Origin of the sequence: Streptomyces sp. NPDC086777, assembly GCF_040702065.1 — a bacterium.
Lineage (GTDB): Bacteria > Actinomycetota > Actinomycetes > Streptomycetales > Streptomycetaceae > Streptomyces.
In genome coordinates this window covers 283,604-398,386 of record NZ_JBFBJI010000001.1, presented here as the reverse complement: position 1 = coordinate 398,386, position 114,783 = coordinate 283,604, and the positions used below count along the sequence as shown (strand labels likewise).

Sequence of the window (114,783 nt, the reverse complement as noted above, 5' to 3'; positions counted from 1 at the left end):
GCGGCAGCGTCTGCGTCGACTGCCGGGTGCCCGGCAGCGTCGTACCCTCGCCGCAGACCCTGGTTCTGCTCGGCGCGCTGCTTACGGGAGACTGGGAGACGGCGGACGCGGCCGAGGCCCGGCACGTCCGGGAGGGCAGCGGGCTGGTGTCGGCCTATCTGCACTGGCATCTGGAGCGCGGGCTGCGTTCGCTCAGGTACGTGGAGAAGAGCTAGCGGGAAGAGCTAGCGGGAAAAGCCAGAGGGAGACGAGAAGCACATGGTCGTACGCGGGATCCTGGGGCGTCAGCGCCGCGAGCACAGGGCGCCCGAGCCGCACCCGTCCGGCGCCCGCCCGCCCAAGCTCCCGGGCGAGCTGGTCCCGAACCACGTGGCGATCGTCATGGACGGCAACGGCCGCTGGGCGAAGGAGCGCGGGCTGCCGCGCACCGAGGGCCACAAGGTCGGCGCCGAGCAGGTCCTCGACGTGCTCCAGGGCGCGATCGAGATGGGCGTGCGCAACATCTCCCTGTACGCCTTCTCCACCGAGAACTGGAAGCGCTCGCCCGAAGAGGTCCGCTTCCTGATGAACTTCAACCGCGACTTCATCCGCAAGTCCCGCGACCAGCTCGACTCGCTCGGTGTCCGGGTGCGCTGGGCGGGCCGGATGCCCCGGCTGTGGAAGTCGGTCGCCAAGGAGCTCCAGGTCGCCCAGGAGCAGACCAAGGACAACGACCTGCTCACCCTGTACTTCTGCATGAACTACGGCGGCCGGGCCGAGATCACCGACGCGGTGCAGGCGATCGCCGAGGAGGTGAAGGCGGGCCGGCTCGACCCGTCGAAGGTCACCGAGAAGACCATCCAGAAGCACATGTACTACGCCGACATGCCGGACGTGGACATGTTCCTGCGGCCCAGCGGCGAGCAGCGCACGTCCAACTACCTGATCTGGCAGAGCGCCTACGCCGAGATGGTGTTCCAGGACGTGCTGTGGCCCGACTTCGACCGCCGTGACCTGTGGCGGGCGTGCGTCGAATTCGCCTCTCGCGACCGGCGGTTCGGCGGGGCCATCCCCAACGAGGAACTGCTGGCCATGGAGGGCCGCACGGAGGAGACCCCGTCCGGCACCTGACGGTCACCCCTCGTTCATGAGGGCCGTCGAGGATGCGGAAGATCCATCCCCGGCCACCCCCCGGTCCCCGCCTCTGGAACGGTCCTCATGAAGCGCGTCATCCCCGTCCTCTCGCTCGGCGCCCTGCTCCTGACCGCGCTGCCCGCGCACGCCACGGACACCGGGCTCACCCACCGCGACAGCTACGGCACCAAGGCCGTCTACTCCCCCACGCTCGAACACGCTCGCGCGGGGGGACCCCCATCCGGCCAGAACCCGCGCACCTACCGGCAGCCGCCGGCCGGTTACACCGCCGTCTTCACCGAGAACGTCTCCCGGCACGGCTCCCGTTCCGCCACCGACGGCGAGGACGGCGACACGATCCTCGCGCTCTGGAACCAGGCGCAGGCCGACGGCCAGCTCACCGCGCGCGGCAAGAAGTTCGGCCCGGACGTGCAGGCCCTCGAAGCGGCCATGAGCGCGGTCGGGTACGGCAACCTCAGCGGCCGCGGCAAGGACGAACTCCGCGCCACCGCCGTCCGCCTGGACAAGCGCCTGCCGTCCCTCTTCTCCTCGATCGCGAAGAACGGCGAGAAGATCGACGTCGTCAGCTCCGGCCAGGGCCGCGCGGTCGACAGCGGTACGGTCTTCGCCACCGCCCTCACCGACGCCGACCCGGCGCTGAAGGCCTCGGTGGGCACCGCGCGCGTCGACAAGAACCTCCTCTACTTCCACAAGTCGGCCGGCGGCGCCGACTACCAGAAGTGGCTGGCGAGCGACGAGCGCCTCGCCTCGACCCTGACGTCGGTCACCGACCAGCCGGCCTCGCACCGGGCGGCCGCCCGGGTCCTCGCCAGGATCTTCGAGCCGGCCTTCGTCCAGCGCATCGTGAACGGCGAGTTCGCCTCGACGGCCGACGACATCACCGCCGCCACCGCCGTCTACAACCTCTACGCCATCGCGCCCGCCATGAGCGAGGAGAGCCCGGACGGCAAGGGCTGGGACTTCGACCGCTACATCGCTCCGCGCGACGCGGCCTGGTTCGGCTACCTCGGCGACGCCGAGGACTTCTACGAGAAGGGCCCGAGCTTCTCGGACAGCGACATCACCTACAAGATGGCCCAGCCCCTGCTCGACGACCTCTTCGAGCAGGTCGAGGCCAAGCGGGACGGCACCAGCACGCTGGGCGCGGAACTCCGCTTCACGCACGCCGAGGAGATCATCCCGCTGGCCGCGCTGATGCGGCTGCCGGGCAGCGAGAAGGCGGCGACGCCGGGCAGGACGTACACGTACGCCGACAACCCGTGGCGCGGCGCCGAGGTCGCCTCCCTGGCCTCCAACATCCAGTGGGACGTCTTCAAGAAGGGCGACGACTACCTGGTGCGGATGCTCTACAACGAGAAGGAGATCGCCTTCAAGGCGGGCTGCAGGCCGATCTCGAAGCACAGCACGTTCTACGACCTGAACGAGCTGGAGAAGTGCTTCGACCGGAGCTGACCTGCGCCGGTACGATCCGCCCCATGGTCATGAACATGGGGCGGGACGCCGAACAGGGCGTGGTGGAGCTGGTCTACCAACCGGCGACGGAGGACTTCACGGGAGCGCTGCGGGAACGCGAGCGGCTGCGAGGGCGGCGGTGGGTGCGACCGCGGCGCTGGGCCTTCGTCGTCGTGGCGCTCGCCTTCGTGCTGAACGGCTCGCTCTCCCTGGCGGGGCGCGACAAGCCCAACTGGTTCCTGCTGGTCCTGATGCCCTTGGCCGCGATCCTGGTGTTCTTCACACCCCGGCTCCAGGCCCGCGCGTTCCAGAAGCTCGGCGCCCGCAACGGCACGTTCCGCGCGACCGTGACGGACGCCGGGCTGACGCTGGTCAACGACAACAGCACGACGTCGCTCAACTGGTCGGCGCAGCCCCGCTACCGGGAGACCAAGGACGCCTTCTTCACCTACAGCGACGACAAGAACGTCTCCTGCTTCACCGTGCTGCCCAAGCGGGGGCTCCCGGACCCCGCCGACGCCGACCGGCTGCGGGCGATCCTCGACCGGCACCTCACGCGCGTGTAGCTCAGCAGCTCCCCGCCGCCCCGGCGCAGTCCGCGCAGGTCCCGAAGATCTCCACGGTGTGGGCGACGTTGACGTAGCCGTGCTCGGCGGCGATGGCCTCGGCCCACTTCTCCACCGCCGGGCCCTCCACCTCGACCGCCTTGCCGCACACCCGGCAGACCAGGTGGTGGTGGTGTTCGCCGGTGGAGCAGCGGCGGTACACCGACTCGCCTTCGGACGTGCGCAGGACGTCGACCTCACCGGCGTCGGCGAGGTTCTGGAGGGTGCGGTAGACCGTCGTCAGGCCCACCGAGTCGCCCTTGTGCTTGAGCATGTCGTGCAGTTCCTGCGCGCTGCGGAACTCCTCGACCTCGTCCAGGCACGCCGCCACGGCTGCCCGCTGACGGGTCGAGCGGCCCTTCACGGGCGGTCCAGCGGTCGTCACCGGTTGCCTCCTCACGTCGCTGCCTCTGCCGGGCCATTGTGCCAGTCCCGGCCGACGGCGTTCAGATGCCGACCTCGTCGGCGGCCCCCCGGGTGGCCGGAATCGCGCACTCCGCCGGATCCCCGGCGGGCCGTCGCGCGGCCGCCGCGCGGGCGCGTCGGCGGGCCAGCGGCGCGGCCAGCACGCTGAGCACGACGAACGCCGCGATCGTCAGCAGCACGATCGTCGCGCCCGGCGGGACGTACTGGTAGTACGACGTGATCGTGCCCCCGATCGTCACCGTCACACCGATCGCGACGGCGACGGCGAACGTGGCCGCGAAGCTGCGGCTCAGCTGCTGGGCCGCGGCCACCGGGACGACCATGAGCGCGGAGACCAGCAGCAGCCCCACCACCCGCATCGCGACCGTCACGGTCACCGCGGCCGTGATCGCCGTCAGCAGGTTCAGCGCCCGCACCGGCAGACCGGTCACCCGCGCGAACTCCTCGTCCTGGCTCACCGCGAACAGCTGCCGGCGCAGGCCGAGGGTGACCGCGAGGACGAAGGCCGCCAGCAGGCAGATCGCGGTGACGTCGGACTCCGAGACCGTCGACAGCGAGCCGAAGAGGTACGACATCAGGTTGGCGTTGGAGCCGCCCGGCGCGAGGTTGATCAGCATCACGCCGCCGGCCATCCCGCCGTAGAAGAGCATCGCGAGGGCGATGTCGCCGCGGGTGCGGCCGTACCAGCGGATCAGTTCCATCACGATCGCGCCGAGGACGGAGACCGCCGTCGCCATCCAGACGGGGGAGGTCGAGAGCAGGAAGCCGAGGCCGACGCCGGTCATCGCGACGTGGCCGATGCCGTCGCCCATCAGGGCCTGGCGGCGCTGGACCAGGTAGATGCCGACGGCGGGGGCGGTGATGCCGACCAGGACGGCGGCGAGCAGGGCCCGCTGCATGAAGGCGTAGTTCAGGAAGTCCATCAGCTCAGCAGTCCCGTGCGCAGTGGTGTGTGCTCGTCGTGGGGGTGGACGTGGTCGTGGCCGGGGAGGGCGTGCTGGCCGACGGCGCGCGGTGGCGGGCCGTCGTGCAGCACGCAGCCGTCGCGCAGGACGACCGCCCGGTCGATCAGGGGCTCCAGCGGGCCCAGTTCGTGCAGGACGAGGAGGACCGTGGTGCCCTGCCCGACCTGTTCGCGCAGGGTCCGCGCGAGGATCTCCTGGCTGGCCAGGTCGACGCCCGCCATCGGCTCGTCCATGATCAGCAGTTCGGGCTCGGCGACCAGCGCGCGGGCGATCAGCACCCGCTGGTGCTGGCCGCCGGAGAGCGCCTCCACGTTGTCCCTGGCCCGGTCCGCCATGCCGACCAGGCCGAGCGCGTGCCGTACGGCCGCGTGGTCGGCCTTGCGGAAGAGGCCGAAGCGGGTGCGGGAGAGGCGGCCGGCGGAGACGACCTCGGTGACGGTGGCGGGCACGCCGCCGGCCGCGGTGGTGCGCTGCGGGACGTAGCCGACCCGCGACCAGTCCCGGAAGGTACGGCGGGGGGTGCCGAACAGCTCGACCTCGCCGCCGCTCACCGGCACCTGGCCGACGATCGTGCGGATCGCGGTCGACTTGCCGGAGCCGTTCGCGCCGAGCAGCGCGACGACCTCTCCGCGGTGCACGGTGAGGTCGATGCCGCGCAGGACGGGGCGCGAACCCAGCTCGGCGGTGACGCCGCGCAGCGATACGACGGGCTCGTCGCTCATGTCGTCGTCTCCTCTCCCGTGGCGTGTCACTTGGCGCCCAGTGCCTGCTGGAGCGCCTTGAGGTTGGCTTCCTGGACCGCGAAGTAGTCCCTGCCGCGGGACCTGGCGGTGATGCCCTCGATCGGGTCGAGGACGTCCGTCTTCAGCCCGGCGTCGGCGGCGATGGTCCTGGCGGTCTTGTCGCTGACGAGCGTCTCGTAGAAGACGGTGGTGACGCCGTCGGCCTTGGCCATGGTCTCCAGGTCCCGGACGCGGGCCGCGCTCGGTTCCGACTCGGGGTCGAGGCCGTTGACGGCCTCCTCGGTCAGGCCGTAGCGCTCGGCGAGGTAGCCGAAGGCGGCGTGGGTGGTGATGAAGACCTTGGACTTCGTGTCCGCGAGGCCGTTCTTGAACCGGACGTTCAGGTCGTCCAGCTGTTTCACCAGCACCGCGGTGTTCTTCCTGTAGTCGGCCGCGTGGTCCGGGTCGGCCTTCTCGAAGGCCTTGCCGACGCCGTCGGCGACCTGGGCGTAGCGCACCGGGTCGAGCCAGATGTGCGGGTCGAGGCCGGACAGCTCCTCGTTCTCGGAGGTGTCGTGGGAGGCCGCGTGGCCGCCGACCTCGTTGCCGTGCTTCTCCAGCGTGGTCAGGGAGGCCGCGTCGATCTTTGTCTGCACGGACGACTGGGCGACCGCGTCGTCGACGGAGGGCTGGAGGTTCTTCAGGTAGAGGACCGCGTCGGACTTCTCGATCCCGATGATCTGCTTCGGGCTGATCTCCAGGTCGTGCGGCTCCTGGCCGGGCTGGGTGAGGCTGGTGACGTGGACGTGGCTGCCGCCGATCCGGTCGGCGAGGTAGGCCATCGGATAGAACGACGCGACGACGTCGAACTTGCCGGTCTGGGCCGCCGTGGCGTCGCCGCCGCAGGCTGTGAGGGTGGCGATGCCGAGTGCGGTGACGGTGGTCGCGGCGGCCGCGGGTATGAGGCGTCGTCGTACGTTCATGAGAGTCATTTTCAACAAACATGGAAACCGTTGTCAACAAGCTGCGGTGAGAGGCCGGTGGGAGGCCGGTGAGGGGAACCGATTTGGTCGAGGGGGAGGACCCGCCGGTACGCTGAAGCATTAGCTCTGAAGCGTCTTTGCTTCGTCGCCCGTCGTCGTAATGAAGAGAGCACCGTGGCCGCCGACAAGATCGACACCATCGTCAGCCTGAGCAAGCGCCGTGGCTTCGTATTCCCGTGCAGTGAGATCTATGGCGGCCAGCGCGCCGCCTGGGACTACGGGCCGCTGGGTGTCGAGCTCAAGGAGAACCTGAAGCGCCAGTGGTGGCGCTACATGGTGACGTCGCGCGAGGACGTGGTCGGTCTCGACTCGTCCGTCATCCTGGCCCCCGAGGTCTGGGTGGCCTCCGGTCACGTCGCCACCTTCACGGACCCGCTGACCGAGTGCACCGCGTGCCACAAGCGGTTCCGCGCGGACCACCTCGAGGAGCACTACGAGGCCAAGCACGGTCGCCTCCCGGAGAACGGCCTGGCGGACGTGAACTGCCCCAACTGCGGCAACAAGGGCCAGTTCACCGAGCCCAAGCAGTTCTCGGGGCTGCTCTCCACGCACCTCGGCCCGACGCAGGACAGCGGCTCCGTCGCCTACCTGCGCCCCGAGACCGCGCAGGGCATCTTCACCAACTTCGCCCAGGTGCAGGTCGCCTCGCGCCGCAAGCCGCCGTTCGGCATCGCGCAGATGGGCAAGTCCTTCCGCAACGAGATCACGCCCGGCAACTTCATCTTCCGCACCCGCGAGTTCGAGCAGATGGAGATGGAGTTCTTCGTCAAGCCGGGCGAGGACGAGAAGTGGCAGGAGTACTGGATGGAGCAGCGCTGGAACTGGTACACCGGCCTGGGCCTGCGCGAGGAGAACATGCGGTGGTACGAGCACCCGAAGGAGAAGCTCTCCCACTACTCCAAGCGCACCGCTGACATCGAGTACCGCTTCCAGTTCGGCGGCAACGAGTGGGGCGAGCTGGAGGGTGTCGCCAACCGCACCGACTACGACCTGAACGCCCACTCCAAGGCCTCCGGCCAGGACCTCTCCTACTTCGACCAGGAGGCCCAGGAGCGCTGGACGCCGTACGTCATCGAGCCGGCGGCGGGTGTCGGCCGCGCCATGCTGGCGTTCCTGCTGGACGCGTACGTCGAGGACGAGGCGCCGAACGCCAAGGGCAAGCTGGAGAAGCGCACGGTGCTGCGCCTCGACCACCGCCTCGCTCCCGTCAAGGTCGCGGTCCTGCCGCTGTCCCGCAACGCCGAGCTGTCCCCGAAGGCCAAGGGGCTCGCCCAGGCGCTGCGCGGGCACTGGAACATCGAGTTCGACGACGCCGGTGCGATCGGGCGGCGCTACCGTCGCCAGGACGAGATCGGTACGCCGTACTGCGTGACCGTCGACTTCGACACGCTCGAGGACAACGCCGTCACCGTCCGCGAGCGCGACTCCATGAAGCAGGAGCGGGTCTCCCTGGACCAGATCGAGTCCTACCTCGCCGGCCGCCTCCTGGGCTGCTAGCCCCGCGCCCCCTCCACCTCCTTCGCCCGCCCTCCACCCGGCCCGCTCGGCTGGAGGGCGGGCGTTCTGGTTCCCCCTACCTCACGAGCACCGGCCCCAGCAGCCCAACCCCGGCCACGACTGCGCTGATTGACCGCCGTCGCGGCGGGTTGGGCGGGTCGGTCGGATGGGGTGTGTGGCGTGGTGGTGTCCGGCAGCCGGGGTGCGCTGCGAGCGCCCGGTGCCGTGGCCCACCCAGGGGCGCGGGGAACTGCGCGATCGGCCCCCGCCGGCCCGCGGGGATCCAACCGTCCGGTCCGGCACCGCCGGTGTCCGCCGCTGTGGTTGACCGCCGTTGCGGCGGGATGGGGTGGGGTGTGTGGCACGTGCGGGTGTGCTGTGGGTGCCGGGTGCCGTGGCCCACCCAGGGGCGCGGGGAACTGCGCGATCGGCCCCCGCCGGCCCGCGGGGATTCGCGGGCCGGTTCTGTGGGTCAGCGGTGCTGTAGGGACTTCACGTTGTTGCCGAAGGTCCAGTTCTTTGAGCCGTCCCAGTTGATCGACCAGGTCATCAGGCCCTTGAGGGACGTGCCGTAGTGGTTCCAGGCCTGGGCGACCAGGGACGGGGACATGTAGCCGCCGCCCGCGCCGGACTGCGCGGGCAGCCCCGGGACCTGCTTGTCGTACGGCACCTTGATCGTGGTGCCCTGCACGACCAGCCCCTTGTTGAGGCAGTCGGTCTGGGCGGTGAAGCCGGCCACCGTGCCGGCCGAGTACGAGTCGCCCGAGCAGCCGTACATGCTGCCGTTGTAGTACTGCATGTTGAGCCACCACAGCCGGCCGTTGTCGGCGTACTTCTTGACGATCGGCAGGTAGGCGCCCCAGATCGACCCGTAGGTGATGCTGCCGCCGGTGACGTACGCCGTCTCCGGGGCCATCGTGAGGCCGAAGTTGGACGGCATCTGGGCGAGGATGCCGTCGATGATGCGGACCAGGTTGGCCTGGGACGTGGACAGCTGGGTGATCGAGCCGCTGCCCACCAGGCCCGTCTCGATGTCGATGTCGATGCCGTCGAAGTTGTACTTCTTCAGGATCGGGACGATCGTCGAGACGAACCGGTCGGCCACGGTGGCGGAGCTGAGGTCGATGCCCGCGGCCGCGCCGCCGATCGACAGCAGGACGGTCTGGCCGGAGGCCTTCGCCGCGCACATCTCCGCGGGCGTGGCCACCTTCACGCCCGTGTCCATGCCGTCCTCCCAGAGGGCCGTGCCGTCGGAACGGATCACGGGGAAGGCCGCGTTGATCACGTTGTAGCCGTGGGCGGCGATCGCGGAGTCGGTGATCGGGGTCCAGCCGAAGGGCGGGTGGACGCCGTTGGCGGAGCCGTCCCAGTTCTCCCAGTACCCCTGCAGCACCTTGCCCGCCGGACGGGACTTCACCGCGCAGGTGTCGGCGGCCGAGGCCGGTGCGGCGGCGGGGAGCTGGGTGAGCGCCGCGGTCGCGAGCGCGGCGGCGAGCAGGGCGAGGGTGCGTCGGATCATGCGGGGCCTCCCGGTGGGGTCGGGGCGCGGCGCGAGTGTCGTAGACATGACAGTGCGCTTGGTCCAGACCTTTCGTCAAGAGGTCTGGACCACTCCGGCATGCGGGGTGCGGCGAGTATGGAATGACAGATATTGAAATCTGTCAGCTGTCATGCCAGAGTGAGGCCATGACGAAGCACACCCGTTCCCTCGGATCCACCGGCCCCCAGGTCTCCGCCCTCGGCCTCGGCTGCATGGGCATGTCCGCGCTGTACGGCGAGGCCGACCGCGCCGAGTCGATCGCCACCGTCCACGCCGCCCTCGACGCCGGCGTGACCCTGCTCGACACCGGCGACTTCTACGCCATGGGCCACAACGAGATGCTGATCGGCGAAGCCCTGCGCACCGCCCCCGCCGGACTCCGTGACCAGGCGCTGACCAGCGTCAAGTTCGGTGCCCTGCGCGACCCGGACGGCGGCTGGAACGCCTACGACGGCCGCCCGGCCGCCGTGAAGAACTTCGCCGCCTACTCGCTGCAGCGCCTCGGCGTCGACCACATCGACGTCTACCGGATCGCCCGCGTCGACCCGGACGTGCCGATCGAGGAGACGGTCGGCGCCATCGCCGAACTGGTCGAGAAGGGGCACGTCCGGCACATCGGCCTCAGCGAGGCCAGCGCGGCGAACATCCGGCGGGCCGCCGCCACCGCGCCCATCTCCGACCTCCAGATCGAGTACGCGATCATCACCCGCGACATCGAGCGGGAGATCCTGCCGACCACCCGTGAGCTGGGTATCGGCATCACCGCGTACGGAGTGCTCTCCCGGGGCCTGATCTCCGGGCACTTCAGCCGCGACCGGCAGCTCGGCGCGGGCGACTTCCGGGCCTTCTCGCCGCGCTTCCAGGGCGACAACCTCCAGCACAACCTCGACCTCGTCGAGGCACTGCGCAAGATCGCCGACGAGAAGGGCGTGACCGTCGCACAGATCGCCATCGCCTGGGTGCTCTCCCGCGGCGAGGACATCGTGCCGCTCGTCGGCGCCCGCACCCGCGACCGGCTCACCGAGTCGCTGGGCGCGCTGGACGTCACCCTGGACGCGGCCGACCTGGCGGCGATCGAGGAGGCCGTACCGGCGGACGCGGCGGCCGGCACCCGCTACCCGGCCGCGCAGATGAGCCATCTCGGCACCGAGCACTGACCACGGCGCCAGGTACCGTCTAGGCCATGGCAGCGACGTCCCCGACCCCGACCCCGGCCCTGACCGCCGAACGCATCCTCGAGGCGACCGAGGAGGTGCTGCGCCGGCACGGCCCGGCCAAGGCCACCGTGGTGGACGTGGCCCGCGCGCTCGGCGTCAGCCACGGCAGTGTCTACCGGCACTTCCGGACCAAGGCGGCGCTGCGCGAGGCGGTGACGAAGCGCTGGCTGGACCGGACCTCGGAGCAGCTGTCCGGCATCGCGGCCGGCGACCGCGCCCCGGAGGCCCGGCTCCGCGACTGGCTGCGTGCCCTGTTCGAGGCGAAGCGGCGCAAGGCGGGCGCCGACCCGGAGCTGTTCGCCACGTACATGGTGCTGGTCGACGAGAACGGGCCGGCGGTCACCGAGCACATCGCCGACCTGACCGGTCAGCTGACCGCGATCATCGCGGACGGGGCCGGAACCGGTGTCTTCACCGTGCCCGACCCCGCCGCCGCGGCCCGCACCGTCTTCCAGGCCACCGGCCGCTTCCACGACCCGGGCTACGCGCGGGAGTGGGTGCGGCCGGAGGCCGAGGACGACTTCGGGTCGCTTGTGGAGCTGCTGGTGCGGGGGCTCAGCTCACCTTGACCGTCACGGTCGGGGAGTAGACCTTCTTGCCGACCGCCGCCACCCGCAGGTGCTCGGTGCCCGGGTTGCTGAGCTTCGTGGTCAGCGAGTAGGAACTGCCGTTCTTCACCTTCGCGGTCGCCTTGAGCGGGATCCACTTGCCGCCCTTCTGGTGCTGGAGCACCAGCGGCCAGCCGACCTTCAGGCCGGAGGTGCGGCCGGTCACGGTCACCGAGTCACCGGCCTTGACCGAAGCGGTGTTCGCCCTGGCCGAGATCGAGGCCGTGGTGGTCGGGGTCGGGCTCGGCTTCGGCTTCGGCTTGGCGCTCATGGTGGGCGACGGAGTCGGCTTGGCCTCGGTGGCGAACGCCCCGGCGGAACCGGCCGACAGCAGGGCCACGGAGAGCGCACCGGCGGCGAGGGCCCGGGAGATCTGGCGCTGGGTGGTGTGCATGGATGTACTCCTGTCGAGGGACGGGGGGACCTCTCAAGGCTTGGCCGGGTCGCGCCGGGCGGCGACCCGGGCGGTCCCGGAAGCGGTGCGCACCGCCCTCGGATCAGGTAAAGATCGCAGGTGGCAACGGGTGTCCTGACCTTGTGATTCCTTCCCGGAAGCTCACCCGAACGGCGTAACGTGCGGGCTAGGCGGTGGCCCGCCAGAAGTCCTGCATGAAGGCGGTCGTGGTCGGACCCGTCATCGCCGTCTGTGTCAACAGGACCGTGACCGCGCCGGTGGCCGGGACGAGGTGCGCGGTGGTGCCGGTGCCGCCGACCCAGCCGTAGCGGCCCGGTACCGACCAGGGCTCGGCCGGGGCGACGTCGACCGAGCCGCCGTACCCCCAGCCCTGGCCCTCCAGGAAGAGGGTGGCGCGCTCGCGCTGGGCCGCCGTCAGGTGGTTGGTGGTCATACGGCTCACCGAGGTGGCGGTCAGCAGCCGGCGGCCGTCCGGGGCGGCGCCGACGTTCAGCAGCAGCCGGGCGAAGGCCAGCCAGTCGTCGGCCGTGGAGACGAGGCCGCCGCCGCCCGAGGGGAAGCGCGGCGGGCTGCTGTAGGCGCCGTCCGGAGTGTCCGTCAGGTGCAGGGTGCCGTCCGCGGCGGGGGCGTAGGACGAGGTGAAGCGGTGCCGTTTCGCCGCGGGCACCTCGAACGCCGTGTCCCGCATGCCCAGCGGCTCGAAGATCCGCTCCGCCAGGAAGTCGGGGAAGGAACGGCCCGACACCCGGGCGACCAGAATGCCCTGGAGGGCGGACGCGGTGCCGTACAGCCAGGCCTCGCCCGGCTGGTGCAGCATCGGCACCTGGCCGAGCAGGCCCAGCCAGGTGTCCGGGTCCGGCCAGTCCCGGAAGGGGATGCCGTGGTCCTGCACCGCGAACAGGGCCTGCGCGGCGGGCAGGGAGAAGTCGTCGGGCAGACCCCAGCCGGCGCGGAAGCTGAGCAGGTCCTCGACGGTGACCTGGCGGACCGCCGGCACCACGTCGTCCACGGGACTGCCGGGCGTACGGACCACCATCGGCTTCGCCAGCTCCGGGAGCCAGTCGGCCACCGGGTCGCCGAGCCCGATCCGGCCCTCGTCCACCAGCATCAGCACCGCGGCGGCGGTGATCGGCTTGGTGAGCGACGCGATCCGGAACACCGAGTCCCGGGCCATCGGGGCGGACCCCTCGACGTCGGTGTGCCCGACGGCGACCACCTCGACGTCGTCACCGCGGGCCACGAGCCCCACGGCTCCCGGGACGGTGCCGGCCTCGACGTGGCGGTGCAGGGTGGCGTGCAGCGGGGAGAGGGTCATCGGTCGTCCTTCCGGTGGGCGCGGTGTCGGGGGATACGACTCCCGCACCCGCGGAAAGTCATCGCGAGTGCCGACCCGCACGCTTGCGGAACGTCGTCGCCAGGGCCGCCTTGCACGTTCGTGGAACGTCGTCGTGAGTGCCGACCCGCACGCTTGCAAGTCGTCGCCAGGGCCGACCTGCACGCTTGCGGAAGTCGTCGCCAGGGCCGACCCGCACGCTCGTGGAACGTCGTCGCGAGGGAACGGCCGTGCGCCGCCGGGACGTCAGCGCGAGGGCTGGGTGCCCGCGGGGTCCACGGTCGCCTGGTGGGACTCGGCCAGATGCTCCTCCGCCTTCAGCCAGGGAAGGAACTGCGCGCCCTTCTGCCAGCCGCAGGTGTCGCATTTGATCGTGCGCTGCACCCCCGTGCGCTGCACCCGGACCACGTGCTCCCGGCCGTGCTGGTCCCAGCGGCTGACCTTGCTCTCGTCGATCTGCGACATTGACGCCTCCGGAGTCTGTGCCCGGTCTGCTGTTCGGCACGTGTCGACGGCGGTCGACGGCAAGGAGTGTGCAGCAAGACCAACATCAACGGGGATTTCTTCACCGGGTTTTGTCGAGGATGTCCCCGGAGTTCACATGGCGCGGGAGAGCCGCCCGCGCGGGACGAGCAGGAGGTCAGGGCGGTCCGGCGGGTGCCTTCGCGGACGTCCCCCGGCCAACCTCCGGTTCAAGAGCCGGACTTGGTGTACCGGCGGAAACCCTGGACAGGGAATTGACCCTGGCTCAAGATGAAAGCGACCTTGTGAAGCGGCCACCGGCACGGAGAGGCGATGCTGCCGGATCCTCAACGTTTCCTGGCCGTTGCCGGCCGCCGGATCGCGCGTGCCGAGGGCGCGGCCCAGGTCGTCCGTGAGCTCTACCGGGTGACGGTCCCGGACCTGGCGGACGGGATGTTCGTCTACCTCGGCGACCACCCGCCGGACGGGTCGGAGCCGGAGCGCCTGGAGTTGGACGGGGTCACCGCCGAACTCGGCGGCGCCATGGGCGGATCGCCGCCGCGGTCGAGGCCGGTGGCGCCCGACGGCGCGCTCGCCGCGCTGCTGCGCTGCGGCCGGACACGCGGCCGTGGCCCGGACGACGTGGACGACGCGCTGAGCGAACTCCTGGGCACGGCACCCCGGCTCCCGCAGGGCAACCGGGTCCTGCTCGCCCCGCTGCGCGCCCCCGACGCCGTGGTGGGCGTCGCGGTGTTCCTGCGGCGCCCGGACCGGGAGGACTTCGTGGACGACGACATCGCCCTGGCCGACGCGCTGTCGGCGCAGACCGCGCTCGGTGTGCGCGAGGACGCCCTCGCCGCCGCGCCGCCCCTCGCGCCGAAGGCCCCGGACGAGGACCGCCTGCGCTACGTCGGCGCCGCCACCCGGCGGATCGCCCGCGGCTTCGACACCGACGAGATCGTGCTCGGCCTGTGCCGGGCCGCCGTACCGACGTACTCCGACGCGGCCCTCGTCTACCTGCGCGACCCGCTGCCGGTCGGCGACGAACGCCCCAACGGGCCCGCCGTACTGCGGCTGCGCCGCACCGACCGGCTCAAGGGCCCCGGCGCCGAGCTGGTCTGGCCCGTGGAGACGGTGGACGACGAACAGGACTACCTGGACGCCTCCGACTGGAGCGAGGTGGTACCCGGCGGCGCCCTCGCCGAGGTGCTGCGCGGGGTCCGGCCGGTGTTCGCCGACACCCCGCCGACCCGCGCCGCGCTCGGCGAACTCGTCGGCGCGGACAGCGCGCTGAACGACTGGGTCGGCTCGCACGCCATCCTCGCCCCGCTGCGCGGCCGCCGCCGGGTCACCGGCGCCGTCGTCTTCCTGCGCCGCCCCGAGCGCCCGGCGTTCGAGCCCGCCGACCTGCTGGTCGCCGCCCAACTGGCCACCCACACCGCGCTCGGCGTCGACAAGGCCGTCCTGTACAGCAGGGAGGCCTTCATCGCCGACCGGCTGCAGCGCGCCATGCTCCCGCAGACGCTGCCGCGGCCCACCGGCGTCCGGCTCGCCTCCCGCTACCTGCCGGCCGCCGAGACCGCGCGGGTCGGCGGCGACTGGTACGACGCGATCCCGCTGCCCGGCAGCCGGGTGGCGCTGGTCGTCGGCGACGTCATGGGCCACTCCATGACCTCGGCGGCGGTCATGGGCCAGCTGCGCACCACCGCACTGACCCTGGCCGGCCTCGACCTGCCCCCGCAGGAGGTCCTGCACCACCTCGACGAACAGGCCCAGCGGCTCGGCACCGACCGCATGGCCACCTGCCTGTACATCGTCTACGACCCGGTCTCGCACCGCATCACCGTCGCCAACGCGGGCCATCCGCCGCCGATCCTGCTGCACCCCGGCGGCAAGGCCGAGGTCCTCACGGTGCCGCCGGGCGCCCCGATCGGCGTCGGCGGCATCGACTTCGAGGCGGTCGAGCTGGACGCCCCCACCGGGGCCACCCTGCTCCTGTACACCGACGGCCTGGTCGAGTCCCGGCTGCGTGACGTGTGGACCGGCATCGAGCAACTGCGCGAGAAGCTGGCCGCCACCGCCCAGCTGACCGGGCCCGACCGGCCGCCGCCCCTCGAAGCCCTGTGCGACGAGGTGCTCGACATGCTCGGCCCGGGCGACCGGGACGACGACATCGCGCTGCTCGCCGCCCGCTTCGACGGCATCGCGCCCAGCGACGTGGCGTACTGGAGCCTGGAGCCGGAGGTCGGCGCGCCCGGCCGGGCCCGCCGGCTCACCCGGCAGGCCCTGGCCGGCTGGGGTCTGGAGGACCTCACCGACACTGCCGAGCTGCTGGTCAGCGAGATCGTCACCAACGCCGTGCGGCACGCCTCCCGGCCGATCAGCCTGCGACTGCTGCACACGGATGTGCTGCGCTGCGAGGTGGGCGACGACGTGCCGCAGCTGCCGAGGCTGCGGCAGGCGAAGGCGACCGACGAACACGGCCGGGGGCTCTATCTGGTGCACCGGCTGGCCCGGCGCTGGGGGACGACCCGGCTCGGTACCGGCAAGATCGTGTGGTTCGAGCTGGGCGGCGGCGGAGGCTGAGTGCGCCGTCGGGGGTGCCGCGGTATGCCGTCCGTGGTACCCCAGCACCCCTTCAGGCCGCAGCTCAGCCCACCGTTCGGGGTAGGCGCAGGCTGAGCAGGCCAGTCAGCAGTGCGAGGGCCAGCTGCACCAGGAGGGTGGTGACCAGGGCGTCCCGCACGCCCTGGTGCGGGACCAGGGAGAGGAACAGGGTGCCCAGGGTGGCCACGCCGAGGGCGAGCGCGGACTGCTGGGTGGTGACCATCACGCCGCTGCCCACCCCGGCCCGCGCCGGCGGTACCTCCGACATCACGAGCCGCAGCACGTTGGGCAGTTGCAGGGCCTGACCGGCGCCGCCGACGGCGACCCCGGGCAGCAGCCCGGTGAAGTCCAGGTGCGGCCAGTCCCGCCGGGCGGCGAGCACGATGAGGACGATGCCGACCAGCTGGATCACCGACCCGGCGGTCACCACCCGGCTGCCGTACCGGGCGATCAGCCGCGGCCCGGCGAGCGAGACGAACAGGAAGGCGACCGCCATCGGGGCGAGTGCCATCCCCGCCGCGACCGGACCCAGGTGCTCCCCGCTCTGCAGGGCCACGGCGATCACGAACATGAAGCCGCTGAACCCGATCGAGAACGGCACCATCAGCACCAGTCCCCGGCGCAGCGAGGTGAGTTCGAACAGGCTCGGCGGGACCAGCGGCGTACGGCCCGCCCGGTCGGCGCGGCGCTCCACGGTGTAGAAGGCGACGGCCACGCCCGGGAACGCGGCCAGCGACAGCCACGTCCACAGCGGCCAGCCCGCCGCGCGGCCCTCGGTGAGCGGGGCGAGGAGGGTGAGCAGGGAGAGGGCGAGCAGCACCGTGCCGGCCCCGTCGACCGGCTCGGGCCTCTGCGACCTGGTCTCGGGCACGAACCGGGCGCCGAGCACCAGCCCGACGACCACGACCGGCACGTTGACCAGGAACACGGACCGCCAGCCGGTGCCCGCGACGTCGGCGGCGACCAGCACCCCGCCGAGGACCTGGCCGGCCACCATGGAGAGGCCGGCGGTGGCGCCGTACAGGCTCATGGCCCGGGCCCGGCGGCCGCCGCGGGTGGCGGCCTGGATCGTGGCGAGGACCTGCGGGAGCATCGCGGCGGACGCGGCGCCCTGGGCGACCCGGGCGGCCACCAGGGTCCAGGCGCTGGGTGCGAGTCCGCAGGCCAGCGAGGTCAGGCCGAACGCGGCCATGCCGCCGAGGAAGAGCCGGCGGCGCCCGAACAGGTCGCCGAGCCGCCCGCCGAGCACCAGCAGTACGGCGTAGGCGACGCCGTACCCGGCGACGACGAGTTCCAGGACCGCCTCGCCCGCGTGCAGGTCGGCGCCGATGGTGGGCAGGGCGACGTTGACGATGAAGAAGTCGATGAGCGGAAGCGCGGCGGCCAGCAGGACGGTGAACAGCCCCGGGCCGCCGAGCGCCGGTGGCGCGGCCGGGGACCGTACGGGCGCGGTGGTGACGGTTTCGGTCATGCACCCGAGCCTGCGGCCCGCCCCAGACTGGTACCAGAGTCTCCTTGTCCTGGTAGTAGAAGTACCTGGCAACAGGATCGGCGACGGGGCAGGCTGGAGGCATGACGACGACGGCACAGGAGAAGACGGCCCCGCGGCAGACGGCCGCCGCCCAGGGCCGGGGTGCGGACATCCGGCGGCACGAACTGGCCGCGTTCCTGCGCAACCGGCGGGAGCGGATCACCCCGGAGGAGGTGGGCCTGCCGCGTGGCACCCGCCGGCGCACGCCCGGCCTGCGCCGGGAGGAGGTCGCCCAGCTCTCCGCGGTCGGCGTCACCTGGTACACCTGGCTCGAACAGGCCCGGGACATCCAGGTCTCCGTCCAGGTCCTGGACGCCCTCGCCCGCACCCTGCGGCTCGACGGCTCCGAGCGCGCCCACCTCTTCCAGCTGGCCGAGGCCGTCGACCCGACCCCGGCCGCGAGCTGCACGGGCGTCACCCCGGCGCTGCAGGAGATGCTCCGCGCCCTGGAACCCCTGCCGGCCTGCGTCCAGAACAGCCGCTACGACATCCTCGCCTACAACCGCACCTACGCCCGCCTGCTGTGCGACCTCGACGCGGTCCCGCCCGAGGACCGCAACTGCATGATCCTCGCGTACACCAACCCCGAGTGGTGCCGCTCGATCGTGCACCTGGAGGAGACCCGCCGCCTGATGGCCGCGAAACTCCGCGCGTCGTTGGCCGGCCATCTCGCCGAGCCGGCGTGGAAGATGCTGGTGAAGCGGCTGGCCGCGGAGTCCGCGGAGTTCCGTGCGAACTGGGAGCGCTACGAGGTGGTGGGCCTGCGCTCCAGGACCAAGCAGTTCCTCAACCCGTACGTCGGCCACCTCACCCTGGAACACACGGACCTGTTCCTCAACCCCGCGTCCGGGGCGCGGATGGTCACCTACGTCCCGGCCGACGAGGACACCCGGGAGCGCCTGGAGCGACTGCACGACCTGGCGCGGACGGGGACGGCGCAGCCGAACTCCTGACCGGGTCACGGGAATTCGTTCGCACAACTGAGTACGCGTACTCAGGACCGGGGCGCCGTCCGCCACGGACCATGCAGGAGCGAGAGGAATCGGCGACACGGCGAACGGCGAATCCGCGAAACGGCGAATCCGTGAAACGGCGAAACGGCGAATCGACGACCGGCCACGGGGGAGAAGACGATGGAATCCGGCCCGGCCCGCACCGTTGTCCGGCTGATGCTCACGAACCGCCTGTCGGCGGCCTACCTGGTCCTGGTCGCCGTCGTCATCGCCAAGGCCGTCGCCGACTCCGCACACGCGGACGAGCACGGCTCCGACTACGCCTGGCTCTGGCCGCCCCTGGTCACGTTCCCGGTCTTCCCGCTGCTCGCGGCGCTCGGCAGGACGGCCTGGCGCGCGGACACCCCGAACTGGTTCTTCGTCGGCACCGTCGTCGTCTCGGCGCTGCTGCAGTCCCTCGCCCTGGGCACCCTGCGCCAGGCCGTCCTGGCCCGGCACCGGCGCTCGGAGATCAGCTGTTCGTGACGCACATCGCCCAGGCGACCAGGCTCGTGCTACCCCTCGCGTACCAGCCGTCGAGACAGCCGGGCCGCGGCGTTTTCGCGCGGGGGAAGGAACGATTGCGGCCGTTTTCGGCGCCGCGGGCCGGTCAGACGCGCTCGGCGCTTCCCAGGGCCGCGCGGATCTCGGGGGCCGCCAGCCGCTCCGCGGCCCGCTCCGCCGTGGCACGGGCCCAGCCGCCGTTCGTCACGGCGCCCAGGAGCAGGACCGCGAGGCCGCAGCCGGCCAGGATCCACCAGCCGGGGCGGGCGGCGTCCACGAACCGGCCGGCGTACGACGAGGAACCGATCCCGGAGGCCAGCACCGCGCCGATCACCGCGACGCCCAGGGTCTGGCCGAGCTGTCGGCTGGTGGAGGCGACCGCGGCCGCGACGCCGGCCTGGGACCTCGGCATGCCGGAGACCGCGGTGTTGGTGATCGGGGCGTTCACGAAGCCGAAGCCGATGCCGAACAGGACGTAGCCGAAGAAGAGGGTGGTGTTCGAGGTCTCCGCCTCGAACGCGGCGAACAGGACCGCGCTCGCGGTCATCGCGGTGCCGGCGATCACCAGCGGCAGCCGCGGGCCCCGGCTGCCGACGAGGCGGCCGGCCAGCGGGGCGCACAGGAACATCGGGACCGCCATCGGCAGCATCCACAGGCCCGCGTGCAGGGCGTCCAGGCCGCGCACGTTCTGCAGGTACAGCGTGGAGAGGAACAGGAAGCCGCCGAGGGACGCGAACGCGCTGATCGCGATCACGGTCGCGCCGCTGAACGGTGCCGAGCGGAAGAACCGCAGGTCGATCAGGGGTTCGTCGCGGCGCGGTTCGTACCACAGGAGGCCCAGCAGGGCGGCGAGGGCCACCGCGGCGAAGGGCAGGACGGTGTCCGTGCCCGCGGTCGGGGCCTCGATGATCGCGTACGTCAGCGAGCCGAACAGGGCGATGACCAGCACCTGGCCGACCGGGTCGGGACGGCGGGCCTTCGGCGCCCGGGACGCCGGCACGAAGCGCAGCGTCAGCAGGACGGCCGCCAGGCCCACCGGGAGGTTGACCCAGAAGATCGCCCGCCAGCCGACCGACTCCACGAGCAGGCCGCCGACCAGTGGCCCGGCGGCCATGGATATGCCGACCACCGCACCCCACACGCCGATGGCCCGGGCCCGCTCGCGCGGGTCGGTGAAGGTGTTGGTGATGATCGACATCGCGACCGGGTTGAGCATCGAGCCGCCCACCGCCTGGATCATGCGGAACGCGATCAGCGAGTCGAGGTTCGGCGCGAGGGAGCAGAGCAGGGAGCCGATCGAGAAGACGACCAGGCCGGTCATGAAGACCTTCTTGCGGCCGACCCGGTCGCCGGTGGAACCGGCGAGCATCAGCAGCGACGCGAGGACCAGGGTGTACGCGTCGATCGTCCACTGCAGGCCCGCCGTCGAGGCGTGCAGCTCGCGCTGCATGGACGGCAGGCCGACATTGAGCGCGGTCGTGTCGAGACTGACGATGAGCAGGCTCATGCAACAGATCGCGAGGACGAGCATGCGGCGGCGGGGGCTGAGCTCGGGCATGGCCACATCGTACGCCCATTTCGATAGTGCGTCTAACTAATGAGTGATACATGATCGTGACGGTGGGTGCGGGAGGAGCGGTTGTCCACAGGGCCGACGAGCACCGCGCGGCGTACGGGACAATGGGGGAATGCCCGAGCCCACGTCCCCCCTCCAGGTCGGCCCGCACACCGTCCGGCCGCCGGTCGTCCTCGCCCCCATGGCGGGGATCACCAACGCGCCCTTCCGCACCCTGTGCCGGGAGTTCAGCGGCGGCAAGGGGCTGTTCGTCAGCGAGATGATCACGACCCGGGCGCTGGTCGAGCGCAACGAGAAGACCATGCAGCTGATCCGCTTCGACGAGACCGAGAAGCCCCGGTCCATCCAGCTGTACGGCGTCGACCCGGCCACCGTGGGCAAGGCCGTCCGCATGATCGCGGAGGAGGGTCTGGCCGACCACATCGACCTGAACTTCGGCTGCCCGGTCCCGAAGGTGACGAGGAAGGGCGGCGGGTCGGCCCTCCCGTACAAGCGGAACCTGCTCCGCGCCATCCTCCGCGAGGCCGTCTCCGGCGCCGGTGACCTGCCCGTCACCATGAAGATGCGCAAGGGCATCGACGACGACCACATCACCTACCTCGACGCCGGCCGGATCGCCGTCGAGGAGGGCGTCACCTCCATCGCCCTGCACGGCCGCACCGCCGCCCAGCACTACGGCGGCACCGCCGACTGGGAGGCCATCGCCCGCCTGAAGGAGCACGTCCCGGAGATCCCCGTGCTCGGCAACGGCGACATCTGGTCGGCGCAGGACGCGCTCAGGATGGTCCGCGAGACGGGCTGCGACGGAGTCGTGGTCGGCCGCGGCTGCCTGGGCCGCCCGTGGCTCTTCGCGGACCTCGTCGCCGCCTTCGAGGGGCGTCCGGAGGACGTCCTGGAGCCGTCCCTCCGCGAGGTCGCCGATGTCATGGTCCGGCACGCGACCCTGCTCGGCGAGTGGCTCGGCGACGAGTCCAAGGGCGTCGTCGACTTCCGCAAGCACGTCGCCTGGTACCTGAAGGGCTTCGCGGTCGGCAGCGAGATGCGCAAGAGGCTCGCCATCACGTCCTCGCTGGCCGACCTCCGCGCCGGCCTGGACGAACTGGACCTCGACCAGCCCTGGCCCACCGGCGCCGACGGCCCCCGCGGCCGTACGTCCGGCAACAACCGGGTGGTGCTGCCGGACGGCTGGCTGAAGGACCCCTACGACTGCGCGGGCCTCACCGAGGACGCGGAACTGGACACGTCCGGCGGCTGAGCGCCCTGCGGGGGGCGCCGGGGGTACCCCCGGCCTTCGGCCGGGGGAGGAACCGCGGGACCGGCCACGACGGTGCCGCGGCCGAATGACGATGGCCGCGGCACCTCCACCGCACGCTCAGTTGGTCTTCGGGTGCGGCGTGGACCCGTAGGCCGCCAGGAACTTGTCGCGGAACGCGCTCATCTTCCACACCGGGGCGGTGTGCGCGGGCTGCAGACCGTCGGTCCAGTTCCAGGAGTCGATCGCGTCCAGCACCTTCGGGTCCTTGGCGACGATCGAGATCGGCACGTCACGGCTGGCGTGGTTGCCGCTGACCCGGGCGATCGGCTGGTGGTCGCCGAGGAAGACGAGCACCGTGTTGTCGTTGCCGTAGCGCTCCAGCCACTCGGTGAGCGCGGTCACCGAGTACTGGACCGACTTGCCGTACTCCTGACGGGACTTGGTGGTGTCGGCGATGACGTCGGACGCCTTGTTGCCGGCCTTCTGGATGGCGTTGAAGACCGAGCCGTCGCCCAGCTGGTCCCACGGCACCATCTTCGGGATCGGCGCCCACGGCTGGTGGCTGGAGGTCAGGATCAGGAACGACAACCGGGACTTGCCGTCGGCCGGCTTCTTGCTGTGCACCCGGTCCTGGAACTGCTGGAGCGCGTACTGGTCGGGCATCGTCGACCAGCTGAACTTCGGTCCCTTGTAGCCGAGCTGGAAGGCGTTGTAGACCTTGTCGAGGCCGTAGTAGCTCTGCTCCGGCCAGCCCTTCTGGATACCCGGCATCACGCCGACCGTGTCGAAGTCACCGGTCTTCTGGAACGCCTTGGTGATGCTCAGGTGGTCGCTGGCCATGACGGTCCGGTAGCGCTGCTGGTTGCTGACCCACAGGCCGGACATGGTGGTGGAGTGCCCGAGCCAGCTGCTGCCGCCGTAGGTCGCCGACGTCAGCCAGCCGCTCTTCGCGTGGAAGCCGGCCTTCGCGAGGGCCTGGGTCCGGACGGCGAGCGTGTTGTCGACGCCGGGTGCCTCGATCGGGTCCTCGATGGCGCTGCGGCCGTAGCTCTCGATGAACGTGAAGACGACGTCCTTGCCGCGCAGGCTGGTCAGCAGCTGGTCGGGCGGGGTGTTCCCGAAGGCGTCCACCTTGGCGACCTTCCGGAACTCCGACTCGTCGTGCAGGGTGTCCCGCACCTGCTGCGACCTGACCTTCAGCGCGACGGCGGTGCGGTCGGAGGCCAGCGGCACGCCGTTGAAGCCCTGGAGCCCGAAGGAGGAGCAGGTGATCCAGACGACGCCCGCGATCAGCGTGCCCCGGGTGGCCCGCCCCGGATGCCGGGCCAGCAGATTGCTCAGCCGTACCGTCGCCAGGGCGAGCAGCACGAACAGGAGCAGCAGGAGGACGACGGCACTGACGCTCACGGCGACGGTGGCGGTCCGCCCCAGTGTGTCCTCCAGGTACGACTCGGCGTCGCCGAGCAGGCTCCAGTCCAGGACCGGGTTGAAGTTCCGGCCGAGGTATTCGTAGAACCCCATGTCCATGAAGTTGATCAGGGTCAGCGCGCCGAGCACGACGCCGAACACCATGGCCAGCACGATCCGGGGCCGCCGGGGCAGCACCAGCGCGACAGCGGCGGCGATGACCCCCTCGGACGGTATCCGCAGGAACTTCGCCGGCCCGAGCCCGACGAGGGAGTTCGGCATCACCAGCGCCGCGATCACGAGCGCCGCGCAGAGTACGGTGACGCCGGTCGACAGCGCGGAGGACGCGGTGGGATGCGCGTCCCGCCAGGCCTGCCGCCGCTCCCGGACCCGCCCACTCCACGCGGTCCACCCGCGACGCCGCGGCCGGAGGCCACCGTCCGGGGCGGGGACGGTCTCCGCACCGCCGCCGGCGTCGTCGTCCGCGACGGCAGCCTCGGCCCCGGAACCGCCGTCCGCGTCGGCGGCGGCCTCGCCCCCGGAACCGCCGTCGGTGTCGGTGTCGGTGCCGGCGGCGGCGGCGTCGGCCTCGGGCTCGGAACCGGCTCCGGTGGCTTCGGCGGCCGCGGTCTCGGTGCCGGCGGTGCCTTCCGGCTCGGGACCGGCCTCGGCGCCGGTCTCGTGGGTCTCGTCGCTCGCTTCGGTCTCGTCGGTCGCTTCGGGGGCCGTCTCGCTCGGCTCGGCGACGGGCACGGCCTCGTCCGTGGTCACCGGACCGGCCTTCCGGGGCTGCTCGGCGGTGGGCTCGGGAGCGCCGGACGCCTCGGGGGCCGCCGCCGGCTCGGAGTCGGGGGCCTCGGATTCCTCGGGTGGGGTTTCGCGTTCGGACGGCCCGGACGGCGTGTCCGATGGCTGGCGAATGCTCGTGTGCTGAGACAACCCGGAGGTCCTTCCGTGCGCGACCCGTGAAACGGAAGCGGGCCAACGCTCGGAGGCCGGACCCGCCACTTGTCCGTACGGCCCTCATTAGGCCCGTGTTCAGGCCATTCGGCAAACACCGGGCAAACACAACGCCCCGTCGGAGGCAAGGCCCTTTCGGCATACGGCTGCGGGAAGCGCCCCGAATGGGGCGCTGGGGGTACCCCCGGCCGACGACCCCCACCCGCCCCCTCTACGCGCCGCCCACGGCAGTCAGCAGCGCCAGCGGAGCCGCCGCCGACCGAGACTCCCGCACGCACGCATGCGGATACGGCACCGGCTCCGGATGCGAGTCCCTCCCGTACCCGGCCAGCACCTCCGGCAACCGGTGCCCGCCCGCCGTCGCCGCGTCGACCAGCCCGTGCGCCACGGTCCGGGCCTCGTCGTGCAGCCCGTACCGGGCCAGCCCCAGCGCGATCAGCGCGTTGTCGTGCGGCCACACCGACCCACGGTGATACGACAGCGGGTGGTACGCCGCCTGCCCCGCGGCCAGCGTCCGCACCCCCCACCCCGAGAAGAAGTCCGGCTCCAGCAACCGCCGCCCGACCACCTCCCCGTACTCCTTGTCCAGCAGCCCGGACCACAGCAGATGCCCGGCGTCCGAGGCGAGCGCGTCGACCTGCCGGCCCTCGCCGTCGAGGGCCAGCGCGGGGAAGGACGCCTCCCGCATCCAGAAGTCCTGCTGGAACCGGTCCCGCAGATCACCGGCGGCCTGCTCCAGGAGCGCCGCGTACGTCTCGTCGGCCCACACCGTCCGCGCCAGCCACGCCGTCCGGCGCAGCGCGTCGTACGCGTACCCCTGCGCCCCCGCCGCCATCACGGTCCCCATCGGCCGGCTGCCGTCGGCGGAGCAGATCGCGCCGGGGGAGTCCTTCCAGTTCTGGTTGGCGAGGCCGCCCTTGTCCGCGCGGTAGACCAGGTAGCCGCGCGAGGTCAGGCCGCCGTGGTCGAGCATCCACCCGACGGCCGCGCGGGCGTGGCGTTCGAGCCGCCGGGCCATCCCGGCGTCCCCGGTCTGCTCGACGTACGCGCCGAGCAGGATCAGGAACAGCGGTGTCGCGTCCACCGAGCCGTAGTAACGCCCGTACGGCACCTGCCCGAAGTGGGCCAGTTCGCCGTGGCGCACCTCGTGGACGATCTTCCCGGGCTGGGCCACGGAGTGCGCGCCGGTCTCGGTGGCCTGGGTGGCGGCGAGGGCGGGCAGAGTGGCGGCGGCCAGGCGGGGCCGGTAGGGCAGGGCGAAGAGGGAGGTGAGCAGGGCGTCGCGGCCGAGCAGGGTGAGGAACCAGGGAGCCCCGGCCGCCGGGACCCTGAGCTCCTCGCCGTCCGGTCCGGTGGCCGGCACCTGGAGCGCGGCGAGGTCGGAGAGGCCGCGGGCGCAGGCCGCCGCCAGCTCGGGCCAGCCGGTCGGGAAGGCCACGCCCTCCACGAACTCGCCCTCCAGCGCGAGGAGCTGTTCGTTCAGCGCGGCCGGGTCGCGGGGCACCCGCAGCGCCCGCTTGTCGCCGTACGGGCGTGCCATCACCCGGACCAGCAGCTCGGTGGTGCCGTGCGGTGCCAGCTCCAGCGTCCACACCATCCGCCGGGCGCCGGTCCCGGTCTCCTCCACGCCGTCCGGGGCCGGCTCGGCGGTGATCGTCGTACAGGACCGCCACTCGCCCCGGCGGTAGCCGAACTCCAGCCCGTCGTCGAGGACGTGGCGGGAGCGGACGGCGCCGGACTTGGCGTAGGTGCGATGGTCGGCGCGGAGCTCGAACTGGTCGGTGAAGTCGGCGTCGGCGGTGATCGCGAGCCGGATCGTGGTCGGCACCGGACGGTTGCTGGTGACCCGCAGGGACTCGACGAACGAGCCGTCGCCGACGGCCTGTTCCCGGAAGAGCGTGTGCGCGGGCGGCTCCTGGCGGCCGCCGCGCGGGACCAGGACGCAGCGCGTGCCGTCCCCGTCGGCGACCGGGGTGAGCACCTCGGGCAGCGCCCCGTCCACCGTCAGCTGCCAGCGGCTGAGGTGCCGCGCGTCCCGTACGAATAACCCGTCCGGGGAGCCGCCGCCCCGCACGCCGCTGATGTCGCCGCGGTCGTCCACAGCCGCGAACGTCGTGCCGTGCACGAGCAGATGATGCCGGTCCGTCATCCCCGGTCCCCTCCTTCGTTCCTCTGGTCGAACGTGCGGTGCCCCCCGAGGACACCCCGTTTTGTCAGCTCTTGTGCAGGTTTTGACGTTCGGTATGTGGCTCTTCGTGCGACGTGGTGGGTAGTGCCGCGTGCCGCCGGTGGTGCAGGTCCAGCGCCAGCGCCGCCGTCCAGCTGAACCCGGTCGCGCCGCACGCCGCACCGGTGTGCGGGTCGACGTACTCGGCGAACCCGCTCGCCTCGGCCGTCCGTACCGCCGCCTCGCCGAGCGCGTCGGCCCGCTCCCGCTCGCCGTGCTCGCGCAGCCCCCGCTCCAGCAGCCAGCCGGTGTTGAACCAGGCGGGCCCGCGCCAGTAGCGGTGCGGGTCGAAGGCCTCGCCGAGCAGGTCGTAGCTGGGCACCAGGCCGGACCCGGTGCCGAAGTGCGGGCCGTCCAGGGTGCGCACCAGTGCGGTGGCGATCTCCCGGGGCAGGCCGGGCACCAGCAACGGGACCAGCCCGGAGACCCCGCGCTCGGGGACGAGCACACCGCCCGTGCCACCGGCACCACCCGTGCCACCGACACCACCCGTGCCGCCCCGTAGGTCCCGGCAGAGGAAGATCTCCTTCTCCGGGTCCCACAGCCGGTCCACCAGCGCCGCCGTCAGCCGCTCCGCCCGCGCGTGCCGGGCCGTGCCGGGCGCGCCCAGCTCCCGCGCGATGCGGGCGAGGGCGTGCTCGGAGGCGATGAGCAGTGCGTTGAAGGCGGGGTCCTCGACGGCGAAGTCCCTGGTCCGGTCGGTGTATCCGGCGTCCCGGTAGTCGGCCGCCAGCCGCACGTACCGCCCGTAGTCCAGGTCGGTCGGCCGGTCCTCGGCCGCGCCGTGGTCCAGGTCGGCCCGCCGGAAGGAGCGCGCCGGGGCCGGGGTGACCCGGGCCAGCGGGGCGTCCCAGCAGGGGCTGTTGTCCATACCCTGTTCCCAGGGGTGCACGACGGAGGCCAGCCCGCCGCCGCCCAGGTCGCGCCGGTGCAGCAGATAGCGGTGCCAGGCGGCGAGCCGGGGGTGGACGCGGGCCAGGAAGCCCCGTGCCCGCGACAGGCCCGGGTCGGCCAGGTGCACCAGCCAGGCCGCCAGCGCGTGCACCGGTGGCTGCACGATCCCGGAGGTCTGTACGGTGCGCGGGGCGCCCGCAGCGCGCCCCGCGGTCGAGGAGCGCCAGAAGTCGGGGCTCGGGAAGTACGCGTCGAGGGGCACGGAGGGGTTGAACACGATGTGCGGGATTCGCCCGTCGCCCCACTGGGCGGCCAGCAGCGTCTCCAGCTCCGTCTGCGCGCGCAGCGGCGAGAGGTGCCTGAGGCCGATCGCGATGAACGCCGAGTCCCACGACCACTGGTGCGGATACAGGTTCCGGGAGGGCACGGTCGAACTGCCGGTCCAGTTCTCGTCGAGCACCTGTGCGGCTCTGACGTGCAGCGACCGTCGTGCGCCGGCGCCGGAGGCGGCGCGGGCGGGCGGCGGATCGTATGCAATGCCGCGGTCGGGCGCATGGGTGCTGAGCTGGGCAGTGCGATCCACTCGGGACTCCCCGAAGACGTCCGGCCGGCCGGGTTTGGCAGTGGCTACCGTAGGGTTACGTCTATTTAACACGCAAAACTCAATATGTAATGCAAGCTTGAGAAACACAAGGGGGTGCGCATGACCGGACGTCCCGGCAGGACCGGCAAGGGCGGCGGACAGGCGAGCGCCGGGGATCTGCTCGAACTGGTGCGCAACGGACGGGCCGTGACGCGCGGTGCGCTCCAGCAGGCCACCGGTCTCTCCCGCGCGACCGTCGGCCACCGCCTGGACCGTCTGTTCCGCGCGGGCTGGCTGCGCGAGGGCGCCGGCGGCCCGGTCGACTCCCCGCTGGGCGGCCGCCCCTCCATCACCCTCGAGTTCGACGACTCCCACGCGGTCGTCCTCGCCGCGGACCTGGAGACCCGCCACGCCCGCGCCGCCGTGCTCACGCTCACCGGCGAACTCCTCGCCGAGCACTCCGGCACCCTGGTCATCCAGGACGGACCGGAGGCCGTGCTCGGTGAACTCGGACGCTGGTTCGCCGAGTTGCTGGAGAAGGCCGGCCACCGTGCGACGGAGGTGTGCGGGATCGGCCTGGCGGTGCCGGGCCCGGTCGACACGGACACCGGCCGGGTCGTCCAGCCGCCGATCATGCCGGGCTGGGACGGCTACGACATAAGGGGCCGCCTGGCCAGGGCGTTCTCGGAGCACACGGGCGCGTCGGCCGTCCCGGTCCTGGTCGACAACGACGCGAACCTGATGGCGTACGGGGAGCAGCGCACCGGAGATCCGGACTGCTCGGCGTTCGTCCTCGTCAAGGTCTCGACGGGTATCGGCGCCGGGGTCGTGGTGAACGGCTCGATCTACCGCGGCATCGACGGCGGCGCCGGGGACATCGGCCACATCCGGGTGGGCGCGGAGGTGCAGTGCCGGTGCGGTTCCTACGGCTGCCTCGCCGCGGTCGCCAGCGGTGGTGCCGTGGCCCGCCGGCTGACGGAGGCGGGGATCCCGGCCGCGTCCGGGTCGGACGTGCGCGATCTGCTCGCCTCGGGCCATCCGGAGGCGGCCGCGCTGGCCCGGGAGGCCGGCCGCATGGTCGGGGACGTCCTGGCGACGGTCGTGACCCTGCTCAACCCGGGCGTCCTGATGATCGCGGGCGACCTCGCGGGCACCCCGTTCGTCACCGGTGTGCGCGAACTGCTCTACCAGCGGGCGCTGCCCCGCTCCACCGCTCATCTGGACGTCGTGACGTCACGGCTGGGGGAGCGGGCGGGCCTGGTGGGGGCCGGGGCGCTGGTCGTGGAGCATCTGTACGCCCCGGAGCGGGTCGAGGAGCGGTTGCTGGCGCTGGGCGTGTGAGGGTGTGTGACCGGCGCTGTTGCTGGCGCTCGGCGTGTGAGGGTGTGTGACCGGCGCGTTTCCGGTGGGTTCTGGTGTCCGTCCCCGCGTCCGCATGGTGAACTCCCGCGGTCTGTGGCAGCGTGATTCTCGCCACCCTTGATAAGGGTTGCGCTCAGATGAGCGGATCATGGGCGACTGCACTTCTCCAAGGGGTGGCACTGGGTGCCACCCCTTGATCGTTCATCGATCGAAATCAGGTGTGCGGGATGGCCGCTCAAGTGAGCGGAAAGGTGCGATGCTGAGCGGTCTTGCGTTCAAGAGGTGAAAACACGACCCGGTCTCCGCTTGCCAAGCTTTGACTTTCGATCCGGTGGCGGACGACTGGTTACGGGCGCATGACACGCAAGTAGACGTACCCAGGCGCCTTCGATCTGGGTATGTTCCTGGCCGTCAGGGCAGCCACCGAGTCTTCCAGGGAGTCGAGACCCGTGTCGGAAAACAAAGAACCCCACGGAGTGAAGTTCGTTTACGACTTCACCGAGGGAAACAAGGACCTCAAGGACCTCCTGGGCGGCAAGGGCGCGAACCTCGCCGAGATGACCAACCTGGGGCTCCCCGTTCCCCCCGGCTTCACCATCACGACGGACGCCTGCAAGGTCTACCTCGACAGCGGCGAGGAGCCGGCGGCACTGCGTGACGAGGTGAGTGCACACCTCGGAGCCCTCGAAGAGCGGATGGGCAAGAAGCTCGGCCAGGCCGACGACCCGCTGCTGGTCTCGGTCCGCTCCGGCGCCAAGTTCTCCATGCCCGGCATGATGGACACGGTCCTGAACATCGGTCTCTCCGACAAGTCCGTGCAGGGCCTCGCGAAGCAGGCCGGCGACGAGCGCTTCGCGTGGGACTCCTACCGCCGCCTCATCCAGATGTTCGGCAAGACGGTCCTCGGCGTCGACGGCGAGCTCTTCGAGGAGGCGCTGGACGCGGCGAAGGAGGCCAAGCAGGTCACCGTCGACACCGAGCTGGAGGCGGCCGACCTCAGGAAGCTCGTCACCAGGTTCAAGAAGATCGTCAAGGCGGAGGCCGGGCGGGACTTCCCGCAGGACGCGCGCGAGCAGATGGACCTCGCGATCCGCGCGGTCTTCGACTCCTGGAACACCGACCGAGCCAAGCTCTACCGCCGCCAGGAGCGCATCCCCGGCGACCTCGGCACGGCCGTCAACGTCTGCTCCATGGTCTTCGGCAACCTCGGCCCGGACTCCGGCACGGGCGTCGCCTTCACCCGCGACCCCGCCTCCGGCCACCAGGGCGTCTACGGCGACTACCTCCAGAACGCCCAGGGCGAGGACGTGGTCGCGGGCATCCGCAACACGGTCCCGCTGGCCGAGCTGGAGAACATCGACAAGAAGTCGTACGACCAGCTGATGCAGATCATGGAGACGCTGGAGAACCACTACAAGGACCTCTGCGACATCGAGTTCACCATCGAGCGCGGCCGGCTGTGGATGCTCCAGACCCGGGTCGGCAAGCGCACCGCGGGCGCGGCCTTCCGCATCGCGACCCAGCTGGTGGACCAGGGCCTGATCGACGAGACGGAGGCCCTCCAGCGGGTGACGGGCGCCCAGCTCGCCCAGCTGATGTTCCCCCGGTTCGACGAGCAGGCGAAGGCCCACCAGGTCGGCCGCGGCATCGCGGCGTCGCCGGGCGCGGCGGTCGGCAAGGCGGTCTTCGACTCCTACACCGCCGTCAAGTGGTCCCGCTCGGGCGAGAAGGTCATCCTGGTCCGCCGCGAGACCAACCCCGACGACCTCGACGGCATGATCGCGGCGGAGGGCATCCTCACCTCCCGCGGCGGCAAGACCTCGCACGCGGCCGTGGTCGCCCGCGGCATGGGCAAGACCTGCGTCTGCGGCGCGGAGGAGCTGGAGGTCGACACCAAGCGCCGCCGCATGACGGTCCCCGGCGGCCACGTCGTCGAAGAGGGCGACGTCATCTCCATCGACGGCTCGTCCGGCAAGGTCTACCTGGGCGAGGTCCCCGTCGTACCCTCCCCGGTCGTCGAGTACTTCGAGGGCCGCATGCACGCGGGCGCCCAGGACGCCGACGAACTGGTCGAGGCGGTCCACCGCATCATGGCCTTCGCCGACCGCAAGCGCCGCCTGCGCGTCCGCGCGAATGCCGACAACGCCGAGGACGCGCTGCGCGCCCGCCGGTTCGGCGCCCAGGGCATCGGCCTGTGCCGCACCGAGCACATGTTCCTCGGCGACCGCCGCGAACTGGTGGAGCGCCTGATCCTGGCGGACACGCAGGAGGACCGCGAGGAGGCCCTGCAGGCCCTGCTCCCGCTCCAGAAGAAGGACTTCGTCGAACTCTTCTCGGCGATGGACGGCCTCCCGGTGACGGTCCGTCTCCTGGACCCGCCGCTGCACGAGTTCCTCCCGGACATCACGGAGCTCTCGGTCCGGGTGGCCCTCGCGGAGTCCCGCCAGGAACCCCACGAGAACGAGCTGCGCCTCCTGCAGGCGGTGCACCGCCTGCACGAGCAGAACCCGATGCTGGGCCTGCGCGGCGTACGCCTCGGGCTGGTCATCCCCGGCCTGTTCACGATGCAGGTCCGGGCCATCGCCGAGGCCGCCGCCGAACGCAAGAACGCCAAGGGCGACCCCCGCGCCGAGATCATGATCCCCCTCGTCGGCACGGTCCAGGAACTGGAGATCGTCCGCGAGGAGGCCGACCAGGTGATCGCCGAGGTGGAGGCGGCCACCGGCACGACCCTCAAGCTCTCCATCGGCACGATGATCGAGCTCCCGCGGGCCGCCCTGACGGCGGCCCAGATCGCGGAGGCCGCGGAGTTCTTCTCCTTCGGCACGAACGACCTGACCCAGACGGTCTGGGGCTTCAGCCGCGACGACGTCGAGGCCTCCTTCTTCACCGCCTACCTGGAGAAGGGCATCTTCGGCGTCTCCCCCTTCGAGACGATCGACCGCGACGGCGTCGGCTCCCTGGTGGCGGCCGCGGCGAAGGCCGGCCGCGCCACCCGCCCCGACCTGAAACTCGGCGTCTGCGGCGAACACGGCGGCGACCCGGAGTCCGTCCACTTCTTCCACGAGGTGGGCCTGGACTACGTCTCCTGCAGCCCGTTCCGCATCCCGGTGGCCCGCCTGGAAGCGGGCCGGGCGGCGACGCAGTCCGCAGGCAGCGACCACCGCTGAGGCCCCCCGGGGCCTCCCGCGAACCCCGGGTCCGCCGTCCGTCCCCGACCCTCAAGACCGATGGCCGGCGGCCCCGGCACGCAAGAAGAGGGGCGGCACCCTGTGCGGGGGTGCCGCCCCTTCGTGTTCTGCCTGGACTCGTCCGAGGGCGGTGTGCCCTCGGTGTGCCCTCCGGGTGCGGCTACGGGGTCGGGGGCGTGGATCGTTCGGCGGTGTTGATCCTGGCCGGTGTTCCGTCCGGGGCGAACGCGTGGTGGAAGGTGAAGGCGTGCGGTGCGGAGCCGTGGGCGTGGAGGTGTTCCAGCCCGGTGACCCCGTCCTGCCAGACGGGTGTCACGCCGTCGGGGACCCACCAGCACACGTGACTCGGATGTCCGGTCCTCTCGAACCAGTCGTGACGCCTGGTCAGCGCCTCACGGTGCAGGCCGGTGTGGACGGCGTCGAAGGCGGGGCGCAGGCCGGTCCAGAGCGAGAGGGTCGCGGCCAGGGCGGTGGTTTCCACGGTACGGCCCTTGGCGTACCAGGCCGGGACGGCGAATTTTCCCCATGCGCCCCAGTCCGCCTCGAAGAGCATGCCCCGGTCGCCGTCCGCCGCTTCGGCCCGCGCGAGGTACCCGGGGTGCCGGCCGATCTTCCGGTAGACGGCCTCGCCCCAGTCGTGGAACTCCCGCGTGAGGGGTGCGGGATCGGCGAGGGGTGACTTCAGGACACCGAACGTGTACAGCGCAAGATGGGGCATGCGTCTCTCCCTGGTCGGGGTGCCCGGTGCGGACCCGACCCGGGGACCAGGTGAAGGTAGCCGCCGCCGCGGGCCCTGTCGACGTTGCGTTCTCGCTGTCCACGTGGCCTCTCGCGACGGTGGTGCGCACCACCCCGAGCACCGGGCACGGGTGGGCGGTCAGAGCAGACCGAGGTCGTCGAGTTCCTTGTACAGGTCGGAGCGCGGGGAGTCGGGGGAGGGCTGTGGGGGCGTGCCGCCGGCCGTGGTCCGGGGGGTGAGGGCGCCGGAGGCGGGGCGCGGGGCGCGGCGGTCGCGGAAGAGCCAGGCGCCGACCAGCCCGCCGAGCAGCCCGCCGAGGTGGCCGAGCCAGCTCACGCCGGGGGTGCCGGGGACGGCCACGGTGAGGAGGTAGGCGAAGGACGCGCCCATGACGATCCCGATCAGCGTGTCGATCAGGTGCCGGTCGAAGAGTCCCCGTACGACGACGTAGCCGAAGTACCCGAAGATCAGGCCGCTGGCGCCGACCGTCGCCACGTCGCCCTGCTCGAAGAACCACACCACCAGGCCGCTGCTCAGCGCGATCAGGAGAGTGAGGCCGAGGAACCGGGCCACTCCCCGGTAGGCGGCGAGGAAGCCGAAGACGAACAGCGGGCCGGAGTTGCTCTCGATGTGCGCCCAGCTCCAGTGCAGCAGCGGCGCGACCAGGATGTCGGGCAGGGTGCCGACGTCGCCCGAGACCAACGCGTGGTCGCGGGAGAGGGCGTAGTGGTCGGAGTAGTTGGCCACTTGGATCAGCCAGACGACCGCCAGCAGACCGAACACCACGAAGAACGCCTTCCGCGCCTCCGCGACCATCTGCTCGGGGCTCATCGGCACCGGTACGGGCCGGTCCTTCTTCGGTTCCTTCTTCGGTTCCCGCTCCGGTTGCCGCTTCGGTTCCCTCTCGGGTTTCTTCTTCGGCGTACCCATGGCGGGCTCCCCCCTCGAACCGCTCGAACGCTGTCGCGTCCCCACCACGGCGCACTCTACGGCAGCCCGCTGACAGCCGCCGAGGCCCGGCTACAGGGCCGGTTCCGCCCACAGGTCCGCCGGTACCACGCCCACCGAACGGCCGTGTGCGTCCAGCAGGCGGCCGAGGAGTTTGTCCTGGCGCAGGGTGATGACCCGGTCCGCGATGTCCAGGGCCGGGTGGGCCGTCGCCAGCTGGGTCTCCAGGCGGAGGATGTCGCTGACCGAGTGCAGGCTGGCCTGGAGGATGAGGTTCTGCGGGCCGCTGATGGCGGCGCAGTTGCGGGTCTCGGGGAGCCGGATGAGGCACTGGCCGACCTCGGGCAGCTCGGCGGGCGGCACCCTGGCCCAGAAGGTGACGGCGACCGGCCAGCCGCCGAGGGGGCGGGCGAAGTCGCACCGGAAGCGGAGCAGACCCCGGCGGGTGAGGGCCTCGACGCGGCGCTTGGCGGTGGAGAGGCTGACGCCGAGGTCCCGCGCCAGGCTCTGGTAGGGGGCGCGGCCGTCGTGGGCGAGACGGACGGCGAGGGCGCGGTCGGAGGAGGTGAGCTGCCGGTGGGTCGTCCGTTGCGCGGCGGGGGCGGGCGGCCGCGGCGTCAGCCGGGCGCGTTGGGCCGGGGCCAGGGCGGCGATGCGCCAGTGGCCGCCCTCGGTGAACATGTGGGTGACGACCCGGGACCGTACGGCGGTGATGCCGGGCAGGTGGGGGAGCAGGTCGAGGGTGTAGCGGGACAGGGCCGGCAGGTCGGGGGTGGCGACCGTGGCGAGGATGTCGTGGCCCGAGGCCGTCCGCTCGATCGTCACCATGTGCGGGTGGGCGCTCAGCGCCTCGGCGACCCGGGCCGTGGTCCCCGGGGCGCAGTCGATCACGACGTACGCCACGCAGATCTGCTCCAGCAGGCGCGGGCCGGGCGAGAAACCGACCCAGGCCGTGCCCTGCGTGGAGAGGCGGTGGAAGCGCCGGGCCACCGTGACCGGGTCGACGCCCAGGGCGCGTCCGAGCTCGGTCCAGGAGGCGCGCGGGCTGAGCTGCAGCGCGTTGATCAACGCCAGCTCGTCCTCGGTGAGCAGGTGCGGCATGGGCGGCATGGGCGCCATGGCGGCAGCATCCTGCTTCCACTCGCGGTCCGAGCCGGAATCCTGCGTTTCGGAGTCGTTGTGCGCCACTCTCCCATTGTGGACTTCCAGGGTCCCGCTCCCCGCGGGTGCAGTCGTGAAGAAGGGCCGGAGCATGGCGTTCGCCGACTACCAGAACGAGATCTACCTCGACGGGCTGCGCGGAGTGGTGCCGCGGTTCCCGATGTCGTACGGCGATCTGGAGCCGCAGGCCCTGGCCGCGCTGCCCCCCGCGGTGCGCTCGTACGTCGCGGGCGGCGCCGGTGACGAGCGGACGCAGCGGGCCAATGTCGCCGCGTTCGAACGCTGGGGTCTGGTGCCGCGCATGCTGGTGGGGGCCGCGGAACGGGACCTGTCCGTGGACCTGTTCGGGATGCGGCTGCCCTCGCCGCTGTTCATGGCCCCGGTCGGGGTGATCGGGCTGTGCGCGCAGGACGGTCACGGTGACCTCGCCGTCGCCCGCGCCGCCGCCCGTACCGGCGTACCGATGGTCGCCTCCACGCTGACCGTCGACCCGCTGGAGCAGGTGGCCGCCGAGTTCGGGGACACCCCCGGTTTCTTCCAGCTGTACACCCCCACCGACCGCGAACTGGCCGAGAGCCTGGTGCACCGGGCCGAGCGGGCCGGGTTCAAGGGGATCGTGGTCACGCTGGACACCTGGATCACCGGCTGGCGGCCCCGCGACCTGAGCACCAGCAACTTCCCGCAGCTGCGCGGCAACTGCCTGGCCAACTACACCGCCGACCCCGTCTTCCGGGCCCGCCTCGGCAAGAACCCGCAGGACGACCCGCAGGCCGCCGTCGCGCTCTGGGCGGGGATCTTCGGCAACCCGCTCACCTGGGACGACCTGCCCTGGCTGCGGTCGATCACCGATCTGCCGCTGATCCTCAAGGGGCTCTGCCACCCCGAGGACGTCCGCCGGGCCAGGGACGGCGGGGTGGACGGCGTCTACTGCTCCAACCACGGCGGCCGCCAGGCCAACGGCGGGCTGCCCGCCCTCGACGTGCTGCCGGAGGTGGTCGAGGCCGCCGACGGCCTGCCCGTCCTGTTCGACTCCGGGGTCCGGACGGGCGCCGACATCGTCAAGGCGGTCGCGCTGGGCGCCACCGCCGTGGGCGTCGGCCGGCCCTACGCGTACGGCCTCGCCAACGGCGGTGAGCCCGGCCTCGTCCACGTCCTGCGGGCGCTGCTCGCCGAGGCCGACCTGATCATGGCCGTCGACGGCTACCCGACACTCGCCGACCTCACGCCGGAGGCCCTGCGCCGGGTCGCCTGACCGGCGGGACCGCCGGTCTCCCGGCCGGTGCGGACCTCTGCCGGCCGGTGCGGACCTCTGCCGGCCGGTGCGGACCTCTGCCGGCCGGTGTCGGCCGGTGTCGGCCGGTACCCGCTTCCGGCTGCGACGCGTGCGGCCCTGCCCGTGGTGCTCCCTCGTGCGCGAGGCCCGCGGCCCTCGGCTGCTGAACAGAATCGACACAACATGTAGAGCACGCCCAGTCGGTATGGTGTGCATATGACCGCGACCCGAGGGGACACCCGGCGCCGCGAGCAGGTGCTCGCGGCGGCCCTGACCGTTTTCGCCACCTTCGGCTACCGCAAGACGTCGATGGACGCGGTGGCCCGGGCCGCCGACATCTCCCGCCCCGGCCTGTACTTCCTCTTCTCCGGCAAGGAGGAGCTGTTCCGCGAGACCGTGCGGCAGGAGCTGGACCGGACGCTGGCCGACGTCCGCACGGCCCTGGCCGCCCCCGGCGCGGACCTCGACGCCCGCCTGGTGGCCGCGCTCGACGCCGGCCTCGGCCGGTACGTCGGCACGCACCTCGCCCAGGCCGTCGACGACCTGCTGGAGCACGGCGCCGCGCAGCTCCTCGGCCTCTACGGCGACCACCGGGACGCCTTCCTCGACACGCTCGCGCGCGCCATCGCCGACTCCGGCCGTACGGCATCCGGCACCGTCACGCCGCGCCAGATCGCCGAGGTCCTGCAAGCGGCCGGCGAGGGCTGGAAGCACCGCGCCGGCGACCGCGCGGAGTTCGTACGCAGGCTGGGCGTGGCGGTCGCGGTGGCGTTGCGCCCGTAGGCCCTTTCCCGGCGAAACGACATCCCGTGGCGACCCCGAAGCCGTCGGATGCGGCGGAGCCGGGGAAACCGTGTTGAGGGGCCGGTCCGTCGTGCGGAAGGCTCCGTAGCATGGAGTTCTTCTGTTACCACCGTGACCGGGCCGGTTCCGTGACGTTGCGTGCGGAGCTGGTGGAGGACCACTGGGGCTACATGGACGGCTACGCGGCCGGGTTGATCGCCCGGGGGCCGACGTTCCGCGCCGGCGGTGCGGAGCCGAGCGGGAGCGTGCACGTCGTGGACCTGCCCGGCCCCGCCGCTGCCCGGGCGTTCGCCTTCGACGAGCCGAACTACCAGGCGGGCGTGTACCGGGACGTGCTGCTGCGGCGGTGGCGCAATCTGCTGGGGCGGACCATGTGGGAGTTCCCCGGCGGCCGGACCGGCAGCGACCGGTACCTGGTGCTCGGCCTGGGCCCGGTGCCCGCCGACGCCGCCGTGGGCGAGCCCGGCGGCCTGCCGGCCGGCACCGATCACGACGACCTGATCGCCTTCGGCCCGCTGCTGTCCGACGACGGCACCACCTGGATCGGCACGGCGGCGCTGGTCCGGGCCGCGCACCGGGACCAGGCGCTGCGCGTGCTGGCGCCGGTGCGGTACGCGGACGTCGAGGTGCACGAGTGGGAGTTCGGCGGGCGGCGGTGACCCGGACTGTGACGTGGACCATGGCCTGACCCTGACCCTGACCCTGACCCTGACGCTCGGCCCGGACTGTGGGCCGGGCGGTTGTCTAGATCGCCAGGGACTCCGCCAAGCCGTCCGCGAACCGGGTGACACGGTCGAGACGGGGGCCGCTGCGGGCGACGCGGAAGCCGTGCCGGCGGCCCCAGAACGCCGCCTGGACGGCGTGGAGCTGGGCCCAGCGGCGGACGCGTTCGCGGTCGAGTTCCGCCGCTTCGGCGAAGACGTCCAGGAGGCGGCGGGCGGTCTTCGGGAGGTCGTCGCACCGCAGCAGGCTCAGCGCGCGGGACTTGAGGAGGGTGCCGCCGTCGTACGCCGGGTCTCCCGCGCAGCCCTTGGGGTCGACCGCCAGCCACGGTTCCCGGTCCGCCCGCAGGATGTTGCGTGCGTGCAGGTCGCCGTGGACGAGGGTGTCCGGCTGGGTCCGGCCCAGTTCGCGGACGGTGGCGAGGGCCGCGTCCAGTGCGCGCGGCGGGACGGCGTGGGGCAGCTCGGCGGCGTTCTCGCGCAGCTCCGCCGCCCAGGCGTCCGCGCGGTCCCGGAGCCGGGGCAGGTTCGGCGGCGCCGGGACGGCCAGCCGGTGGTTCAGGCGGCCCGCGATCGTCATCACCGTCTCGTCGTCGGGCTCCAGGGCCGCGAGCGTCGACATGTGGGCCCGTTCCAGGAGGAGGGCGAAGCGGGCGTCGTCGCGCCGGTGCAGGAGGACCGCGCCACGGCCCGCCCACGCCTCGAACGCGTCCGGCTCGTGGACGTTGCCGGGGTGCGGGAAGGACACCTTGACGACGCAGGTGCGGCCGCAGGAACGCAGGCGGACCGGGACGATCACGCCCACACCGCCGTGCGTCACCTCGCCGTCGCGCACGCAGTCCCAGCGCCGGAGCAAGTCCTCGACCGTGGAAGGGAGTTCACTGATCCAAGCCGCCCCACGGTCGCCCTCGCGCTCGATCGTGCCCCGCACCAGTGCCTCCGGAATACCGATCATCCCGGCACCCTACGCGGCGCTCCCGGCGGACGTCCTCAGGCAGCCCGTGCCTCGTACGCCGCCGCCCGCACCTCGTACGCCGTCACCCGTACCGTCCCGTCGTCCAGGCAGGCGCCGGTCCCCAGGTCGAAGCGCTGCTTGAGGAGCGGGGAGGCCACGAACGGGCGGCCCCGGTGGGTGCCGGTCAGGCCGCGGGAGAGGACCGCCGCGCCGCCGAAGGGGTCGCGGTTGTCGATGGCGTAGAGGCGGTCGGCGCGGTCCCGGAAGACGGCGGCCTGGCGACCGTCCGGGAGGAGTACGGCCACCCCGCGGCCGGGGGTGAGCAGGCTCAGGTCGCAGACGGTGAACCAGCCGTCCGCCAGCCGGAGCTGGACCTTCAGGCAGGTGGTCTCGGGGGCCAGGGTCATCGCTGGGCGCTTCCTTCCAGAACGGTCGCCGTGCCGTCCGCCCGGCGCAGGCCGACGGACAGCAGCGGCAGGTCGGGCTTCATCTGGTCCCGCTCGGGCACGAAGCCGACGACCGGGTCGGGGGTGTCGGGGGCGTTGACGAACGAGACGAACCGGGCGAGCTTGTCGGGGTTGTCGATGGTGGTCGCCCACTCGTCGGCGTAGTTGGCCACGTGTGCCGCCATCAGGGACTCCAGCTCCGCGCAGATGCCGAGGGAGTCCTCGACCACCACGTCGCGGACGTGGTCCAGGCCGCCCGGGATCCGCTCCAGCCAGGTCGACGTGCGCTCCAGGCGGTCGGCGGTACGGATGTAGAACATCAGGAAACGGTCGATCAGGCGGACCAGTTCGGCGTCGGTGAGGTCCTGGGCGAGCAGGTCCGCGTGGCGCGGGGTGGCGCCGCCGTTGCCGCCGACGTACAGGTTCCAGCCGTTGGCGGTGGCGATGACGCCGAAGTCCTTCGACTGGGCCTCCGCGCACTCGCGTGCGCAGCCGGAGACGGCGGACTTGAGCTTGTGCGGCGACCTGAGCCCCCGGTAGCGCAGCTCCAGGTCGATCGCCATCCGCACCGAGTCCTGGACGCCGTAGCGGCACCAGGTCCGGCCCACGCAGGACTTGACGGTCCGCAGCGCCTTCCCGTACGCGTGGCCCGACTCGAAACCGGCGTCCACCAGCCGCGTCCAGATCAGCGGGAGCTGTTCGACGCGCGCGCCGAACATGTCGATCCGCTGACCGCCGGTGATCTTCGTGTAGAGGCCGAAGTCGCGGGCGATCTCGCCGATCGTGATCAGGCCCTCGGGGGTGATCTCGCCGCCGGGGATGCGCGGGACGACCGAATAGGAGCCGTTCTTCTGGAGGTTGGCGAGGAAGTGGTCGTTGCTGTCCTGGAGCGCCGCCTGCTCGCCGTCCAGGACGTAGCCGCTCGCGCCGATCGCCGGGGCGAGGGACGCGATGATCGACGCCACCGTCGGCTTGCAGACCTCGCAGCCGTCGCCGCCCCGGGCGCCCTCCCGGCCGTAGCGGTCGAGCAGGTCCCGGAAGGTGCCGACGCGCAGCGCCAGGACGATCTCGTACAGCTCCTCGCGGGTCTGCGCGAAGCAGCCGCACAGGCCCTTGTCGACCTCGACGCCGGACGCCTCCAGCTCCGCCGCCACCAGCTGGCCGAGCACCTTCACGCACGAACCGCAGCCGGTGCCCGCCTTGGTGCACTTCTTCACCTCCGGCACGGTGGTGCAGGAGTGCCCGGTCACCGCGCCGCGGATCGTGCCCTTGCTGACGTTGTGGCAGGAGCAGACCACGGCCTCGTCGGGAAGGGCGGACGGGCCGAGTTGGGCGCCGCCGCTCGCACCGGCCGGCAGGACGAGGGACTCGGGGGCGACCGGCGGTACCGAACCGGTGAAGGCCCGCAGGGTGCCGTACGCGTCCGCGTCGCCGACCAGGATGCCGCCGAGCAGGGTGCCGTCCCGGCCGATCACCAGCTTCTTGTACAGGCCCGCACGGGCGTCGGAGTACACGACGTCCAGGCAGTCCCCGGTCGTGCCGTGCGCGTCGCCGAAGGAGGCCACGTCCACGCCGAGCAGCTTCAGCTTGGTGGACAGGTCGGCGCCGGTGAAGGCCGCCTCGTCGGCGGCGATGGTCGCCGCCGCCGTCTCGGCCTGTTCGTAGCCCGGCGCCACCAGCCCGTACACCCGGCCGTCCGCCGCCAGCGCGCACTCGCCGATCGCGAACACGTGCGGGTCGGCGACGGTGCGGCACTGCTCGTCGACGGCGATGCCGCCGCGCTCGCCGACCGTCAGACCGCAGTCCCGGGCGAGCTGGTCCCGCGGCCGGACCCCGGCGCTGAACACCACCAGGTCGGTGGCGAGTTCGGAGCCGTCGGACAGCCGCATCCCCGTCACGGCGCCCGCGGCGTCGACCACGATCTCCCGCGTGCCGACGCCGGTGTGGACCGTCAGCCCCATCTCCTCGACGGTGCGCAGCAGGGCCGCGCCGCCGCCCTCGTCCACCTGCACCGGCATCAGCCGCGGCGCGAACTCCACGATGTGGGCGGCGAGTCCGAGCCCCTTCAGCGCCCCGGCCGCCTCAAGGCCCAGCAGCCCGCCGCCGACCACCGCGCCCACCGTCGCCCTCGACCTCGCGTACTCCTCGATCGCCAGCAGGTCCTCGATCGTGCGGTAGACGAAGCAGCCCGTCGCGTCCTTGTGCGGGACCGGGGGCACGAACGGGTAGGAGCCGGTGGCGAGTACGAGCGTGTCGTACGCGAACGCCCTGCCGGACCCGGCCGTTACCGTCCGCGCCGCGCGGTCGATCGTCTCCGCCGGGTCGCCGACGTACAGCTCGATGCCGTGCGCGTCGATGAACTCCATGTCGGTCATGGAGAGGTCGTCGGGGGTCCGGCCCGAGAAGTACGAGGTGAGGGCGACGCGGTCGTAGGCGGGACGCGGCTCCTCGCACAGCACGACCACGCGGTGCGTCGCGGTCAGGCCGCGCTCGGCGAGCGCCTCCAGGAAGCGCTGCCCGACCATGCCGTGGCCGACGAGCACGATCGTGGGGGTGGCCCCGGGGGTGGCGGTCATCAGGAGCCTCCGTCGTTGAGGAGCAGGGGAAGCAGGGGAAGCAGGGGAAGCAGGGGAAGCAGGGGAAGCGTCGGGCGGAGCCGGGGGCCGGCGGGCGCGGGGTGGGGACGGGCGGTCGCCTCGGGGGTGCGGCGGCGGCCGGTCGGCACCGCGGCGAGCGGAACCGCGGCGCGCGGCACCCGGCTGCACGGGCGGCGCCCGGCGTCGCCGGCGCGCGGCACGGGTGCCTCACGCGGCTCGCGTGTGTCGGGCGTCTCACGCGTCTCACGCGTTTCGTACGGCTCGCGCGGCACAGGGGCGCCGGTCACCGCCACACGCGTCTTCGAGGTCATACCCAGGAGCCTGCGGGGCCGACGTTACCCGGCCGCATCACCGCTGTTTCCCAGGAGGAACGCTGCCCTCTTCGGGGTGCGGGGGTGAGTGTGAGGGGTCCGAGGAGGTCCGGGGGATCCGCGGTGGTCCGCGGGGAGGGGTGGTGGCCGCCGGTCAGCGGCTTCCGGTCAGGTGGGCGAAGACGACGACGTTCCCCTGGTAGCCGGTCGTGCGCGAGTAGCCGCCGCCGCAGGTGATGACCCGGAGCTCGGGGCGCTTCGCGGCGCCGTACACCTTCTCGTCGGGGAAGTCGCGGGCCTGGTAGACCTCCACCGCGTCGACGCTGAACACGGCGACGCTCCGGTCCTGCCGGTCCACCTCGATGGTCGTGCCGCGCCGGAGGGCACCGAGGTCGTAGAAGACGGCGGGGCCCTCGGTGTTGTCGACGTGCCCGGCGACGATCGCGGTGCCGGTCTCGCCGGGGGTGGTGCCGGCCTCGTACCAGCCGGCGAGGTTCTTCTCCTTGGCGGGCGGGACGTCGAGGCTGCCCGAGGCGGTGAGGCCGAGGCCCATGAGGGGGGCGTTCACACGGATGGCGGGGATGCGGATGCGGGTGGGCGGGGAGGGCGGCAGCGCGGGGGCTTCGAGGCGCTCCTCGCCGGGGTCGGGACGGCCCTCGGCGGCGGACGGCTGGGGCGGCGCGTCGTGCGGTCCGCCGAACGGGCCGAGCAGCCATACGCCGGATCCGAGGGCCATGACGGTCACGGCGGCTATCGCGGTGTCCCCGATCCTGCGCATGTGAACCCCTCTCCCTGAGGTGAGAACTTCAAACGAGGGGGTGGGCCGTCAGCGGTGGTGGGAGCCTCTGACGGACGTGACCCCCTCCCCCTCCGGGCCGCGAGGGGCGTCGGACCCGGAGGGGGTGGGATGTGCGGTACCGGCGGACGGACAGCGGAGGGTGTCCGTCAGATCGCATCGCCTCTCGCCCGGCGATGCAGGAGCCAGGTACCGCCCGCGGCGGCGACGGCCAGAGCCGTCACGCCTGCCGCGGTCTGCACGGGGTCGGTGCCAAGGGCACCACCGACCCCCGTCTTCACACTGCCGTGGGGCTGTACCTGCTGCCCCGCGGCCGGCGCCAGTGCCACCACCAGGTCCCCGGTCACCTGCCGGGTCCCCTCGGCGCACTTCGCGACGATCTCGTACGTCCCCGGTTGCGCGCTCGGCGGCACCTGGAACTGCCCGATCGCCTCGCCTTCGTGCGTGCTCGGCGCAAGGGTGAACGTGCCGGCGCCGACGGAACTGGCATCCCCGACCGCCGTTCCCTTCTCGCCGCAGGCCGCCGTGTTCACGGTGACCTGGCCGCCGGCCGCCGCGGTCGACGGGTACACGTCGAGGCTGCCGGTGGCGCCGCCGTACGCCGGCGCGACGGCGAGTCCGGCCGTGGCCACGGCCAGCGCGGTCCCGGTCACCAGACGGGCGGTGCGTCGCATGGTGCTCCCTCGGTCGAGGTCGTCCACTCCCTTGCTCTACCGAGGTAAAAGCCAACGGCCCGCCCGCGCTCCCTGAGGATCCGTCAGTTTTGGGATGAACGGGTGGCACCGCGGCCGGCCGAGGAGTCCGTCGGGGGCGAATCCGGGCAGGTCAAGGGGGTTGCGCGGGTATCGGTATGAAGAACACACGAATGGTGGGCCCTGGGGGGAACGAACGGGTGACCGGCTCCGGGCGCACCGCCCGCGACGGCCGCTCGGGCGGGCAGGCACGTGCTGCGGGCGGGCGGGTACTGCGCGCGGACGAGTGCTGCGGGCGGGCGGGTACTGCGCGCGGACGAGTGCTGCGGGCGGGCGGGTACTGCGCGCGGAGCGCGGGGCCGGACACGTCGAGGGGGCGTGAGCCGGACGGCCCGGCCGTGTCCGCGGGGTTACGGCGTCCGCCGGGCACCCTCCGGCGCCGTCCGGATCGCCGCGATGTCGAACTGCAGCCGCACCGTCTCGCTCACCATCGCGCCGCCCTCCGCCAGCCGGGAGTTGTAGACCAGCCCCCAGTCCATGCGGTTGATGGTGGTGGTGCCGTCGAAGCCGACGCGCTGGTAGCCGAAGGGGTCGGTGACGGTGCCGATGTAGGTGAGCTCCAGGTCCACCGGGCGTGTCGTATCCCTGATGGTCAGGTCGCCGGTCATGACGTAGACGTCCGGCGCCTTCAGGCGCACCGCCGTGCTCTGGAAACGCATCCGCGGAAAGGCCGCGGAGTCGAGGAAGTCGCGCCCCACCAGATGGGCGTCGCGCTGTTCCACGCCCGTGTCGACGCTCGCCGTGGACAGGATGATCTCCGCCTGTGAACGGGACGGGTCGCGGCCGTCGAAGTAGAGGCGGCTCTTGTACTCGGTGAAGGCCCCGCGGACCGTCGTCACCATCGCGTGCCGGACCGAGAAACCGATTCTGCTGTGCGCCGGGTCGATGATCCACTCGCCGGTGAGGGCGGCGAGGGCGGGGTCCAGGAGGACGGGGGCCGAGGTGGGGGAGGCCGGCGCCGCCGTCGGGCGTGAGGGGATCGTGGGGGTGCGGCGGGACGTGTGGGGGCGGCTGAACAAGTTCATGATTTATCTAGTTAGTCCACTCGGGGAATTGTCGCAAGTGGTCTTCAGGGCAAAGGATTTCGCCAATTCCGTATACCGTCACCGAAACTGCACAGCACCGCCACGGGATCCACTCGGGAGGTTTTCGCTATTCCCGAATTCCGGTTTCCTTGAATTGCGCCGTTCCCCGTGGTTCGGGATGTGTGCGACTTCGTCCGGGGTGTTGGGGCGGCCGCCCCGCCTCGTTCGCCGGGGCGGGGCGGCCGACTCACGTCGGTGTGCCGTGCCTCAGTTCACGTTCACCGCGCTCCAGGCCGCCGCCACGGCGTTGTACTCCGCGCTGCCGTTGCCGTACAGGTCCTTCGCCGCGTTGAGGGTCGCCGTGCGGGCACCCGCGTAGTTCGTCGAGGAGGTCATGTAGACCGTCAGGGCCCGGTACCAGATAGCGCCCAGCTTGTCGCGGCCGATGCCGGTGACCGTCGAGCCGTTGTACGTCGGGGAGTTGTAGCTCACGCCGTTGATGGTCTTCGGGCCGCTGCCCTCCGCCAGCAGGTACGCGAAGTGGTTGGCGACGCCGGAGGAGTAGTGGACGTCCAGATTGCCCACCGACGAACTCCAGTAGTCCGCCGAACTCCCGTCCTTCGACGGCTGGTCCATGTACCGCAGTGCCGTCTTGCCGAAGCCGGACCGGACGATCTTCTCGCCGATCAGGTAGTCGCCGGGGTCGGAGGAGTTGTTGGCGTACCACTCCACCAGCGTGCCGAGGATGTCGGAGGTCGCCTCGTTCAGGCCGCCGGACTCGCCCGAGTACGTCAGCGCGGCCGTCTTGGAGGTGACCCCGTGCGTCATCTCGTGGCCCGCCACGTCGAGTGCCACCAGCGGGCCGAAGGTGGTCCCGTCACCGTCGCCGTACGTCATGCAGAAGCAACTGTCGTCCCAGAAGGCGTTGTTGTAGCTGTTGCCGTAGTGGACGCGGTTGTACGAGCCCTTGCCGTCGCCCGCGATGCCGTTGCGGTTGTGGACGTTCTTGTAGTAGTCCCAGGTCTCGTTGGTGCCGTACTGGGCGTCGACGGCCGCCGAGGAGCGGTCCGAGGTCGCGCCCGTGCCCCAGTGGTTGTCGGCGTCCGTGAACACCGTCGACGGCGCCCGGCTGATGCAGATGCCGAAGATGCACAGGTCGGTCTTGTTCGCCGCGTCGCCGGTGTACGTGTTGCCGCGCGTCGGGTCCGTGAGGTTGTACGAGGAACCGGACTGGGTCGTCTGCAGCGGGACCGTGCCGCTGTACAGGGACTTGCCGTCGCCGGTCGCCGTCTCGATGCTGTCCCAGGCGTCGATCTGGGCGCCGGTGCGGGCGTCCGTGAGCACCGTGCGGGCGACCGGGTTGCCGAGCGAGTCCTTGCCGACGGCGTTGGTGCGCCAGGCCAGCCTCGGCGTGCCGTGCAGGGCGTCGACGACCAGCTGCGGTTTGGCCTGCACCTGCTTCAGCGCGTCGCCGAGGTTCGCCGCCCGCAGCGCGTTCACCGCGAGGTCGGCGGCCTTCGGGGCGGAGACGTCGGGGACGGTCGACGCCAGGGATATCCGGCTCCGGGTCGCCCGGTCGGCGCTGCGGTACGCGCCGGACGACTTCAGGTGGACGACGAAGTCGCCGCCCAGGACCGGGAGGTGACGGTACGTGCGGTCGTAGCGGACGTGCTGGGTGCCGTTCCTGTCCACGATCACGTCGCGGACCGAGGTGCCCTCGGCGGACGTGAGGCCGAGGGCGGTGGCGTGCTGGACGAGTGCCTGCGCCGCGTTGGCGATCGCCGTGGCCCTGGTCGGTCTGGCGTCGGCGTGGGCGGCGGGGGAGAGCGCGGCGGCCAGCAGGGTCGCGGTGGTGGCGGCGACGCCGGCGGTGGCGAGACGGGAAACTCGGGTGTTCCGGGTCCGGCTCATCGGTCTCCTTGGAGGTGCGCCTCGAAGGCGTGGGGGTGGCGCTGATGACGACAGAGATTTAAGAGGCCATGACATGTCATGTCCATAGCGCCTCCATGGAGATGTGTGTGGAGGTGAAGGGGGTGGAGAATTTCTTCTGTGACCACCCGAACCCCCCGCCACCTCCCGTTCTTCGTCTACGGCACGCTCCGACCCGGCGAGGTCAACCACGACGCGTACCTGCGGGGCCGGACGGAGACCGAGGAACCCGGCCGCCTCGACGGGGCCGTGCTCTACGACGGGCCCGGCTATCCCTACGCCGTCGAGGAATCCGGGCCGGCGGCGGTGCACGGCGAACTGGTCACCGCGCGCCCCGAGGCGTACGACCGACTCCTGCTGGAACTGGACGCGTTGGAGGAGTGCGTGCCCCAGGACCCGGCGAGCCTGTACGTACGCGTCGCGCGGGACGTCGTACGGCTCCGGGACGGCGCCGCGGTCCGGGCCTGGGTGTACGTCGCCGGGCCCGTCGTGGCCGGGAGACTGCGCACCGGCGGGCGGCGCATCGACGGCGGTGACTGGCTGGGCCACGGCTGACAGGGGGGAGCCGGCGACCCGGCGCCTCCCCGGCCGGGACCCGTGCCGCACTGCGGGGACCCGTGCCGCACGGCGGGGGCCGTCAACTCCCCGCGGTATCCCAGCCATCGCGGGAACCGATACCCGCGGGACACCCCCGCACGTGGCTCGTTCCCCACCCCCCGGTTGGCCGGTCCCGCCCCGTTGAGTCTTCAAGGGATCCGGCTACAGTCGTCGTCTGCCACCGCCGTCCCCCACCCCGCGCAGGCCCCGCACGGCGCCCGACCCCCGCCCTGACCGGGCCCCCGCCGCTCCCGGACTCGGCCTCCCCTCACTCGAGAGAGCCGGCCAGGAGGTCTCCGAGCCATGCCTGTGCGTCACCTCACCCCCCGCGACCAGCACCTCTTCTGGCGGTACGGCCGCGGCGCCGACGTACCCGTCCACGAACCGCTCGTCCACCGGGCCATCGAACGGCACGCCATCGCCCACCCCCACGCCGTCGCCGCCGTGCTGTCCGGCATCGACCCCGCCGACTGCCCGCACCTGCGCACGGTCGCCGTCGCCGTCGCCGGGAAACCCTGCCCGCGCCCGCTCGCCGACCGCTGGCCGGGCCGGGCCGCCTACTTCCACTGCCGCGGACCGGCCGGGACCGCCCTCGCCACCACCGTGGGCCGCCGCAGCCCGGCCGCCGGACGGCCCCTTCCCAACAGCACGGTGTACGTCCTCGGCGCCGGCCGCAGGCCGTTGCCCATCGGCGAGACCGGCGAGGTGTGGGCGGGCGGCGACTGCGTCCCGGCCGGCTGCCCCGGCGACGACATCCTGAACGCCGAGCGGTACGCCCCCGACCCCTTCCTCGGCGCCGGCCGCACCATGTTCCGCACCCGCGGCCTCGGCCGCTGGACCCCCGACGGCGACCTCGAACACCTCGGCCACGCCGAGCGGCCCTTGCCGCGGCTCGCCGCGCAACTCCCGGCCGGCACGGCACCGGTCACCCGCTAGCCCCGGCCGTGACACGCCGTCGGCCGACTGCGGCGCCGTGGGGGCTGGTCGCGCGGTTCCTCCCCCAGCCTTCGGCCGGGGGCACCCCCAGCGCCCCTTCGGGGGTGCTGCCCCTCACGGGGCGTCGGCGGGACGGTTCAGCGGGCAGCCGCGGTCAGGGCCGCTGCCACTCCCGGCTCCTTCTTTCCCAGGAAGCGGGGGTTCGGTTCGAAGAGTACGTCGAGGGCTGCCTTGCCCGCCGCGAAGACCTCGCGTGTGCCGCCGTAGTACCAGGTCACGTCGTGCTTGGCGTCGACCCCGACGCCGTACGACGTCACCCCCGCCGCCTCGCACAGCGCCACCGCGCGCCGGATGTGGAACTCCTGGCTGATCAGTACGGCCCGGTCCACGCCGAAGATCTTCTTCGCGCGGACGCAGGAGTCCCAGGTGTCGAACCCGGCGTAGTCGCTGACGATGCGCTCGCCGGGCACGCCGTGCGCGGTCAGGTAGGTGCGCATGGCGTCCGGCTCGTCGTAGTCCTTGCGGCTGTTGTCGCCGGTGACGAGGACGACCTTGATGCGGCCCTCCTTGTACAGCGTCGCCGCCGCGTTCAGGCGGTTGGCGAGGTACGGCGACGGCTCGCCGTCCCACAGGCCCGCGCCGAAGACGACCGCGACGTCGGCGCGCGGCACGTCCGCCACCGTGCGCAGCCGGCCGGCCGTCGAGACGTACAGCCAGGTGGCCGGCAGCAGCGCCAGCACGCACCCGGCCATCACGCCCTGCACCAGGCGTCGCCGTCCGGCACGGGTCCGCGGCAGCCGCGGGCGGCGGATCCTCATGTGTTCGTTCCCCCCTCGTGCTCCCCGTTCGCCTCGACCATGGAGGACGCAGCGCAACGGGTTCCGGTTCGCTCACAGCGCGCGGGCGCCTGCCGTGAAGGGCCGGAAAAGACGCGTGACGGCCAGGCAACGGCCGTGCAACCTCGCCCGGCGAGGATCCTCGCATGACGGTGACCGACCTCTCCTCGCGCCCCGGCCCGCCCGCCCTGGTCCTGGTGGCCCACGGCAGCCGCGACCCGCGCGCGCTCAGCACCGTGCGGGCGCTCATGGACCGGGTGCGCGCCCGCCGCCCCGGCCTGCCCGTGCGCCTCGGTCACATCGAACTGAACGAGCCGCTGCTCCCCGGCACCCTCGCCGCCCTCGGGAACACCGAGGCCGTCCTGGTCCCGCTCCTCCTCGGCCGCGGCTACCACGTCAAGCGGGACATCCCGGCGGCGGCCGCCGCCGGTGCCCGGACCCGCGTCGCCGCCCCGCTGGGCCCGCACCCCCTCCTCGCCGACACCCTGCACGCCCGCCTGCGGGAAGCGGGCTGGCGACCGAGGCCCGCGAGTGCCGTCGTGCTGGCGGCGGCGGGTTCCCGCGACCCCGACGCCAGGGCCGACACCGACCGCATGGCCGGCCTCCTCGCCGCCCGCCTGCGCGTCCCGGTCCTCGCGGCCTACGCCTCCGCGGCCACCCCGGCCGTCCCGGACGCGATCACCGCCCTTCGGGCCCGGGGCCGTCACCACATCGCCCTCGCCTCCTACTTCACGGCCCCCGGCCGCTTCGCGACGGAGTGCGCCGCCCACGCCCCGTGGATCGCCTCGGCCCCCCTGGGAGCCCACGACGCGATGGCCGAGCTGATCCTCCACCGGTACGAGCGGGCCCTGGGAATGCCGGGGACGGCGGCGGCCTAGAGCTTGGGTGGATCGCTGCGCGACCGACCGCAACGCGGTGGCGCCCGCAAACGCACCCCGACCCGGCAGACGAGTAGGCACCCCACAACCCCCGTTTTGTCACCACCAACCCGTACTGTCGAACCATGGCAGTCCCCGCACCCTCTTCGGCCTACGACCCGGCGTCAGCCGACCGCTGGGCCCCCGAACCCGACAAACGCCCCGGCCGCACCGCCTTCCAGCGTGACCGCGCCCGCATCCTGCACTCGGCTGCCCTCCGCCGCCTGGCCGGCAAGACCCAGGTCGTCACCCCCGGCACCTCCGCCCAGGCGTGGGACGCCAGCCCCCGCACCCGCCTCACCCACTCCCTCGAATGCGCCCAGGTCGGCCGGGAACTGGGCGCGGCCCTCGGCTGCGACCCCGACCTCGTGGAGGCCGCCTGCCTCTCCCACGACCTCGGCCACCCGCCCTTCGGCCACAACGGCGAGCAGGCGCTGAACGAGTTCGCGGACGACTGCGGCGGCTTCGAGGGCAACGCCCAGTCCCTGCGGCTGCTCACCCGTATCGAGCCCAAGCGGTTCACCCCCGAGGGCTCCGTCGGCCTCAACCTCACCCGCGCCGCCCTGGACGCGGCCACCAAGTACCCGTGGCCGCGCGGCGCGCACCCCACCGCTCCGGCGTCCCCCAAGTTCGGTGTGTACGAGGACGACCGGCCGGTCTTCGACTGGGTCCGCAAGGAGGCCCCCGGCACCCGCACCTGCTTCGAGGCCCAGGTCATGGACTGGTCGGACGACGTCGCCTACTCCGTGCACGACGTCGAGGACGGCCTGCACGCCGGGCACATCGACCCCAACTGCCTGCACGCGGAACCGGAACGGCGGGAGGTGTTCGCGGTCGCCGTCGGCCTGTACGTGCCCGCCGGTACCGACCCCGCCGAACTCGCCGCCGCCCTGGACCGGCTCCAGGACGAGGAGTGGTGGCCGCACGGCTACGACGGCAGCGCGGTCGCCCAGGCCCGCCTCAAGGACGCCACCAGCCAGCTCATCGGCCGGTTCTGCCTGGCCGCGGAGGGCGCCACCCGCGAGGCGTACGGCGGCGGCCGGCTCACCCGGTACGGCGCGGAACTCGTCGTACCGCGCGAGGCCCGGATGGAGTGCGCGGTGCTCAAGGCCATCGCCCACCGGTACGTCATGCAGCGCGCCGAGCAGGAGCGGCTCCGCGCCGACCAGCGGATCGTCGTCGCCGAACTCGCCGAGGCGCTCACCGCGCGCGCACCCGACGGACTCGACCCGCAGTTCCGGGCGCTGTTCGACGCGGCCGGTGACGACCACGCCCGCAAGCGTGTGATCGTCGATCAGATCGCGTCGCTCACCGACGCCTCCGCGCGGTCGTTGCACGCGCGGCTGACGGGACGTATGTGAACAGTTTGTGACGCTCCGCGACTCCCTCTGGCCTGTTCGGGGCAAGATCGCGTCAGCGGGGGTCACACCCCCTTCCCGCAGCACGCCGCGTGCGGGAGGCTCACAGTGCGGCGCATGTGGGCGGCATATGTGGCGGCACCCTCACGAGGAGGCATCAAGTGGTCGACGCGGACCAGACATTCGTCATCGTCGGAGGCGGACTCGCCGGTGCGAAGGCGGCCGAGACGCTCCGAGCCGAGGGCTTCACCGGCCGGGTGATACTGATCTGCGACGAGCGCGACCACCCGTACGAGCGGCCCCCGCTCTCCAAGGGCTACCTGCTCGGCAAGGCCGAACGCGACAGCGTCTTCGTGCACGAGCCCGCCTGGTACGCGCGGCACGACATCGAACTGCACCTCGGCCAGACCGTGGACCGCATCGACCGCGCCGCCAAGACCGTCCGGTTCGGCGACGACGGCACGCTGGTCCGCTACGACAAGCTGCTGATCGCCACCGGGGCGGAGCCGCGCCGCCTCGACATCCCCGGCACCGACCTGGCCGGCGTCCACCACCTGCGCCGCCTCGCGCACGCCGAACGCCTCAAGGGCGTCCTCGCCGCGCTCGGCCGCGACAACGGCCACCTCGTCATCGCCGGCGCCGGCTGGATCGGCCTGGAGGTCGCGGCGGCGGCCCGGACCTACGGGGCCGAGGTCACCGTCATCGAGCACGGGCAGACCCCGCTGCACAGCGTCCTCGGACCCGAACTGGGCAACGTCTTCGCCCGGCTGCACCAGGAGCACGGCGTCCGGTTCCGCTTCGGGGTACGGCTCACCGAGATCGTCGGCCAGGACGGCATGGTGCTGGCCGCGCGCACCGACGACGGCGAGGAGCACCCGGCGCACGACGTCCTCGCGGCGATCGGCGCGGCGCCGCGGGTCGGCCTTGCCGAGGCGGCCGGCCTCGAACTGGCCGACCGGACGCAGGGCGGCGGGATCGTCGTCGACGAACGGCTGCGGACGTCCGACCCGGACATCTACGCGGCCGGCGACGTGGCCGCCTTCCCGCACGCCCTGTTCGGCACGAGGCTGCGGGTGGAGCACTGGGCCAACGCGCTGAACGGCGGCCCGGCCGCGGCCCGCTCGATGCTGGGGCAGGACCTCACCTACGACCGGGTGCCCTACTTCTTCACCGACCAGTACGACCTGGGCATGGAGTACAGCGGGTGGGCGCCGCCCGGGTCGTACGACCAGGTGGTGATCCGGGGGGACGCGGGGAAGCGGGAGTTCATCGCGTTCTGGGTGAAGGAGGGACGGGTGCTGGCCGGGATGAACGTGAACGTGTGGGATGTCACAGAGCCGATCCAGAGGCTGATCACCTCGCGGGCGGTGGTGGACACCGACGCCCTGGCGGATCCGCATGTGCCGTTGGAATCGCTCGCCTAAGGGGTTGCGGGGTTCTGTCGTCTCACGGGTGCGGGTGGTGTGCGGTTGCTCGCGCAGTTCCTCGCGCCCCTGACGGGGCGCTGCACGCGCCCCGGGACTGTCGGTTCGTCCCCGTAGAATTCACCCGTGGCTGGACGGATCAATGACGAGGATGTGAAGGCGGTACGGGACGCGGTCCCGATCGACGCCGTCGTGTCCGAGTACCTCCAGCTGCGCAACGCGGGCGGCGGGAACCTGAAGGGCCTGTGCCCGTTCCACGACGAGAAGTCGCCGTCCTTCCAGGTCAGCCCGAGCAAGGGGCTCTTCCACTGCTTCGGCTGCCAGGAGGGCGGCGACACCCTCACCTTCGTGATGAAGGTCGACCACCTCTCCTTCTCGGAGGCGGTCGAGCGGCTGGCCGCCCGCGCCGGCATCACCCTGCGTTACGAGGAGGGCGGGTACAACCCGTCCCACCAGCGCGGTGAGCGCATCCGCCTGGTCGAGGCGCACAAGATCGCCGCGGCCTGGTACGCGGAGCAGCTCGCGACCGGCCCCGAGGCCGAGACCGGCCGGGTCTTCCTCGCCGAGCGCGGCTTCGACCAGGCCGCCGCCGTGCACTTCGGCGTCGGCTACAGCCCGCAGGGCTGGGACCACCTCACCCGCTACCTGCGCGGCCAGGGCTTCACCGACAAGGAGCTGCTGTCGTCCGGCCTGTCGCAGGAAGGGCGGCGCGGCCCCATCGACCGGTTCCGCGGCCGCCTGATGTGGCCCATCCGGGACATCGGCGGCGAGGTCGTCGGCTTCGGCGCCCGCAAGCTCTACGAGGCGGACAACGGTCCCAAGTACCTCAACACGCCCGACACCGCGATCTACCGGAAGTCCCAGGTCCTGTACGGCATCGACCTCGCCAAACAGAGCATCGCGAAGGCCAGCCGCGCGGTCGTGGTCGAGGGCTACACCGACGTCATGGCCTGCCACCTGGCCGGAGTGACGACCGCGATCGCCACCTGCGGTACGGCCTTCGGCGGCGACCACATCAAGATCCTGCGCCGGCTGCTGATGGACAACGGCTCGGCCCGCGTGATCTTCACCTTCGACGGCGACGCGGCCGGCCAGAAGGCGGCCCTGCGCGCCTTCGAGGACGACCAGAAGTTCGCCGCCGAGACGTACATCGCCATCGCCCCCGACGGCATGGACCCCTGCGAGCTGCGCCTGGCCAAGGGCGACGACGCGGTCGTCGACCTGACCGAACCGCGCACCCCGCTCTTCGAGTTCGCCCTCCGCCAGATCGTCGCCCGCTACGACCTGGACACCCCGGCGGGCCGCGCGGCCGCCCTCGACGAGGCGGCGCCGGTCGTCGCCCGGATCAAGAACAGCGGCGCCCAGCACGAGGTCGCCGTCCAGCTCGCCGGGATGCTCGGCATCCTCGACACCCAGTTCGTGGTCAAGCGGGTGGCCCAGCTGGCCCGCTGGGCCCGCGACAAGGGCGGGAGCGGCAGGGGGGCCGGTCCGGCCCGCGGATCCCAGCAGCAGTCGTACGACACGGCCGGCGTCCGCCCCGCCGTCTCCGGCCCCGCCCTGAACCTCCGCAACGCCGTCTTCGCCACCGAGCGCGAGCTGCTGAAACTCGCCCTGCAGCGCCCCGAGCTGGTCTCCCCGGCCTTCGACGCGTACGGCATCGACGAGTTCACCGCCGAGCCCTACGCGGCCGTGCGCCGGACCATCATGGAGGCGGGCGGCGCCGAGTACGGCACGCAGGATCCGCAGGAGTACCTGGTGCGCGTCCGCGAGGCCGCCGCCGACGACGCGGTCCGGGCGATGGTCACCGAGCTCGCCGTCGAGGCGATCATGCGCCGCACGGTCGACGAGAACTACGCGGGCGAGCAACTCGTGACCGTCCGCCGCCGCGCCGTCGACCGCCGCATCCACGAGATCCAGATCACCCTCACCCGCCTCGGCAACGGCGGTGACCCTGCCCAACTCGCCGCCGTGCAGAACGAGTTGTGGGTGCTCCAGCAGTACGGGCAGGCGCTGCGCGAGCAGGGTCCGGCCGCCCTCTGAGCCCCGGCCGGCCGGCAGGATAACCGCGCGGTCACGGACCGGACGCAAAAAGTCACCGCACGCCCCTCGTGGCGGCGATGTGTCTTACCCCACACTGGGGGCGGTGCCTGAGTCCTCGGAGCGCGGCCGGCCCGTCCCGGACGGGTCCCACACCCCCGCCGTTCCACTCATCGCGTACGGGACGGACAGCGGCGAGGCCGTCGTCTCCGCCCCCGAAGTACCGCTGCCGTACCCCCTGGCAGCGATCATCCTGGAGGTCGCCCCCGTGCAGACCCAGACCCTGACCCAGACGGACAGCAGCAGCACGCTCACGGACGAGCCGGAAGCCGATACCGGCGGCCGTGCCGGCGTGCCCCCGCAGAGCCGGGCCGCGCTGCACCCCGAGACCGAGCCGGACGGCCCGCCACCGGAGGAACTCGCGGCCGACGCCCCCGACGCGGAGCCCGAACCCGAGCCCGCCGAGCCGCGGGCCGCGGCCCGCGCCGACACCGGCAGCCCCTCCTCGGACCTGTTCCGCCAGTACCTGCGGGAGATCGGCCGCATCCCGCTGCTCACCGCCGCCGAGGAGGTCGAACTCGCCCGCCGCGTGGAGGCCGGCCTGTTCGCCGAGGAGAAGCTCGGCAGCACCCCCGACCTGGACAGCGAGCTGGCGCTGGACCTGGACCGGCTGGTCGTCATGGGCCGCATGGCCAAGCGCCGTCTCATCGAGGCGAACCTGCGGCTGGTGGTGTCGGTCGCGAAACGGTACGTCGGGCGCGGCCTGACCATGCTCGACCTGGTGCAGGAGGGCAACCTCGGCCTGATCCGTGCCGTCGAGAAGTTCGACTACGCCCGCGGCTACAAGTTCTCGACGTACGCGACCTGGTGGATCCGCCAGGCCATGTCCCGGGCCCTGGCCGACCAGGCCCGCACCATCCGCGTCCCCGTGCACGTGGTCGAGCTGATCAACCGGGTCGTGCGTGTCCAGCGCCGGATGCTCCAGGAGCGGGGCTACGAGCCGACGGCCGACGAGGTCGCCGCGCACCTGGATCTGGCGCCGGAGCGGGTCGGAGAGGTGCTGCGGCTGGCGCAGGAGCCGGTGTCCCTGCACGCTCCCGTCGGCGAGGAGGACGACGTCGCCCTCGGCGACCTCATCGAGGACGGCGACGCGGCGAGCCCGGTCGAGTCGGCGGCGTTCCTGCTGCTGCGGGAGCACCTGGAGGCGGTGCTGTCGACGCTCGGGGAGCGGGAGCGGAAGGTGGTCCAGCTGCGGTACGGCCTGGCCGACGGGCGGCCGCGGACGCTGGAGGAGATCGGACGGATCTTCGGTGTGACGCGGGAGCGGATCCGGCAGATCGAGTCGAAGACGCTCAACAAGCTGCGGGACCACGCCTTCGCGGATCAGCTTCGGGGCTACCTGGACTGACGCCGGGGGCGGGCGCGTGGGGGTCGCTCGCGCAGTTCCCCCCAGCCTTCGGCCGGGGGGACCCACAGCGCCCCTTACGGGGCGCTTCACAGCTACCCAGCTGCGGGCAGGCGTGCCGCAGGGCGGCACGGGTGGGCGCTGGGGGTACCCCCGCCGAAGGCTGGGGGAGGCACCCGGCAAGCGCCGGTGAGCGTCCCCACCCGTGCCGCACCCGCGTCAGTCCACCTCGGCCACCGCCTGCGCGAACTGCGCCTTGTACAGCCGGGCGTACGCCCCGTCCGCCGCCAGCAGCTCGGCGTGCGCGCCCTGTTCCACGATCGAGCCGTTCTCCATCACGAGGATGGTGTCCGCGTCCCGGATCGTGGAGAGCCGGTGGGCGATGACGAACGACGTCCGGCCGTCCGCCAGTTTGGCCATCGCCTTCTGGATGAGGACTTCCGTACGGGTGTCGACCGACGACGTCGCCTCGTCGAGGACGAGGATCGTCGGGTCGGACAGGAACGCGCGCGCGATGGTGATGAGCTGCTTCTCACCGGCGCTGACGCCCGTGCCCTCGTCGTCGATGACCGTGTCGTAGCCGTCGGGGAGCGTACGGACGAACCGGTCCGCGTGGGCCGCCCGCGCCGCCTCCTCGATCTCGCCGCGGGTGACCTCGCGCGAGGCACCGTACGCGATGTTGTCCGCGATGGAGCCGCCGAACAGCCAGGTGTCCTGGAGCACCATGCCGATTCCGGAGCGGAGGTCGTCCCGGGACATGTGGCTGATGTCGACGCCATCGAGGGTGATCCGGCCGCCGGAGACGTCGTAGAACCGCATCAGCAGGTTCACGAGCGTCGTCTTGCCGGCGCCGGTCGGGCCGACGATGGCGACCGTGTGGCCCGGTTCCACCGTGAGGGAGAGGTCCTCGATGAGCGGCTTCTCCGGGTCGTACCGGAAGGAGACGTGCTCCAGGGCGACCCGGCCGCGCAGTTCGGCGGGGCGCTCGCCGGGGACCGGGTCGGCCTCCTGCTCCTCCGCGTCGAGGAGTTCGAAGATCCGCTCGGCGGAGGCCACACCGGACTGCACCAGGTTGGCCATGGAGGCGACCTGGGTCAGCGGCATCGAGAACTGCCGGGAGTACTGGATGAAGGCCTGGACGTCACCGATGGACAGCGCGCCGGACGCGACCCGCAGACCGCCGACGACCGCCACCAGCACGTAGTTCAGGTTCGACACGAACATCATCAGCGGCTGCATCACACCGCTGTTGAACTGCGCCTTGAACCCGGCCTCGTACAGCGCGTCGTTCTGCTCGGCGAACTGCTGCGCCGACTCCTCCTGCCGGCCGAACACCTTCACCAGGGTGTGCCCGGTGTACATCTCCTCGACGTGGGCGTTCAGCTTGCCGGTGGAGCGCCACTGCTGCACGAAGTGCGGCTGCGAGCGCTTGCCGATGCGGGTGGCGACCAGGAAGGACAGCGGCACGGTGACCAGGGCGACCAGCGCCAGGATCCAGGAGACCCAGAACATCACCGCGAGCACGCCGATGATGGTGAGCAGCGAGTTGATGAGCTGGCCCATCGACTGCTGGAGGGTCTGGCCGATGTTGTCGATGTCGTTGGTGGCGCGGGAGAGCACCTCGCCGCGCTGCCGCTTGTCGAAGTAGGAGAGCGGCAGGCGGGACAGCTTCGCCTGGACGTCCTCGCGCAGCCGGTACATCGTGCGGTTGACGGACCGGTTGACGAGCCGGGTCGCCACCGCCATCAGCAGGCCGGCGACGACGTAGGTGCAGAGCGCGAAGAGCAGGACGTTGCCGACCTGGTCGAAGTCGATGCCCTTGCCGGGTGTGAAGTCGGTGCTCCTGAGCATGTCGGCGACCGTGTCCTGGCCGCGTTCGTGCATGCCCGCCAGGACCTGCTCCTTGGTGGTCCCGGCAGGCATCTGCTTGCCGATGACGCCGGCGAAGACCAGGTCGGTGGCCCGGCCGAGGATCTTGGGGCCGATCACGTTGAGGGTGACGCTCGCGACCACGCAGAACAGCAGCAGGTAGATCGTGAGCCGTTCGGGTTTGAACCGGGCGAGGAGCCGTTTGCCCGAGTTCTTGAAGTCCAGCGAGCGCGAGTCGGGGCCGCCCCCGGCCATCATGCGTCCCATGGGCCCGGCCATCAGGCGGCCTCCGCTTCCGTCAGCTGGGAGAGCACGATCTCCCGGTAGGTCTCGTTGCCGGCCATGAGTTCGTGGTGGCGGCCGGTGCCGACGACGCGTCCCTCGTCGAGGACGACGATGCGGTCGGCGTCCCTGATGGTCGCCACCCGCTGGGCGACGATGACGACGGTAGCCTCGGCCGTCTCCTGGGCGAGCGCGGCGCGCAGCGCGGCGTCGGTCGCGTAGTCGAGGGCGGAGAAGGAGTCGTCGAAGAGGTAGATCTCCGGGCGCTGCACGAGCGTCCGGGCGATGGCGAGGCGCTGGCGCTGGCCGCCGGAGACGTTGGTGCCGCCCTGGGCGATGGGCGCGTTCAGCCCGCCCTCCAGCTTCGCCACGAAGCCCTTGGCCTGCGCCACCTCCAGCGCGTGCCACAACTCCTCGTCGGTGGCGTGCGGGTTGCCGTAACGCAGGTTGGTCGCCACGGTGCCGGCGAACAGGTACGGCTTCTGCGGGACCATGCCGACCGTCTGGGCGAGCAGCTTCGGGTCGAGGCCGGAGACGTCCTCGCCGTCCACGAGGACCTGGCCGTCGGTGGCGTCGAAGAGGCGCGCGACCAGCCCGAGCAGGGTGGACTTGCCGCTGCCGGTGGAGCCGATCACGGCGGTCACCTCGCCGGGCCGGGCGACCAGGTCGACGGCCTTGAGCACCGGCTCCTCGGCACCCGGGTAGCGGAACCCGGCGGCCCGGATCTCCAGATGGCCGTGCCGGCGCAGCTCGGTGACGGGCGCGAGCGGCGGGACGACGCTGGACTCGGTGTCCAGGACCTCCTCGATGCGCTCGGCGCAGACCTCCGCGCGCGGCACCATCATGAACATGAAGGTGGCCATCATCACGGACATCACGATCTGCATGAGGTAGGCGAGGAAGGCGGTCAGGTCACCGATCGCCATCTGGCCGCTGTCGATCCGGTGGGCGCCGAACCACACCACCGCGATCGACGACACGTTCACCGTCGTCATGACGATCGGGAACATCAGGGCGAGCATGTTGCCGGTGGCCAGCTGCATCTCGGTCAGGTCCCTGTTGGCCTTCCCGAACCGGCCCTGCTCGTACTCGTCGCGGACGAACGCGCGGATCACCCGGTTGCCGGTGATCTGCTCGCGCAGCACCCGGTTCACGGTGTCGAGCCGCACCTGCATGGCCCGGAAGAGCGGGCGCAGCCGGCGCACGATCAGGGTCACCGAGACACCGAGCACGGGTACGACGGCGACCAGCACCCCGGACAGCGGAACGTCCAGGCCGAGGGCGAGCACGATGCCACCGACACACATGATGGGCGCCGACGCCATCAGGGTGAACGCCATCAGGACCAGCATCTGGACCTGCTGTACGTCGTTGGTCGTACGGGTGATGAGCGAGGGTGCCCCGAAGTGACCCACCTCACGTGCGGAGAAGGACTGCACCCGGTCGAAGACGGCGGCACGCACGTCCCGGCCGAGGGCGGACGCGGTCCTGGCGCCGTAGTAGACGGCACCGACGTTGCACACCACCTGAGCGAGCGAGATGCCGATCATCAGGGCGCCGAAGGACAGGATGTAGTCCGTGTCCCCCTTCACGACGCCGTTGTCGATGATGTGCGCGTTGAGCGTGGGCAGGTAGAGAGTGGCGCAGGTCTGCAGGAACTGCAGCAGCACCAGGATGGAGATGGGTTTCCTGTAGGGCCTGAGATAGGTCCGCAGAAGTCGTATGAGCACGCTACGTCTCTCGGAGTCGGCGGTGGGGTGGGCGGGGTCGCCTGCCCGAAGGGCGGGGTGTTTGCCCTAGGCCCCTATCGTCCGACACTCCACCCGCGTTACCTCAACCGATTAACCCGACAGCTGACGCACGGGGACGTGCGCGGCCGTACGCTTCGCGGGGTTTACGCCCGGAACGCCCCCGGATGGGTCTGCTCCCGCACCGAGACGAACTGCTGCCGCACCGCCTGCCCGACCGCCAGCTCGTCCCCGGGCTCCAGGACCTGCGCCGCCGCGCCCTGCCACACCGGCGGCGTGCGCGGGTCCAGCGTCCCCTGCGAGACCCCGAGCGCCCAGGCCGCCTGCCGCGCGGCCCCGATCGCCGCGTAGTCCGCCGGCTGCGGTACGACGACCTGCGCGCCGAACAGCATCGGCGCCGCCGCCTGCACGGCGGGCAGTTCCGCGGCCTGCCCCAGCAGGAAGATCCGCCGCACCTCGACACCCCGGCCGCGCAGCACGTCCAGCGCGTCGGCGAGCCCGCACAGCATGCCCTCGAAGGCGGCCCGCGCGAGGTGCTCGGCCTTCATCGACTCCCGGCGCAGCCCGGCCAGCGTCCCCGCGGTGTGCGGCAGGTTCGGCGTCCGCTCGCCCTCCAGGTACGGCAGCATGACCAGCCCGTGCGAGCCGGGCGTGGACTTCATCGCCAGGTCGGACAGGGCCTCCAGATCGGGGAGCCCGAGCAGCTCGGCGGTGCCGCGCAGGGCCCGTACGGCGTTGAGGGTGGTGACGACCGGCAGGTGCATGCCGGTGGCGTCGGCGAGCGAGGTGATCATCCCGGAGGTGTCGGTGAGCGCCTCGGTGTGCACGGCCATCACCGAACCCGAGGCGCCGAGCGACACCACGGCGTCCCCGAACCCGAGCCCCAGCCCGAAGGCGGCGGCCATGGTCTCGCCGGTCCCGGCGGAGATCAGCAGCCCCTCCGGGGTGGTACCGGCCGCGTCGGACGGGCCGATCACCTCGGGCAGCATCGCCTGGTGCCCCAGGGCGAGTTCGACGAGGTCGGGCCGGTAGCCGCCGGTGGCCGCCGACCAGTACCCGGTCCCGGAGGCCCCGCCGCGATCGGTGGTCCGCCGCACCGGCCGCCCGAGCAGCTGCCACACCAGCCAGTCGTGGGCCTGCAGCAGTACGGCGGTCCGCCGGGCGTTCTCCGGCTCGGTCTTCGCCAGCCAGCGCAGCTTGGTGACGGGCTGCGCGGCCTGCGGCACGCACCCCACCGCCTGCGTCCAGGCCTCCCGGCCGCCCAGTGCGTCGATGAGATCGGCGGCCGCCACCTGGGCGCGCTTGTCGCCGCCGACCATCGCGGGGCGGACGGTGTTGCCCTGGGCGTCCAGCGGGATCAGCGCGTTCTGCTGCGCGGACACGCCGATGGCCTGCACGCCCTCCAGGAGCCCGCCGCCGGCGGCCTCGCCGAGGGAGAGCAGCCAGGCCTGCGGGTCGACGTCACTGGGGCGCGCCGCGCCGTCCGGCGTGTCGACCGGGTGCGGTGCGTACCCCTGGCGGAGCACCGCACCCGTGTCCGTGTCGCAGACCACGATGCGAGTGAAATCGGGTGAGCTGTCCAACCCGGCGACTATCCCCATGACCGAAATTCTGCCGCACGCACCGCTGTGGTTCGGCCGACGGGCACCTTCTGGGGGTGGGTGCCTGGTGGGGGCGGGCGACTGCGGGCGCGCCGTGGCCGGTCGCGCAGTTCCCCGCGCCCCTTGGGCGGAGGTGCCCGGCCGACGCCCGAAAGGGTCGTCAGGTGTTGCTGGTGCCCCAGTCGTCGCCGGCTGCGCCGTTCGTGTTGCGTTCGCGGAGGGAGCGGACGCGGGACGCGACCGAGTCGGGCATGCGGTCGCCGACCTTCTCGCTCACCGAGTGGATGGCCTTGCCGGCGTAGACGCGGCCCTGCTGGGCGGCGGTCTCCGCGGTGTTGCGGACGGCCGGGTTCTGGGCGACCTGGCGGGCGGACTTCTTCAGCTGTTCGTAGCGCTCTCGTCCGGCCCGCGTGCCGAGCACGTAACCGAGAGCGAGCCCGACGGCGAACGTGAGCTTGTAGCGCATGGCGGTGCCACCCTTCCGACGTGGGGGAGTACCGATTGGCGGAGCACCCCCCTGCTTGCGCTAATGTATGTGTCGCAGCGAGCGGGCGCCCCCTGGCGAATACCCAGGGAGCTACGTTCGATGCAACGAGGCATTCCTCCGTAGCTCAATTGGCAGAGCAGCCGGCTGTTAACCGGCAGGTTACTGGTTCGAGTCCAGTCGGGGGAGCTCGGTCCTCCGTAGCTCAATTGGCAGAGCAGCCGGCTGTTAACCGGCAGGTTACTGGTTCGAGTCCAGTCGGGGGAGCATGCTGAACGAGGACCCCTTCCGGGGTCCTTTTTCATGCCCGCGGGAACCGCCGGGCCTGCACCGATGTCCTGAAGGTCGTGACTGTCCGCAGAAGCCGACCAGCCGAGGCAGGAGATCGTATGAGCGGCTATGCTGCGGCAGACGGCGCGCACACTTGTACGCGACACGCCGCTATGGGGCGGTAGCTCAGCCGGTTAGAGCAGCGGACTCATAATCCGTCGGCCGTGGGTTCGAGTCCCACCCGCCCCACCAGTGCAGGTCCCTGGCCTGTGAAAACGTTCATTTTGCCCTGTCGGATCGTCAACTTCGCCTGAGCGGACTGAATCCGCTGCGCGTGACTTCCACCGCGTTGCCGACATCGGTAGTGCGAACGCTCCTGACCTGCAAGGATGTTCCAGTTCTCAGCGGTTGGACGTGCGGTGCACGGCTCCTGTGGGCGGTTGGGCGGTGGATTCCGGACGCCGGCTGGACGCGGGTAAACCGGAAGGGGTCGCTCCGGCGCCGAGTCATCCACTCTGCCCAGGGGTGTAGCAGGGTAGGCGCGGTGTGGTGGTGACCGGGCTCGCCTGGATCGTGCCGTTGCCGACGTGGCCGGTCGGCGAGGGGGGAAACGGGTTTGTCCGGCTGGGTGCGACATCGGTATGACGCCGGTCATCAACCCGAACTACGAGGCGCTCACCCGCCAGGTGGTGCCCGGCACCCCGCGCGACTCCCTTCACCGTCCGGGGGTCCCGGCACAAGCTCGCCCGCGACATCGCCACGGCAGGAAGGGCACCACGCACCAGGCATATGGGGACGGGACGGAAGATCAGTCGGGCTCGTTGGGTGTCGTTTTGAACGTCGTCGTTCTGCGGCCCCGCTCAAGCACATGAATGTGAACGTCCTGGGCTGCTACAGCTTCACCGCCAGCCTCCGGGCCGGCGGCAGCCTGCGGCCCTCGCGCGACCCCGACGCGGCTGGACTCGACGACGAGGACGGCGCGGAGGACGGATGACGTACGTCAACCCGTCATCGTGGCCGTGGACGTGATCAACGGCGCGTTGTCCCGGGCCACAGCCACGGTGCCGGTACCGGGATCCGCAACAGCGGCCGGGCGCGTGACGCCTTCGCGTATCCGCTTGCGGGCCCGGCAGGCGGACTGGCGGCACGCGGGTCGACAGTGGAGGGAGTCACGGCGGTGACCGTGCTTGTTGTGGGCAGGGTGTCGGTGTTTCGGGGCCACTCGGGCAGCGAGATCGGGAGCCGCTCTTCGGACACCGGAATGGAGAGAGGCCTCTCTTGACCGGGTGTGACATGCCACCGTTGGCGTAGTCGGCTCGTCGGGTCGGTTGGCCGCGTCAGGCTGTGCGGGAGGCTGTGCGGACTGGCGGGTCGTATGAGGAGTCCGTGTGTACCTATCACGTGATCGGACCCCGCAGGTCGCGGTCGCCGGCGTCCTCGAACCCGCCCACGAGGTCGCGGGCGACAGCTTCGACTACGCCCTCGACGACGACATCCTGCACGTCGCCACGGTCGATGCGATGGGCCACGGCCTGGAAGCCGCCACCATGGCGACCGTTGCCATCGGCGCCTACCGGCACGCCCGGCGCACCGACGTCGGGCTGTCCGGGATCTACGCGTTCATGGACCGGGCCATCGCCGGGCAGTTCGGGCCCGAGCACTTCGTCACCGCGCGGACGATGCGCCTGAACATTGCGACAGGCCGGCTGCAATGGGTCAACGCCGGTCACCCCGCGCCGCTGCTGATTCGCACCCACCGGGTCGTCCGGCAACTGCACGGCACCACCACCTTGCCGGTCGGCTTCGGTGGCGACGAGCCCCCGCTCAGCGAGCAGACGCTCCAGGCCGGCGACCGGGTGCTGTGCTTCGCCGACGGTCTGATCGAGGAGCACGATGTCCGCGGCGAGCAGTTCGGCGAGGAGCAACTCATCACCTGGCTCAACCGCATCGAGCACGCCGAGGAAGGGGTTCGGGCGGTGATGCGCTCCCTCTCCCGCACCCTGATCCGGGAGCGAGGCGGGATCACCAGCGACGACGCGACCCTCTTCCTGATCGAGTGGCGCGGGGGCGCGGCCGACCACCTTGCCACCCTGGAATGAGGGGGCTTCGAACTTGACGGGGTGTCGGCCATCGGCGGTCCTTCCGTGAACCCGGGCGGACGGCCGAACGCCCTGGCCGAGCAGCTCGCAGCGAGGCGGCCGGCGCGCGCCGCCGGCGACCCCCGCCGACTTCGGAGACGCGGAACGACCCGATACGGCCCGACTGGTGGTGCGTCTTCGGCGCCGGCTCTGGCATGTCACGCGAGAAAGCAGCGAGGTCTATCGTGAAGGTATGAGCGTGTTCATCAAACTGGTGGAGAACCGGCCCCCCAAGGAATACGCGGAGCCGGCGGCTGCGGATATCTCCTACGACGACATCACCGAAGGTGAGTCGCCCGCCACGTACGAGTACGACCTGCTTCCGAGCGGCGCATTGCGGATCCTCAGGGTGACCAAAGGCGAAGCCGCTGTCGTCGAATCGATCTACGCTCCCGGACTCTGGTTCCGTGTCCGGGGGCAGTGGCGCATCAATGCGGAATAGCAAGCGCTTTTCCGGCGGCCGGGCGCGTGCCGGTTTCTGGGCCCGGTCGCCGGTGCTTGAGGTCCCGAGCAGAATGTGCTCGTGCTCCGCGTCAGCCTACGGAATCAGGTCGGAAACCAGCTGCAGGTGTACCGTGGATGGTGGGTTGCGCACTCTCACGTGTTGCGCCTGAAAGGACGGCCCCGGCGGTTTCACCGGGGCCGTTTGGGGGATCATGCGGAGCGTGCCGGCGCGGCCACGACTCGGCGTCGCACCACTCGGTCCCGGCCGACGCCGTGAGGCTGGTGAGGTACTTCAGCAGCGCTGCTGTGGCCGGCTCCTTCTTCGCCGCCGCGGCCTCGCGGTGAGCCTCGGCTTGCGGAGTGCGGTCGATGACCTGCACAGTCTCCGTCCATCCCGCGCCGGGCCTGCCGGTGACCGCCGCCCAAAGGGCGTGGGTGGTCAGTCCGCTCCCATGGACGCCCTCCGTAACGGGACCCCCACCAACCCCTAGGAGCCGGTCTTGCCCCGGGGCAGCACGATGGACCCGGCATGGCCGGTGAGCCGGTCCTGCACGCACCCGCAGTGGGCCGCGTGGTAACGGATCCATCCATTTGTCTCCAGCAACTCGTATACGAGACGGTCGCCGTAGTACTTCGCATCCCTCGCCAATCCCGACACCGCCGCGGTGTCCCACCGGGCCCAGCCCCGCCACGGAGGACGTCACTCTCACGGTGGGTGGGGAACCGGACGAAAACCGGTGCTGCGGCCGGCCACCGGGCGCCCCGGCCATAGGTGTCGCGCACTGTCATTCTCATGAACGGTCATCTGCGAGAGTTCTGCGAGAGCCCGGGAAGCGATCACATTTTCGAACCGTGTTCTTCGCCGTCCTCGCCGTCGCCGGTCAGATCGAGCGCAACCTATTCCGGGAGGAGAATCTCGAAGGCCAGGTCACCTCAGCCGCCAAAGGCAACCACGGCGGACGCCCGAAGGTCATCGACGACGACATGCTCACCTTCGCCGTCGCCCTCAAGGACAAAGGTGTCCCCGTACCCGACATCGCGAAGAAGCTCACCATCAAGACCGGGAAGAACGCGGGCAAGAACCCCTCGGTCGCCTCCCTCTACCGGGCGCTCGCCGAAGCCGAGGAAGCCGCGATCGACGGCGGCCTGCCGCTGCGGCCCGAGCTCGTACACATCCGTCGGCCAGGGCGTACGTAGTGTCCGGCCGGTCTCGCCATCCGCGCCCTTCAGTGAACTCCCCGGTCAACGACCTGGTCCTATTCAGGTTTGGGCGTGGTGGCGATGAGGATCTGAGCGGCCTCGGTGATGTTGTCGGCGCGGACGGCGCGGGCCATCGCTTCGCGGGCGGCGTCGGCGGTGGTGTCCGGGGGAACCACCAACAGGGCGAAGTGGTCGTTGTGGCCGCGGGTGATGAGGACGGTGTTGTCGCCGACCGGGTCCGAGTCGAGGTGCACGACCTGGTCGTCGATGACCAGGCGAGTCGGGAGGCCGTTCCAGGCGGCCGCGTCCACACCCACGCGGGTGATCGGCCCAAGATGACCGGTCAACACGCGGATCAGCACGGGCAGCTCGGTCTCGATGTCGCGGGTACGGGGCCACCACGCGCCGTCCAGGAGCCCCTCCCTGGACCGCGTGGTCTCCAGCCGCAGCAGGGCCGTACCCGGTTCGACCGCCTGGTGGATCGCATCCGGCAGCAGCCGTCGGGGCGGGTGGGGAAGGTCGGTGTCAGCCATGTGAGTCTGCCCGTCTATGGGGTGCGGCCGTGCGTCGTCGCAGTTCGCGGCCGACGCCGGTGCCTGCCCGGCGACGTGCACGAGCCCGCCGTCGTTTTACGATACTCCCGCCGCCCGATCCGGCATCCGCCGGAAAATACCTGGTCACGGCGGTCAAGGTCCGCCGAACAGGCGTACAGTCAAAGCACCGGAGGTACTTCGCACACCGGCTTTCACGCGGGTGTCATTTCCGGCGATCACGAAAAACCGGGCTGTCGACGGGCAGCCCGGGGGCAGGTCCGCATCATGACCACGACCTTCGACCGGACTGCGCCCCGCGACCTCGCCGCAGAGCTTCCGGCACGCTTGTCCCTCACCCCGAAGACCACGCTCGCCGGCCGGCTGGACGGGGCCTGGTGGCCCTACTCCCGCGACCTCGAAGCCGAGCTCCCACCGCTCGCCGCCGCCCTGGAGAATCCCTGGGGGCGCATCACGCGCGTGACCGTGAACCCCACCCGCTGGCCCGTCGTCCCGCACACGGTTGCCGCCCACGGGCGCAAGCTGCACGTGGGCTGGTTCACAGAACAGGACCCCGACAAGATCATCCTGCTCTCCTACACCGTCGGGCGCTGGGACCTCCTTGTCGTCCCGCCCGAGACCGCACCCGCGGCCGCGGCCCGGCTGATGTCCGCCGCAGCGATCCCGGGCAGCGTCCTGACCGCGGGCGTCCTGATGAGCGACGAAGCCGCCATGGGGCGCGGCATCCGTGACGCCGTGCTCCGGGAAGCCACCTGGGAGGGCGAAGGCGGGGCCTGCATGTCCCCCTTCGGGATGCCAATGCGGCGAAGCGCCCTCCCACTGTCCGGAAACGGCCGGAGGTGAGTTCTGTGGAGACCCTCGTCATCATCGCGTGATCGTCCTCGCGATCGGCATCCGGATGCGCCTGATCCACCTGCCCCATGCTCAGCACGGCGCACGCGACCCCCTGCCGAGACCTCCCGGCTTTCTCGCCCACCCCGAAGGGAACACGCCCACGTGAAGTACATCGAGACCCAGACACTGGCCTCGCTCGGGCACGCCGAGGTACGGATCATCGCGCACACGCCCGAAGCCGCCCGAGCGGTCGCGGAGGCGCTTCGCCACTGCTTCGCCGGAGCGGAACAGCGCAGCTATCCCGGCCTGGACGGCGCCACCCGCCTCCACCTCACCGTGGACACTGCAACACCCGCCGGCCCCGCCCGCTCCTGGCTGGCCGCCAGCCGGAGCTCCGTCGGCACCGGCGCCCACGCCGACGAGACCTGAGAGCCCCCACGGGCCCCGGAACCCACCCCCGCACAGGGGAAGGACGCGGTCACCGCCTCGCCGGCGATCCGGCACACGAAGACCGAGGTGGAAGAGCACGACTGAAGGCCCTCCTGCACACGTGAAGGGCCTGGCAGGTGGTCGTGGGTGGGCTGTGCGGGCGTCTGGACGTGGAATTCTGGACGCCGGCTGGACGCGAGGATCCGGAAGTGGTGTCGCCCGGTGACCCCTGGGTGTCGGGAGACGGTCCAGGCCGCAGCGGACTGACCGCCAGGCGGCGGGTCGGTCATAAGCTCGGTGCCCGTCGGCACCGCGCGAACTTCACTGCCTGAGGTCGATCGTGCGGACCGGCTGCCCTGTCGCGCGGGCGATGGTTTCGAAGTCGCGGTCGTAGTGGAGCAGAGTGAGTCCCGCTTCTTCCGCGGCTGCGGCCACCAGGAGGTCCACGGGGCCCGCGCTGCGGTGTTCTCCCTTGGCGGTCAACTGTTCCTGGATGACGCGGGAGCGGCGGTAGACACCGTCGGGCATGGGGCACCAGGCGTAGTGGGCGTCGAGTGCTGCTTTCAAGCGGGTGCGGTCCGTGGCGGAACGGGCCGAGTAGAGGACTTCCAGTTCGGTGAGGTCGCAGATCGCGACGAGGCCGGCGCCGATCCTGGCGTCCCATTCGGCAGTGTTCTGGCGGAGGAGGACGCGGGCGAGGGCGGAGGTGTCGATGAGGTAGTCGGCGACGGTCACGCGTCCGCTCCGGCGTCGCGGTCATCGCGGGCCGCGTCTGCGCTCGTGGGGCGGTATGCGCGCTTGTCCATCAGCAGGTCGACGTCCAGAGCGCCCTCGGCCACCAGTTCGCGGGCCTCGTCGAGTGCCCGCAGGCGCCGGTAGCGGGCCGTGACTTCCCGCAGCGCCGTGTTGATGGTGTCGCGTTTGGTGGAGGTGCCGAGCTCTCTGGCTGCCTCTTCCAGCGCCTCGTCGTCGAGATCGATGACCGTACGACTCATGGTGACCTCCTCCGCTTGAGTGTATCGAGAAGGGTATATCAAGATACAAGATCTTTTGTATATTCCATGTGCCGGCGGTCGCGGAGCTGTGCGGTGAGCCTGAAGGCGAGATCGCCTCCCCTGCCTGGCGGCATCGTCGTGAACGGCGCGGAATTGCAACCAGAAGGCGGTGTGCAGGCCGCCGGGGCGGACGTAGGCGGCGAGCCGGTCGGGGGTGTCGGTCCAGGCTTCGGCGACGAAGGTGCGCTCGCCGGGGGTATTCGTCGGCGATCTTGCGCCAGGTGCGGTAGATGTCGTGGACGTCGTCGCGGTCCCAGTGGGGGTGTGGGGTCTGGCTGTCCGTCAGGTCGGGCGGTTCGGGGTCCTCGATGAGGCCGTGGGCGACGTCGATGCGGAAGCCGTCGACGCCCCGGCCGAACCAGAAGCGCAGGATGGACTCGAACTCGCCCTGAACGTCGGGGTGTTGCCAGTTGAGGTCGGGCTGCTGGGGGGGGAAGAGGTGCAGGTACCACTCGCCGTCGGGCACGCGGGTCCAGGCCGGGCCGCCGAAGCCGGACACCCAGTTGTTGGGCGGCTCGGCGCCGTCGGGGCCGCGGCCGGGGCGGAAGACGAGGCGTTCTCGCTCCGGGCTGCCGGGGGCCGGCGGTCGGGGCGGCCTGGAACCGGATGTGCCGGTCGGAGAGGTGGTTGGGCACGATGTCGGGGATGACGCGGATGCCGTGCCGGTGGGCGGCGGTGATGAGTTGTTCGGCGTCGGCGAGGGAGCCGAACAGGGGGTCGATGGCGCGGAGGTCGGCGATGTCGTAGCCGCCGTCCGCCATGGGTGACGTGTACCAGGGGTTGATCCACAGGGCGTCCACGCCGAGTGATTTCAGGTGGGGCAGGCGGGAGCGCAGGCCGGCGATGTCGCCGACGCCGTCGCCGTTGCTGTCGGCGAAGCTGCGGATGTAGGCCTGGTGGATGACGGCGCTGCGCCACCAGGGGGTGGTGGACATGGCGGGTTCCTTCGGCGGAGGGGCTGCACAGGGCTCACCGCGGTCTGGGCATTGGGGGGTTTTCCCCATCGTGGGCGGGACGGTGGCTGCGTAGGGTCGCAGTGACTGATCGCGATCCGACTCGATGCACACGGGGGAACCTCATGCGACGCCTGCAGACGCGTCTCCTTGCGGCAGTGGCTCTGGCCGCTCTGACCGGCGGCGGGCTCTCCGCGTGCTCGGTCCTCGACCAGAAGACCTTCGAGGACGATGCCAAGGTGCCCCAGAAGATCACCTCGATCCGCCTCGACAGCAGGAACGGCGGGGTGGAGGTGGACGCCTCGGCGGACGTCTCCACGGCCTCCGTGCACCGCAAGGTCAGCTACCGCGGTGACAAGCCGAGCGGTACCTCGTTCAGCGTCGAGAACGGCGTCCTGACGCTCTCCGGTTGCGGCAAGACCTGCGGCGTCGACTACGTTGTCAAGGTGCCCGCCGGCCTCGTGGTGACGGGAGGCACGTCCAACGGCAGCCTCACACTGAGCGATGTCGGCGTGGTCGATGTGCACACGGACAACGGCGAGATCACGGTGACCACGGCGACGGGCCCGGTGAAGCTGCGCACCTCCAACGGTGACGTCCACGTGAAGGACACCAAGGGCGGCGACATCGACACGCAGACGTCGAACGGCGAGGTGACGATCCAGACGGTCACCCCGCAGAACATCACGGCCCGCACGAGCAGTGGCGGCCTCACGGTCACGGCCCCGCCCGCCGACTACCGGATCTCGGCGAGCGACTCCAACGGCGACAAGAAGGTGGCGTTCAAGAACGACCCGTCGGGCAGGTACCACCTGGATCTGTCGACAAAGAACGGTGACTTGACTGTGAAGTCGACAGGCCGGTGACTTTCTTCGGGGCGGCCACTGGTCACAGCCTTCCAACCGTCTCTCGTCCGTCCCCCCTGCCGGCGGCTTCGTCGTAGCGGTACTCCAGTTCCGCCCCGGGACGGGCCCGGTGCCTCGGGTGCCTCGAACCTGGCGGTTCAGCTCTACACCTGCAACACCACGATCGCCCAGAGGTGGAGCGTCGGCTTCAACCGACCGCCTCGACGTCCCGGCACGGATCGGCTGCCTGCGAGACCCCGGGCGGCCGATCGACACCGTCCGGCGCGCACGCGCAGACGCCGGAGAACGTCAGGTCGCGGGTGCCGGGCGGGGCGGGTCCGGCCTGGTGGGCGTGTTGCCGCGGCCTCCCCCCTGGATCACGGGACCGGGACGGTTTCGTGGAACAGGTGAGTTGCGGGGGAAGCGGAGGCGCTACGCTCGGCGCTCCGAGAGGTGAAGAGGCGGTCAGCGCATGATCACAGCCGCGGGGCTGGTCGGATACGCGGTCCTGGTGGGTGCCGTGGTTCCGCCCGCGCTGGCCAGGGCCTCGTGGGCGCACCGGTCGCCGGCTGCCGCGGTCCTGGCGTGGCAGGGCCTCATGGCCACCTTCGTCGTCGCCACCGCCCTCTCGGCGTACCACGTGGTGACGGCCGAACAGCATGTGCACGACGGGCTGATCGGGCTGCTCACCGCGTGCGGACTGCCCGCGGACGCCTCTTCGGGCGGCGCCGCGCCGCCCACCTTCGGCGACGTCCTGGCGATCGCGGCACCCGCCGTGATCGTCCTGCTGCCGGCCGGATGGCTGGTCCGGTGCGCCTGGCGGGCGCGACGGGCCCGGAACCGGCAGCTGGACGTGCTCACACTCGTCGGCGAACCCGCGCCCGGGTACGACGCCACTGTCGTCCACTACGGCATCCCCGCCGTGTACTGCCTGGGCGGTCGCCGCGCCCGGGTGGTCGTCACCAGCGGCGCGCTGGACGTCCTCACGGACGAGCAACTGCGCGCCGTACTGGACCATGAGCGCGCTCACATCGCGGGCAGGCATCACCTGGTGAAGATCCTGGTGGACGCGTTCTCGCGCGCGTTCCGTGGTCTGCCGCTCGCCCGGCACGCCAAGGAGCAGACGAACCTGCTGCTGGAGATGATCGCGGACGACCGCGCCCTGCGGCACCACTCGAGGGCGGCGTTGGCGACGGCGATGTGCGAGGTCGCGGCGGGACGGGTGCCGGCGGCGGCGCTGGGGGCGGGGGGATCGGGAGTTCTGATCCGGCTGCGGCGCGTCCTGGCGCCGCAGCCCCGGCCGCACCGCGTGGCACGGCTGGGCGTGGTGGCGGCCACGGTCGTGGCTCCGCTCCTGCCTCTGACGGTGGCGTGCGTGCCGTGACCGCGACAGGACCCCTGTCATGTCCAACGTTTGGGCGTTGCGCGCAGCAGGAACGCCCGACGGTGCCCCGATCGCCGTCCTGAGGACGCCGATCCGGCCCGCCGGGCGCAATCCCGCCGGGTGACGGCGGTGAGCCGGTGGACGGCCGTCCCGGAGGGCAGGCCGCAGGCACCGCTCCCCTTCGCGGGCGAGGGCCACGGCTTCCGGCGCACGCCGGGCAACTGACCACCGGCGCGGTCCGGGACGCCGCCGGCCGACGGGGTGCCCGGAACCGGCCTGGTGGGTGCTCGCGGCGTCGGGCGCGGTCCGGGCCGGCTGCGTTGCCCTGCCGGCGCGCTCGGGCCGCTCGGCCGCGCGTCCCTGACGGGAACTCACGGCGGTGGCGTCGTGAAGGGGAACGGTAAAGGTCTCGTCATGTGCGTCTCCTGTGACTGAACGGTCCGCCGTCCACGAACGTACTAAGGACATCAGTAGATAACCCGCGTGACAACAAGGGAGAACTTCGTGTCCCGGCACCGCATTGCCCTCGTCATGGCCTTGGGCGTCGCCTCGGCGCTGCTGCTCACCGCGTGTGGATCGTCCGGCGGCGACGCCACGAACACCGGCGCGGCCGCACCGGCCGCCTCCGCCCCCGCAGGCACCACGGCACCCGCCGACGGCGGCTCGTCCGCCCCGGGCGGCGCCGCCGGTCACATGGTCAGCACGAACATGCTGATGTCCAGGACGATGTCCGGCATGGGGGCCGTGGTCACCGACGCCAAGGGCTTCACGCTCTACCGCTACGCCAAGGACCAGGTGAACATGTCGATGTGCACCGGCGACTGTGCGCGGACCTGGATGCCGGTCATGGCCGACGGCACCCCTGAGGGGATGGGCGTCCAGGCCAAGGTCGGCGTCCTCACCCGCGACGACGGCATGAAGCAGGTCACCCTCGCCGGCTGGCCGCTGTACCGCTACATGGGCGACACCAAGGCCGGCGAGATGAACGGCCAGGGCAGGAACGGCTCGTGGTTCGCCGTGACGCCGGCGGGCAAGAAGTCGGCCGCCTCGGGATGACGGGCGTCGCGTGCCCCGCGGAGGCCGGTCGCCGGCCGACGCCGTGTGCGTAGCTCGCTTAGTAGTTCCATATACCCCTGGCGGGTATAGTGGATGGATCGTGTCGGACGGGACGGAGCGCGGAAGGCGATGACGACAGCCACAGACCGGCAGGCCGGACCCCGAGGCGGCGCAGCGCGCTGCGCCCGGGCCATGGTCGTCGCACTGCTTGCCGCGCTCGCCGTACTCGTCCACCACGACACGGCGTACGCTGCCACGCCCGCCCACTCCATGAGCGCGACGGCGGGCACGGACCACACCCGGGCCGCCGTGACCTCGACGGCCGTCTCCGCCGCACGCGGCACGGTCCTGACCGCCGGGCACACGGCGATGGACGACGAGGGCGGCGCCTGCTGGGGTGCGACCATGCAGCACTGTTCGGCCGGGGACGTGAGCACGGCGAAACTCCTGCCGCCGCCTGCCGCCGGCACCGCCGTCCGGTCGGATGCCTTCCGTTCCGTGTCCGCCCCGCGCGATCCGGCCGGGACGTCGTACCGTGCGCCCCCCGATCTCTCCGTCCTCTCCCGGCTGTTGCTCTAGGCCGGACCCCGCGAGCCGCCGCCGCGCCCCCCGGGTGCGCGAGCGGTGCTGCCCGCGCGCAGTCCGGCCGACGGCACATCGAGTAGAGGACTTCCCACGTGAACGACATGTACGGCATCAACCGCCGCTCCGTCCTGCTGGCCGGGCTCGGCGCCGCGGGCGCGGGCGCGCTCGCCGCGTGCAGCAGCGGCTCCGGCAGCTCCACCCCGGCCCTGGTCAGCCCCGACGACCCGACGGTCGTCGCCGTCGAGAGGAAGCGCAGGACCACCGGCAGGACGCAGCACGCGACCCTGACCGCCGCGCGCGCCGTGCTCGACCTCGGCGGTGGGGTCACGGCGTCCAGCTGGGCCTTCGACGGCCGGACCCCGGGCCGGGAACTGCGGCTGTCGGTGGGCGACACGCTCGCCGCCGAGCTGTCCAACCAGCTGCCGGACAGGACCACCACCTCCATCCACTGGCACGGCATGGCCCTGCGCGCCGACATGGACGGCGTACCCCCGGCCACCCAGGCCGCCGTACGTGCCGGCGGCAACTTCACCTACCGCTTCGTCGCCGACGCCCCCGGCACCTACTTCTTCCATCCGCACGTCGGCGTCCAGCTCGACCGGGGGCTGTACGCCCCGCTCGTCGTGGAGGACCCCGAGGAACCGCTCCGGTACGACGACGAGTGGGTCGTCGTTCTCGACGACTGGGTCGACGGTGTCACCGGCACCCCCGACGAGGTCTACGCCGAGATCGGGCACGGCATGGGAGACATGGCGGATATGGGAGACATGGAGGGCATGGAGGGCATGGGCGGGATGGACATGTCCAACACGAGCATGGACAGCGGTGGTTCGGACGCGAGCGCCGCGCCGTCCGGCTCCGGCGGCATTTCGACGAAGTTCATGGCCATGGGGGCCCGGAGCAGGCTGCTCGGCGGCGACGCGGGCGACGTGAAGTACCCGTACCACCTGGTCAACGGACGTGTCCCGGCCGACCCCGACGTGTACACCGGCAAGCCGGGCAGGCGGGTGCGGCTGCGCGTCGTCAACGCGGGCGGCGACACGGCCTACCGGGTGGCGCTCGGCGGGCACAGGCTGACCGTCACCCACACCGACGGATACCCCGTTCAGCACCGGCAGGCCGATGCCCTGCTCGTCGGCATGGGGGAGCGGTACGACGTCCTGGTCACCCTCGCGGACGGGGTCTTCCCGCTGGTCGCCCTCGCCGAGGGCAAGGACGCCGGCGGCCTGGCGCTGGTCCGAACCGGTTCCGGCAGCGCACCGACACCGGCCGTCCGCCCGCGGGAACTCGACGGCGTCGTCATGACCGCCTCCAGGCTGACGGCGGCGGACGACGTCCGGCTGGCGACGAGGAAGGCCGACCGGGTGCACCGTATCGAGCTGACCGGCGGCATGGGCCGGTACGACTGGGGCATCAACGGCAGGCGGTTCGACATGAGCAACCCGACCGCGAACCCCCTCCTGGTCAAGCAGGGCGAGCGGGTCCGCCTGGACTTCGTGAACCGGACGACGATGTGGCATCCGATGCACCTGCACGGCCACACCTACCAGCTCGGCACCGACGGCCCCCGCAAGGACACCACCATCGTGCTGCCGAAGAAGACCGTGTCCGTCCACTTCGACGCCGACAACCCGGGCCAGTGGATGCTGCACTGCCACAACGCCTACCACGGCGAGGCCGGCATGATGGCGCTGGTGGCCTACCAGGCCTGACGAACGTCGGAGCGGGCTCTTCCGTCGGCACCGTCACCGCCGTGCCGACGGAAGAGCCGGCGGCCTCGGCCGTTCGCGCGCGGCGCGACGGCGTCACCCGTCCGCCTGCCGGCCGGGTTCCGCGAGCGGCCCCGCGTGCCCGGCCTTCGCGACCCTGTCCGCCGGCGGAGCCGGTTACGTCTCGGCGCGTCTTCCCGCGTTGCGCAGGGCCTTGCGGAGCGCGGCGATCTCGGTGGACGACATCTGGTCCACGAAGTGGGTCAGCGCCACCGGCCGGTCCTCGCTGGTGCTCAGGGCGTCCTCCATGAGGGCGGCCGAGTACTCCTCCCGGGTGCGGACCGGTTCGTACAGCCAGGCCCGGCCGTCCTTCTGCTCGCGTACCAGCCAGCCCTTGCTGTGCAGGATGTTGGCCACGGTCATCACGGTGGTGTAGGCGACGGGCCGGGTCCGGTTGATGTCGTCGACGATCTCGCGCACGGTCGCCGGGCGCCTCCACCTCCACAGACGGTCCATGATCTCCGCCTCCAGATCGCCCAGCCGTCGCATGCCCAGCGTCTCCGTTCTGCACCGCGGTGATAAGGGGGTCATCGTAAAGGCTGCGGTACGGCCGGTGGGGTGGCCCGGGTCAGGACGGGCCCGCCCCGCGCGGCCTGCCGGGCGTGCTGCGGGACGCGGCCGTCGAGGCCGGCCCGGGCGACGGGGCCCCGGACCGTGACCGCGGCCCGCACGGTGCCCGTCAGAGCCGGCGCAGACTCGACAGCACCCGCTCCATCAGCGCCTGCGGCGGGGCATCGCCCGCGGCGGTCGCCGTCTCGTGGACGATGACCATGCCGCGGTCCGCCAGGTCACCGAGGAGGACCTTGGCCACGCCCAGCGGCACCGCGAGGAGTGCCGCCACCTCCGCCACCGACCTGGGTTCGCGGCACAGATCGAGCACCGCGCGGTCCCACGGGGTGACGGTGTCCGGCTCGCCGTCCGGGCCGGCGGCGGTGACCAGGGTCTCGACCTCGAAGTGGTGGTGCGAGCTGGTCCGGCCGCCCGTCCACACGTAGGCGCGGACGAAGGCTGCCGCCGCCGCCCCCGGCTCCCACGTGGCCTGCTGGTGGCCCGTCGGTGCGGAGGGCGGCGGCGCGGCCTCGTCGTCGTGCGCCGCGGGCCGTGGCGTGTCACCGGCGCCGGAGGTCTTCCGCCGGCGCCGTGGGGTGCCGAAACTGAACGCGTTGAGCACGTCGGCGAAGGTCTGTGCGTCCTCCGCGTCCTGGTCTCTTCGAGGGCCGGGCGGCCCTTCACCGGTGCCCATGGTCTCCTCGTCCGGGCTAGCGGGCCGCGGCCTGCTGGAACTGCTGCAGCTCGGTGCGCAGTTCCGGGGTCAGCAGCTCGCCGACCTGGTCGACGAGCACGGTCATCTCGTAGGCGATCTGGCCGATCTCGCAGTCCGGAGCGGCCAGCGCGACCAGGCAGGACCCGTCCCGGACGGACATCATCAGCATGTTGCCGTGCTCCATCTGGACCACGGTGCGCAGCGCCTTCCCGGTGTCCAGGCAGTCGGCGGCCCCCTGGATGAGGCTGACGGCACCCGCCGCGACGGTGGAGAGCTGTTCGGCACGGTCGCCGGGCAACTGGTCCGACGCGGTGAGCAGCAGTCCGTCGGCCGAGATCACCACGGCGTGCGCCACCTGGGGAACGCGTTGCGTGAAGTTGGTGACCAGCCATCCGAACTGGCTCACCTCCGGGGACTGGGGTGAGGTCATGGGTTCTTCCTGCCCGTTTCCGATGAGTTGTGCGTCTGGTCGGGCTGTGTCCGACGGATGCCCGACTGGTAGCTGCTGAGGAAGTTCTGGGCGCGGTCGGCCTTGGTGCTCGCGGCCGCCCCGTCCCCGGCGGCGGTCCGCTCGGGCCCGGCCGGAGCGGACCGGGTGCGCGGCACCCTTCGGGGCAACCCGGCCTGCGTGCGCCCGCCCGGCCGGCCGGGGGGCTCCGCCGCGTCGCACCCGGCGGCGAGCCTGTCGGCGGGAGCGGGAGCGGGAGCGGGAGCGGGAGCTGGTGCGGGTGTGGGTGTGGGCGTCCGCGGGACGGGGGCGGGCTCCGTCGTCGCGGTAACGGTGAACCACGACGGGGCGGCGGGTTTCCGGGCCGCGTCGTCGGCCGCGCCGTCGTCGGCCGGTGCGGGAGCCGTCGTCGTGGTGGCGCCGACCGGCTGCCGCGACGGGCGGGACGCCGGGCCGGCGGGGTCCTTCCGGCCGCCGCGTGTCCGTACCGGAAGCGCGCCCGCGGGGTGTTCGGACGCAGTGCCAGGCTGGTCCGCGCCGGTCGCCGGAGCCGGCGCCTGCGCCGTGACCAGCTTCGCCGGTACCCGTACACGTGCCCGCAGTCCCTTCGCGCCCGGCCGCGAGCTCAGGCTGACACCGATGCCGTGCCGGTCGGCCAGGCGGCCGACCACGAGCAGGCCCAGCTGCCGGGACGCGGGGGTGTCCGCGGCGGTGCCGGTCGCCACGCGCCGGTTGGACCTGGCGAGGTCGCCGGCGCTCATCCCGATCCCCTCGTCCTGGATCTCGATCAGCAGCGAACCGTCGCCCTCCAGGGCGCCCCCGACGACCACCTGGGTGTGCGGCGGGGAGAACGCGGTGGCGTTGTCGAGCAGTTCGGCGACCAGCCGCCCCAGGTCACCGGCCGCGTACCCGATCACGTCGACCGCGGGGCCGGGCTGGACGAGCACGCGCCGGTAGTGCTCGATCTCGGAGACCGCACCCCTCAGCACGGTGTCCACCGCCGCGCTCTGGGAGGCGCGCACCAGGGTGCTGCCGCACAGCACCATCATGTTCTCGTTGTTGCGCCGCATCCGCGTCGCCAGGTGATCGAGCGTGAAGAGGCTGGCCAGTTGCTCCGGGTCCTCCTCGTGCCGTTCGAGCTGCTCCATCAGCCGCAGCAGCCGGTCCACCAGACTCTGGCTGCGCCGGGAGAGGTTGACCAGGGTGTCCCTGAGGTCGCCGCGCAGCGCGGCCTGCTCCGCCGCCAGCCGCACCGCCTCGGCGTGCACCGTGTCGAACGCTCTGGCGAGCTGGCCGAACTCCTCCGTGGTGTGGACCGGTACGGCGTCGACGACGGTGCTCGCCTTTCGCCCCTCGCGCATGTTCTCGACCGCGGCGGGCAGCCGGTGCTCCGCCACGTCGAGGGCGGTCGAGCGCAGGACGGTCAGCGAACGCAGCAGATGCCGGCCGATCCCGAGACCGATGGCGAGGGCGAGCAGCAGCACCGCGAAGAGGACGACGGACGCCAGACCCGCCTGGTCGCTCGTCCGGTCCTGCATCCTGGCGGACGTGGTGCGCATGGTGCGGAGGAAGCCGTCCGCCGCCTTGTCGACCAGGGCACCGGTGGTCTCCGAGTCGCGGTTCCAGCTGTCGACCGGGACACGCGGCGACGTGGCGGCGTTCTCCTGCGCGGGCGGCCTCCGGAGCGCGGCCAGCGCGTCGCTCACCACGTGCGCGCGGCGGCCGACGGCCGGTCCGGTGACGGTCCGCCGGTAGTCGCCGAGCTCCGCGGGGGTGGCCACGGCCCGGAAGGCGGCGAGGCTGTCCCGCAGGCGCAGGTCCGCCTCCTGCAGCGCGTCGAGGAGTGCCGGGGCCGCCGGCCGGCCCCGGCCGGCGGCCAGCAGCAGGATCGCGTGTTCGAGATGGATCTGCTCCTCGGCCCGCTCCAGGCCGTACAACGCGGTGGCCGACCGGGTGAGTTCCGGGCTGATGAACCGGTTGCCGAGTGCCTGGTCCAGATCGAGCAGTCCCGTGATGATCGTGCCGTAGTCGTCGAGCGCGGTCCAGGAACCGATGCCGCCCGACGCCACCTGCGCGCGCAGGGCAGGCAGCCGGGCGAGGAGGCCGACGGCGTCACGGTAACGATTCGCCGCGACGCCCGTGAGGGGGACGCTCTGCTTCTCCGTGCGGGCGACGGCGGTCCGCGCGCTGTCGACGCTCCGCGTCTGCTGCCGCAGGCCGGCGGGATCGTCGACGGCGCCGGCGGTGTCGGCGCTCAGCAGCTCGACGGACATCGTGCGTTCCATCTGCAGGGCCTGCAGCAGCGTCCGCAGCTGACCACGCATCCTGACCAGGCGTTGCAGGTCCGCGTACGAGTTCGCGCGGGTGACGTCGCCATGGATCTGCACGACGCCCAGGCCGACGGCGAGCAGGGCGGGTACGAGCAGCACCGCCGTCAGTTTCACGAGAAGCCGCCAGTTCCGCCACTGCACGAGCGAAGCCCACAGGGACGGTCGTACTGGGCGCGTGGTCGTATGCCCGGCCGCGGTCACGCGATGAACTCCGTACTCGGAACAGCTTGCTTGCAGGGACCTGTCACGATGGTGTTCTCTCCCGGGTGCCCGCCCTCGGTGTCCCGATCCGACAACTGCTGTGGAACCGAGGCGAGCTTAGGGCAGCGGGGCAAACGGCAACAATGCCGTTCGCCGGCCGCGCCGCCGGCGAATCGAACCGTTACCCACAGGTTCTCCTGATTTCGCGGGTCGGTCGGCGACTCCGTTCGGACGCCGGTCGTTTCGGTGACCGCCGGGCAAAAAGAAGATCAAGCCGCCCGCGGTCCGCGACTTCCCGGGGCGGTGAACACCCCACGGCGTCGAATGGGTGAACGGTTTCCGGGAGCACGTCGGGACGTCCGTGCGGGTTTTGCCGCTCAACGCCCGCACAGTGGGACGTCGGTTGACGGTACGCGGTATCTCACTACACTCTCCTCCGCCTGGGGGCCACGGTTTGCCGCTTCCCTCACTCGACGCGGAAGAGCGTCCGTGTGCCCTCCTGCCCGCATCCCAGGAACGAGGAACGTGACCAGACCGGCAGGGGCGCCCGCCTCCGAAGTGTCCGAGCGGCCTGCCGGGCGGGAGTTCAGCGGGCTCCGGCACGAGGACGAGCCCGACTTCTCCGCGATTCAGCAGAGCGCGGAGTTCGCGCGGCTGCGCAGACGGATTCGGTTGTTCGTCTTCCCGATGAGCGTGCTCTTCTTCTGCTGGTACATGACGTTCGCTCTGCTGTCGGCATATGCCCACGGGTTCATGAGTCGCAAGGTGACGGGCGAAATCAACATGGGCACCGTTCTCGGCCTGATGCAGTTCGCGTCCACGGCCGCGATCGTCCTGGCGTACCGGCGATTCGCGGCGAAGAAGCTCGATCCGGAAGTGGACAGGATCCGGGAGCCGGCAGGGGGCGACAAGGAATGACAGGGCAGATCGCCGCCGGACCGGCCGGCAGCCCCGCGCTCAATCTGGGCGTCTTCCTGCTATTCGTCGTCATCACTCTGTTCGTCGTCTACCGGGTCACCAGCAGAAACCAGACGGCATCCGACTACTACGCGGCGGGCAGCGCCTTCACGGGTGCGCAGAACGGCATCGCGATGTCCGGGGACTTCCTCTCCGCGGCCTCCTTCCTGGGAATCTCCGGGGCGATCGCCGTCCATGGTTACGACGGATTCCTCTACTCCGTCGGATGGCTCGTCGCCTGGCTGGTGGCCCTGCTGCTCATCGGGGAGAGACTGCGCAACACCGGGCGGTTCACCATGGGCGACGTGATGGCCTTCCGCATGAGGCAGCGCCCGGTGCGGGCCGCGGCGGCCAACGCGACCCTGGTGATCACGTTCTTCTACATGCTCGCACAGATGGCCGGTGCCGGCGGGCTGGTCGCCCTGCTGCTGGACGTGCACACCAGGGGCGGACAGGCGCTGCTGATCACCGGTGTGGGCGTCGTCATGCTGCTCTACGTGCTGGTGGGCGGGATGAAGGGCACGACCTGGGTGCAGATCATCAAGGCCGGCCTGCTCCTGGTCTGCGTGACCTTCATCAGTGTGTTCATCATCGGAAAGTTCGGTTTCAGCTTCTCGGCGCTCCTCGAACAGGCCACGCACAACAGTCCGTTGGGTGAGCGGCTGCTGGAGCCGGGCAGCCTGTACGGCCACGACGCGACGAGCCGCCTCGACTTCGTCTCACTGGCCCTGGCGCTGGTCCTGGGCATCTCCAGCCTGCCGCACGTGCTGATGCGCTTCTACACCGTGCCCGACGCCAAGGAGGCGCGCAGGTCGGTGGTGTGGTGCTCCTGGTCGATGTTCACGTTCTACCTGGGCATCCTGGTGGTCGGTTACGGCGCCACCGCCCTGGTGGGTTCGGACGCGATCGTGCACGCCCCGGGCGGGGAGAACTCCGCGGCGCCCCTGCTCGCCTTCCGGATCGGCGGGGTCGTGCTCCTGGGCGTCGTCTCGGCGGTCGCCTTCGCGACGATCCTCGCGGTGGTGGCCGGTCTGACCCTGGCCGCCTCGGCCTCGTTCGCCCACGACGTCTACGCCAACGTGATACGGCACGGCAAGGCCGATCCCCGGTCCGAGATCCGGGTCGCGCGTCTGACGGCGGTGGTGATCGGTCTGCTGGCCATCGTCGGCGGCATCGTGGCCGACGGCCAGAACGTCGCCTTCCTCGTGTCGCTGGCCCTGGCGCTCGCCGCGTCCGCCAATCTGCCGACGATGCTCTACACGCTGTACTGGAAACGCTTCAACACCTCGGGGACGCTGTGGAGCATCTACGGCGGGCTGGTGTCCTGCCTCGTGCTCATCGTCCTCTCGCCGGCGGTCTCCGGGACTCCCACGTCGATCGTCAAGAGCGTCGACTTCCACTGCTTTCCGCTCATGAATCCCGGGGTCGTGTCGATTCCGCTCTCGTTCGTGTGCGGATACCTCGGCACCGTGCTCAGCAGGCGCCCCGCGGATCCGGACAAGCAGGCGGAGATGGAGGTCCGGGCGCTGACCGGAATCGGCGCCCGGCGGTAGCCGGTCGCGACAGGACCGGCGGCGCCGTGCCTCCGCCGGGCCGCCGCGCTGTCCTCGGCCCGCCGTTCCGTGGGCGGGCGGCGAGGTCACACCACCTTGCCGGGTGCCCCCGTCCTTCCCCTGTGCCCTCTCCTTCCGTCGTGGCCGTCGTGGCCTTCCCGCCCGTCGATTCCGTCTCTCCCGTGACGGCCGGGCCTGCCGTTCTTGCCCGGCGGGCCGGAGGGGCCGCGCGGGCCGGGGGCGCCGGAGGGGCCCGGCGGGCCGGAGGGGCCGGGGTCGGCGTAGTAGCTCTGCAGGTCGGTGTTCTGCGTCCACATGTCGTCGATCTGCATCTGATGGACGACGAGTGCGGCCGACTGCGCGACGAGCGCGGTGCCCAGCGCGGCGCCGAACACCAGGGGGCGCCACGGTCTGCGCAGCAGTTCCTTCAGGTTTCTCACAATGTCTCTCACGCTGTGTGACGACGATAAGTGCGGATGGCGAGGCGTCGGAGAGGGCGGGCCCCCTCGTGGAACATCGGGGGCGGCGCCCGGTGGTGCGCCGGGGCAGCGCGGAGGACGGGGCCCGCAAGCCCCGTCCCCAGGGTGTCGACCCGGGTTCGGCTCGGGGTCAACGGGTGCTGGTCGGCCGGGGCGTGGCTACCGCGTTCTGCCCGTCCTTGCCGTCCTTGCCGTCCTTCCCGTCCTTGCCCTGCCTTCCGTCGAGTCCGTTCGTGCCGTCCTGTCCGTCCTGCCCGTCCTTGCCGTCCACGCCGTCCTTGCCGGGCGGGCCGGCGGGGCCGGACGGGCCTTCGGGGCCGGGCGGACCGGAGGGACCGACCTCGACCTGGTGTCCTTGCAGGTCCATGTGTTGCGCCCGGAGAGAGTCGATCTCCGAGTCCTGTACGACGAGTGCGGCCGACTGTACGACGAGCGCGGTGATCAGCGCCGCGCGGAGAACAAAGGGGCGCTGCGATCGCAGCATTTCGTTTACGCTTCTCACTTTATTCCTCACGCTGTGTGACGGCGAAAGTGTAGAGGGAGGGGCGCGGCAGAGAGCGGATCTTCGCGTGGAGTGTCTTTGCCGGTGGCCGGTGGGTCGCGTCCGGGGGTGCCGCGGTCGTTCCGGGGCGGGTTTCGCTTGACAAAACGGGACGTCGTTCCGGATAGTAATCGGGACAGTGTTCCGTTTCGTCTGCCTGCGACCGGACGCAGAAGGGAACCGCTCCTCATGAGTGCAGCCGCCGACACCGACACCGGCATCGCCGTCCTCGGCCCGCCCGCTCCCGTCCTCTCGTACAGCCCGGTGACCCTGTCCGTGCCCGGACGTCCCGTGGACCTCCAGGTCCGCGTCTCCGCGCCCGCGACCGGGACCGGTCTGCCCGTCGTCCTGCTCTCCCACGGGCACGGCGGTTCCAACAACCTCTCCTCGCTGAACGGGTACGCACCCCTCGCCAACCTCTGGGCGGCCGCCGGGTTCGCCGTCGTCCAGCCCACCCACCTCAGCTCGCGGACCCTCGCCAGGCGGCTCGCCGACGCCCCCGGAGCCCCCTTCTTCTGGCGCTCACGCGCCGAGGACATGAGCCGCATCCTCGACCGGCTCGACGAGATCGCGCACGCCGTGCCGCAGCTCGCCGGGCGCCTCGACCACGACCGGATCGCGGTCGCCGGGCACTCCCTCGGCGGCCATACCGCGAGCCTCCTGCTGGGCGCCCGGACCACCGACCCCGACACCGGGGCGGAAGTCGACCTGCGGGACCCCCGGATCGGGGCGGGTGTGCTGCTCGCCGCACCCGGCAGGGGCGGCGACGTCCTCAACGGGTGGATGGCCGAGAGGGTGCCGTTCTTCCACGGCACCGACTTCTCCACGATGACCGCACCCACCCTTGTCGTCGCCGGCGACAAGGACGACTCCGCGCACTTCACCGACATCGGCCCCGGCTGGCACGCCGACCCCTATCACCTCGCCCCCGCCCCCAAGACCCTGTTCACCCTGTTCGGCGCCGAGCACCTGCTCGGCGGCATATCGGGATACGACGCCGGTGAAACCACCGACGAGAACCCCGAGCGCGTCGCCGCCCTCGGCCACCTCACCGCGGCCTACCTGCGCACCCAGCTCCGGTCCGACCCCTACGCCTGGCAGAAGGCGTGCGAGGTGCTGACGACCGGAGCTGCCCCGGCGGGGCGGGTCGAGTGCAAGTAGGCCGCCGGGGGAGAAGACGGGGCGTACTTGTTTGACGGCTTGTCAAATATCTTTACTGAAAAGGGCATTGGCGATCGCGTCAGGGCAGCGGAAGAACGTACGCGCTCCATTTCCGCGGTGTAGCTTCTACCCGTCAGTAGAGGTTTGAGCAACGGGGGACGCGTGGTTGCCTCTCCGCATACCGAGAAGTTCGCCGCCCGTCTTCGGATGCTGAAGGACCGCAGCGGCCGGGGATACGACCGCCTCGGCAAGGAGGCGGGCGTCAGCGGTTCCAGCCTGCACCGGTACTGCTCCGGCCTCAGCGTCCCGGTGGACTACCGCGTGGTGCACGCCTTCGCCAAGGTGTGCGGCGCCGACGCGGAGGAACTCCGCGAACTCCACCGGCTGTGGGCGCTGGCGGACACCGACCGGGACGCGCCGGCGCCCGTGGCCGACGTACCGGAGGACGCCACCCCGCCGGAGACCGGGCGGACGCGGCGGTTCCGGTTGCCCGACAAGCTGTCCCCGCGGGCCGCGGTCCTGGCCGCCGTGGTCGTGGTGGTGCTGGTGGCCGGCTTCGTGTGGCTGCCCGGCAGCGCCCCCGACGGTGCGGCGCCGGCGTCCGGTGACAGGGTGCTGGACTCCCCGGCCTGCAGGACCGTGAGCATGGGGCAGCACGACGCCTGCGTGCGCGAGGTGCAGACCCTGCTGACGCGGGCGAAGGGCAAGCTCGCCGTCGACGGCGACTTCGGGCCGGAGACCCTGCGCAGGGTGACCGCGTTCCAGGTGCTGGCCGGGCTGCCGGCCACCAACGTGGTCGACGACGCGACCAGGAACGCGCTCTACGCGCAGCGGGTGAGCATGACGACCTGGCCGCCGGCCAGGGTGGCGGAACGGATCCGTGAGGTGTTCACCGAGGATCCCGGCACCGCCGTGGCCGTCGCCCGGTGCGCGTCGTTCCTCGACCCGCTGTACGTGCTGCCGAACACCAACGGCAGCCGCAACTGGGGTGTGTTCCAGATCTCCGACGCCCGGCTGCGGGACCTCGACGGCACCCCGCTGCGGGCGTTCGACCCGGACTGGAACATCAGGGCGGCCCACCGGCTGTGGAGCGTCCGGCACGACTTCCACGACTGGCCCTCCTGCGAGGCGGCGCTCAGGAGCACACCCGGCGGTACACCCGGCAACACACCGAAGGGCACGCCGAAGGGCACGCCGAAGAGCACGCCGAAGAGCTCACCGGCGGGCTGAAGCCCGGAGCTCCGGGTACCGAAGCGGCGGTACCCGGAGCTCCGCTCCCCCGAGAGCGGCGTCAGACCGTGCCGTCCTCCCACCACCAGTCACGGCCGAGGTCGGCCCTGCTGTCCACGTGCTGGTGGTCGACGGTGTACGTCTCAAGACCGGAGAACCCGCAGGTCTCCGCCTTCTGGTAGACGGTCTTGGTGGCCACCCCGGGCACGTCCAGGTCGGCCGCCGTGCCGTACAGGTGCATGCTGTCGCTGGCCCCGCCGATCTCGGCGTTGTGCGCGATGCTGCGGAAGCCGGAGTTGACCGTGATCGGCTTGTCGCCGAGCTTCTTGCGCAGCGCCTCCAGCTTGTACATGCAGCGGCGGACGTTCTCCTTCACCTGGGAGGCGCTCAGCTTGCCACCGTTGAAGGTGCCGTCCGACTGGTTCACGAACTCGCTGAAGTTGAAGTGGAGCGTGGAGCCGTCCGACTGCTCCAGCGAGTTGAGCTTCGCCTGGGTGTTGGCGCCGACCTCGGCGTCGACGCTGAGACCGTACGCCGCCTGGAACCGGCGTACGGCGGCTGCCGTACCGGGGCCGAAGTCCCCGTCGATGCTCACCCGGCTGTGGCCGGCGCTGTCCGCCGCCCAGCCCGCGATCCGGATCTGCAGTTCGGTCACGTCGGCGCCGGTGGCGCCCTGGGTCAGCGTGCGCGACCAGGAATAGGCCTGCGCGGTGCCGGAGAACAGCAGCTGGCCGAAGGCTATGCCGGCGCCGGCGGCCAGCGTGCCGCGCAGCATGGTGCGGCGGTCCAGGGGACGGGAGGAGGAGGTCATGGTCGTCCTTTCGAGCTGTCGGGGAGGTCAGTAGGCGATCTGGAAGGTGACGTTCTGCGCGTCGATGTCGTAGGCGTGCACGCGCAGGACGAAGTGGGTGCCGTCCTTGACGTCGGTGGCGACAGTTCCCCACTCGGTGCCGTGCGTGGTGTAGGCGTCACCGTTGTTGCACTTGGTGGTGTGGTCGACGAACACCACGCAGGCGTCCAGGTACACGCCCGGTTCGTCCGTGACGAGCCGCAGGTTGATGTCGTTGCACCGCGAGGACGTGGTGTAGGTGCCGTACTCCTTGGCGGCCGCCTGGTAGTGGTACGTCAGGGTCTTCGCGCCGCCGTAGCAACTGGTGGCGGCGGCCGAGGCCGCGGGGGCCTGTGCCGAGGCGGGCACGGCGCCCGCGCCCAGCAGGGCGGCCGCGGTGCACAGGGCCGAGGCGAGCGTTCTGTTGCGGATCATGGTGGTCTCCGTACGGCCGGCGGGGTCAGAAGGCGATCTGCAGGACGGCGTCGTCGCCCTCCAGGGGCACGCCGTTGGGGACGGTGAACTTGGTGCCGTCGAGCACGTCGGTGGCGATGGTCGTCCAGCTGCGGCCGACCTTGGTCCAGCGGTTGCAGGTGCCGGTCTTCGCGAACTTCACGCAGGCGTTCACGTAGTCCGCGGTGCCGCCGGTGACCCGCATGTTGATGTCGGTGCAGCGGCTGGTGGTCCAGTAGGGACCGAAGTCGACGACATCCCCGTAGCGCACCGTCACCGCCCCGCCGTAGCAGGTCGTCGCGGCCGCGGTCACCGACGCGGTGGTGGCGACAGCGGTGCTCCGGTTGGCCAGCCGGTCCAGGTCGGCCTGGGTGCCGTTGAACACGTCGGCGGTCGCCGGGGCCTTGATGCCGGGGAACAGCGCGGCGTCGGTGTACTGCCACATCGCCCAGGTCGTCGAGCCGTTCGGCAGCGGCGGCTGGGTGATCGACTGTCGGTAGTCGGCGAGTTGCATCGGATACCGGGCGAACGCCGTGGTCGATCCGAGGCAGTCGTCCAGGAAGGACTTCTGCGTGTAGATGACCGGAGTACGGCCGAAGGCCGCCTCCACCGTGTCGAGCCAGGCCCTGGCGTCGGCCACCGTGCCGTAGGTGGGACAGCGCCCGGTGCCGTCGTCCATGCGCTCCAGGTCGAACACCGGCGGCAGGTCGCCCGCGCGCTGCCCGGTGTAGCCGGTCGCCCGCACCGCGGCGATGAACCGGTCGGCCTGCGCGCCGCCCGTGTCGGCCGCGGTGCCCGTGTAGAAGTGGTAGGGCGCGACGGCGAGTCCCGCCGCCCTGGCCGCCGGCAGGTCGGTGGCGAGGTATTCGTCGGTGACGTTCAGGCCGCGGGTGGCCTTGATCGTCGCGAACTCGACGCCCGAGGCCCGTACGGCCTTCCAGTCGATCGGCGCGCCGCCCGGGTGCTGGTACTTGGCCGTGTCCAGACCGTCGATCGGGTAGCCGGCCGGACGCGGTGGCGTGCAGTACGCGTTACGGGCGGACCAGTCGGTCAGCTTCGCCCAGGTGTTGGGGCCCACGACGCCGTCGGCGCTCAGGCCCGCGCAGTGCTGGAGCTCGACGACCCGGCCCTCGGTGCCGCCCCCGAAGTCGCCGTCGATCGTCAGCGGCGGGTAGTGGAAGGGCTCCATGGCCAGGTTCAGCCGGCACTGCAGCTCCTTGACCTCGACGCCGTTCGCGCCCTCGCGCAGGGTCGGGCGGGTGTCGGTGTGGCCGCACACCGCCGCCTGCGCCGTGGCCGACGTGCCCGGGGTCGCACAGCTGTGCGGTGCGGCGGCCCAGGTGTTGAGCGCGGCCCAGGTCTGCGGGCCGAGCACGCCGTCCACGCCCAGCCCGGCACACGCCTGGAACTCCTTGACCCGCGTCTCCGTCGCCGGGCCGAACGAACCGTCCGCCGCGATCGGCGTGTACCGGCTCGGCTTCGTCGCGAGGTCGAGTTCGCACTGCGCCTCGACCGTGGGATCCCCCGTCGATCCCTGCCGCAGCGTGGGCTGTTCGCCGGTGTGCCCGCAGACCGCGGCGGCGGCCGTGGCGGTGGCGGTGGCCGCGGACTGGGCCGCGTGCACCGCCGTGGGTCCGTACAGGGGCAGGACCGCTGCCACGGCGAGGGTCAGACCCCGCAGTAGCGTCCTCCGTCCCATCTGTGTTCCCCCTCATGTGAGTTGGCCGGGAGGCCCCGGCCCGGTCATGCTGGCAGCGGCTGTCCCGCGGGCCGGAGCCCCTCGCCCCGGATCGGGACGCCGGGACGGTCCCGCGCCGGTGACCTGCGGGGACGGAGGGCCGCTGGGACGAGCGTGGGACACGGGCCGGGGAGGACCGGGCGGACGCCCCTCACCGGCCGGCCTCGGCAGGGGACGGCCGACGCCCCCGACGGCCGCAATGGGCGCGGTGGTCGCGGCGGTCGGCAGGCGTGACCGCCCCGCAGGTCGGGTAGCAACGTCGTGTTTCGCGGCCGCTCGCGGGGACTGGTGTGAAGGGGGAGCTCAGGGTGTCGGACGACGGCCCGCCGGACGGCTGGGAGGCGCACGAGCGGCGGTTGTGGGAGGCGTACCGGCGGGGCGAGTGGTGCGAGGACGTGCCGGAGGTGCGGGCCGAGGCCCTGCGGTGGCTGCTCGTCGCCGCGCCGCGCCCGGTGCCCGGGCGGCTGGCCCGGCTCCGGCTGCGCGGCGCCCGGATCACCGGCACCCTGGACCTGGCGGAGGCGGCCGTCCGGGGCGCGATACGACTCGACGCCTGCCGCTTCGACGAGGTGCCCTGCTTCGACGGCGGGCAGTTCGGGGTCCTGCAGCTGAAGGACTGCGCCCTGCCGGGGCTGAGCGCGGCCGGGGCGCGGGTCGGCCAGGAGTGCGAGTTCGTCGGCTGCACCCTCGACGGCACCCTCGACCTCCGCTCCCTGACCGTCGGCACGCATCTGCTGCTCGACCGCTCGACCGTGCACGCGCCCGAGGGCACGGCAGCCGTCGACGCGCAGTCGCTCGCCGTCGAGGAGCACCTCTCGGCGACTGGCCTCGTGTGCACCGGGCCGGTCCGGCTCAAGAGCTCCCGGGTGCAGGACACCCTCGGCTTCCGCGGGGCCCGGCTCCAGGGCGAGCGGGCCTGCCTCCAGGCCCCCGAACTGACCGTGGGCGGCGGCCTCTACCTCGACCGGGGGTTCTCCGGCGACGGCGGGATCAACCTGTACGGCGCCTCGATCGGCGGTTCCCTGCACCTGGAGGACGCCACCCTGACCGGCCCCGACGAGCAGGGCGGCGAACCCGCCCTGCAGCTGCTCTGCGCGTCGGTCGGCGGCGACATACAGGCCGGCTCGGGGCTCGCCGTGCGGGGCAGCGTCGACATGCGGGACACCTCGGTGCGGGGCAGCGTCGTGCTGCGGCGGGCCCGGCTGCACCATCCGGCCGGCACCGCGCTCCGCGCCCACCGGCTGCACGTCGGCGGCGACCTCGACTGCCGGGACGGCTTCGTCTCCGAGGGCACCGTGGACCTCTGCGACGCCCGGGTCGGCGGCTCGGCCCTCTTCGAGGGCGCCGAACTGACCGGCCGCGCCGGGGCCGCCGCCCTGCGGGCCAACGGCATAGAGGTGGGAGCGGAGTTCAACTGCTGCGACGGGCTGACCGCGCACGGCCGGATCTCCCTCAGCAGCATCACCGTACGGGCCAGGCTCTGCTTCGAGAACGCCCTGCTGGACGTCCCGGCGGGGGAGCGGGCCCTGATCTGCCGGCGGTCCGCGGCCGCCGAGCTGACGCTGAAGCCCCGCGAGGCACCGCGCGGTGTCGTCGACCTCAGCCACACCCGGGTCGGCGTGCTCCGCGACGACCCGGCCGGCTGGCCCCGCTCGCTGGTCCTGGAGGGCCTCGCCTACGACAGCACCAAGCCGGCGCTGCCCGGGCACCGCCGGCTGACCTGGCTCGACCGCGACCCGGCCGGCTTCGCACCGCAGCCCTACGAGCAGCTGGCCGCCAGCTACCGCCGCCACGGCCGGGATGCCGACGCCCGCCTCGTCCTGCTCGCCAAACAGCGCCGCAGGCGGGCCACCCTGGCCTGGCCCGCCCGGCTCTGGAGCCTGCTGCAGGACCTCACCGTCGGCTACGGGTACCGGCCGCTGCGCGCGGTGCTGCTGCTCGCCGTCTGCTTCACCGTCGGCACCGTGCTCTTCGCGACCTGGCCGCCACTGCCCTACGGCGACGGCACGCCCCCGGACTTCCAGCCGGCCGTGTACACCCTCGACCTGCTGCTTCCGGTGGTCGACTTCGGGCAGGAACGGTCGTACAGCTCCCACGGCGCCATGCAGTGGGTGGTGGTCGTCCTGGTCAGCGTGGGCTGGGTCCTCGCGTCCACGGTCGTGGCGGGGGCCAACCGGGTCCTGCGCAGATCCTGACCGCGCCGGAGCGGCGGGGCCCGACCGTCCTGCCCGAACTCGGTGGGAACAACGGGGCAACCATGTCCGTCCTTCGCCTGTCCAGCAGATGTGACACCGCATCAGGACTCGCCGTACGGAGGCGGCGGGCCGTCGATCCCGAAGGGGGATCCCATGCGCATCCGCCCGGCCGTCGCCGCATCGCTCGCCACCGGTCTTGCCGTCCTTGCCGCGTCGGCGGCTCCCACCGCCGCCCTGGCGGCGGACCGCGCCGCATCGAGCGGCACGGTGTTCTCGCACGTCGTCGTCGACGGCGGCAAGGACATCGTGCTCGGCCTCACCACCAAGAAGACCGTCACCATCACCTGGACGGCGACCGACCCGGACGGCGTCGCCGCCTCCTGGGCCTACCTGTGGCACGGCCCGAACACCGACGACGCCGACGGCATCCTGCCGCTCTACCCGCCGCCGGGCACCTGCACGGTGTCGGCCACCGACCCGACCACCGCCACCTGCAGGGTGAACTTCACGGTGGACGCCGCGCGGGACCTCGACCACAACGGCCTGGCCGGTACCTGGAAGGTGCTCGCCGGTGCCCAGGACCGCACCGACGACTGGACGGAGATCGACGCGGCGGGCACGGCGCGGGTCAAGCGGCTCGCCAAGGTCACGGTGAACGCCTCGCCCGAGCCGGTGAAGAAGGGCAGAACCGTCACCGTCACCGGCAGGCTGAGCCGGGCGAACTGGGAGAGCGGCAGCTACACCGGCTACCAGGGGCAGTCCGTCAAGCTGCAGTTCCGCAAGAAGGGCAGCTCCACCTACACCACCCTGAAGACGGTCGCCAGCGGCGGCGCCGGAGCGCTGCGGACCACCACCAAGGCCAAGGCCGACGGGTACTTCCGGTTCGTCTTCGCCGGTACCGCCACCACCGGCCCGGCCACGGCGGCCGGCGACTTCGTCGACGTCAGGTGAGCACGGCCGCCCCCGCGCGGGCCGGGAGTGGTCCCGGTCCGCGCGGGGGCGGTTCGCCGTTCGGCGGGGGGCGTCAGCCAAGGAGCTTCGTCGCCAGCGTCGAGGCGTTGTACGAGCCCCAGCCGGTGGTGAAGTCCCAGCCGGTGGCCGCGGAGTAGGCACCGTTGCTGCCGCTGGTGATGTCGTGGAAGCCGGTGCCGCTCGCCGCGTAGAGGGCCGGGTTGGCGAAGCCGAGGCCGGCCTTGCCGTTCGCCGCGGCCTGCTGGTTGTAGAGGGCCGCGAACGCCGCCCACTCGGGGGCCGCCGCGCTGGTGCCGCCGACCGAGGACCAGGAGCCCTGCGAGTAGATGGAGACACCGGGGCTCGGGTTGGCGTGCGCCGAGACGTCCGGGACCTGACGGTAGCCGCCGCCCGCGCTCTTCTGGACGGCCGTCTGCCAGCTCGGGATCTTGAAGACGGAGGACCTGCCGCCACCGCCACCGGACCAGGCCACCTCCTTGGAGAAGGCGTTGGACGAGGTCACGGTCAGCTTGGTGCCGCCGACGCCCGTGACGTACGGGTCGCTCGCCGGGTAGTCGACGGAGGTGCCGCCGTCGCCCGCGTCGTCGGAGCCGTCGTCACCGGAGGCCGCGTAGAAGCCGAGGCCCTCGGCGGCGCCCGCCTTGAAGACCGCGTCCACCGCGTTGATGTTGGAGGTGGTGCGGGCGGACTCGGCCGCGCCCCAGCTGATCGAGGTGGTCGGGATGCCGCTGTCGACGATGGCCTGGTACGTGTCGACCTCGCCGGCGTCCGAGTTGGGGCCCTCGAAGACCGTCACGTTCGCCTTCGGGGCGATCGCGTGCAGGACCTCGATGTCCAGCTCGACCTCGACCTGGCCGTCGCCGAGCGAGCCGGAGCCGCCGTCGACCTTGGACACGGTCGGGGTGGGCGAGCCGAGGCTGTAGTTGGTGTCGTACTTGGTGATGTTGGACTGCTGGAAGCCGTCGAACTCCAGGAGCGCGATCTTCTGCCCGCTGCCGGTGTACGTGCCGGAGACGTTGTAGCCGCCCTTGAGCTGGGCCGGGGTGTAGCCGCCGCCGGGGCCGTTGTGGGGGGAGACGGTGTGCGGGGTCGCCTGGTGGTGCAGCTGGACACGGTTGTTGAGGCCGGCCACGTCACTGACGATGGCGGCGAGGGAGGACGGGAGCGTCGGCGCGCTGTCGTTGGCGTAGAACGAGCGGCCCGTCGCGGAGTCCTTCCAGGTCGACAGCCGGGTGCCGAACGCCTTCTGCAGCTGGGCGGCGGTGCCGCTGGCGTCGACGAGCAGGTTGCCGGAGTGCACCTTGCCGACCGTGACGCCCTGTGAACGCAGGTAGTCCTTCAGCTGCTTGACCTCGGCGTCGGTCCGGCCGAAGCGGGCCGCGAACCGGCCCTTCGTCAGGTAGTGGCCGTAGGCGGCCGAGTGCGGGTCGCTGACCTTCGCTATGAAGGTGTCGAGGGCGCTGCCGCCTCGGGGGGCCAGGCTGATCGCCACCGATATGCGCTTGCCCGAGCCGACGTCGCCGGTGCGGGAGGCGTCGTGCCCCAGGCCGGGCAGCACGTCCCCGGCGACGGCGGCCCGGGCGGTGTGCGGGGCGTCGGCCGCGTAGGCGGCGGGGACGACCGCCGTGATCAGCGCCGGCGCGGCGACCAGACCGAGCAGTTTCAGGCGTGACTTCACCGAAGTTCCTCCGGAGGGTGGAGAGTGGGGGGTGGGGAGTGTTCCGGAAGGGGAACGGGATCACCGTAGGAACTGCGGCCCCACCCCCGTAAGCGGGGGAACCCTTGCGTTGTGTGTTAACTGCCGATGTCACGTCAACGGCGTGTGTCGAGCGGACGGGGGAGCCGGGCCCGCGCGACCTGACTGACCGTCACGGGCTGTGCGCCGGGACCGGACCGGTCGTCGTCGGTGGTGTCCACGGCCGCCGCGCCCGAGGCGATGACGGCGACCGCCATCGCGTGCGCCAGCGCGGTGCGGGAGCGGACGCCGACCTTGCGGTAGACCCGCGACAGCGCGCCCTCGACCGTCTTGACGCTGATGAACAGCTCGGCGGCGACCTCCCTGTTGGTCGCCCCGCCGCCGACCAGTTCGGCGATCCGCGCCTCCGTGGGCGTGAGGTCGGGCCCGCCCGCGCCCGCTTCGGCGCCGCGCTCCCCGGCCGCCAGCCGGGCCAGTTCGTCCCTGGCCCGGGCCGCGAGCGGGGCCGCGCCGATCCGGGTCGCCGTCTCCAGGGCCCCGGCGAGCGCCTGCCGGGCCGCGGTCCGGCGGCGGGCACGGCGCTCGACCGCACCGAGCGCGATCAGGGTGCGCACCAGCTCGACCGGGAGCGGCAGCCGGCGCAGCCGGTCGACGGCGGCGCGCAGTCGGACCGCGCCCTCCCGGGCCCGGCCGAGTCCCGCCTCGCGCAGTCCCTCCGCGCGGTCCAGCGCGGCCAGGACACTGCCGGGCGCCCCGTCCGGCACTCGCGCGCGGGCGTCGTGGAGCACCGCCCCGGCCGCCTCGGTCTCGCCGAGCACGACCAGGGCCTCGGCCAGGTCGCCGTACCAGTGCAGCAGCGGCGGGTCGGCCGCGCACATCGCCTCACCGAGCTCCCGGACGCGTTGCAGCGCCTCGACGGCGGCCGCCGCGCCGCGCGGATCGCCGCCGAGGAGTTCGGCCTGCCCGAGGACGGCGAGGGCGCGCAGCAGGAACAGCCGGTCGCCGTCGGCCTCGGAGGCCCGGACCGCCCGTGCGGCCAGTCGGCGGGCCTCCTCGGGGGTGCCGCCCGCGGTCGCGGCGAGGGCCGCCGCGTACAGCGCGGGAGCCGCGTCGGCCAGGGCGCGCGAGCAGCGGGCAGCGGTGCGCAGTGCCTCCCGGCAGTGGCCGGCGCGCACCTGGATGCGGGTCAGCGCGACCAGGGTGGCGACGGTGTCCTCGGCCCCGGCCGGTTCACCGGTCGCGGCGAGCAGCGGGAGGACCTGGGCGCGGGCCTCGGTCACCCGGTCGGAGTCCAGGGCGAGGATCGCCCGCATCCGGATCAGCCGCCGGCTCTCCGGGCCGCGGGAACGCTCCGCCGGAAGCGCCGCGACATCTGACGGTGCCGCGATCTGCCGAATGCCGGCCGCGGCTTCGTCGTGGCTGGTCGCGCAGTTCCCCGCGCCCCTTCGGGGCGCTGTCGGTGTCGCGCGGTCTGTCGGGTCGCTTCGGGGTGTTGTCGGTGTCGCGCGGTCTGTCGGGTCCGCTCGGGGTGTGGTCGGTGTTGGGTGGTCTGTCGGGTCGCTTCGGGGTGTTGTCGGTGTCGCGCGGTCTGTCGGGTCCGCTCGGAGTGTGGTCGGTGTTGGGTGGTCTGTCGCGTCTCCTCGGGGTGTGGTCGGTGTTGGGTGGTCTGTCGGGTCGCTTCGGGGCGCTGCCGGCGTCGCGCAGTTCCCCGCGTCCTTGCGGGGTGCTGTCAGCAGGGTCAGTGCCTCTGTCAGGGCCGCGTCGGCGGCGAGCGGGTCGCCGGTCAGGGAGTGCACCCGGGCCAGGGTGGCGAGGGCGTCGATCCTGGTCCCGGTGTCACCGGTCACGGCCGCCTGCCGGGCGTGCTCGGCCGCCTCCGCCAACTCCCCGCACAGCAGGCCCCGCACCGCGGCCCAGTGGTGCAGCCGGGCCTCGGAGCGCGGATCGCCGGCCGCGTCCCGCAGGCCGTCCGCGATCAGGTCCGCCGCGCCGTCCAGCGCCTGCCCGGCGCATTGCAGCAGGACCAGCCGGGCCCGCACCCGCATCGCCGCCGAGCCGGACCGGGCGAGCACGGTCCCGGCGGCCTCGCCCGCCTCCTCGGTGCGCCCGGCGTCGCAGGCGTACTCGGCGGCGGCCAGCAGCCGTTCGGCACGTTCCGCCGGGTGGGCGGCCGGGGTGCGGCGGGCGGCGAGCGCGGCCAGTTCGAAGGCGGTGCCGGAGGCGCCGCCGTGGCGTGCGGAACCGGCCGCCGCCATCAGGGTGCGGGCGGTGTCCTCGTCCTCGTAGGGACGGGCGAGCGCGAGATGGCGGGCCCGTTCCACGGGATCGGTCACCGCGCGGGCCAGCAGCGCGTGTGCCTGCCGCCGTCCCTGCTCGGAGGCGTCGGCGTGCAGGGCGGCCCGCAGCACGGGATGGCGGAACCGTACGAGCCCGTCGGCGTCGGCGGTCGCGATGCCGAGCCGTTCCGCCTCCGCGAGGTCGGCGGCCGGGTCCGCGAAGCCGGCCGCGCGCAGCAGGGTGAGACTGGGGCGGGTCGCGGCGCTCGCGACGAGGAGGGTGCGCCGCACCGGCTCCGGCAGCGTGCGGGCCTGCTCCAGCAGGAGGGTGCGCAGCCCCGGGGGCACCGGTGGCAGCGCGCCGAACCCGGCGGCCGCCGGGGCATGCCGGGCGGCACGCCCCAACTCCCGTGCGTAGGAGGGGTTTCCGGCCGCGGTCCGCTGGACCGCCCGGAGCAGTGCCGGGGGCAGGTCGGCGCCGAGGTCGGTGCGGACCAGGTGGGCCGTCTCGCCGTCCGTCAGGGGCGGCACCGGAAGTTCGACGGTGTCGGGCGGGCAGCAGCGCAGCCGTTCGGGCCGGTGGCCGTCCGGCACCCGTTCGGCGGCGAGCATCCGTATCCCCGGGGCGTCGAGCCGTCGTACGACGTGCGCGAGGACCTCGGCGGTGGGTTCGTCGAGCCACTGCAGGCCGTCGACGACCAGCAGGACGGGGCCCTCGGCAGCCAGGGCGCGCAGCGTGTCGCGGACGGCGACGCGCACCGCGAGCAGGCCGCGGCCGTCCGTGGGTGCGCCGCCGCGCAGCAGGGCCGACCGCAGCGCCGCCCGGGGCTCCGGCGGCAGGCTCTCCAGCCGGCTCTGGGGGACCCGCGCGAACAGGTCGACAAGGCCGGCGAAGGGCAGCCGTTCGTCCGCCTCGGCGGGCGCGCAGTGCAGGACGGTCCCGGCGGCCGGATCCGCCGCGAGGGCCGCCACGAGCGCGGACTTGCCGATGCCGGCGGGACCGTGGAGGAGCAGTCCGGGGCGGTCCACGGCCTGGGCCCGGGCGGCGTCGAGAAGCGCTCGGCGCCCGGTCAGTTGCATGTGTTCATGACAACCCCGGCTGATCGGGTGTGTCAATGACGTTTGTCACGTCGCGGGGGCGGGCCCCCTGCCCGACATGGCCCAACAGGTCATGTCTTTCTCCTTAATCCCTCGTTACGGAACGCGGAAGGCTCTTCCGCCCTCCTCCTGTGCGGAAGCAACGAAGCACGGGCAGGGAAAACAGGGACTGAATGACATGGGTTTGACCAGTCGAACGACCGTATACGCGCTGGTGGCGCTGTCCGCCCTGTGTGTGGCGCTGCTGGTCTGGCTGTGGCCGCGGTTCGCCAAGCCGGGGCTGTGGCAGGTGCTGGCGCGGCTCGGGGCCGTCGCGGTGACACAGGTGACGATCGTCGCGGCGTTCGCCTGCGCGGTGAACTCCTCGTACCAGTTCTTCGGCTCCTGGAACGAGCTGCTGGGCAACGTCGACACCGCCCCGGTCGGCGTGACCCAGGCGGCCGGCGGGAACGGCGGCGGCTCGGTGAACGGCATCAGCAGCGTCCACGGGGCCTCGCTCGTACAGCCCGCCGGGGACCAGCAGTTGAGCAGGGTCAGCGGGCTGCCCGACGGGCCCGCGGCGGCCGTCGGCCGGGTGGAGTCCGTGAAGATCATCGGCCGGCGCACCGGCGTGGTCGACCCGGCCTTCGTCTACCTCCCGCCGCAGTACTTCCAGAAGGCCTACCACCGCATGCGGTTCCCGGTGGTCGTCGCGCTCAGCGGCTACCCGGGCAGCATCTACAACCTCGCGCAGCACCTGCGGGTCTCGCAGACCGCCGCCGAACTCCAGCGCACGGGACAGATGCAGCCGACGATCATGGTGATGATCCGGCCCACCATCGCGCCGCCCCGCGACACCGAGTGCGTGGACGTCCCCGGCGGGCCGCAGACCGAGACGTTCCTGGCCAAGGACCTCCCGGAGGCGATCAAGTCCGTCTACCGGGCCGGCCACGACGCCAGCTCCTGGGGTGTCATGGGGTACTCCTCCGGCGCCAGTTGCGCCCTCCAGCTGACCATGCGCGACCCCGGCGTCTACACCACGGCCGCCGCCCTGTCGCCCGACTACCGGGTCAAGGACGACCCCACCACCGGCAACCTCTTCGGCAGCGGTCCCGGCCGCCAGGCCCGGATCGACGGCCACGACCTGATGTGGCGGCTGAAGCACCTGCCCGTGCCCCAGGTCTCGGTCCTGGTCGCCAACAGCAAGCACGGCGAGAAGGGCTACGCCGAGACCCAGGCCTTCATCAAGGCGGTCAAGGCGCCCATGCGGGTCGTCTCCATCCTCCCCGAGAACGGCAGCCACAACTTCCCCACCTGGGTGCGCGAGATGCCGGCCGCCCTGAAGTGGATGAACCAGCAGCTGACCTTCCCGCAGGACGTCGTCCCCCTGCACCACCCGAAGAAGCCGGTGACCGAGGCGGCGGGCAAGCCCACTCCGCGTCCCACTGCCACTCCCGGCCACGGCCACCGCTCGCTGCGCGCGGAGGGCCCGGAACCCACCCCCACGGCCACGGCACACCGCTGACCGGCGCGCTGCCCCTACAGTGGGCAGCCGGTGCCGGACCAGGGGAGCGGGGAGTGGCGATGCAGGTAGCCGTGGTCACCTTCGACGGGTTCAACGAGCTGGACTCCTTCATCGCCGCCGCGCTGGTCAACCGGTGTCGCAAGCAGGGGCTGGAGGCGTTCGTCACGACGCCCGCCCCGGTCGTCACGTCCATGAACGGCGTCGAGGTGACCGGGCAGCGGCCGCTGGAGTTCGTCGCCGAGGCCGACGTCGTGCTGGTCGGCAGCGGGGTGCGCACCCGGGACGTGGTCGCCGACGACCGGCTGGTCTCCCGGCTGCCGCTCGACCCCGCCCGGCAGCTGATCGGCGCACAGTGCTCCGGCGCCCTCGTGCTGGCCCGGCTCGGCCTGCTGGACGGCCGGCCCGCGTGCACCGACACCGTCAGCCGGCCCTGGGTCGAGGCCTGCGGCGTCACCGTGCTGGACGCGCCGTTCCACAGCGAGGGGAACATCGCCACGGCAGGCGGCTGCATGGCCTCCCAGTACCTCGGTGCCTGGGTGATCTCCCGGGCCCTCGGCGACGAGGCCGTGCGCGAGGCCATCGGCTGCACGGCACCCGTCGGCGAGCAGCAGGAGACCGTCGAGCGGGTCCTGCGCGCCGTCCGCACCGGCGAGACGGCGGCCGCGGCACTGCGCTGAGCAGGGCAGCCTGCCGACGCTCAGATCCAGGTGTCGAGCCACATCCTGGACTGCCAGCCGGTGTAGGGAATCGTCTGCCCGGTGTAGACCGGATAGAAGTAGACGAAGTTCCAGGCGATGAGGAGCACCAGCACCCCCGCCACCACCGCGCCCCGCAGCCGGCGCCGCTCCGACGCGCCCGGCGGCCCGAGCAGGGCCCCGACCATCATCGCCACGGCCAGGCACAGGTACGGAACGAAGACCACGGCGTAGAAGGAGAAGACCGTACGGTCCTGGTAGAGGAACCAGGGGAGGTAACCGGCCGCCACCGCGCAGAGGATCGCACCGGCCCGCCAGTCACGGCGCAGCGCCCACCGGTGGAGCAGGTAGGCGAGGGCGAGGCAGGCCGACCACCACAGCAGCGGGGTGCCCAGGGCGAGGACCGTGCGGGTGCAGGCGGCCGTGCCGGAGCAGCCGTCCTGGCCGGGCTGCGGGGAGTCGTACGCGAACAGCACGGGACGGCCGAGGACCAGCCAGCTCCAGGGGTTCGACTGGTACTTGTGCGGCGTGTGCAGGTTCACGTTGAACTGGTAGACCAGGTACTCGTAGTGCCAGAAGCTGCGCAGCGGGGCCGGTATCCAGGACCAGGTGCCGCCGCGGCCGTCCGCCCAGTGCCGGCCCCAGCCGTCGTCGGACAGGAACCACCCGGTCCAGGACAGCAGGTACGTCAGGAGCGCGGTCGGGACGAGGGAGAGGACCGACCCGCCGAGGTCCCGGCGCAGCACCGCCCGGTACGGGTGGCGGGCGCCGGCGACGCGGCGGGCGCCGACGTCCCACAGCAGCGTCAGCGCCATGAAGAAGACCAGGACGTACAGGCCGTTCCACTTCGTCGAGGCCGCCAGGCCCAGGAGGACGCCGGCCGCGAGACGCCAGGGCCGGCGGCCCGTCCCGGTGCGGTCGCCGGTGTCCGCGTCCGGGCGCACCCTGCCCTCCGCGTCGGACGGCAGGGCCGCCGCCAGCCGGGCCCGGGACCGGTCCCGGTCGATCAGCAGGCAGCCGAACGCCGCCAGCACGAAGAACATGACGACGAGGTCGAGCAGCGCGGTGCGGCTCATCACCAGGTGCAGGCCGTCGATCGCCAGCAGCGCCCCGGCCAGGCAGCCCAGGAACGTCGAACGGAACAGGCGGCGGCCGATGCGGCACAGCATGAACACCGACAGGGTGCCGAGGGCCGCCGTCATGAACCGCCAGCCGACCGGGTCGAGACCGAACAGCCACTCGCCGACGGAGATCACCCACTTGCCGGTCGGCGGGTGCGCGACGAAGGAACCGGTGTCGGAGAGCGAGACCACCTGGGGGTGCGCCAGGATCTGCGGGTCGGCGATCTTGCGGTCCGGCCAGGTGCCCTCGTAACCGAGGTGCAGCAGCGCCCAGGCGTCCTTGGCGTAGTACGTCTCGTCGAAGACGAGGTCCCGCGGCCGGCCGAGGTGCCAGAAACGCAGGACGCCGGCCAGGGCGGCGACGAGCAGCGGGCCCAGCCACTCCGTCGCCCGCGCGAGCCGCCGCGCCCCGGCCGGGCCGAGGCCCAGGAGCCGCCAGAGTCGGGTGGGGGGTTCGGGGAAGGGCGGGACCAGGCGTTCCCGGACACCGGTGGGCGAGCCCGCGCGCGGGGCCCCGGCGTAACCGAACCGGCGCAACCGGTCGAGCCACACCGGGGACTCCGGCGCCGGGCGTATGCCGTCGAGGTCGTGGGAACGCGTCGCGCTGGTGTTCGTCACCGGACGACCTTAGGCCGTGCCCGCACCCGACCGCGAAGCGGCTGCGGTGTCGGGACGGCTGCGGAGTCACAACGGCCGTTGGGCCGTAACGGCCGTCGAGTCCCCAAAGCCGTCGAGTCGCAACGGCCGCCGAGTCGCAACGGCCGCCGGGTCGTTACGGCTGTGGTGTCGGCTCGGCGTCCGCGGCGGGGGCCTGCCCGGAGTCCGGGTCCGGTGCCCGCCCGGCACCGGGGACGGCACCGAGGGCGGCACCGAGGGCGGCACCGGGGATGGCGTCGGTGGCGACGGCCATGTAGAGGGTGAACGTCGCGTCGACCGGATGACCGCCGTTGGCGGACCGGAACGCCCCGGGGCACGCAGGACGGTGCCGGCCCCGACCAGCATGGGAATCGCGAACCCGCTCGGCGACACGACGGTCACCGCGCCGCGGTTGCGCAACCGGCCGAGGTCGAGTTCGTAGCCGACCGGGAAGAGGAAGAGCACCAGGGCGACTTGGGCCACGGACGTCAGAATCGGCTTGATCTGGTCCGGGAAGAGGGTCTCGTACACCCCTCCGATGGCCAGGCCGAGCAGACCGGGACCGACGGCGATGCCGACGAACAACTGCCCGATCACCGGGGGTTGCCCCAGTCTTCGGGCCACCGCCCCCAGGGCCGAGGAGACCGCGATCACCACCCCGAGGGCTGCGACGACGCGCGTGACGGTGGAGTCGATGCTCGCCGGCAAACCCCTTCGGCAAGTGCCGCTCCCTGTAGTGATGTTCGCACGCAGTGCAGCCGCGGCCGGTGACGGGCCACCCGTTCTGGCCGGCCGACGACCCCTGAGGACGAGGCACGTGCGGGCCGACGCGCCGGCTCCGGCACCCCCGCCGCGCCCTCCCGCGCCCTGACCGCCCGGGGACCTCGCGGGCCCCGGTCCGGCCCCGTTTCGCGTGGCCCCGCCAACTTTCCTGCCCCGCACCAGGCTTGGACCCGCCACGTGCGGGGCAGAGCCCTCCTACCGGACAGCAGGCACCGGTCAGGGCTCGGCAAGAGGAGGGCGTCATGGACGGTCGGATCCGCGTACGCGTTGTTCGTCGGCCCGCTCCCCGCGGGCAGGAGATCGACCGCAGGACGCCTTCCGGGCGCATCCTGCCGTACTAGTACCGGTGTGCGGGCGGGCGGTACGCACCGGCCGCCCTGCGCCCCGCACCTGTGGCCACGCGAGCCGCTTCGGACCGGCGGCCACGAGCTACGTGTGCGATCCGGCGGCAGGGAGACGGCCGCCGTGACCGTTCGGGAGCCGATACGGCGCGTGCCGCGGCGCCGCTCCGACCGGTCCACCCGTCCCGTTCATCCACTTCGTCGCGATTTGCCTGACATCCGGCTCTCCCCTCGGGGGGGGCGAGACGTGCCACGGCGGCTGGCCAGGCTCGGGAGGCGGTTCCCTCCCGATACGACCGGCCGCTGCCGACCGCCCCGCCTCTCGCGGCCTCCTCCTGGCCGACCGCGTCGCCGACCTGGTCCGCTTCCGCCAGGAACCGGTCGGGACGGTGTCCCGCCGCCGGTTCGTGTGCTGAGCGGCAAGGGCCACCTCCCGTTTTGCGATGCGCGGCTGTGGGCACATCTCGTGCCATGCGAGCCCGGCCATCGGCGGGGAAGGAGGTACGCGACAGTGCATCACCTGGTGAGGACGGCCAACGGGCGACGACTGCAGGTGGAGGTGCCGGCGACCTCCTGGGAGCGGCCGGTTTTCCTCCTGCACGGCATGCCCGGCAGCCGGGTCGGCCCGCGGCCCCGGATCCGTTTCCTGCAACAGTGCGGTGCGGCACTCATCAGCTTCGACCGCCCGGGATACGGCGGGTCGGACCGCTGGGCCGGCCGGCAGGTGGTGGATGCCGTCGAGGACGTGGCAGCGGTGGCGGACGCCCTCGGCCTGAAGCGTTTCGCGGTGGTCGGCCGTTCCGGTGGCGGACCGCACGCCCTCGCGTGCGCGGCGCTGCTGCCGGACCGGGTCACCCGGGCGGCGGCCATGGTGGCACTCGCGCCGCGGGATGCCGAGGGGCTCGACTGGTTCGCCGGGATGGCGCCGTTCAACGTCCAGGAGTTCCACACGGTTGTCACCGATCCGGAGCGGTACGCGGCCCGGATCATCCCGCGCTCGGCGGTCATCCGCCGCAACCCGGCGCGGATGCTGGAGGACCTGTACTCCGAGCTCACCGAGGACGACCGGCGGATCGTCTCCGACAGCCGCACCTGGTCGATGCTGCTGCGCAACTATCGTGAGGCGTTGCGTACTCCGTACGGGTGGATCGACGACGCGATCGCGCTGACCAGTCCGTGGGGCTTCGATCCGGCGCGCATCAGGGTGCCGGTGCTGCTGTGGCACGGCGCGAAGGACGTGTTCTCGCCCGCCTCCCACTTCTCCTGGCTGGCCGCACGCATCCCGCGCGTCAAGGCCGTCCTGGAGCCGAAGGCGGCCCACTTCGCATCCTTGCGCGCGCTCCCCCAGGTGCTGGACTGGCTGCTGGCGGGCGCGTCGTGGGGCTGACGGTGAACCGTCCGCGGGGCGCACCCTCATACGGCCAGGGGTTCCAGGTCCCAGTACACCCGACGCTCCGCCGTCGCGAAGCGTGTGATGATGTTGTTCTCGCCCAGCTGATGGCGCAGCCCCTTCAGACCCCTGACGGCTTCGTCATGCAGCGACTGGGCCTCCTCCCGGCGGCCGAGAGCACGCAGGGTGAGGGCACCGTTGTTGATGGCGGCCAGTGTCTCCGGATGCTGGGAACCGAGGTCGGCGCGCAGGGCGTCCGTGCTGCGCCTCTCGCGCTCCCAGGCTTCCCCGGGCCGACCCGTCTCGGCCAGCACGATGGCGTAGTTGGCGGAACAGAACTGGGTGTGCGGGTGATGGGCTCCCAGGGTCTCGGTCATGCGGTCCAGTGCCCTCAGGAACACCTCCTCGGCCCGTTCCGGGGCACTGCAGCCCCAGTGGAAGACACCGAGGTTGTTCATCGCGGTCTGGGCGTACGGATGGGACTCGCCCGGTTTCTTCCGGTACTCGGTCAACACCTTCAGGGCGACGTCGCGCGCGGCTTCCGGATCCCCGGCCGCGAACAGGTCGGCGGCGAGGTTGAGTTCACAGGCGAGCGAGTCCGGGGTGGGCGCGGCGTACTGCGACCGGTACCGATCCAGGGTCGCGGCCGTCAACCGCCGCGCGTCCTCCAGATCGCCTGTCCGGCGCAGCGACACCGCGAGTGACTTCGCGCACCGCAGCGTGCCCGGGAACTCCATGCCGAGCACACGCTTGTGCTCCTCGTACGCCCGTGACAGCAGGGCCACCGACCCCGTGTAGTCGCCGACCTCGCGCAGGTCGCGGCCGAGGTTCTCGGTGGACGACAGTGTGGAGATGTGGTCGGAGCCGTGGACCTGGGTGCGGAGGGCGAGGGTGACCTCGTCGATCTGCCGGGCGTCCCGGTACCTGCCGACCATGCGCAATGCCAGGGCCAGGTTGTTGGCCGCGTTCAGGGTCCGCGGATGGGCCTCGTAGAAGAGGTCGCTGAAACCGTTGTGTGCTTCTCGCGCCAGCTCCACGGCCTTCACGTACTCGCCCAGGGCCGCCAGATCACTGGAGAGCCCGGAGGCGGTGATGAACGTGTGTGGGTGCCGGGTGCCGAGCAGGAGGCGCTGCCGCTCGAGCACATTGTCGTCGACCACCCGCGCCTCGACGTACAGCCCCTGGGAGCGCAGTACGTTCGCGAGCTGGCAGCGCAGGAACAGGTACTGCTCGTCGTCCTCGCCGAGCGGTTCCTTCCAGTGGGCCAGGAGTTCCTCGGCCAGCCGTTGCGCCCGGCTGAACTCGCCGCGCTTCCAGAGGTAGCGGACGCGGTCGATGAGCAGCCGGCGAGGTTCCGCCTCGGTGCAGTTGCGGATGTCGGAGGCGGTGAGATGCGGCCAGATGCTGTCGAACTGCCGCCAGTTCTCCCGGTTGTCGGTGGGTTCGTCACCCTTGGGGCGGGCTCCCCTGAGGATCTCGTGCACCGTGTGCCGGGCCTCGCGCCGCTCCTCTTCCGACATCTGGGAGCGGATCACTGCTTGCACGAGCCGGTGCACCTGGATCGAGCGGGAGATCTGGTCGACCTTGGCCAGGGCGAGCTGGCCGATCTCCCGCACCAACTGGCCGATCAGCAGGCTCTCCGTCAGGCGCAGGGCGGTCAGCAGCTCGTCGCTTTCGTAGAGCAGTTCGGAGGAGATCGGCTCGGCGGAGAAGAACGCACAGAGCTGCAGCAGCCGGACCGAGGCGGGCGAGCGCTCCCTCAGCCGTTCGATGGAGATGTTCCAGGTGGCGGCCACCGTCCCGGGGTAGTCGGGGGGTTGGTTGAGCGCCATCACCGCTGCGGTCTCCTCGGTGAGGCGCCGTAGGTACTCGGCCGTCGGCACGCCGGTCTGGGCCAGCCAGGCGCCGGCCTGTTCCACGGCGAGCGGCAGGTCGCCCACGGCCTCCGCTACCTGGTCGGCCTCCACGGAGGTGAGGAACCCGGCGCGCCGGGAGAGGTGTTCGATGCTCTCCTGACGCTCGAAGACATCGACCGGCAGCGTCGCCGTCCTGTCCGACCATGCCTGGTTGCGGGAGGTGATCAACACGTGTCCGCTGCCGGTGGCGGGCAGGTAGCCGGTGAGGTCCTCCGGGTCGTCGGCGTTGTCGAAGACGAGGATCCACCGCGTGGTCGGACTGCCCCGGGAGAGCATCCGCAGGGTCTCCTTGCTGGCCAGCGCCATGTCCTCACCGCCGGGCGCGCCGATGCGGGCCCCGAGCTCGGCGAGCGAGGCCACCACGTTGTCGGCGTTTTCGGACGGCACCCACCACACCAGGTCGTAGTCGGCGCTGAACCGGTGCACGTACTCCAGCGCGATCTGGGTCTTGCCGACGCCGCCCATTCCGAACAGCGCCTGCTGTTGCGGCAGCACGGCGGTCACGCCGCTTCGTAGCTGCTCCCGTACCTTTTCGAGGATGTAACCCCGGCCGGTGAAGGTGCTGTTGCGCTGCGGCACGTTCCAGTGGTCGGGTGCGTGTCCGGGGAAGCGGGGCGCAGCCGGCCCGCCCTTCGGCAACTGCGCGGGCAGTTCGAGCGCGGCGAGCAGTGCGGCCTCGCAGAGCGGCTCCTCGAGCCCGTACAGATCGACGTCGAGAACGTCCTGGTCCAGGTGGGACGGCGGCTGGACCTCGTCGATCCGCACCTCCATCAGCGATCCCGCCGAGGGGGCGCCGTCGGCCGCCGGGCCGGGCAGGCGCCCGGCGTACCGGGCTCCGAGGAGCGCCTGGGACCGCAGCACCAGGACGTGGGTACCGGCCGCCGGACTGTCGGGAGGTCCGGCGGCCACGTCGTGCAGGGTGACGGCGCAGCCCGCCCGCTGCAGCGTCGCCTTGACCCAGTCGGCCCACATCCGGTTCTCCGCCGCATAGACGATGACCACCTGTGTGACCGTGGGCTGCGGCAGCCGCCGCATGAACGCGTCCCGGCAGCGCAGCCGCACGGGATCCGGGATCGGTGGGAGCGTGGTGACCTCGTTGTCGGTGATGAACGCGGTGAGCCGCTCGAAGGCGGACAGCAGGGACTTGGGGTCGCCCTCCTTGTCCCCGACGACGGCAAGGGTCTCCTCGTACGCGTAGTACGGCTTGTAGGGGATCTCGACGCTGCCCCAGTACGCGGTGACCTCGTCGGCGCTCAGGCGTTCCCCGGCCGCACCGTTCGGGAGTCCCGCGAACTTCAGGCGCGCTGCTGCACGGCCCGCCTCGACCTTGTTCTTCTCACCGTCGTCGACGCGCATCGGCACGGGAAGTACCCGGACGCGCCGCGCACGATGTTCACTGCCGACGCTGTCCGCCACCTCGGCGGCCCCGTCCAGGGCCTGGTCGCTCAGTGTGAAGCAGTCCACCAGCACGTCGGGCATCTGCAGAGTGCAGATGTCCGCGGTGTCCGAGCGGCCGGTGCGCGAGTCGATCAACACGTAGTCGTAGGACTGCTTCATGCTGTCGCGCAACGCCTCCAGGAACATGCCGCCGCCCAGGCGGTCGTAGAAGTTGTCCCACTCCAGGGAGGACGCCACGCCCGAGTAGGCGCGGAACTGCTTACCCGCTGACAGGAAGTCGAGCGAGCCTCCGCTCTCGAAGCTGAGTCCCTGCTGTTCGGGGCGGATCGAGACGGCGTGCTGCTCCACCTCCGCGAACTCCAGGTGCCAGGGTCCTGTGCGGGTGACGCCGTCCGTCGCCGCCCAGGCGAAGTCCTGGAGGATGTTGAGGATGCCTCCGGTGGCGGCGAGCACGTTCGGATCCAGGAACGGATGGAAGAAGCGATCCAGTCCCGGGGCCTCCAGGTCCCAGTCCACGGCGAGGACGCGTTTGCCGTTGGCGGCGAGGATCCACGCCGTGTTGGCGAGCGCCATCGTCCGTCCGGTGCCGCCTTTGTACGAGTAGAAGGTGATGATGCGTCCGTCTGCGGCGGCCGTCATGCCTTTCCTCCGGGGTCGTTCCCCGTGTCCGGGGCGGATGACGGGTAGGGGTCCGCCAGACGTGGTCTGGGGAAGTTCGGGCCCGGCGGCAGTCGGACCTCCGCGTTCTTCAGGTACTGCCGGGTCGTGTAGGCGACCACCTCGGGCAGCACTCTGGTGAAGGACTTGAGCGTGGGTACGCCGTTGACGGCCGTCCGGGCGTCACCGCGCCGCGTCCGCTCCAGGATCGTCGGCATCACCCGCTCCAGTTCCTCGGCGAACCGGCGCCCTTCCGCCCTGTGGTTCTGCAGGTCCGCCCGGCAGCGCGGCACGATCGCGCTCACCCAGGGGCGGGAGTAGGCATCGAACGACTTGAGTCTGCTCCGGCGCTCCTCGTCGGCCAGCGCCCAGTGGTCCACGACCAGGATGCCGGGCTGTCCATTCCTGGACTCCTGTGAATCCTCTCCGTGGTCCTCGTCGTCGAAGCCGACGACCGTCACCCGGTAGTCCAGGGAGCGGATCAGCTCCTCGGCGTGTGCGGACAGCGCGCGGGTCGACTCCGTGTGGTACGGGTTCCAGTCCAGGGTGTCGTCGCCGTAGGGCTGGGCGTCGCGGTGCTTGGGGACGGAGTCCACGGTGGGTGCGGCGACGGTCAGCCGGATGTGCCGGGGTCCGGTGCCGCGCGGTTTGAAGGCGCTGGGTGTGCTCTCGTAGTCGCGGGGGCGGCCGGGCGGCAGCCGGGTCTCGTGGGCTGCCTGGACGATCCGCTCGGCGAGGCCGTACACGGTCTCGTCGTACTCGTCGCGCAGTCTGCTGAGTTTGATCAGTCCGTAGATGCCGTTGCTGAGGTACCGGCCGCGCTCCAGGAGGGGCTCCACATGGATGTGCCTCACGGAGTACGGAAGTTCACGCATGTCCAGGCGCGTCCACAGGGCGGGCACGATGGCGGACGCGGTCGCCGCCCCGGAGGTCCTGGCGTTCAGCATCCGCTCGTGGAACGCGTACCACTCGCGCCCGCACATCTCGCTGGAGAAGTAGCGGGGCGAGTAGAGCGGCACGAACACCCGGCAGGTGGCGAGGTTCTCGCTCAGCTTCTCGGGCCAGCCGTCTCCGGAGCGCATCTCCCGGTCCATGAAGCCGGCCGGGGAGCCGGCGGGCAGGTCGGTGAGTGTCATGATGTGGCTGCAGAGGTCGTTGTACAGGACGCGTACCCAGTGGTCCGGGTCTCCGCTGTCGGGGCTCCACGCCGGGGTGTGGGCGTACGACAGGAAGAAGTAGGGCCGGTTGTCCGGGCTTCGGTCCTCCGGGTGTTCCGCTGCGCCCACAGATCCCCCTGTCGCCCTACGACCGGAACCAACAATGTGCCCGAAAGCAGCACGGTAGGGTCGGCTGTTTTCAGGTCAAAGGTCGGCGATATCCGGACATCTGGATCTTCGCGTGGTCGACAACGTCACGCATCGCGCAGAGCACGACCGGCCTTGACGCCCATGAGGATTCCGCGAGCAGCCCGCGGGGCAGCCGCGCTCCCATCTCGCCGAAGTCACTGTCGTCCAGGGTGATGTCCCGGTACGACACCCAGTTCCCCTCGCGGTGCACCACGCACCGGTAGGTGCGCCGAGGTGGTCGGGGCCGCATCAGGTACTCGGCGTGGTGGAACGCGCTGCACACCTCGAACCCGACCCGCAGCAGAAGGATCTGCGTATCGGCGGCGTACAGCCTCGCCATCGGGGAGAGCCTGCCGAAGTGGCTGCGCATCGGATGCCGGCGCAGCAGTGTCCGGGCCCGGGGCCCGAGCCCGGCGAACGAGGTCTGCGGATGCGCGCTGCGCAGGGCGCCGCGCGTCGAGCGCACGCACTCGGCGAGTGCGCCCATGGTCGGACAGGCGGTGGTGTCCGGGTCGAACGGCGGCATCGACCGGCGATACTCGCTCGCTTCGGCGGCGCTCATGCCCGCCACCGCCGCCCGATCGCTGCGCGACGTGTCGGAGTTCTCGGGCGTGAACGCAGGCACGATCAGTGTGCCTTCGGGGCCGAGTGCGGTCAGCAACACGTCCCGGACCGACTCCGGAGAGCTCCCGGTGCCGCTCAGCGCCGCGTGCACCACCAGCACACCGCCACGCCGGACGCCCAACGAGTGCAGCAGGTCGCCCAGTTCCGCATCCGCCGACCGCGCCGCCCCGGTCATGTTCTCTCGCGAACGCTCGACCACTGCGACCACATGCGGGCCACCAGCACAACCCCGGTCGCCGTCAGTTCGGACTCCGGAAGCAGGGTGAGCGCGGTCAGAGCGCGTGCCGCCGCCTCGTGCGCCCCCTGCCCCAGTCCGTCGTCCGCCCGGTCCAGCAGGACGCCGGCGGAGCTGCCGGGCCGGTGCAGGTCGGCCGTCTCGCGCAGCGCGGTGAGGCGGGCCCGGCGGCCGACGCGCGGGAGTTCTCGGACGAACTCCTCCGGCGTCACGTCCACCGCCACGCCCAGCGCCCCGTACCCGTGCGTGCCGAGTTGCAGACCACTGCCCGCAGCCAGCGGGGTGAGCACCGCGGGACGGAACGCGTCCGGGTCCGCGTACCCGTCCTCTGCATCCTTTGCGTCCTTCGCGAGCAGTTCGTAGGCCCGGCTCAGCAACTCGGTGAACTCCGCTCGCGCGGGCGACGGGGCGACCGCGGCGGGATAGCAGTCGCGGTAGGGATCGGCGTCGTCGATGAGCGGTCCGTCCGGGGCGGCCAGCCGGCCGAGCGGGTTCCAGCGCGGGGCGCAGCCGGGGTCGCGGGTCCGGACCCAGTCGTCGTCCGGATCGGGACCATGCCCGTCGGCGCTCCGTACCCGGAAGGCGTCCGGAGCCACCGTGACCTCGATGCGGCCTGGGGCGTCCAGGCGGTAGGTGCCCCAGGTGGGCAGGTGCAGCCGGGTGCCGGGCTGGTTCCAGGAGAGTGTGGCCGGTATCCCTGCCCGCAGGGCCGCGGCGACGGCCAGGGACAGGAACCGGGCCGTGTCGACGGGGCCGCGCAGGGAGCGCTGGAGGCTGGTGCGCACGTAGGGATGGGCCAGCACCTCGTCCAGCTGCGAGGCGGTCCCGGCGTCGGCGTCCAGGGCCAGCAGCAGCCGCCAGGCGTCCGCCCAGTCCGGCTCGGACGCCAGGTGCTCCTGCGTCCGGCGCAGCAGTATCCGGTCCAACTCCAGCTGCGCCCAGGAGAGCCGCTTCGAGCCCAGGACCGCGGGGGAGAAGGTGCGGTCGGTGACCCGGTCGGCGATGCCCTCGATCAGGGAGCGGAGGTCGTGGCAGAAGACACTGGGGTTGTCGAAGCCGTTCCCCGAGCGGTACCGGTGCCCGTACAGGCCGCCGCCGCAGGACCGCACCACCGGGCAGACGCGGCAGGTGTCGCCGAGCCCGTCGACACCCCGCTGCCGGGCCCGGACACCGGGGTGCGCGGCGAACTCGGCGAAACCGTGCCGGAAGACGTCGTAACCCGTCTCCGGGGCGCCCGCGTAGGCGGACTTCAGCCAGTCGGCCTGCTCGAAGTCGCCGTCCGTCTCGATCACGGCGAGGTCGCTGGGTGCCAGCCCCAGCGCCTCGGTCAGCGGCGGCCCGCCGCGCAGCGTGCTCAGCACCGAGTCGAAGGTCCGCACCGGCATCGGGCGGCCCTGCTGCTCCCAGCGGTCGAAGACCGCGAGCAGCCAGTCGGCGTACGGGGTCGGGGTCCCGGCCGGGTTGGGTGGCGGGCTGTCCCAGGTGGAGTGCGGAAGCAGGTAGTCGATCCGCGGCGGGGCCAGTTCGGTCAGGGCGTCGTGCACGGCGACCGGGTCGTTCGCCACGTCCACCGTGCACAGCACTCCACTGAACAGGTGGCGGTACTCGGGCTCCTGGAGTAGCCGGATGCCGCGGACCGTGCGGTCGTAGCTGCTGCGGCCCCTGCGATCGAGCCGGTGCCGGTCGTTGGCCGAGCGGTCGCCGTCGAGCGACACGCCGACCTGGACCCCGAACTCCCGGCAGACGTCCAGGTGCCGCCGGTTCAGGGTGATCGCGTTGGTGTGCATGCGCAGGTCGAGCGCGGTCAGCGGAGCGAGGGTGCGGGTGAGTTCCGCGCAGATGTCCCGCAGCCGGGCCGGGCCGACCAGCAGTGGTTCGCCGCCGTGCAGGATCACCGAGACGGATTCCAGGGTCCGGGACCTGGCGTACTCGGCCAGCCGGGCGGCGACGGCGCGCACGGTCTCCGGGCGGATGAAGGTCGGGCGGGACCGCCAACTCTGGTCGGCGTGCTGATACACGTAGCAGTGGTCGCAGAGCAGATCACATCTGCTGTGGATTTTGAGGACCAGCTGTCTCAGGGGAGGGCGGTCATCAGCCGGGTCATGCTGTGCGCAGGTCACCGCTCCATCATTGATCCGGGTCATGACCAGCCCTTCGCTCAGGTCGCTGAGTTGAACGTGGCCAGCCGGTTCGAACGGTGGTCGGGGACGTCGATCACGCGATGCGCGTCGCGGGACGCAGAGGCCTCGTACGGGTCGATGTCCGCCAGGCGGGTATGCCGTGGACTGACCGCGATCGAGGGGACGCGGCGCGGTACGGGCTTCTCCGAAAGGGTCATGGTGCCTCTCAGCCGGTTCGGGCGGGTGCCGTCATTGTCGTTGTCCCAGCGACTGTCATGCGACGCAACTCCCAGTCGGAGCAGGGACCTTAATTACATAGGGCGAGTCCGGTCGTGTCGACGTGCACCATAGAGCAGGGATGCCCTGCCAACCTCTTGTGCACGGATCCGATTTCCGCACTTATTAGTTTGTCAGGCTGGCTTTTCGTGGGCGTGCCGAAGACGACGGTGGGCAGTGAATTCCGGGGGGACACATGGGAGCAGCGACGCCTGTACCGAGCACCACCCTGTCCAGTGCAGATCTGCCGCCACTGTTTCAGGTGAGCGACCAATGCGCGTTGCGCCACCAGAGTGACGCGTTCCGCGCCGTCCGTACGCATCTGATGGTTCTGCTGCTGGCCACCACCGCGGCTGTTCTGACCGAGCAGGCGTCCGGTCATGTCATGGCGGTGTGCGCCGCGTTGCTGTATGGGCTGACGATAGCCCTAGGGCTGAGCACCTCCCGGCGTCGGTCCCGGGCGCACTGGCAGGCACACCGGGCGGTCGCCGAGCTGCTCAAGTCGCTGGCCTGGGAGTACATGGCGCACGGCGGCCCTTTCCACTCCCACGTTGTCGACCCTGACGCGGTGTTCGCCGAGCGCCTCGAGCAACGGCTGCACGAGCTGCGCAAATGCGGCTGGGAGGACTCCCGTGACCCCGCCGAACGAGGAGAGGGCCAGATCACCCCGCGGATGCGCGCGGAGCGGGCCAAGTCCTACGCGGCCCGCCGCGACCTCTACCTTCGCGACCGGCTCCTGGAGCAGACGGTCTGGTACAAGAACCGGGCCTCCCGTGCCCACCGTGCCGCCGCCCGCTGGTCCACCGTCACCGCGGCGCTGACGCTGTTCGCCTTGGCCGCCGCGCTGCTGCGGACGGGTGGCCTGCTCGGCGGTGCCGACCTCGCGGGCCTGCTCAGCGCGGCCGCCGCGGCGGGCGTCGCCTGGCAGGAGGTGCAGCGGCACGGCCCGCTGACCCAAGCGCACTCCCTCATCGAGCAGGATCTGGAGACCACCCGGATCGCCATGACCACCACGGTGACGGAGGCGGGCTGGGCCGAGGCGGTGGGGGAGGCGGAGCGACTGATGTCCCCCGCGCACACGGAGTGGCTGGTGCGGTTCGGCACCTGAGGCGGCTCCGCCGCGCCCTGTCAGTCGCGCAGCGCCCCGTCCGGCCACAGCACGGTCACCGGCACCCCGATGCGCCGGGCGTAGGCCACCACGTCACCCGTGCCGCCCAGACCGCGTGCCGGACGGCCGTCCCACACGGCGAGCAGTTCGTCGGAGCGCTCCACGATCCACTGGCCCGCCGCGAAGTACGCCTGCTCGTGGGTCGGTTGAACAGGCAGCTGGACCCGGTTCGCGCAGCACCGCAGGATCCTGCGGTACGCGGCGCGGGCCGCCTCGTCCCCCAGGTGGGCCTCGTAGTCCATGCCCGGGATCACGGCCGTCACCGGAACGCCGTGCGCCAGGGCGAGGTCCGCGAAGAGCTGGTCGGTGCCGGCGGCGAGGCAGCTGAGCGCCTCCAGGGCCACGTCGGTGCGGCTGAGATGGCGCCGCAGGGCGGAGCGGACGTAGGGCAGGACGGACGGCGGGATCACCCGGTGTCCGGTCACGCCGACGCGGGTGACGGCGAGGCGGGGGACCGGTGCCGTCTCGGCGAGCTGGTCGGCGAACATGGTGATGTCGGCTGTCACGGAACGTCCCCTCCCGTCACCATCGGTGAGTCCACCCTAATCGAGGGGTGACGAGGCGCGCACGGGGCGCGTCGGCTCACATCGGTGTCCGGTCGGCCGGTACGGGTGCTCAGGCGGCCAGCGGATCCAGCACCAGCGGTTCGATCCGGCCCTCCAGCATCGCGCCGATGCCCTGGACGGCGCACACGTCCGGCCGCTCCGCGATGTGCACCGGCATCCCGGTGGCCTCCCGCAGCAGCTGGTCGAAGCCGGGCAGCAGCGCCGACCCGCCGACCATCACGATCCCGCGGTCGGCGAGGTCGGCGACCAGGTCGGGCGGGCAGTCGCGCAGCACCTTGCCGATCCCGTCCAGGACGGACATGAGGGGCGTCTGGATGGCGTCCCGGACGGCCGCGGTGTCCACCCGCACGCTGCGGGCCAGCCCGGTGACCACGTCCCGCCCGTGGATCTCGGTGGAGGCGGGGCCCTCCGGGGTGAGCCCGGTCCCGTCCAGGGCCAGCTGCAGGGGGCGCACCGCCTGGTTCGGCAGCATCAGCTCGTGCTCGTGCCGCAGGTGCTGGACGATCGCGTGGTCCACGGCCTCCCCGCCGACGGGCATCCGCTCCGCGCACACGATCGATCCGAGGGAGAGCACGGCCACCTGGGTCGCGGCGGCCCCGCAGACCATGATCAT

At 71.9% G+C, this 114,783-nt stretch carries 94 protein-coding genes, 3 tRNA genes and 5 pseudogenes (2 of these 102 only partly in view); 47 read left to right on the top strand and 55 right to left on the bottom strand.

Annotated features, from left to right (window positions below):
- The 4 genes from recO to AB0472_RS01790 all read left to right on the top strand — a co-directional run.
- A protein-coding gene (recO, locus tag AB0472_RS01805; protein WP_366352445.1) for a DNA repair protein RecO crosses the window boundary here: on the top strand, positions 1-215 show its final stretch. The gene continues 535 nt to the left of window position 1, outside the view; the window shows 215 of its 750 coding nt (coding positions 536-750); the start codon falls outside the window, past its left edge; the stop codon is at positions 213-215.
- 43 nt (positions 216-258) lie between these two features.
- Positions 259-1,110 carry an isoprenyl transferase gene (locus AB0472_RS01800; protein ID WP_366352443.1) on the top strand — a complete coding sequence of 284 codons (852 nt, stop codon included), beginning with the start codon at positions 259-261 and terminating at the stop codon, positions 1,108-1,110.
- Positions 1,111-1,197: 87 nt separating this feature from the next.
- A complete protein-coding gene (locus AB0472_RS01795) occupies positions 1,198-2,586 on the top strand; it encodes a histidine-type phosphatase (protein ID WP_366352441.1) in 1,389 nt (462 codons plus the stop codon).
- Positions 2,587-2,609: 23 nt separating this feature from the next.
- Entirely contained in the window at positions 2,610-3,152 is a 543-nt protein-coding gene (locus tag AB0472_RS01790; RefSeq protein WP_366352439.1) for a YcxB family protein, read from the top strand.
- A 1-nt stretch (position 3,153) separates the two neighbouring features.
- Here the strand turns inward: AB0472_RS01790 and AB0472_RS01785 are convergent, their stop codons facing one another.
- The 4 genes from AB0472_RS01785 to AB0472_RS01770 all read right to left on the bottom strand — a co-directional run bounded on the left by AB0472_RS01785 (position 3,154) and on the right by AB0472_RS01770 (position 6,287).
- Positions 3,154-3,576 (bottom strand): transcriptional repressor, encoded by a 423-nt coding sequence (locus tag AB0472_RS01785; RefSeq protein WP_366352437.1) that lies wholly within the window; start codon positions 3,574-3,576, stop codon positions 3,154-3,156.
- A gap of 61 nt (positions 3,577-3,637) precedes the next feature.
- Positions 3,638-4,540: a metal ABC transporter permease gene (locus AB0472_RS01780; protein WP_366352435.1), complete on the bottom strand. Its 903-nt coding sequence runs from the start codon at positions 4,538-4,540 to the stop codon at positions 3,638-3,640.
- Entirely contained in the window at positions 4,540-5,304 is a 765-nt protein-coding gene (locus AB0472_RS01775) for a metal ABC transporter ATP-binding protein (RefSeq protein WP_366352434.1), read from the bottom strand. The genes AB0472_RS01780 and AB0472_RS01775 overlap by 1 nt, the downstream gene beginning before the upstream one ends.
- A 26-nt stretch (positions 5,305-5,330) precedes the next feature.
- The gene (locus AB0472_RS01770; RefSeq protein WP_366352433.1) at positions 5,331-6,287 is read right to left on the bottom strand and encodes a metal ABC transporter substrate-binding protein; all 957 of its coding nucleotides are present in this window, start codon (positions 6,285-6,287) and stop codon (positions 5,331-5,333) included.
- A gap of 174 nt (positions 6,288-6,461) precedes the next feature.
- Between AB0472_RS01770 and AB0472_RS01765 the strand changes: the two genes are divergently transcribed.
- Entirely contained in the window at positions 6,462-7,844 is a 1,383-nt protein-coding gene (locus tag AB0472_RS01765) for a glycine--tRNA ligase (protein ID WP_366352432.1), read from the top strand.
- 472 nt (positions 7,845-8,316) lie between these two features.
- Here AB0472_RS01765 and AB0472_RS01760 read toward each other — a convergent pair whose 3' ends face one another.
- Positions 8,317-9,363: a chitinase gene (locus AB0472_RS01760; protein WP_366352430.1), complete on the bottom strand. Its 1,047-nt coding sequence runs from the start codon at positions 9,361-9,363 to the stop codon at positions 8,317-8,319.
- A 167-nt stretch (positions 9,364-9,530) separates the two neighbouring features.
- Here AB0472_RS01760 and AB0472_RS01755 point away from each other — a divergent pair, with 167 nt between their 5' ends.
- Together AB0472_RS01755 and AB0472_RS01750 are read left to right on the top strand one after the other, a co-directional pair.
- The gene (locus tag AB0472_RS01755) at positions 9,531-10,541 is read left to right on the top strand and encodes an aldo/keto reductase (protein ID WP_366352429.1); all 1,011 of its coding nucleotides are present in this window, start codon (positions 9,531-9,533) and stop codon (positions 10,539-10,541) included.
- A 26-nt stretch (positions 10,542-10,567) separates the two neighbouring features.
- On the top strand, positions 10,568-11,170 hold the full coding sequence (locus tag AB0472_RS01750; protein ID WP_366352428.1) for a TetR family transcriptional regulator: 603 nt from the start codon (positions 10,568-10,570) through the stop codon (positions 11,168-11,170).
- Here the strand turns inward: AB0472_RS01750 and AB0472_RS01745 are convergent.
- The 3 genes from AB0472_RS01745 to AB0472_RS01735 all read right to left on the bottom strand — a co-directional run bounded on the left by AB0472_RS01745 (position 11,157) and on the right by AB0472_RS01735 (position 13,422).
- Entirely contained in the window at positions 11,157-11,603 is a 447-nt protein-coding gene (locus tag AB0472_RS01745) for a hypothetical protein (RefSeq protein ID WP_366352426.1), read from the bottom strand. The two genes, AB0472_RS01750 and AB0472_RS01745, sit on opposite strands and share 14 nt — an antisense overlap.
- Before the next feature lie 187 nt (positions 11,604-11,790).
- Positions 11,791-12,939: a serine hydrolase domain-containing protein gene (locus AB0472_RS01740; protein ID WP_366352425.1), complete on the bottom strand. Its 1,149-nt coding sequence runs from the start codon at positions 12,937-12,939 to the stop codon at positions 11,791-11,793.
- 264 nt (positions 12,940-13,203) lie between these two features.
- A complete protein-coding gene (locus AB0472_RS01735; RefSeq protein ID WP_366352423.1) occupies positions 13,204-13,422 on the bottom strand; it encodes a hypothetical protein in 219 nt (72 codons plus the stop codon).
- Between the two features lie 330 nt (positions 13,423-13,752).
- Between AB0472_RS01735 and AB0472_RS01730 the strand changes: the two genes are divergently transcribed.
- Positions 13,753-16,005, top strand: a complete 2,253-nt coding sequence (locus AB0472_RS01730) for a SpoIIE family protein phosphatase (protein WP_366352422.1) — start codon at positions 13,753-13,755, stop codon at positions 16,003-16,005.
- 64 nt (positions 16,006-16,069) lie between these two features.
- On the opposite strand, the gene AB0472_RS01725 is transcribed toward AB0472_RS01730, so the two are convergent.
- Entirely contained in the window at positions 16,070-17,497 is a 1,428-nt protein-coding gene (locus AB0472_RS01725) for an MFS transporter (protein WP_366352420.1), read from the bottom strand.
- Between the two features lie 101 nt (positions 17,498-17,598).
- Between AB0472_RS01725 and AB0472_RS01720 the strand changes: the two genes are divergently transcribed.
- Together AB0472_RS01720 and AB0472_RS01715 are read left to right on the top strand one after the other, a co-directional pair.
- Entirely contained in the window at positions 17,599-18,510 is a 912-nt protein-coding gene (locus tag AB0472_RS01720) for a helix-turn-helix transcriptional regulator (protein WP_366352419.1), read from the top strand.
- Between the two features lie 180 nt (positions 18,511-18,690).
- Positions 18,691-19,035 carry a hypothetical protein gene (locus tag AB0472_RS01715; protein ID WP_366352418.1) on the top strand — a complete coding sequence of 115 codons (345 nt, stop codon included), beginning with the start codon at positions 18,691-18,693 and terminating at the stop codon, positions 19,033-19,035.
- 124 nt (positions 19,036-19,159) lie between these two features.
- Here AB0472_RS01715 and AB0472_RS01710 read toward each other — a convergent pair whose 3' ends face one another.
- On the bottom strand, positions 19,160-20,611 hold the full coding sequence (locus tag AB0472_RS01710) for an MFS transporter (protein WP_366352416.1): 1,452 nt from the start codon (positions 20,609-20,611) through the stop codon (positions 19,160-19,162).
- 130 nt (positions 20,612-20,741) lie between these two features.
- On the opposite strand from AB0472_RS01710, the gene dusB reads away from it, so the two are divergent.
- Entirely contained in the window at positions 20,742-21,884 is a 1,143-nt protein-coding gene (gene dusB / locus AB0472_RS01705; protein WP_366352415.1) for a tRNA dihydrouridine synthase DusB, read from the top strand.
- A 117-nt stretch (positions 21,885-22,001) separates the two neighbouring features.
- Here dusB and AB0472_RS01700 read toward each other — a convergent pair whose 3' ends face one another.
- The 3 genes from AB0472_RS01700 to AB0472_RS01690 form a co-directional block, all read right to left on the bottom strand.
- Positions 22,002-23,573: a sulfatase-like hydrolase/transferase gene (locus AB0472_RS01700; protein ID WP_366352700.1), complete on the bottom strand. Its 1,572-nt coding sequence runs from the start codon at positions 23,571-23,573 to the stop codon at positions 22,002-22,004.
- An 889-nt stretch (positions 23,574-24,462) separates the two neighbouring features.
- Positions 24,463-26,400 carry a glycogen debranching N-terminal domain-containing protein gene (locus AB0472_RS01695; RefSeq protein ID WP_366352414.1) on the bottom strand — a complete coding sequence of 646 codons (1,938 nt, stop codon included), beginning with the start codon at positions 26,398-26,400 and terminating at the stop codon, positions 24,463-24,465.
- A 64-nt stretch (positions 26,401-26,464) separates the two neighbouring features.
- On the bottom strand, positions 26,465-27,955 hold the full coding sequence (locus tag AB0472_RS01690; protein WP_366352413.1) for a hypothetical protein: 1,491 nt from the start codon (positions 27,953-27,955) through the stop codon (positions 26,465-26,467).
- A 120-nt stretch (positions 27,956-28,075) separates the two neighbouring features.
- Between AB0472_RS01690 and AB0472_RS01685 the strand changes: the two genes are divergently transcribed.
- Positions 28,076-29,296 carry an ROK family protein gene (locus tag AB0472_RS01685; RefSeq protein ID WP_366352412.1) on the top strand — a complete coding sequence of 407 codons (1,221 nt, stop codon included), beginning with the start codon at positions 28,076-28,078 and terminating at the stop codon, positions 29,294-29,296.
- A 470-nt stretch (positions 29,297-29,766) separates the two neighbouring features.
- Positions 29,767-32,487, top strand: a complete 2,721-nt coding sequence (gene ppdK / locus AB0472_RS01680; RefSeq protein WP_366352410.1) for a pyruvate, phosphate dikinase — start codon at positions 29,767-29,769, stop codon at positions 32,485-32,487.
- Positions 32,488-32,668: 181 nt separating this feature from the next.
- Here the strand turns inward: ppdK and AB0472_RS01675 are convergent, their stop codons facing one another.
- From AB0472_RS01675 to AB0472_RS01665, 3 genes are all read right to left on the bottom strand, one after another.
- Positions 32,669-33,226 (bottom strand): DUF3291 domain-containing protein, encoded by a 558-nt coding sequence (locus AB0472_RS01675; protein WP_366352409.1) that lies wholly within the window; start codon positions 33,224-33,226, stop codon positions 32,669-32,671.
- Positions 33,227-33,385: 159 nt separating this feature from the next.
- Complete coding sequence (locus AB0472_RS01670) at positions 33,386-34,177, bottom strand: rhomboid family intramembrane serine protease (protein WP_366352407.1); 792 nt, start codon at positions 34,175-34,177, stop codon at positions 33,386-33,388.
- A gap of 90 nt (positions 34,178-34,267) precedes the next feature.
- The gene (locus AB0472_RS01665; RefSeq protein WP_366352406.1) at positions 34,268-35,314 is read right to left on the bottom strand and encodes an Lrp/AsnC family transcriptional regulator; all 1,047 of its coding nucleotides are present in this window, start codon (positions 35,312-35,314) and stop codon (positions 34,268-34,270) included.
- Positions 35,315-35,447: 133 nt separating this feature from the next.
- Between AB0472_RS01665 and AB0472_RS01660 the strand changes: the two genes are divergently transcribed.
- The 3 genes from AB0472_RS01660 to AB0472_RS01650 all read left to right on the top strand — a co-directional run bounded on the left by AB0472_RS01660 (position 35,448) and on the right by AB0472_RS01650 (position 38,092).
- Positions 35,448-36,608, top strand: coding sequence for an alpha-hydroxy-acid oxidizing protein (locus AB0472_RS01660; RefSeq protein WP_366352404.1), 1,161 nt, complete (start codon positions 35,448-35,450; stop codon positions 36,606-36,608).
- Positions 36,609-36,845: 237 nt separating this feature from the next.
- Positions 36,846-37,412: a helix-turn-helix domain-containing protein gene (locus tag AB0472_RS01655; protein WP_366352402.1), complete on the top strand. Its 567-nt coding sequence runs from the start codon at positions 36,846-36,848 to the stop codon at positions 37,410-37,412.
- Between the two features lie 110 nt (positions 37,413-37,522).
- On the top strand, positions 37,523-38,092 hold the full coding sequence (locus AB0472_RS01650; protein WP_366352400.1) for a YciI family protein: 570 nt from the start codon (positions 37,523-37,525) through the stop codon (positions 38,090-38,092).
- Between the two features lie 85 nt (positions 38,093-38,177).
- Here the strand turns inward: AB0472_RS01650 and AB0472_RS01645 are convergent, their stop codons facing one another.
- The 8 genes from AB0472_RS01645 to AB0472_RS01610 all read right to left on the bottom strand — a co-directional run bounded on the left by AB0472_RS01645 (position 38,178) and on the right by AB0472_RS01610 (position 46,948).
- Positions 38,178-39,110 (bottom strand): aminoglycoside phosphotransferase family protein, encoded by a 933-nt coding sequence (locus tag AB0472_RS01645; protein WP_366352399.1) that lies wholly within the window; start codon positions 39,108-39,110, stop codon positions 38,178-38,180.
- 35 nt (positions 39,111-39,145) lie between these two features.
- A complete protein-coding gene (gene nirD, locus AB0472_RS01640; protein WP_366352397.1) occupies positions 39,146-39,517 on the bottom strand; it encodes a nitrite reductase small subunit NirD in 372 nt (123 codons plus the stop codon).
- Entirely contained in the window at positions 39,514-42,132 is a 2,619-nt protein-coding gene (gene nirB / locus AB0472_RS01635) for a nitrite reductase large subunit NirB (RefSeq protein WP_366352396.1), read from the bottom strand. The genes nirD and nirB overlap by 4 nt, the downstream gene beginning before the upstream one ends.
- On the bottom strand, positions 42,132-42,464 hold the full coding sequence (locus AB0472_RS01630) for a hypothetical protein (RefSeq protein WP_366352395.1): 333 nt from the start codon (positions 42,462-42,464) through the stop codon (positions 42,132-42,134). Before AB0472_RS01630 ends, nirB begins: the two co-directional genes overlap by 1 nt.
- Before the next feature lie 154 nt (positions 42,465-42,618).
- Positions 42,619-43,242 carry a class F sortase gene (locus tag AB0472_RS01625; RefSeq protein WP_366352393.1) on the bottom strand — a complete coding sequence of 208 codons (624 nt, stop codon included), beginning with the start codon at positions 43,240-43,242 and terminating at the stop codon, positions 42,619-42,621.
- A 167-nt stretch (positions 43,243-43,409) separates the two neighbouring features.
- Positions 43,410-43,934 (bottom strand): hypothetical protein, encoded by a 525-nt coding sequence (locus AB0472_RS01620; protein WP_366352391.1) that lies wholly within the window; start codon positions 43,932-43,934, stop codon positions 43,410-43,412.
- A 428-nt stretch (positions 43,935-44,362) separates the two neighbouring features.
- Positions 44,363-45,037: a YceI family protein gene (locus AB0472_RS01615; RefSeq protein WP_366352390.1), complete on the bottom strand. Its 675-nt coding sequence runs from the start codon at positions 45,035-45,037 to the stop codon at positions 44,363-44,365.
- Between the two features lie 267 nt (positions 45,038-45,304).
- Complete coding sequence (locus AB0472_RS01610; RefSeq protein ID WP_366352388.1) at positions 45,305-46,948, bottom strand: M4 family metallopeptidase; 1,644 nt, start codon at positions 46,946-46,948, stop codon at positions 45,305-45,307.
- Positions 46,949-47,086: 138 nt separating this feature from the next.
- On the opposite strand from AB0472_RS01610, the gene AB0472_RS01605 reads away from it, so the two are divergent.
- Both AB0472_RS01605 and AB0472_RS01600 read left to right on the top strand, forming a co-directional pair.
- A complete protein-coding gene (locus AB0472_RS01605) occupies positions 47,087-47,521 on the top strand; it encodes a gamma-glutamylcyclotransferase family protein (RefSeq protein ID WP_366352386.1) in 435 nt (144 codons plus the stop codon).
- A 345-nt stretch (positions 47,522-47,866) separates the two neighbouring features.
- Positions 47,867-48,430, top strand: a pseudogene (locus AB0472_RS01600) (AMP-binding protein); the annotation flags it as partial.
- Between the two features lie 206 nt (positions 48,431-48,636).
- On the opposite strand, the gene AB0472_RS01595 reads toward AB0472_RS01600, so the two are convergent.
- On the bottom strand, positions 48,637-49,317 hold the full coding sequence (locus AB0472_RS01595) for an ElyC/SanA/YdcF family protein (RefSeq protein WP_366352385.1): 681 nt from the start codon (positions 49,315-49,317) through the stop codon (positions 48,637-48,639).
- A 164-nt stretch (positions 49,318-49,481) separates the two neighbouring features.
- Here AB0472_RS01595 and AB0472_RS01590 point away from each other — a divergent pair, with 164 nt between their 5' ends.
- From AB0472_RS01590 to AB0472_RS01570, 5 genes are all read left to right on the top strand, one after another.
- Positions 49,482-50,213 (top strand): sirohydrochlorin chelatase, encoded by a 732-nt coding sequence (locus AB0472_RS01590; RefSeq protein WP_366352383.1) that lies wholly within the window; start codon positions 49,482-49,484, stop codon positions 50,211-50,213.
- A gap of 125 nt (positions 50,214-50,338) precedes the next feature.
- Positions 50,339-51,613 carry a deoxyguanosinetriphosphate triphosphohydrolase gene (locus tag AB0472_RS01585; protein WP_366352381.1) on the top strand — a complete coding sequence of 425 codons (1,275 nt, stop codon included), beginning with the start codon at positions 50,339-50,341 and terminating at the stop codon, positions 51,611-51,613.
- Between the two features lie 158 nt (positions 51,614-51,771).
- Entirely contained in the window at positions 51,772-53,034 is a 1,263-nt protein-coding gene (locus AB0472_RS01580; RefSeq protein WP_366352379.1) for an FAD-dependent oxidoreductase, read from the top strand.
- A gap of 126 nt (positions 53,035-53,160) precedes the next feature.
- On the top strand, positions 53,161-55,074 hold the full coding sequence (dnaG, locus tag AB0472_RS01575) for a DNA primase (protein WP_366352378.1): 1,914 nt from the start codon (positions 53,161-53,163) through the stop codon (positions 55,072-55,074).
- Positions 55,075-55,177: 103 nt separating this feature from the next.
- Positions 55,178-56,479 carry an RNA polymerase sigma factor gene (locus AB0472_RS01570; RefSeq protein ID WP_366352377.1) on the top strand — a complete coding sequence of 434 codons (1,302 nt, stop codon included), beginning with the start codon at positions 55,178-55,180 and terminating at the stop codon, positions 56,477-56,479.
- 216 nt (positions 56,480-56,695) lie between these two features.
- On the opposite strand, the gene AB0472_RS01565 is transcribed toward AB0472_RS01570, so the two are convergent.
- From AB0472_RS01565 to AB0472_RS01550, 4 genes are all read right to left on the bottom strand, one after another.
- The gene (locus tag AB0472_RS01565; protein WP_366352375.1) at positions 56,696-58,624 is read right to left on the bottom strand and encodes an ABC transporter ATP-binding protein; all 1,929 of its coding nucleotides are present in this window, start codon (positions 58,622-58,624) and stop codon (positions 56,696-56,698) included.
- Positions 58,624-60,357, bottom strand: a complete 1,734-nt coding sequence (locus AB0472_RS01560; protein ID WP_366352373.1) for an ABC transporter ATP-binding protein — start codon at positions 60,355-60,357, stop codon at positions 58,624-58,626. The genes AB0472_RS01565 and AB0472_RS01560 overlap by 1 nt, the downstream gene beginning before the upstream one ends.
- A gap of 164 nt (positions 60,358-60,521) precedes the next feature.
- Positions 60,522-61,976, bottom strand: coding sequence for an FGGY family carbohydrate kinase (locus AB0472_RS01555; RefSeq protein WP_366352372.1), 1,455 nt, complete (start codon positions 61,974-61,976; stop codon positions 60,522-60,524).
- A gap of 160 nt (positions 61,977-62,136) precedes the next feature.
- Entirely contained in the window at positions 62,137-62,442 is a 306-nt protein-coding gene (locus AB0472_RS01550) for a YtxH domain-containing protein (protein ID WP_366352370.1), read from the bottom strand.
- A 134-nt stretch (positions 62,443-62,576) separates the two neighbouring features.
- Between AB0472_RS01550 and AB0472_RS01545 the strand changes: the two genes are divergently transcribed.
- The 6 genes and pseudogenes from AB0472_RS01545 (at position 62,577) to AB0472_RS01520 (ending at position 65,310) form a co-directional block, all read left to right on the top strand.
- A tRNA-Asn gene (locus AB0472_RS01545) sits at positions 62,577-62,649 on the top strand.
- A gap of 5 nt (positions 62,650-62,654) precedes the next feature.
- Positions 62,655-62,727, top strand: a tRNA-Asn gene (locus AB0472_RS01540).
- A 178-nt stretch (positions 62,728-62,905) separates the two neighbouring features.
- Positions 62,906-62,982: transfer RNA gene (locus tag AB0472_RS01535), tRNA-Ile, on the top strand.
- 465 nt (positions 62,983-63,447) lie between these two features.
- Positions 63,448-63,724, top strand: a pseudogene (locus AB0472_RS01530) (hypothetical protein); the annotation flags it as partial.
- Positions 63,725-64,142: 418 nt separating this feature from the next.
- Positions 64,143-64,829, top strand: a pseudogene (locus tag AB0472_RS01525) (PP2C family protein-serine/threonine phosphatase); the annotation flags it as partial.
- A gap of 232 nt (positions 64,830-65,061) precedes the next feature.
- A complete protein-coding gene (locus AB0472_RS01520; protein ID WP_362716723.1) occupies positions 65,062-65,310 on the top strand; it encodes a hypothetical protein in 249 nt (82 codons plus the stop codon).
- Positions 65,311-65,799: 489 nt separating this feature from the next.
- Here the strand turns inward: AB0472_RS01520 and AB0472_RS01515 are convergent, their stop codons facing one another.
- Positions 65,800-65,970 carry a hypothetical protein gene (locus AB0472_RS01515; protein ID WP_366352368.1) on the bottom strand — a complete coding sequence of 57 codons (171 nt, stop codon included), beginning with the start codon at positions 65,968-65,970 and terminating at the stop codon, positions 65,800-65,802.
- Positions 65,971-66,164: 194 nt separating this feature from the next.
- Here AB0472_RS01515 and AB0472_RS01510 point away from each other — a divergent pair, with 194 nt between their 5' ends.
- Positions 66,165-66,509 (top strand): hypothetical protein, encoded by a 345-nt coding sequence (locus tag AB0472_RS01510; protein WP_366352366.1) that lies wholly within the window; start codon positions 66,165-66,167, stop codon positions 66,507-66,509.
- 59 nt (positions 66,510-66,568) lie between these two features.
- Here AB0472_RS01510 and AB0472_RS01505 read toward each other — a convergent pair whose 3' ends face one another.
- A complete protein-coding gene (locus tag AB0472_RS01505; RefSeq protein ID WP_366352364.1) occupies positions 66,569-67,045 on the bottom strand; it encodes a DUF5994 family protein in 477 nt (158 codons plus the stop codon).
- Positions 67,046-67,330: 285 nt separating this feature from the next.
- Here AB0472_RS01505 and AB0472_RS01500 point away from each other — a divergent pair, with 285 nt between their 5' ends.
- On the top strand, positions 67,331-67,906 hold the full coding sequence (locus tag AB0472_RS01500) for a DUF5994 family protein (protein WP_366352363.1): 576 nt from the start codon (positions 67,331-67,333) through the stop codon (positions 67,904-67,906).
- A 153-nt stretch (positions 67,907-68,059) separates the two neighbouring features.
- On the top strand, positions 68,060-68,326 hold the full coding sequence (locus tag AB0472_RS01495) for a hypothetical protein (protein WP_366352362.1): 267 nt from the start codon (positions 68,060-68,062) through the stop codon (positions 68,324-68,326).
- Between the two features lie 321 nt (positions 68,327-68,647).
- On the opposite strand, the gene AB0472_RS01490 is transcribed toward AB0472_RS01495, so the two are convergent.
- The 3 genes and pseudogenes from AB0472_RS01490 to AB0472_RS01480 form a co-directional block, all read right to left on the bottom strand.
- Positions 68,648-69,061 carry a PIN domain nuclease gene (locus AB0472_RS01490; protein ID WP_366352360.1) on the bottom strand — a complete coding sequence of 138 codons (414 nt, stop codon included), beginning with the start codon at positions 69,059-69,061 and terminating at the stop codon, positions 68,648-68,650.
- Positions 69,058-69,321: a type II toxin-antitoxin system VapB family antitoxin gene (locus AB0472_RS01485; RefSeq protein WP_366352698.1), complete on the bottom strand. Its 264-nt coding sequence runs from the start codon at positions 69,319-69,321 to the stop codon at positions 69,058-69,060. Before AB0472_RS01485 ends, AB0472_RS01490 begins: the two co-directional genes overlap by 4 nt.
- A gap of 162 nt (positions 69,322-69,483) precedes the next feature.
- A pseudogene (locus AB0472_RS01480) lies at positions 69,484-70,316 on the bottom strand (alpha-amylase family glycosyl hydrolase); the annotation flags it as partial.
- A gap of 176 nt (positions 70,317-70,492) precedes the next feature.
- On the opposite strand from AB0472_RS01480, the gene AB0472_RS01475 reads away from it, so the two are divergent.
- From AB0472_RS01475 to AB0472_RS01455, 5 genes are all read left to right on the top strand, one after another.
- The gene (locus tag AB0472_RS01475; RefSeq protein WP_366352358.1) at positions 70,493-71,200 is read left to right on the top strand and encodes a DUF4097 family beta strand repeat-containing protein; all 708 of its coding nucleotides are present in this window, start codon (positions 70,493-70,495) and stop codon (positions 71,198-71,200) included.
- 451 nt (positions 71,201-71,651) lie between these two features.
- The gene (locus AB0472_RS01470) at positions 71,652-72,563 is read left to right on the top strand and encodes a M56 family metallopeptidase (protein ID WP_366352356.1); all 912 of its coding nucleotides are present in this window, start codon (positions 71,652-71,654) and stop codon (positions 72,561-72,563) included.
- Positions 72,564-73,046: 483 nt separating this feature from the next.
- Positions 73,047-73,619 (top strand): hypothetical protein, encoded by a 573-nt coding sequence (locus AB0472_RS01465; protein ID WP_366352354.1) that lies wholly within the window; start codon positions 73,047-73,049, stop codon positions 73,617-73,619.
- Positions 73,620-73,748: 129 nt separating this feature from the next.
- The gene (locus AB0472_RS01460; protein ID WP_366352353.1) at positions 73,749-74,198 is read left to right on the top strand and encodes a hypothetical protein; all 450 of its coding nucleotides are present in this window, start codon (positions 73,749-73,751) and stop codon (positions 74,196-74,198) included.
- 107 nt (positions 74,199-74,305) lie between these two features.
- The gene (locus AB0472_RS01455) at positions 74,306-75,916 is read left to right on the top strand and encodes a multicopper oxidase family protein (protein ID WP_366352696.1); all 1,611 of its coding nucleotides are present in this window, start codon (positions 74,306-74,308) and stop codon (positions 75,914-75,916) included.
- 174 nt (positions 75,917-76,090) lie between these two features.
- Here AB0472_RS01455 and AB0472_RS01450 read toward each other — a convergent pair whose 3' ends face one another.
- From AB0472_RS01450 to AB0472_RS01435, 4 genes are all read right to left on the bottom strand, one after another.
- On the bottom strand, positions 76,091-76,462 hold the full coding sequence (locus AB0472_RS01450; protein WP_366352352.1) for a BlaI/MecI/CopY family transcriptional regulator: 372 nt from the start codon (positions 76,460-76,462) through the stop codon (positions 76,091-76,093).
- Between the two features lie 190 nt (positions 76,463-76,652).
- Positions 76,653-77,216, bottom strand: coding sequence for a DUF742 domain-containing protein (locus tag AB0472_RS01445; protein ID WP_366352350.1), 564 nt, complete (start codon positions 77,214-77,216; stop codon positions 76,653-76,655).
- A 16-nt stretch (positions 77,217-77,232) separates the two neighbouring features.
- Complete coding sequence (locus tag AB0472_RS01440) at positions 77,233-77,667, bottom strand: roadblock/LC7 domain-containing protein (RefSeq protein WP_366352347.1); 435 nt, start codon at positions 77,665-77,667, stop codon at positions 77,233-77,235.
- Positions 77,664-80,156, bottom strand: a complete 2,493-nt coding sequence (locus AB0472_RS01435) for a nitrate- and nitrite sensing domain-containing protein (protein ID WP_366352345.1) — start codon at positions 80,154-80,156, stop codon at positions 77,664-77,666. Before AB0472_RS01435 ends, AB0472_RS01440 begins: the two co-directional genes overlap by 4 nt.
- A gap of 585 nt (positions 80,157-80,741) precedes the next feature.
- Here AB0472_RS01435 and AB0472_RS01430 point away from each other — a divergent pair.
- Together AB0472_RS01430 and AB0472_RS01425 are read left to right on the top strand one after the other, a co-directional pair.
- Positions 80,742-81,134, top strand: coding sequence for a DUF485 domain-containing protein (locus AB0472_RS01430; RefSeq protein WP_366352344.1), 393 nt, complete (start codon positions 80,742-80,744; stop codon positions 81,132-81,134).
- Positions 81,131-82,726, top strand: coding sequence for a cation acetate symporter (locus AB0472_RS01425; protein WP_366352342.1), 1,596 nt, complete (start codon positions 81,131-81,133; stop codon positions 82,724-82,726). Before AB0472_RS01430 ends, AB0472_RS01425 begins: the two co-directional genes overlap by 4 nt.
- Positions 82,727-82,812: 86 nt before the next feature.
- On the opposite strand, the gene AB0472_RS01420 is transcribed toward AB0472_RS01425, so the two are convergent.
- A complete protein-coding gene (locus AB0472_RS01420) occupies positions 82,813-83,178 on the bottom strand; it encodes a hypothetical protein (RefSeq protein WP_366352340.1) in 366 nt (121 codons plus the stop codon).
- 157 nt (positions 83,179-83,335) lie between these two features.
- Positions 83,336-83,689, bottom strand: coding sequence for a hypothetical protein (locus AB0472_RS01415; RefSeq protein ID WP_366352338.1), 354 nt, complete (start codon positions 83,687-83,689; stop codon positions 83,336-83,338).
- A gap of 246 nt (positions 83,690-83,935) precedes the next feature.
- Between AB0472_RS01415 and AB0472_RS01410 the strand changes: the two genes are divergently transcribed.
- Both AB0472_RS01410 and AB0472_RS01405 read left to right on the top strand, forming a co-directional pair.
- The gene (locus tag AB0472_RS01410) at positions 83,936-84,907 is read left to right on the top strand and encodes a chlorophyllase (protein WP_366352336.1); all 972 of its coding nucleotides are present in this window, start codon (positions 83,936-83,938) and stop codon (positions 84,905-84,907) included.
- Between the two features lie 162 nt (positions 84,908-85,069).
- On the top strand, positions 85,070-86,137 hold the full coding sequence (locus AB0472_RS01405) for a helix-turn-helix domain-containing protein (protein WP_366352334.1): 1,068 nt from the start codon (positions 85,070-85,072) through the stop codon (positions 86,135-86,137).
- Positions 86,138-86,198: 61 nt separating this feature from the next.
- Here the strand turns inward: AB0472_RS01405 and AB0472_RS01400 are convergent, their stop codons facing one another.
- From AB0472_RS01400 to AB0472_RS01390, 3 genes are read right to left on the bottom strand one after another with little or no spacing between them, the layout of a single operon-like run.
- Positions 86,199-86,948 carry a D-Ala-D-Ala carboxypeptidase family metallohydrolase gene (locus AB0472_RS01400; protein WP_366352332.1) on the bottom strand — a complete coding sequence of 250 codons (750 nt, stop codon included), beginning with the start codon at positions 86,946-86,948 and terminating at the stop codon, positions 86,199-86,201.
- Between the two features lie 27 nt (positions 86,949-86,975).
- A complete protein-coding gene (locus AB0472_RS01395; RefSeq protein WP_366352330.1) occupies positions 86,976-87,401 on the bottom strand; it encodes a hypothetical protein in 426 nt (141 codons plus the stop codon).
- 25 nt (positions 87,402-87,426) lie between these two features.
- Entirely contained in the window at positions 87,427-89,118 is a 1,692-nt protein-coding gene (locus AB0472_RS01390; protein WP_366352328.1) for a GH25 family lysozyme, read from the bottom strand.
- A 347-nt stretch (positions 89,119-89,465) separates the two neighbouring features.
- On the opposite strand from AB0472_RS01390, the gene AB0472_RS01385 reads away from it, so the two are divergent.
- Both AB0472_RS01385 and AB0472_RS01380 read left to right on the top strand, forming a co-directional pair.
- On the top strand, positions 89,466-91,352 hold the full coding sequence (locus tag AB0472_RS01385; protein WP_366352326.1) for a hypothetical protein: 1,887 nt from the start codon (positions 89,466-89,468) through the stop codon (positions 91,350-91,352).
- A 153-nt stretch (positions 91,353-91,505) separates the two neighbouring features.
- Entirely contained in the window at positions 91,506-92,303 is a 798-nt protein-coding gene (locus tag AB0472_RS01380; RefSeq protein WP_366352324.1) for a hypothetical protein, read from the top strand.
- A 73-nt stretch (positions 92,304-92,376) separates the two neighbouring features.
- On the opposite strand, the gene AB0472_RS01375 is transcribed toward AB0472_RS01380, so the two are convergent.
- Both AB0472_RS01375 and AB0472_RS01370 read right to left on the bottom strand, forming a co-directional pair.
- Complete coding sequence (locus AB0472_RS01375; protein WP_366352322.1) at positions 92,377-94,002, bottom strand: S53 family peptidase; 1,626 nt, start codon at positions 94,000-94,002, stop codon at positions 92,377-92,379.
- Positions 94,003-94,136: 134 nt separating this feature from the next.
- Positions 94,137-97,376, bottom strand: a complete 3,240-nt coding sequence (locus tag AB0472_RS01370; RefSeq protein WP_366352320.1) for an AAA family ATPase — start codon at positions 97,374-97,376, stop codon at positions 94,137-94,139.
- 196 nt (positions 97,377-97,572) lie between these two features.
- Between AB0472_RS01370 and AB0472_RS01365 the strand changes: the two genes are divergently transcribed.
- Both AB0472_RS01365 and AB0472_RS01360 read left to right on the top strand, forming a co-directional pair.
- Entirely contained in the window at positions 97,573-98,898 is a 1,326-nt protein-coding gene (locus tag AB0472_RS01365) for an alpha/beta hydrolase-fold protein (protein WP_366352318.1), read from the top strand.
- A 59-nt stretch (positions 98,899-98,957) separates the two neighbouring features.
- Positions 98,958-99,575: a DJ-1/PfpI family protein gene (locus AB0472_RS01360; protein ID WP_366352316.1), complete on the top strand. Its 618-nt coding sequence runs from the start codon at positions 98,958-98,960 to the stop codon at positions 99,573-99,575.
- A gap of 20 nt (positions 99,576-99,595) precedes the next feature.
- Here the strand turns inward: AB0472_RS01360 and AB0472_RS01355 are convergent, their stop codons facing one another.
- The 3 genes and pseudogenes from AB0472_RS01355 to AB0472_RS01345 form a co-directional block, all read right to left on the bottom strand.
- Entirely contained in the window at positions 99,596-101,290 is a 1,695-nt protein-coding gene (locus AB0472_RS01355; protein WP_366352694.1) for a phospholipid carrier-dependent glycosyltransferase, read from the bottom strand.
- Between the two features lie 196 nt (positions 101,291-101,486).
- Positions 101,487-101,624 (bottom strand): hypothetical protein, encoded by a 138-nt coding sequence (locus AB0472_RS01350; protein ID WP_366352722.1) that lies wholly within the window; start codon positions 101,622-101,624, stop codon positions 101,487-101,489.
- 83 nt (positions 101,625-101,707) lie between these two features.
- Positions 101,708-102,004 (bottom strand): annotated as a pseudogene (locus AB0472_RS01345) (cation:proton antiporter); the annotation flags it as partial.
- A gap of 981 nt (positions 102,005-102,985) precedes the next feature.
- Between AB0472_RS01345 and AB0472_RS01340 the strand changes: the two are divergent.
- A complete protein-coding gene (locus AB0472_RS01340) occupies positions 102,986-103,861 on the top strand; it encodes an alpha/beta hydrolase (protein WP_366352314.1) in 876 nt (291 codons plus the stop codon).
- 26 nt (positions 103,862-103,887) lie between these two features.
- Here the strand turns inward: AB0472_RS01340 and fxsT are convergent, their stop codons facing one another.
- The 5 genes from fxsT to AB0472_RS01315 form a co-directional block, all read right to left on the bottom strand.
- Positions 103,888-107,817 (bottom strand): FxSxx-COOH system tetratricopeptide repeat protein, encoded by a 3,930-nt coding sequence (fxsT, locus tag AB0472_RS01335; protein ID WP_366352313.1) that lies wholly within the window; start codon positions 107,815-107,817, stop codon positions 103,888-103,890.
- On the bottom strand, positions 107,814-109,121 hold the full coding sequence (locus AB0472_RS01330; RefSeq protein WP_366352311.1) for a TIR-like protein FxsC: 1,308 nt from the start codon (positions 109,119-109,121) through the stop codon (positions 107,814-107,816). Before AB0472_RS01330 ends, fxsT begins: the two co-directional genes overlap by 4 nt.
- 70 nt (positions 109,122-109,191) lie before the next feature.
- The gene (locus tag AB0472_RS01325; protein WP_366352309.1) at positions 109,192-109,980 is read right to left on the bottom strand and encodes an AAC(3) family N-acetyltransferase; all 789 of its coding nucleotides are present in this window, start codon (positions 109,978-109,980) and stop codon (positions 109,192-109,194) included.
- Positions 109,977-112,184, bottom strand: a complete 2,208-nt coding sequence (gene fxsB / locus AB0472_RS01320) for a radical SAM/SPASM protein FxsB, inactivated metallohydrolase extension form (RefSeq protein ID WP_366352307.1) — start codon at positions 112,182-112,184, stop codon at positions 109,977-109,979. Before fxsB ends, AB0472_RS01325 begins: the two co-directional genes overlap by 4 nt.
- A gap of 14 nt (positions 112,185-112,198) precedes the next feature.
- Positions 112,199-112,378 (bottom strand): hypothetical protein, encoded by a 180-nt coding sequence (locus tag AB0472_RS01315; RefSeq protein WP_366352305.1) that lies wholly within the window; start codon positions 112,376-112,378, stop codon positions 112,199-112,201.
- A gap of 254 nt (positions 112,379-112,632) precedes the next feature.
- Here AB0472_RS01315 and AB0472_RS01310 point away from each other — a divergent pair, with 254 nt between their 5' ends.
- Positions 112,633-113,544, top strand: a complete 912-nt coding sequence (locus AB0472_RS01310) for a DUF4231 domain-containing protein (RefSeq protein WP_366352303.1) — start codon at positions 112,633-112,635, stop codon at positions 113,542-113,544.
- Between the two features lie 20 nt (positions 113,545-113,564).
- Here AB0472_RS01310 and AB0472_RS01305 read toward each other — a convergent pair whose 3' ends face one another.
- Both AB0472_RS01305 and AB0472_RS01300 read right to left on the bottom strand, forming a co-directional pair.
- On the bottom strand, positions 113,565-114,092 hold the full coding sequence (locus AB0472_RS01305; RefSeq protein ID WP_366352692.1) for a hypothetical protein: 528 nt from the start codon (positions 114,090-114,092) through the stop codon (positions 113,565-113,567).
- A gap of 127 nt (positions 114,093-114,219) precedes the next feature.
- Positions 114,220-114,783: the 3' portion of a rod shape-determining protein gene (locus AB0472_RS01300; RefSeq protein WP_366352301.1), read on the bottom strand. The gene runs 474 nt beyond the window's last position; the window shows 564 of its 1,038 coding nt (coding positions 475-1,038); its start codon lies beyond the right edge, outside the window — the gene reads right to left on this strand; it ends in the stop codon at positions 114,220-114,222.

Bases quoted from the DNA above. Each gene is read 5' to 3' on its own strand.
- AB0472_RS01800 (WP_366352443.1), top strand. From the start codon at position 259: ATGGTCGTACGCGGGATCCTGGGGCGTCAGCGCCGCGAGCACAGGGCG.
- AB0472_RS01795 (WP_366352441.1), top strand. From the start codon at position 1,198: ATGAAGCGCGTCATCCCCGTCCTCTCGCTCGGCGCCCTGCTCCTGACC.
- AB0472_RS01790 (WP_366352439.1), top strand. From the start codon at position 2,610: ATGGTCATGAACATGGGGCGGGACGCCGAACAGGGCGTGGTGGAGCTG.
- AB0472_RS01780 (WP_366352435.1), bottom strand. From the start codon at position 4,540: ATGGACTTCCTGAACTACGCCTTCATGCAGCGGGCCCTGCTCGCCGCC.
- AB0472_RS01775 (WP_366352434.1), bottom strand. From the start codon at position 5,304: ATGAGCGACGAGCCCGTCGTATCGCTGCGCGGCGTCACCGCCGAGCTG.
- AB0472_RS01770 (WP_366352433.1), bottom strand. From the start codon at position 6,287: ATGAACGTACGACGACGCCTCATACCCGCGGCCGCCGCGACCACCGTC.
- AB0472_RS01760 (WP_366352430.1), bottom strand. From the start codon at position 9,363: ATGATCCGACGCACCCTCGCCCTGCTCGCCGCCGCGCTCGCGACCGCG.
- AB0472_RS01755 (WP_366352429.1), top strand. From the start codon at position 9,531: ATGACGAAGCACACCCGTTCCCTCGGATCCACCGGCCCCCAGGTCTCC.
- AB0472_RS01750 (WP_366352428.1), top strand. From the start codon at position 10,568: ATGGCAGCGACGTCCCCGACCCCGACCCCGGCCCTGACCGCCGAACGC.
- AB0472_RS01745 (WP_366352426.1), bottom strand. From the start codon at position 11,603: ATGCACACCACCCAGCGCCAGATCTCCCGGGCCCTCGCCGCCGGTGCG.
- AB0472_RS01740 (WP_366352425.1), bottom strand. From the start codon at position 12,939: ATGACCCTCTCCCCGCTGCACGCCACCCTGCACCGCCACGTCGAGGCC.
- AB0472_RS01735 (WP_366352423.1), bottom strand. From the start codon at position 13,422: ATGTCGCAGATCGACGAGAGCAAGGTCAGCCGCTGGGACCAGCACGGC.
- AB0472_RS01730 (WP_366352422.1), top strand. From the start codon at position 13,753: ATGCTGCCGGATCCTCAACGTTTCCTGGCCGTTGCCGGCCGCCGGATC.
- AB0472_RS01725 (WP_366352420.1), bottom strand. From the start codon at position 17,497: ATGACCGAAACCGTCACCACCGCGCCCGTACGGTCCCCGGCCGCGCCA.
- AB0472_RS01720 (WP_366352419.1), top strand. From the start codon at position 17,599: ATGACGACGACGGCACAGGAGAAGACGGCCCCGCGGCAGACGGCCGCC.
- AB0472_RS01715 (WP_366352418.1), top strand. From the start codon at position 18,691: ATGGAATCCGGCCCGGCCCGCACCGTTGTCCGGCTGATGCTCACGAAC.
- AB0472_RS01710 (WP_366352416.1), bottom strand. From the start codon at position 20,611: ATGCCCGAGCTCAGCCCCCGCCGCCGCATGCTCGTCCTCGCGATCTGT.
- dusB (WP_366352415.1), top strand. From the start codon at position 20,742: ATGCCCGAGCCCACGTCCCCCCTCCAGGTCGGCCCGCACACCGTCCGG.
- AB0472_RS01700 (WP_366352700.1), bottom strand. From the start codon at position 23,573: ATGCCGAACTCCCTCGTCGGGCTCGGGCCGGCGAAGTTCCTGCGGATA.
- AB0472_RS01695 (WP_366352414.1), bottom strand. From the start codon at position 26,400: ATGACGGACCGGCATCATCTGCTCGTGCACGGCACGACGTTCGCGGCT.
- AB0472_RS01685 (WP_366352412.1), top strand. From the start codon at position 28,076: ATGACCGGACGTCCCGGCAGGACCGGCAAGGGCGGCGGACAGGCGAGC.
- AB0472_RS01675 (WP_366352409.1), bottom strand. From the start codon at position 33,226: ATGCCCCATCTTGCGCTGTACACGTTCGGTGTCCTGAAGTCACCCCTC.
- AB0472_RS01670 (WP_366352407.1), bottom strand. From the start codon at position 34,177: ATGGGTACGCCGAAGAAGAAACCCGAGAGGGAACCGAAGCGGCAACCG.
- AB0472_RS01665 (WP_366352406.1), bottom strand. From the start codon at position 35,314: ATGGCGCCCATGCCGCCCATGCCGCACCTGCTCACCGAGGACGAGCTG.
- AB0472_RS01660 (WP_366352404.1), top strand. From the start codon at position 35,448: ATGGCGTTCGCCGACTACCAGAACGAGATCTACCTCGACGGGCTGCGC.
- AB0472_RS01655 (WP_366352402.1), top strand. From the start codon at position 36,846: ATGACCGCGACCCGAGGGGACACCCGGCGCCGCGAGCAGGTGCTCGCG.
- AB0472_RS01650 (WP_366352400.1), top strand. From the start codon at position 37,523: ATGGAGTTCTTCTGTTACCACCGTGACCGGGCCGGTTCCGTGACGTTG.
- AB0472_RS01645 (WP_366352399.1), bottom strand. From the start codon at position 39,110: ATGATCGGTATTCCGGAGGCACTGGTGCGGGGCACGATCGAGCGCGAG.
- nirD (WP_366352397.1), bottom strand. From the start codon at position 39,517: ATGACCCTGGCCCCCGAGACCACCTGCCTGAAGGTCCAGCTCCGGCTG.
- nirB (WP_366352396.1), bottom strand. From the start codon at position 42,132: ATGACCGCCACCCCCGGGGCCACCCCCACGATCGTGCTCGTCGGCCAC.
- AB0472_RS01630 (WP_366352395.1), bottom strand. From the start codon at position 42,464: ATGACCTCGAAGACGCGTGTGGCGGTGACCGGCGCCCCTGTGCCGCGC.
- AB0472_RS01625 (WP_366352393.1), bottom strand. From the start codon at position 43,242: ATGCGCAGGATCGGGGACACCGCGATAGCCGCCGTGACCGTCATGGCC.
- AB0472_RS01620 (WP_366352391.1), bottom strand. From the start codon at position 43,934: ATGCGACGCACCGCCCGTCTGGTGACCGGGACCGCGCTGGCCGTGGCC.
- AB0472_RS01615 (WP_366352390.1), bottom strand. From the start codon at position 45,037: ATGAACTTGTTCAGCCGCCCCCACACGTCCCGCCGCACCCCCACGATC.
- AB0472_RS01610 (WP_366352388.1), bottom strand. From the start codon at position 46,948: ATGAGCCGGACCCGGAACACCCGAGTTTCCCGTCTCGCCACCGCCGGC.
- AB0472_RS01595 (WP_366352385.1), bottom strand. From the start codon at position 49,317: ATGAGGATCCGCCGCCCGCGGCTGCCGCGGACCCGTGCCGGACGGCGA.
- AB0472_RS01590 (WP_366352383.1), top strand. From the start codon at position 49,482: ATGACGGTGACCGACCTCTCCTCGCGCCCCGGCCCGCCCGCCCTGGTC.
- AB0472_RS01585 (WP_366352381.1), top strand. From the start codon at position 50,339: ATGGCAGTCCCCGCACCCTCTTCGGCCTACGACCCGGCGTCAGCCGAC.
- AB0472_RS01565 (WP_366352375.1), bottom strand. From the start codon at position 58,624: ATGGCCGGGCCCATGGGACGCATGATGGCCGGGGGCGGCCCCGACTCG.
- AB0472_RS01555 (WP_366352372.1), bottom strand. From the start codon at position 61,976: ATGGGGATAGTCGCCGGGTTGGACAGCTCACCCGATTTCACTCGCATC.
- AB0472_RS01550 (WP_366352370.1), bottom strand. From the start codon at position 62,442: ATGCGCTACAAGCTCACGTTCGCCGTCGGGCTCGCTCTCGGTTACGTG.
- AB0472_RS01520 (WP_362716723.1), top strand. From the start codon at position 65,062: ATGAGCGTGTTCATCAAACTGGTGGAGAACCGGCCCCCCAAGGAATAC.
- AB0472_RS01505 (WP_366352364.1), bottom strand. From the start codon at position 67,045: ATGGCTGACACCGACCTTCCCCACCCGCCCCGACGGCTGCTGCCGGAT.
- AB0472_RS01500 (WP_366352363.1), top strand. From the start codon at position 67,331: ATGACCACGACCTTCGACCGGACTGCGCCCCGCGACCTCGCCGCAGAG.
- AB0472_RS01485 (WP_366352698.1), bottom strand. From the start codon at position 69,321: ATGAGTCGTACGGTCATCGATCTCGACGACGAGGCGCTGGAAGAGGCA.
- AB0472_RS01470 (WP_366352356.1), top strand. From the start codon at position 71,652: ATGATCACAGCCGCGGGGCTGGTCGGATACGCGGTCCTGGTGGGTGCC.
- AB0472_RS01460 (WP_366352353.1), top strand. From the start codon at position 73,749: ATGACGACAGCCACAGACCGGCAGGCCGGACCCCGAGGCGGCGCAGCG.
- AB0472_RS01455 (WP_366352696.1), top strand. From the start codon at position 74,306: ATGTACGGCATCAACCGCCGCTCCGTCCTGCTGGCCGGGCTCGGCGCC.
- AB0472_RS01450 (WP_366352352.1), bottom strand. From the start codon at position 76,462: ATGCGACGGCTGGGCGATCTGGAGGCGGAGATCATGGACCGTCTGTGG.
- AB0472_RS01445 (WP_366352350.1), bottom strand. From the start codon at position 77,216: ATGGGCACCGGTGAAGGGCCGCCCGGCCCTCGAAGAGACCAGGACGCG.
- AB0472_RS01440 (WP_366352347.1), bottom strand. From the start codon at position 77,667: ATGACCTCACCCCAGTCCCCGGAGGTGAGCCAGTTCGGATGGCTGGTC.
- AB0472_RS01425 (WP_366352342.1), top strand. From the start codon at position 81,131: ATGACAGGGCAGATCGCCGCCGGACCGGCCGGCAGCCCCGCGCTCAAT.
- AB0472_RS01415 (WP_366352338.1), bottom strand. From the start codon at position 83,689: ATGCTGCGATCGCAGCGCCCCTTTGTTCTCCGCGCGGCGCTGATCACC.
- AB0472_RS01410 (WP_366352336.1), top strand. From the start codon at position 83,936: ATGAGTGCAGCCGCCGACACCGACACCGGCATCGCCGTCCTCGGCCCG.
- AB0472_RS01400 (WP_366352332.1), bottom strand. From the start codon at position 86,948: ATGACCTCCTCCTCCCGTCCCCTGGACCGCCGCACCATGCTGCGCGGC.
- AB0472_RS01395 (WP_366352330.1), bottom strand. From the start codon at position 87,401: ATGATCCGCAACAGAACGCTCGCCTCGGCCCTGTGCACCGCGGCCGCC.
- AB0472_RS01390 (WP_366352328.1), bottom strand. From the start codon at position 89,118: ATGGGACGGAGGACGCTACTGCGGGGTCTGACCCTCGCCGTGGCAGCG.
- AB0472_RS01380 (WP_366352324.1), top strand. From the start codon at position 91,506: ATGCGCATCCGCCCGGCCGTCGCCGCATCGCTCGCCACCGGTCTTGCC.
- AB0472_RS01370 (WP_366352320.1), bottom strand. From the start codon at position 97,376: ATGCAACTGACCGGGCGCCGAGCGCTTCTCGACGCCGCCCGGGCCCAG.
- AB0472_RS01365 (WP_366352318.1), top strand. From the start codon at position 97,573: ATGGGTTTGACCAGTCGAACGACCGTATACGCGCTGGTGGCGCTGTCC.
- AB0472_RS01360 (WP_366352316.1), top strand. From the start codon at position 98,958: ATGCAGGTAGCCGTGGTCACCTTCGACGGGTTCAACGAGCTGGACTCC.
- AB0472_RS01350 (WP_366352722.1), bottom strand. From the start codon at position 101,624: ATGGCCGTCGCCACCGACGCCATCCCCGGTGCCGCCCTCGGTGCCGCC.
- fxsT (WP_366352313.1), bottom strand. From the start codon at position 107,817: ATGACGGCCGCCGCAGACGGACGCATCATCACCTTCTACTCGTACAAA.
- AB0472_RS01325 (WP_366352309.1), bottom strand. From the start codon at position 109,980: ATGACCGGGGCGGCGCGGTCGGCGGATGCGGAACTGGGCGACCTGCTG.
- fxsB (WP_366352307.1), bottom strand. From the start codon at position 112,184: ATGACCCGGATCAATGATGGAGCGGTGACCTGCGCACAGCATGACCCG.
- AB0472_RS01315 (WP_366352305.1), bottom strand. From the start codon at position 112,378: ATGACCCTTTCGGAGAAGCCCGTACCGCGCCGCGTCCCCTCGATCGCG.
- AB0472_RS01310 (WP_366352303.1), top strand. From the start codon at position 112,633: ATGGGAGCAGCGACGCCTGTACCGAGCACCACCCTGTCCAGTGCAGAT.
- AB0472_RS01305 (WP_366352692.1), bottom strand. From the start codon at position 114,092: ATGTTCGCCGACCAGCTCGCCGAGACGGCACCGGTCCCCCGCCTCGCC.